General features: G+C 55.5%; 86 protein-coding genes and 1 tRNA gene (1 of these 87 cut by a window edge). 56 read left to right on the top strand and 31 right to left on the bottom strand.

The annotated features are described in order from the left end of the window. Positions 1-738: the 3' portion of a DMT family transporter gene (locus Q0O33_RS01030; protein ID WP_295494851.1), read on the top strand. Its footprint begins 141 nt before the window's first position; 738 of the gene's 879 nt are visible here — the last part of the coding sequence; the start codon falls outside the window, past its left edge; it ends in the stop codon at positions 736-738. A gap of 69 nt (positions 739-807) precedes the next feature. Continuing rightward, the gene (polA, locus tag Q0O33_RS01025) at positions 808-3,624 is read left to right on the top strand and encodes a DNA polymerase I (protein ID WP_295494849.1); all 2,817 of its coding nucleotides are present in this window, start codon (positions 808-810) and stop codon (positions 3,622-3,624) included. 30 nt (positions 3,625-3,654) lie between these two features. Here polA and Q0O33_RS01020 read toward each other — a convergent pair whose 3' ends face one another. Beyond that, positions 3,655-3,909: a DUF2171 domain-containing protein gene (locus Q0O33_RS01020; protein ID WP_295494847.1), complete on the bottom strand. Its 255-nt coding sequence runs from the start codon at positions 3,907-3,909 to the stop codon at positions 3,655-3,657. A gap of 246 nt (positions 3,910-4,155) precedes the next feature. Between Q0O33_RS01020 and Q0O33_RS01015 the strand changes: the two genes are divergently transcribed. Then, the gene (locus Q0O33_RS01015) at positions 4,156-6,429 is read left to right on the top strand and encodes a TonB-dependent receptor (protein ID WP_295494846.1); all 2,274 of its coding nucleotides are present in this window, start codon (positions 4,156-4,158) and stop codon (positions 6,427-6,429) included. A 129-nt stretch (positions 6,430-6,558) separates the two neighbouring features. On the opposite strand, the gene Q0O33_RS01010 is transcribed toward Q0O33_RS01015, so the two are convergent. After that, entirely contained in the window at positions 6,559-7,452 is an 894-nt protein-coding gene (locus Q0O33_RS01010) for a prephenate dehydratase (protein ID WP_295494843.1), read from the bottom strand. 146 nt (positions 7,453-7,598) lie between these two features. On the opposite strand from Q0O33_RS01010, the gene Q0O33_RS01005 reads away from it, so the two are divergent. Beyond that, positions 7,599-8,234 (top strand): cytochrome c family protein, encoded by a 636-nt coding sequence (locus tag Q0O33_RS01005; protein WP_295494841.1) that lies wholly within the window; start codon positions 7,599-7,601, stop codon positions 8,232-8,234. A gap of 10 nt (positions 8,235-8,244) precedes the next feature. On the opposite strand, the gene Q0O33_RS01000 is transcribed toward Q0O33_RS01005, so the two are convergent. Together Q0O33_RS01000 and Q0O33_RS00995 are read right to left on the bottom strand one after the other, a co-directional pair. Next, complete coding sequence (locus tag Q0O33_RS01000) at positions 8,245-9,111, bottom strand: LOG family protein (protein WP_295494838.1); 867 nt, start codon at positions 9,109-9,111, stop codon at positions 8,245-8,247. Positions 9,112-9,150: 39 nt separating this feature from the next. Beyond that, positions 9,151-9,810 carry an extensin family protein gene (locus Q0O33_RS00995; protein WP_295494835.1) on the bottom strand — a complete coding sequence of 220 codons (660 nt, stop codon included), beginning with the start codon at positions 9,808-9,810 and terminating at the stop codon, positions 9,151-9,153. Positions 9,811-9,944: 134 nt separating this feature from the next. Here Q0O33_RS00995 and Q0O33_RS00990 point away from each other — a divergent pair, with 134 nt between their 5' ends. The 6 genes from Q0O33_RS00990 to Q0O33_RS00965 all read left to right on the top strand — a co-directional run bounded on the left by Q0O33_RS00990 (position 9,945) and on the right by Q0O33_RS00965 (position 16,350). Further along, complete coding sequence (locus Q0O33_RS00990) at positions 9,945-10,532, top strand: ferric reductase-like transmembrane domain-containing protein (protein ID WP_295494833.1); 588 nt, start codon at positions 9,945-9,947, stop codon at positions 10,530-10,532. Between the two features lie 2 nt (positions 10,533-10,534). After that, positions 10,535-10,849 (top strand): PepSY domain-containing protein, encoded by a 315-nt coding sequence (locus Q0O33_RS00985; RefSeq protein ID WP_295494831.1) that lies wholly within the window; start codon positions 10,535-10,537, stop codon positions 10,847-10,849. Between the two features lie 103 nt (positions 10,850-10,952). Further along, complete coding sequence (locus Q0O33_RS00980; RefSeq protein ID WP_295494828.1) at positions 10,953-12,077, top strand: phosphoserine transaminase; 1,125 nt, start codon at positions 10,953-10,955, stop codon at positions 12,075-12,077. A gap of 107 nt (positions 12,078-12,184) precedes the next feature. After that, positions 12,185-13,768, top strand: coding sequence for a phosphoglycerate dehydrogenase (gene serA, locus Q0O33_RS00975; RefSeq protein ID WP_295494826.1), 1,584 nt, complete (start codon positions 12,185-12,187; stop codon positions 13,766-13,768). A gap of 41 nt (positions 13,769-13,809) precedes the next feature. Next, complete coding sequence (locus Q0O33_RS00970; RefSeq protein ID WP_295494823.1) at positions 13,810-14,922, top strand: ATP phosphoribosyltransferase regulatory subunit; 1,113 nt, start codon at positions 13,810-13,812, stop codon at positions 14,920-14,922. Between the two features lie 138 nt (positions 14,923-15,060). After that, on the top strand, positions 15,061-16,350 hold the full coding sequence (locus tag Q0O33_RS00965) for an adenylosuccinate synthase (protein WP_295494821.1): 1,290 nt from the start codon (positions 15,061-15,063) through the stop codon (positions 16,348-16,350). Here Q0O33_RS00965 and Q0O33_RS00960 read toward each other — a convergent pair. After that, positions 16,347-17,651, bottom strand: coding sequence for an MFS transporter (locus Q0O33_RS00960; RefSeq protein ID WP_295494819.1), 1,305 nt, complete (start codon positions 17,649-17,651; stop codon positions 16,347-16,349). The genes Q0O33_RS00965 and Q0O33_RS00960 overlap by 4 nt on opposite strands. Before the next feature lie 173 nt (positions 17,652-17,824). Between Q0O33_RS00960 and Q0O33_RS00955 the strand changes: the two genes are divergently transcribed. Continuing rightward, on the top strand, positions 17,825-18,562 hold the full coding sequence (locus tag Q0O33_RS00955) for a class I SAM-dependent methyltransferase (protein WP_295494817.1): 738 nt from the start codon (positions 17,825-17,827) through the stop codon (positions 18,560-18,562). 9 nt (positions 18,563-18,571) lie between these two features. On the opposite strand, the gene Q0O33_RS00950 is transcribed toward Q0O33_RS00955, so the two are convergent. Beyond that, positions 18,572-19,915 (bottom strand): dicarboxylate/amino acid:cation symporter, encoded by a 1,344-nt coding sequence (locus tag Q0O33_RS00950; protein ID WP_295494815.1) that lies wholly within the window; start codon positions 19,913-19,915, stop codon positions 18,572-18,574. Positions 19,916-20,100: 185 nt separating this feature from the next. On the opposite strand from Q0O33_RS00950, the gene Q0O33_RS00945 reads away from it, so the two are divergent. Beyond that, the gene (locus Q0O33_RS00945) at positions 20,101-24,750 is read left to right on the top strand and encodes an NAD-glutamate dehydrogenase domain-containing protein (RefSeq protein ID WP_295494812.1); all 4,650 of its coding nucleotides are present in this window, start codon (positions 20,101-20,103) and stop codon (positions 24,748-24,750) included. 203 nt (positions 24,751-24,953) lie between these two features. Here Q0O33_RS00945 and Q0O33_RS00940 read toward each other — a convergent pair whose 3' ends face one another. Further along, positions 24,954-25,079: a hypothetical protein gene (locus Q0O33_RS00940; protein WP_295494809.1), complete on the bottom strand. Its 126-nt coding sequence runs from the start codon at positions 25,077-25,079 to the stop codon at positions 24,954-24,956. Positions 25,080-25,199: 120 nt separating this feature from the next. Next, positions 25,200-25,793: an HD domain-containing protein gene (locus tag Q0O33_RS00935; RefSeq protein ID WP_295494807.1), complete on the bottom strand. Its 594-nt coding sequence runs from the start codon at positions 25,791-25,793 to the stop codon at positions 25,200-25,202. An 89-nt stretch (positions 25,794-25,882) separates the two neighbouring features. On the opposite strand from Q0O33_RS00935, the gene Q0O33_RS00930 reads away from it, so the two are divergent. Genes Q0O33_RS00930 through yghX form a run of 3 tightly spaced genes read left to right on the top strand, consistent with a single transcriptional unit; the run spans position 25,883 to position 28,732 of the window. Beyond that, entirely contained in the window at positions 25,883-27,019 is a 1,137-nt protein-coding gene (locus Q0O33_RS00930; protein WP_295494804.1) for a histidine kinase, read from the top strand. Then, a complete protein-coding gene (locus tag Q0O33_RS00925) occupies positions 27,016-27,816 on the top strand; it encodes a LytTR family DNA-binding domain-containing protein (protein ID WP_295494802.1) in 801 nt (266 codons plus the stop codon). The genes Q0O33_RS00930 and Q0O33_RS00925 overlap by 4 nt, the downstream gene beginning before the upstream one ends. 10 nt (positions 27,817-27,826) lie before the next feature. Then, entirely contained in the window at positions 27,827-28,732 is a 906-nt protein-coding gene (gene yghX, locus Q0O33_RS00920; RefSeq protein ID WP_295494799.1) for a YghX family hydrolase, read from the top strand. Here yghX and tadA read toward each other — a convergent pair. Then, positions 28,729-29,184 carry a tRNA adenosine(34) deaminase TadA gene (tadA, locus tag Q0O33_RS00915; protein WP_295494796.1) on the bottom strand — a complete coding sequence of 152 codons (456 nt, stop codon included), beginning with the start codon at positions 29,182-29,184 and terminating at the stop codon, positions 28,729-28,731. The genes yghX and tadA overlap by 4 nt on opposite strands. Positions 29,185-29,315: 131 nt before the next feature. Here tadA and rpmB point away from each other — a divergent pair, with 131 nt between their 5' ends. After that, entirely contained in the window at positions 29,316-29,606 is a 291-nt protein-coding gene (rpmB, locus tag Q0O33_RS00910; protein WP_125230549.1) for a 50S ribosomal protein L28, read from the top strand. A gap of 38 nt (positions 29,607-29,644) precedes the next feature. On the opposite strand, the gene Q0O33_RS00905 is transcribed toward rpmB, so the two are convergent. Continuing rightward, positions 29,645-30,661, bottom strand: a complete 1,017-nt coding sequence (locus Q0O33_RS00905; protein ID WP_295494791.1) for an esterase-like activity of phytase family protein — start codon at positions 30,659-30,661, stop codon at positions 29,645-29,647. 229 nt (positions 30,662-30,890) lie between these two features. Between Q0O33_RS00905 and Q0O33_RS00900 the strand changes: the two genes are divergently transcribed. The 3 genes from Q0O33_RS00900 to Q0O33_RS00890 are packed head-to-tail and all read left to right on the top strand — an operon-like array spanning position 30,891 to position 35,421. Continuing rightward, positions 30,891-33,857, top strand: a complete 2,967-nt coding sequence (locus tag Q0O33_RS00900) for an L-glutamate gamma-semialdehyde dehydrogenase (protein ID WP_295494789.1) — start codon at positions 30,891-30,893, stop codon at positions 33,855-33,857. Positions 33,858-33,902: 45 nt separating this feature from the next. Next, complete coding sequence (locus Q0O33_RS00895; RefSeq protein ID WP_295494786.1) at positions 33,903-34,085, top strand: hypothetical protein; 183 nt, start codon at positions 33,903-33,905, stop codon at positions 34,083-34,085. 13 nt (positions 34,086-34,098) lie between these two features. Continuing rightward, a complete protein-coding gene (locus tag Q0O33_RS00890) occupies positions 34,099-35,421 on the top strand; it encodes a sorbosone dehydrogenase family protein (RefSeq protein ID WP_295494783.1) in 1,323 nt (440 codons plus the stop codon). Here the strand turns inward: Q0O33_RS00890 and Q0O33_RS00885 are convergent. Together Q0O33_RS00885 and Q0O33_RS00880 are read right to left on the bottom strand one after the other, a co-directional pair. Then, entirely contained in the window at positions 35,418-36,233 is an 816-nt protein-coding gene (locus Q0O33_RS00885; RefSeq protein ID WP_295494781.1) for a DUF815 domain-containing protein, read from the bottom strand. The genes Q0O33_RS00890 and Q0O33_RS00885 overlap by 4 nt on opposite strands. After that, complete coding sequence (locus Q0O33_RS00880) at positions 36,230-37,966, bottom strand: acyl-CoA dehydrogenase (protein WP_295494777.1); 1,737 nt, start codon at positions 37,964-37,966, stop codon at positions 36,230-36,232. The genes Q0O33_RS00885 and Q0O33_RS00880 overlap by 4 nt, the downstream gene beginning before the upstream one ends. A gap of 51 nt (positions 37,967-38,017) precedes the next feature. On the opposite strand from Q0O33_RS00880, the gene Q0O33_RS00875 reads away from it, so the two are divergent. The 7 genes from Q0O33_RS00875 to Q0O33_RS00845 all read left to right on the top strand — a co-directional run bounded on the left by Q0O33_RS00875 (position 38,018) and on the right by Q0O33_RS00845 (position 45,529). Then, positions 38,018-38,977 carry an L-threonylcarbamoyladenylate synthase gene (locus tag Q0O33_RS00875; RefSeq protein ID WP_295494774.1) on the top strand — a complete coding sequence of 320 codons (960 nt, stop codon included), beginning with the start codon at positions 38,018-38,020 and terminating at the stop codon, positions 38,975-38,977. 161 nt (positions 38,978-39,138) lie between these two features. After that, on the top strand, positions 39,139-40,194 hold the full coding sequence (locus Q0O33_RS00870) for an efflux RND transporter periplasmic adaptor subunit (protein ID WP_295494772.1): 1,056 nt from the start codon (positions 39,139-39,141) through the stop codon (positions 40,192-40,194). 3 nt (positions 40,195-40,197) lie between these two features. Continuing rightward, on the top strand, positions 40,198-43,260 hold the full coding sequence (locus tag Q0O33_RS00865) for an efflux RND transporter permease subunit (RefSeq protein WP_295494769.1): 3,063 nt from the start codon (positions 40,198-40,200) through the stop codon (positions 43,258-43,260). Between the two features lie 9 nt (positions 43,261-43,269). Continuing rightward, entirely contained in the window at positions 43,270-43,803 is a 534-nt protein-coding gene (msrA, locus tag Q0O33_RS00860) for a peptide-methionine (S)-S-oxide reductase MsrA (protein ID WP_295494766.1), read from the top strand. 37 nt (positions 43,804-43,840) lie between these two features. Continuing rightward, entirely contained in the window at positions 43,841-44,710 is an 870-nt protein-coding gene (gene galU, locus Q0O33_RS00855; protein ID WP_295494943.1) for a UTP--glucose-1-phosphate uridylyltransferase GalU, read from the top strand. 128 nt (positions 44,711-44,838) lie between these two features. Then, positions 44,839-45,048 (top strand): hypothetical protein, encoded by a 210-nt coding sequence (locus Q0O33_RS00850; protein ID WP_366048023.1) that lies wholly within the window; start codon positions 44,839-44,841, stop codon positions 45,046-45,048. Positions 45,049-45,232: 184 nt separating this feature from the next. Continuing rightward, positions 45,233-45,529 carry a hypothetical protein gene (locus Q0O33_RS00845; RefSeq protein ID WP_295494763.1) on the top strand — a complete coding sequence of 99 codons (297 nt, stop codon included), beginning with the start codon at positions 45,233-45,235 and terminating at the stop codon, positions 45,527-45,529. A 150-nt stretch (positions 45,530-45,679) separates the two neighbouring features. Here the strand turns inward: Q0O33_RS00845 and rpoC are convergent, their stop codons facing one another. Together rpoC and rpoB are read right to left on the bottom strand one after the other, a co-directional pair. Next, the gene (rpoC, locus tag Q0O33_RS00840; protein WP_295494760.1) at positions 45,680-49,960 is read right to left on the bottom strand and encodes a DNA-directed RNA polymerase subunit beta'; all 4,281 of its coding nucleotides are present in this window, start codon (positions 49,958-49,960) and stop codon (positions 45,680-45,682) included. Positions 49,961-50,041: 81 nt separating this feature from the next. After that, a complete protein-coding gene (gene rpoB, locus Q0O33_RS00835) occupies positions 50,042-54,199 on the bottom strand; it encodes a DNA-directed RNA polymerase subunit beta (RefSeq protein ID WP_295494757.1) in 4,158 nt (1,385 codons plus the stop codon). Positions 54,200-54,603: 404 nt separating this feature from the next. Between rpoB and lepA the strand changes: the two genes are divergently transcribed. Together lepA and Q0O33_RS00825 are read left to right on the top strand one after the other, a co-directional pair. Then, a complete protein-coding gene (gene lepA, locus Q0O33_RS00830; protein ID WP_295494756.1) occupies positions 54,604-56,421 on the top strand; it encodes a translation elongation factor 4 in 1,818 nt (605 codons plus the stop codon). Between the two features lie 94 nt (positions 56,422-56,515). After that, the gene (locus Q0O33_RS00825) at positions 56,516-58,381 is read left to right on the top strand and encodes an ABC-F family ATP-binding cassette domain-containing protein (RefSeq protein WP_295494754.1); all 1,866 of its coding nucleotides are present in this window, start codon (positions 56,516-56,518) and stop codon (positions 58,379-58,381) included. 27 nt (positions 58,382-58,408) lie between these two features. Here Q0O33_RS00825 and Q0O33_RS00820 read toward each other — a convergent pair whose 3' ends face one another. Further along, positions 58,409-59,113, bottom strand: a complete 705-nt coding sequence (locus tag Q0O33_RS00820) for an EAL domain-containing protein (protein ID WP_295494751.1) — start codon at positions 59,111-59,113, stop codon at positions 58,409-58,411. A gap of 43 nt (positions 59,114-59,156) precedes the next feature. Further along, complete coding sequence (locus tag Q0O33_RS00815) at positions 59,157-59,894, bottom strand: response regulator transcription factor (RefSeq protein ID WP_295494748.1); 738 nt, start codon at positions 59,892-59,894, stop codon at positions 59,157-59,159. 272 nt (positions 59,895-60,166) lie between these two features. On the opposite strand from Q0O33_RS00815, the gene Q0O33_RS00810 reads away from it, so the two are divergent. Both Q0O33_RS00810 and Q0O33_RS00805 read left to right on the top strand, forming a co-directional pair. Further along, positions 60,167-60,661: an alpha/beta fold hydrolase gene (locus Q0O33_RS00810; protein ID WP_295494746.1), complete on the top strand. Its 495-nt coding sequence runs from the start codon at positions 60,167-60,169 to the stop codon at positions 60,659-60,661. A 119-nt stretch (positions 60,662-60,780) separates the two neighbouring features. Next, entirely contained in the window at positions 60,781-61,461 is a 681-nt protein-coding gene (locus Q0O33_RS00805; RefSeq protein ID WP_295494744.1) for a 5'-methylthioadenosine/S-adenosylhomocysteine nucleosidase, read from the top strand. Here Q0O33_RS00805 and Q0O33_RS00800 read toward each other — a convergent pair. The 3 genes from Q0O33_RS00800 to Q0O33_RS00790 all read right to left on the bottom strand — a co-directional run bounded on the left by Q0O33_RS00800 (position 61,458) and on the right by Q0O33_RS00790 (position 67,265). Then, positions 61,458-62,666: a DUF445 domain-containing protein gene (locus tag Q0O33_RS00800; protein ID WP_295494939.1), complete on the bottom strand. Its 1,209-nt coding sequence runs from the start codon at positions 62,664-62,666 to the stop codon at positions 61,458-61,460. The two genes, Q0O33_RS00805 and Q0O33_RS00800, sit on opposite strands and share 4 nt — an antisense overlap. 252 nt (positions 62,667-62,918) lie before the next feature. After that, a complete protein-coding gene (locus Q0O33_RS00795) occupies positions 62,919-66,062 on the bottom strand; it encodes an efflux RND transporter permease subunit (RefSeq protein WP_295494741.1) in 3,144 nt (1,047 codons plus the stop codon). A gap of 27 nt (positions 66,063-66,089) precedes the next feature. Continuing rightward, positions 66,090-67,265: an efflux RND transporter periplasmic adaptor subunit gene (locus tag Q0O33_RS00790; protein WP_295494738.1), complete on the bottom strand. Its 1,176-nt coding sequence runs from the start codon at positions 67,263-67,265 to the stop codon at positions 66,090-66,092. A 287-nt stretch (positions 67,266-67,552) separates the two neighbouring features. On the opposite strand from Q0O33_RS00790, the gene mnmA reads away from it, so the two are divergent. Together mnmA and Q0O33_RS00780 are read left to right on the top strand one after the other, a co-directional pair. Continuing rightward, complete coding sequence (gene mnmA, locus Q0O33_RS00785) at positions 67,553-68,677, top strand: tRNA 2-thiouridine(34) synthase MnmA (RefSeq protein ID WP_295494734.1); 1,125 nt, start codon at positions 67,553-67,555, stop codon at positions 68,675-68,677. Between the two features lie 31 nt (positions 68,678-68,708). Beyond that, entirely contained in the window at positions 68,709-69,236 is a 528-nt protein-coding gene (locus Q0O33_RS00780; protein WP_295494731.1) for a hypothetical protein, read from the top strand. A 1-nt stretch (position 69,237) separates the two neighbouring features. On the opposite strand, the gene Q0O33_RS00775 is transcribed toward Q0O33_RS00780, so the two are convergent. Continuing rightward, positions 69,238-69,612, bottom strand: coding sequence for a hypothetical protein (locus tag Q0O33_RS00775; protein ID WP_295494727.1), 375 nt, complete (start codon positions 69,610-69,612; stop codon positions 69,238-69,240). A gap of 31 nt (positions 69,613-69,643) precedes the next feature. Here Q0O33_RS00775 and Q0O33_RS00770 point away from each other — a divergent pair, with 31 nt between their 5' ends. Further along, complete coding sequence (locus Q0O33_RS00770) at positions 69,644-70,783, top strand: serine hydrolase (protein WP_295494725.1); 1,140 nt, start codon at positions 69,644-69,646, stop codon at positions 70,781-70,783. 12 nt (positions 70,784-70,795) lie between these two features. Here the strand turns inward: Q0O33_RS00770 and Q0O33_RS00765 are convergent, their stop codons facing one another. Continuing rightward, positions 70,796-71,086 carry a DUF3297 family protein gene (locus tag Q0O33_RS00765; RefSeq protein WP_125230518.1) on the bottom strand — a complete coding sequence of 97 codons (291 nt, stop codon included), beginning with the start codon at positions 71,084-71,086 and terminating at the stop codon, positions 70,796-70,798. A gap of 64 nt (positions 71,087-71,150) precedes the next feature. Here Q0O33_RS00765 and Q0O33_RS00760 point away from each other — a divergent pair, with 64 nt between their 5' ends. Further along, positions 71,151-72,362 carry an NAD(P)/FAD-dependent oxidoreductase gene (locus Q0O33_RS00760; RefSeq protein WP_295494720.1) on the top strand — a complete coding sequence of 404 codons (1,212 nt, stop codon included), beginning with the start codon at positions 71,151-71,153 and terminating at the stop codon, positions 72,360-72,362. Between the two features lie 59 nt (positions 72,363-72,421). Here the strand turns inward: Q0O33_RS00760 and typA are convergent, their stop codons facing one another. Then, entirely contained in the window at positions 72,422-74,242 is a 1,821-nt protein-coding gene (gene typA / locus Q0O33_RS00755) for a translational GTPase TypA (protein ID WP_295494936.1), read from the bottom strand. A gap of 132 nt (positions 74,243-74,374) precedes the next feature. Between typA and Q0O33_RS00750 the strand changes: the two genes are divergently transcribed. After that, the gene (locus Q0O33_RS00750) at positions 74,375-75,334 is read left to right on the top strand and encodes a bile acid:sodium symporter family protein (RefSeq protein ID WP_295494718.1); all 960 of its coding nucleotides are present in this window, start codon (positions 74,375-74,377) and stop codon (positions 75,332-75,334) included. 31 nt (positions 75,335-75,365) lie between these two features. On the opposite strand, the gene Q0O33_RS00745 is transcribed toward Q0O33_RS00750, so the two are convergent. Together Q0O33_RS00745 and Q0O33_RS00740 are read right to left on the bottom strand one after the other, a co-directional pair. Further along, positions 75,366-77,876: an FtsX-like permease family protein gene (locus Q0O33_RS00745; RefSeq protein WP_295494715.1), complete on the bottom strand. Its 2,511-nt coding sequence runs from the start codon at positions 77,874-77,876 to the stop codon at positions 75,366-75,368. Beyond that, positions 77,873-78,544 carry an ATP-binding cassette domain-containing protein gene (locus tag Q0O33_RS00740; RefSeq protein WP_295494711.1) on the bottom strand — a complete coding sequence of 224 codons (672 nt, stop codon included), beginning with the start codon at positions 78,542-78,544 and terminating at the stop codon, positions 77,873-77,875. Before Q0O33_RS00740 ends, Q0O33_RS00745 begins: the two co-directional genes overlap by 4 nt. 42 nt (positions 78,545-78,586) lie before the next feature. Between Q0O33_RS00740 and Q0O33_RS00735 the strand changes: the two genes are divergently transcribed. From Q0O33_RS00735 to Q0O33_RS00720, 4 genes are all read left to right on the top strand, one after another. Beyond that, on the top strand, positions 78,587-79,291 hold the full coding sequence (locus Q0O33_RS00735; protein ID WP_295494709.1) for an arylesterase: 705 nt from the start codon (positions 78,587-78,589) through the stop codon (positions 79,289-79,291). A gap of 83 nt (positions 79,292-79,374) precedes the next feature. Next, positions 79,375-80,583 carry a toxic anion resistance protein gene (locus Q0O33_RS00730; RefSeq protein ID WP_295494707.1) on the top strand — a complete coding sequence of 403 codons (1,209 nt, stop codon included), beginning with the start codon at positions 79,375-79,377 and terminating at the stop codon, positions 80,581-80,583. Between the two features lie 30 nt (positions 80,584-80,613). Beyond that, positions 80,614-81,330: a hypothetical protein gene (locus tag Q0O33_RS00725; RefSeq protein WP_295494704.1), complete on the top strand. Its 717-nt coding sequence runs from the start codon at positions 80,614-80,616 to the stop codon at positions 81,328-81,330. Between the two features lie 98 nt (positions 81,331-81,428). Beyond that, on the top strand, positions 81,429-82,511 hold the full coding sequence (locus tag Q0O33_RS00720; protein ID WP_366048045.1) for an aldose epimerase family protein: 1,083 nt from the start codon (positions 81,429-81,431) through the stop codon (positions 82,509-82,511). A gap of 5 nt (positions 82,512-82,516) precedes the next feature. Here Q0O33_RS00720 and Q0O33_RS00715 read toward each other — a convergent pair whose 3' ends face one another. Beyond that, the gene (locus Q0O33_RS00715; protein WP_295494701.1) at positions 82,517-83,269 is read right to left on the bottom strand and encodes a ferredoxin--NADP reductase; all 753 of its coding nucleotides are present in this window, start codon (positions 83,267-83,269) and stop codon (positions 82,517-82,519) included. 246 nt (positions 83,270-83,515) lie between these two features. On the opposite strand from Q0O33_RS00715, the gene Q0O33_RS00710 reads away from it, so the two are divergent. Genes Q0O33_RS00710 through Q0O33_RS00700 form a run of 3 tightly spaced genes read left to right on the top strand, consistent with a single transcriptional unit; the run spans position 83,516 to position 86,737 of the window. After that, positions 83,516-84,796, top strand: coding sequence for an efflux RND transporter periplasmic adaptor subunit (locus Q0O33_RS00710; protein ID WP_295494698.1), 1,281 nt, complete (start codon positions 83,516-83,518; stop codon positions 84,794-84,796). Beyond that, positions 84,777-85,490, top strand: a complete 714-nt coding sequence (locus Q0O33_RS00705; RefSeq protein WP_295494695.1) for an ABC transporter ATP-binding protein — start codon at positions 84,777-84,779, stop codon at positions 85,488-85,490. Before Q0O33_RS00710 ends, Q0O33_RS00705 begins: the two co-directional genes overlap by 20 nt. Further along, positions 85,487-86,737 carry an ABC transporter permease gene (locus Q0O33_RS00700; protein ID WP_295494692.1) on the top strand — a complete coding sequence of 417 codons (1,251 nt, stop codon included), beginning with the start codon at positions 85,487-85,489 and terminating at the stop codon, positions 86,735-86,737. The genes Q0O33_RS00705 and Q0O33_RS00700 overlap by 4 nt, the downstream gene beginning before the upstream one ends. Positions 86,738-86,798: 61 nt before the next feature. Here Q0O33_RS00700 and Q0O33_RS00695 read toward each other — a convergent pair. Then, positions 86,799-86,872: transfer RNA gene (locus Q0O33_RS00695), tRNA-Gln, on the bottom strand. Positions 86,873-87,047: 175 nt separating this feature from the next. Here Q0O33_RS00695 and Q0O33_RS00690 point away from each other — a divergent pair. After that, positions 87,048-88,232 (top strand): Ppx/GppA phosphatase family protein, encoded by a 1,185-nt coding sequence (locus Q0O33_RS00690; protein WP_295494689.1) that lies wholly within the window; start codon positions 87,048-87,050, stop codon positions 88,230-88,232. A gap of 3 nt (positions 88,233-88,235) precedes the next feature. Beyond that, positions 88,236-88,922 carry an RlmE family RNA methyltransferase gene (locus Q0O33_RS00685; RefSeq protein ID WP_295494686.1) on the top strand — a complete coding sequence of 229 codons (687 nt, stop codon included), beginning with the start codon at positions 88,236-88,238 and terminating at the stop codon, positions 88,920-88,922. Here Q0O33_RS00685 and Q0O33_RS00680 read toward each other — a convergent pair whose 3' ends face one another. The 3 genes from Q0O33_RS00680 to Q0O33_RS00670 form a co-directional block, all read right to left on the bottom strand. Next, a complete protein-coding gene (locus tag Q0O33_RS00680; protein ID WP_295494683.1) occupies positions 88,923-89,747 on the bottom strand; it encodes a DsbA family protein in 825 nt (274 codons plus the stop codon). It lies immediately after the preceding gene. 40 nt (positions 89,748-89,787) lie between these two features. After that, a complete protein-coding gene (locus tag Q0O33_RS00675) occupies positions 89,788-91,155 on the bottom strand; it encodes a M48 family metalloprotease (protein WP_295494680.1) in 1,368 nt (455 codons plus the stop codon). Between the two features lie 110 nt (positions 91,156-91,265). Continuing rightward, positions 91,266-93,884, bottom strand: a complete 2,619-nt coding sequence (locus Q0O33_RS00670; RefSeq protein ID WP_295494678.1) for a ribonuclease E/G — start codon at positions 93,882-93,884, stop codon at positions 91,266-91,268. Between the two features lie 654 nt (positions 93,885-94,538). Here Q0O33_RS00670 and Q0O33_RS00665 point away from each other — a divergent pair. From Q0O33_RS00665 to Q0O33_RS00645, 5 genes are all read left to right on the top strand, one after another. After that, positions 94,539-97,055 (top strand): transglycosylase domain-containing protein, encoded by a 2,517-nt coding sequence (locus Q0O33_RS00665; RefSeq protein ID WP_295494675.1) that lies wholly within the window; start codon positions 94,539-94,541, stop codon positions 97,053-97,055. Between the two features lie 118 nt (positions 97,056-97,173). Next, on the top strand, positions 97,174-98,301 hold the full coding sequence (gene prfB, locus Q0O33_RS00660) for a peptide chain release factor 2 (protein WP_295494672.1): 1,128 nt from the start codon (positions 97,174-97,176) through the stop codon (positions 98,299-98,301). 214 nt (positions 98,302-98,515) lie between these two features. After that, complete coding sequence (locus Q0O33_RS00655) at positions 98,516-99,667, top strand: CaiB/BaiF CoA-transferase family protein (RefSeq protein ID WP_295494670.1); 1,152 nt, start codon at positions 98,516-98,518, stop codon at positions 99,665-99,667. A 9-nt stretch (positions 99,668-99,676) separates the two neighbouring features. Then, positions 99,677-100,891 (top strand): acetyl-CoA C-acetyltransferase, encoded by a 1,215-nt coding sequence (locus tag Q0O33_RS00650; RefSeq protein WP_295494669.1) that lies wholly within the window; start codon positions 99,677-99,679, stop codon positions 100,889-100,891. Positions 100,892-100,905: 14 nt separating this feature from the next. Then, entirely contained in the window at positions 100,906-103,101 is a 2,196-nt protein-coding gene (locus tag Q0O33_RS00645; RefSeq protein ID WP_295494668.1) for a 3-hydroxyacyl-CoA dehydrogenase NAD-binding domain-containing protein, read from the top strand. Between the two features lie 70 nt (positions 103,102-103,171). Here the strand turns inward: Q0O33_RS00645 and Q0O33_RS00640 are convergent, their stop codons facing one another. Further along, complete coding sequence (locus Q0O33_RS00640; RefSeq protein WP_295494666.1) at positions 103,172-105,781, bottom strand: TonB-dependent receptor; 2,610 nt, start codon at positions 105,779-105,781, stop codon at positions 103,172-103,174. A gap of 218 nt (positions 105,782-105,999) precedes the next feature. On the opposite strand from Q0O33_RS00640, the gene Q0O33_RS00635 reads away from it, so the two are divergent. The 7 genes from Q0O33_RS00635 (at position 106,000) to pgl (ending at position 114,904) form a co-directional block, all read left to right on the top strand. Then, positions 106,000-108,192, top strand: a complete 2,193-nt coding sequence (locus Q0O33_RS00635; protein ID WP_295494664.1) for a thiamine pyrophosphate-dependent enzyme — start codon at positions 106,000-106,002, stop codon at positions 108,190-108,192. Beyond that, positions 108,189-109,223, top strand: coding sequence for an ACP S-malonyltransferase (locus Q0O33_RS00630; RefSeq protein ID WP_295494662.1), 1,035 nt, complete (start codon positions 108,189-108,191; stop codon positions 109,221-109,223). Before Q0O33_RS00635 ends, Q0O33_RS00630 begins: the two co-directional genes overlap by 4 nt. A gap of 100 nt (positions 109,224-109,323) precedes the next feature. Further along, complete coding sequence (zwf, locus tag Q0O33_RS00625; RefSeq protein WP_295494660.1) at positions 109,324-110,769, top strand: glucose-6-phosphate dehydrogenase; 1,446 nt, start codon at positions 109,324-109,326, stop codon at positions 110,767-110,769. Then, positions 110,762-112,585: a phosphogluconate dehydratase gene (gene edd, locus Q0O33_RS00620; protein WP_295494658.1), complete on the top strand. Its 1,824-nt coding sequence runs from the start codon at positions 110,762-110,764 to the stop codon at positions 112,583-112,585. The genes zwf and edd overlap by 8 nt, the downstream gene beginning before the upstream one ends. Further along, positions 112,582-113,553, top strand: a complete 972-nt coding sequence (gene glk, locus Q0O33_RS00615; protein WP_295494656.1) for a glucokinase — start codon at positions 112,582-112,584, stop codon at positions 113,551-113,553. The genes edd and glk overlap by 4 nt, the downstream gene beginning before the upstream one ends. A gap of 12 nt (positions 113,554-113,565) precedes the next feature. Beyond that, a complete protein-coding gene (gene eda, locus Q0O33_RS00610) occupies positions 113,566-114,180 on the top strand; it encodes a bifunctional 4-hydroxy-2-oxoglutarate aldolase/2-dehydro-3-deoxy-phosphogluconate aldolase (protein WP_295494654.1) in 615 nt (204 codons plus the stop codon). A gap of 16 nt (positions 114,181-114,196) precedes the next feature. Then, positions 114,197-114,904: a 6-phosphogluconolactonase gene (pgl, locus tag Q0O33_RS00605; protein WP_295494652.1), complete on the top strand. Its 708-nt coding sequence runs from the start codon at positions 114,197-114,199 to the stop codon at positions 114,902-114,904. A 52-nt stretch (positions 114,905-114,956) separates the two neighbouring features. On the opposite strand, the gene dksA is transcribed toward pgl, so the two are convergent. Then, positions 114,957-115,322 (bottom strand): RNA polymerase-binding protein DksA, encoded by a 366-nt coding sequence (gene dksA / locus Q0O33_RS00600; RefSeq protein WP_295494931.1) that lies wholly within the window; start codon positions 115,320-115,322, stop codon positions 114,957-114,959. Between the last annotated feature and the right edge of the window lie 21 nt (positions 115,323-115,343).

The following is a 115,343-nucleotide window of genomic DNA, read 5'->3' as shown; positions in this document are numbered from 1 at the left end:
GCCATAGGGCTTGGCACTTTGCTGTTCCTGAAGGAAGGGCGACAGGGTTTTGCGTTTCCTATGCCCAAAATGCAGTTGTTGCGCGGATTTTCGGTAGCCATGGCGACGATCTGCTTTTTTTCCTCCATATTTCTGATGCCCTTGGCCGATGCGACAGCCATCGGCTTTACCAGCCCCATGATAACAGCAATTTTCAGCGCATTATTTCTGCATGAGCGAACCAACATGACGAAGTGGTTGGCCATATTGATTGCCTTTGGCGGCGTCCTGCTGATTATGCGGCCCAATGTTGCCGAGCTTGGATGGGTGGCGCTGCTGCCGCTGGCGGCTGCAATCAGCATGGCATTCATGATGATTGGCAACCGCGCCGTGGCCGGGGCAGGGTCGCCACTGCTGATGCAGTTTCTGGTGGCGTCGGTCGCCGTGCCTTTCATCCTCAGCGCGGCCTTTATTGGCCATTTTTCTGGTGTTGAGGCGCTCGTGGTCGGGATGCCGGATTGGACGATCATTGCCCGCTGCACTCTGGTTGCCGTCACCGCAAGCTTTGGGCATTGGTTGATATTCATGGCAACGACGCGCGCGTCTGCCGCAGAAATCGCGCCCATGACTTATATCCAGCTTTTGATGGCTATTGGGTTGGGGATCATGTTATTTGGCGATTGGCCGGACCTCACGTCACTTGCAGGCGCGGGCATCATCATCGCAAGCGGTCTCATTCTGTGGCGCGGGTCCCGCTAAAATTTTGCACAATGCCAAAGCGGTAAATTAGCAAAAGACTTGGCCAAAACGGGCTGCTATCGCAGCGTCATGTCTGACCAAAAGCATCTCTACCTCGTTGACGGCTCCGCCTATATTTTCCGCGCCTATCACCGGCTACCACCGCTGACTAACAAGCATGGGGAGCCTGTTGGCGCGGTCTATGGCTATACGACGATGTTGTGGAAGCTGGCGGATGATTTGAACCAAGCCGATGGGCCAACGCATATGGCGGTGGTGCTGGACAAATCCAGCCAGACATTCCGCAACCGGATTTATGATCAATATAAGGCGCATCGCCCCGACCCGCCCGAAGACCTGAAACCCCAATTTCCTATGATCCGCGACGCAACACGCGCATTCTCGCTGCCATTGATTGAAGAAGAAGATGTCGAAGCCGACGACATGATCGCAAGCTATGCCAAAGCGGCGAGCGCCGCAGGCTGGCATGTCACAATCGTCAGCAGCGATAAGGATCTGATGCAGCTCGTTGAACCGCGCATCGACATGTTCGACACGATGAAAAACGAACGCATCCGTTCTGAAGAAGTGTTCGAGAAATTCGGCGTTGGTCCGGACAGGGTCGGCGATGTGCTCGCGCTCATGGGGGATAGCGTGGACAATGTGCCCGGCGTTCCTGGCGTTGGTCCAAAGACCGCGACCAAGCTGATTCAGGAATTTGGCGACCTTGAAAGCGTCTTGGCCGCAGCGCCCGATATGAAGCCATCCAAGATGCGCGACAATTTAATTGAGCATGCCGCAAAGGCACGATTGTCGAAGATTTTGGTGACATTGAAAGATGATTGCCCTTTGCCCATCGCCATGGAAGACATGGTTCTGGGTGCTATTCCCGAGGAACCTTTGGCCGAATTTCTGCAGCATCACGGGTTTAATTCGCTGTTGAAGCGTATTGGCCATGTCGCGGATATAGCGGCGGCCAATAAGGCGATTGCGGGCAATCCCAAGGCCATGAACGCAGGTGATGGCGCCGAACGCGCGCCGGTAACAGGCGCGTCCGCTGCTCCTGTGCCAATGCCAAAAATTGATATCTCCGCCTATGAATGCGTTACCGACATCGCGCGGCTGGACCATTGGATAACCCGCGCGCGTGAAACCGGCACCTTGGGCTTTGACACCGAAACCGATAGCTTGCAGGCCGCGAGCGCCAACCTTGTGGGGCTAAGCCTTGCGGTCGCGCCGGGTGAGGCATGCTATGTCCCGCTCGCGCATGGTGGCACCGACATGTTCGCCGAACGGCCGACGCAAATTCCGATGGCGGACGCGCTAGAAAAGCTACGCCCGTTGCTCAGCGACCCGGAAGTCCTCAAAATCGGCCAAAATTTGAAATATGACATGTCGGTGCTGGCGCGGCACAATGTCGATATCACGCCTTATGATGATACTATGGTGATGAGCTTTGCGCTCGACGCCGGGCGTCAGGCGCATGGCATGGATGAGCTTTCCAAGACACATTTGGGCCATGAATGCATTTCGTACAAAAGCGTGACCGGCACGGGCAAAAGCCAGATTGGTTTCGCTGCGGTACCATTGTCCGACGCGACCCGTTATGCGGCGGAGGACGCCGATGTGACGTTGCGCTTGTGGCACCATCTCAAATTGCGCCTGAGCCCTGAAAAGGCGACCAGCGTTTATGAGCTTGTAGACCGTCCATTGGTGCCCGTGCTGTCTAAAATGGAATGCCTGGGTATCAAGGTTGACCGCGCTGCGCTAGCGCGGCTGTCGTCCGAATTCGCCGCGCAAATGGAATTGCTCGAAAAGGAAATTCATGGCCTTGCAGGGCAAGCCTTCACCATTGGTAGTCCGCAGCAATTGGGCGAAATCCTGTTTGGCAAAATGGGCTATAAGGGCGGAAAAAAAGGCAAATCTGGACAATATTCTACCGATGTCACTGTGCTGGAGGACCTTGCGGGGCAGGGCATAGAAATCGCGCGCAAAGTGCTCGACTGGCGGCAATTGGCGAAGCTGAAATCGACGTACACAGACAGCCTGCAGCAGCAGATTGACCCCAAAACCGGCCGCGTACACACAAGCTACAGCCTTGTCGGCGCACAGACTGGGCGTTTGTCATCGACCGACCCTAATTTGCAGAATATCCCGATCCGCACTGAGACGGGACGTCAGATCCGGGACGCATTTGTCGCTGAGCCGGGCAATGTCATCTTGTCGGCTGACTATAGCCAAATCGAGCTTCGGCTCGCCGCGCATTTTGCCGATGTCGAACCCTTGCGCGACGCGTTTGAGAAGGGTGAGGATATCCACGCCCGCACCGCGCTTGAGCTGTTTGGCGAAGTCAACCGCGACACAAGAGGGCGCGCCAAAACGATTAACTTCTCCATCCTCTATGGCATCTCGCGCTGGGGCCTTTCAAAGCGTCTGGAATCCTCCCCGGAAGAGGCGCAGGCGCTCATCGACGCCTATTTCAAACGCTTCCCCGGCATTTCCAATTATATTCAGGAGACGATGGCCACCGTCCGCGAATGCGGTCATTCGACCACCCTTTTTGGTCGCAAGACATGGTTCCCGCGCATCACGTCGCCCAATCAAGCCGAACGGCAGGGCAGCGAACGCGCCGCGATCAATGCGCCGATCCAAGGGACAAGTGCCGACATCATCAAACGCGCGATGGTGCGCATGGGGCCCGCGTTGCAGGCCGCCGGACTTGGGCATGTGAAGATGCTGCTTCAGGTGCATGATGAATTGGTGTTCGAATTGCCAGAGGCAGACGTTGCCGCCGCCAGTGACATCATTCGCAACGTCATGGCCAATGCCGCCGAGCCGCTGGTGAAGCTTTCGGTTCCTTTGGGCATTGAAATCGGCACTGGGCCAAGTTGGGGGGCGGCGCACTAAGCCGGAGACTAAAGACGCCGCCCAACGGGTTTAGCTTTTGGCGTCTTCTTCTTGTTCGAAAGTAACGGCAACGTCAGCATTGGCCGATAAACGGACGGTTTTGTCGTCAACCGTGGCGACCAGCCCGCCGTCGATATAATGATGATGCCCTTCATGGCTGCCTTGCCCTGAATCTTTTTTGGTCAGCTTGATGCGGTTGCCCTCGACACCGTCAACGGTACCAACATGCACGCCGTCGGCGCCAATGACGTCTGCATGTTCTTTAATGTTTGATAGGTCAGCCATGTGTAAATCCTTTGTGGAGAGATTTGCTAACGCCTCAAACCGCTTTTGGGTCCGGCCTGAGTAACTCTCTTCGCCCGCGTGGGAGGGGCATTAAGTCGGCTGAAAACTAAACACCCGCACCACCTGCCGCACACCCTGTCGCAATTAATTCTTATTTAGATATTCAAACTGTCGCACGGCGGTCCCCATAATGACGCGACCCTTGCGCATAGGGCCAGTATCCCCGATTTACTGGAGTTTTTTGTTATGCGTCGTCCCCATATTGCTCTTGCACTGTCGATCCTGTCTGCATCCACCGCCATGCCCGTATATGCGCAGACGGCAGAGGCTGACGATCAGGCGTTTGAAGGCGAGATCATCGTCACCGCACAAAAACGTGAAGAACGGCTGGTCGATGTGCCTGTGACGCTCAGCGCGGTTAGCGGTAAGCGCCTTAACGAATTGGGCGTCAGCGACTTGGACGAACTCGCTAATTATATCCCTGGCCTCAACATTCAGGAGCAGAGCGCGAACAACCCCGGCGTTGTTATTCGCGGCATTACGTCCGATTCGGGCTCTGCGCAGCAGGCAGCGCGCGTCACATTATATTATAATGGCGTCGATATCTCGCGGTCACGCGGTTCCTATCAAGACATTTACGACATTGAACGGATTGAGGTCATCAAGGGACCACAAGCCACTTTGTTCGGCACAGCGTCGGCTGTAGGTGCGATCAGCATCATTTCGGCGCGGCCAGAGGCTGGCTTTTCGGGCGCGCTGACCGGTGGCATTGGTAATTTTAATCAGCGCCAGCTCGGTGGCTTTATGAATGTCGGATCTGACACACTGGCCGGTCGCGTCGCCTTCGCATTCAAAAAACGAGATGGCTATGTCAACAATCTCGCACCAAATCAGGACGATTTGAACGGCCAGGATCAGTTTGGTGTGCGGGGCTCGTTGCGCTTTACGCCCAATGATGCGCTGACCGCTGACCTTATCCTAACCTATGACCGCCAACGTAACCCCGGAACGGCGTTTGTTTCCAAAGCATTGCCGACGGCTTCGGGTGCAGGTGATCCGTTTGGTGACGCATATCTTGGTGGATCGCCACGTTCATTGCAGGATTTATATCAGGAGAAGCTTGGCCTGACGCGCGATGTCTATGACGCAAACTTCACAGTGAAGTATGACCTTGCCGATAATTGGGCACTGACGATGGTCAATGGTTATCGCAAATTTGACTCGCTTGAGGTGTTTGACGCCGATGGTTCAGCCGCCCCTTATCTGGAATTTACAGAATTGGCCAAGGGCGACCAGTTCAATCATGAAACCCGCTTTGCTTACACCGAAGATAACTTTCGCGGTTCATTCGGGTTTAATTTCTTCCATGAAGACAGCATCCAGAATGTCCCTTTTTCCGGCAATGAGCGTGTATTCCTGGCCTGCTTGACCAGCACAGCGACAACCCGTGCCAATTGCGTTGCGCCCAACGGCACAGTCCCGGCGCTCGCGTTGACGCCAGTTCCATATAGCTCGGTGTTTGAAAATCAGGGCCGCAATGACAGCTATTCGATGTTTGCCGATGGCACCTGGATCCCGACGCCCAGCCTCGAACTCACAGCTGGCGCGCGTGTCCTGATTGAAAAACGTCGGTCTGGCTTTTTCGCTCGCGTGCCGCGCTCGGCTCTGACGGGCGGCGCTTCGTTGGTTCCGGGTCAAGTTGACACCGCAGGTCAGACGTTCCGCACGGAGGACAGCTTCCAAGCCGTCCTGCCACGCTTCAACCTATTGTATCGTTTCTCGGATAAATTTAACGGCTATGCCACTGTGTCCAAGGGCCGTCGTTCCGCGACTGTGCAATTGGGCGCCCGTGCGACCGCTACCGGCCCTGTTGGAAACTTCACACCCGTATTGGCCGAAAACATCTGGAATTATGAAGTCGGCTTGAAAGGTGCGTTGGGCATTTTCTCCGGTTCAATCGGCGCATATTATCTGACCTACGACAATTTCCAAGTCAGCATTGTATTGCCCAATGGCACCACGCAGACGCAAAGCGCTGGTTCAGCGACCAACAAGGGCGTTGAGGCCGAATTGACCATGAAGCCGACAAGCTGGCTCAGCGTGTTTGGCAATGTGGGCTATATTGATGGCGGCATTGACGACAAACCAACCATTGCGGCCAATTTCCGGGGTGCCAAATTCCGTTTGCAACCCGAAGTGCAGGCATCTGGCGGCTTTACCATCGATGCCGATTTGGGTGGTGTGACCTTCTTTGCCACGCCGTCGGTTACCTATCGCAGCAAGATGTTCTTTGAAGTCCCCAACAACCCACTCATCGCCCAAGCGGGCGTGACGCTGGTCAATGTGAACGCAGGGTTCCGTTTTGGTGAGGACCGTTTCGAAATCTCCGCTTTTGCACGCAATTTGTTGGACGAAGATTATTTGCTCGATGCTGGCAATACGGGCGGTGCCTTTGGCATCCCAAGCTACATTCCCGCCGAACCACGTTTATATGGCGTCAAGGTTGGCATGAAGTTCTGATCGGGGACGGTTAAGTCTCGCTGCTTCGTTATCCCAGCCTTTGCTGGGATAACGGGAGTGGGATTGGACGATGGGGTGTAGTTATGGGTTTGTGGCAAACCCAGCCGGCGCGTTCCCGTTGATACCGCCTCAACCCCGTTCGCGGGTTTGCATATAGGTTCCAAGCAGGCGGACCGAGTTGCAGTGGAAGCGTAGCTCTTCCAATGCGCGGTCGACGGCTGGGTCGCCCGGTGCGCCTTCGATATCGGTGAAGAATTCGGTTGCGGCAAAGCTGGCGCCGTTTTGATAGCTTTCCAGTTTGGTCATATTGACGCCGTTGGTCGCAAAGCCGCCCATCGCCTTGTACAAAGCGGCGGGGATGTTCTTCACCTCAAAAATCAGCGTGGTCATTAATGTGCCCGTCAGGGTGCTGCGGTTCGCAGGTTGGCGTGAGAGGACGACGAAGCGGGTGGTATTGCTGTCATCGTCTTGCACGGCGTCGTTAATAGCGACGAGACCATAAAGGTCCGCAGCAATCGGGGGCGCAATCGCGGCCGCCGACGCATCGTCATTGGCGGCGACAAATGCCGCCGCCGCCGCGGTATCCGCGTAAGCGACGGGAATAATGCCATTTGCGCGCAAGAAATGCCGGCATTGGCCCAGCGCTTGCGGATGGCTCATGGCCGTTTTGAGCACAGCACCTGCCGTTTTGGCCATGAGGCAATGGCGGATCGACATAAAATGCTCGGCAATAATGCTAAGGCCCGATTCCGGCAGCAAAAAGTGGATGTCGGCCACGCGGCCATGCAGCGAATTTTCAATGGGTATAATCGCGGACGCAGCCGTTCCATCCTTGACTGCATCAATGGCGTCTTCGAACGAAAAACAGGGCAGGGGTAAACAGTCTGCGTCATATTCCAACGCCGCCAAATGCGAGTTCGCCCCAGGCGCGCCTTGAAAGGCAATCGCTTTTGCAGGATGTTCATGGGCAGCAAACGTCATGTCTTTGACGATTGCCAGTGCGGGTGCGGGATAACTGTTCATGCTGCAAAGGCGTTAGGATAGGCAGACTTATCGGGCAAGTGTGGATTTGGACACTTGCACGGCGTAGCACTCGCTATTAGAGGGGCCAGTGAAACCGGCCGTCATTCTGCGCCGGTGTTTTAACGCACTTTCAAGGCTGATAAACAATGGATGATCGTAGTAACACAATTGCTGGCTGGGTTTTAGCAGGCGGCATCGTCGCGCTTGGACTAAGCATCGTCACAGGCATGTATTTCCATCCAGAGGCGCCTGAGAAAGAGGGTTTTGCTGTTGTGGCTGAGGCATCTGGCGAAGCGGGCGGCGCTGCGGCTGTACCTATCGCGACATTGCTTGCCACCGCAGACATCGCCAAGGGCGAAGCGGTGTTCAAGAAGTGCGCGGCTTGCCATACCATTGCCCAAGGCGGCGCAAATGGCATTGGGCCGAATCTCTGGGCAGCAATGGGTAAGCCGCATGGCCATGTTCCTGGCTTCGCTTATTCCGATGCCTTGAAGAGCGTTCCAGGTAACTGGGATTGGGAAGGCATGGACAAATGGTTGGCCAACCCTAAAAAATATGCACCGGGTACGAAGATGACTTTTGCTGGTCTGGGTAATCCCGAAGAACGCGCGAACTTGATCCTGTACATGAACGCACAAGGTTCAAACTTGCCATTGCCAACGCCGCCTGCCGCGGAAGCACCTGCCGCTGATGCAGCGGCGGATGCCGCAACGGGTGAAGCTGCCGCAGCGCCCGCAGCCGATGCTGCCGCACCAGCCGCTGCCGCAGCGCCGGCGAAGTAATCCGGTTAGTTCAATGTGACACTTCGTAGAAATCGCAGATGGCATCCCATGCCTCTTCTGCGGTCTCTACGAACTGGAATAAATCCAGATCAGGGGGGCTGATAACGCCCTCGAGCATAAGCTCCTCAAAATTCACGACGCGGTTCCAAAATTCACGCCCAAACAACAGGATCGGCATCTTCTTGATTTTGCCGGTTTGAACCAGCGTCAGCAGCTCAAAAAATTCATCAAATGTGCCAAAGCCGCCGGGGAAAACCGCGACTGCGCGCGCGCGCAGCAGGAAGTGCATTTTGCGCAAAGCGAAATAATGGAATTGGAAGCTTAAGCGCGGCGTCACGAACAGGTTTGGGGCTTGTTCATGCGGTAACACGATATTCAGGCCTACCGATTCTGCGCCGACATCATGCGCGCCGCGATTGGCAGCTTCCATGATCGAAGGGCCACCGCCCGAGCAAACGACAAAGTGGCGACGGCCTTCTTCATCGGTGACATTGGCTTTTCCGGCCAATTGCGCCAAATGGCGCGCTTCTTCGTAGAAACGTGACTTTTCTTTCATCCGCTCCGCGATGATTTTGGCGCGCTCCCCGTCGGCAGCGGCGACCATCGCGTCCACAGCCTCAGGCTCGGGAATACGCGCGGAACCGTAGATGACCAACATGGAACCGATGTTCGCTTCATCGAGCAACATTTCGGTTTTGAGCAGTTCAAGTTGAAAACGAACAGGGCGCAGGTCTTCGCGCAGCAGGAAGTCCGTATCCTGAAAGGCCAGCCTGTACGACTTGCTTTGCGTTTGCGGGGTGGAAAGTTGCTGTTCGGCAAAATCCGCTTCTTGTTGTGCTTTATAAAAGCGGCGATCGTTAATTTTTGTGTCTGTCATTACCCTGCATGTAGGGTGCATACATCGAATTTGCCACCTTTATCGGCAATAAGCGGTGCCGTTGCTCATCGATTTGGCCATATCAAAATGGAAATGATTTGCATGCGCGGCGTTATAATCAGGGCCAAGAACGGTGCCAAAGCGTTTGCAGGCAGATTGATGTAAGCGGCGCAGGAATGCCCGTTCTTCGGATGATCCGCGCCAACCGTTCAGCACCGAGACACGCCGTCCATCGCGTAAGACAAAGGCGGATACATCAACGGCATTCGCAAATGCATGTTCGGATAATCTGCCCGACCGACTGCCGGCGATAGCGCGGCAATTGAATGTGCCCATAGTCTCAATCTTCACGACCTCGCTGCCCAGATATTTCTTTGCCGCAGGCACCACGGCAAAACGCGCCCAATCGGTAAAGCTTGACGCAAGCGGACAGGTCATTGCCCCTAAATTTGTTGTCTGCGTACCAAAGTCCATTAGCTTTATCGTGTCGATCATGCGGCATCCACCGTCGAAGCTTTTGCTAGGCAGTCCTGCAAAGCGCACCGATTTGGATTTGAGGCCAGCCAGGCATTGGCGGGCGTTTTGTGACGTCATATTGTCGCTCGATCGCGGCGACTGCGGTTTTTCCCGTCCACCGCAGGACGCCAGCGCAAAGACGCCAGCGATCAGCAGAAATCTTTGAAAATAGCCCAACGACATAAATGCGTCTTAACGCAAAATATAGGCAGCGCAGCCAAAAAATGACGTAACACCCCTTAACTGCATGCAAATATGCGGGGCGCTGTTGCAATTTGCGCGTTGCATAGCGCACGACAGGCGATTATCGCGGATGCATGTTGCGAATCATTCTTAATAAGAAGCCGACATTCTGGGCATTATTATGTTTGCCTGCTGTGTTGATGATGCGCCCTTATCTTTTCGGCGATGTGATCGCGATGGATATGCTGCACCCAACGGGCGAATGGTCGGCGCGCTTCATGATCGCCGCGATGGTGCTTAGCCCCTTATCATCGTTGATTGGACCGCGGCCTTGGTTAAGCTGGCTTATTCAGCGCCGCCGGGCTTTGGGTGTGGCGGCCTTTGGCTATGCGACATTGCATCTCATTTTCTATGTCATCGATATGGGAAATCTTGACGATATGCTTGCCGAATTTTGGGCGCTGGGCATCTGGACCGGTTGGGCCGCGATGCTGTTGTTTGTGCCCTTGGCGATGACCAGCAACGATGCGTCTATGCGCGCGCTCAAGGCGGGCTGGAAACGTCTTCAGCGCTTGGTCTATCCCGCTGCCGTGCTCGTTCTTGTCCATTGGATATTCATCCACAATAATTTAGGACCAGCACTCGTACACTTCGTTCCACTCGTGCTTCTCGTTGCGGCACGATATTTCCTCCCAAACAGACCCAATTTTAAAGGAGCATGAATATGCGTTTATGGACACCTCTTTCACTTGCCGCTGTGGCTGCTATCGCCTTTGCGTCCGTCCCTGCATCGGCAACTGGCGCAATCACCTGTAAATCAGGGCCCGAATCCGGATGGAAAAGCCAAAAGGCGTTGACCGACAAATTGACCAAAGATGGCTGGACAGTCCGCAAGTCAAAAGTCGATGGCGGCTGCTATGAAGTTTATGGCACCACGCCCGAAGGCGACCGTGTGGAAGCCTATTTCCACCCAGTAACCTTAGAAAAATTATATGTGAGCCGTCGTGGCGAAATATTGTTTCGCAAGGCGGGTTACTGATAGCTTTTTACAATAGTCATTGACAAAGCCGGGGCTGCGCCTAAACGCGGCTTCGGGCCACGCGGCCCCAACGCCGCGCTGCTCTCTGCAAGGAGACGCTTATATGACTATAGTAAAACCCGCCGTTAAACCGGCGCGTCCGTTCTTTTCCTCCGGTCCCTGTGCGAAACCGCCAGGCTGGAGCCCAGAAAAACTTCAAACCGAATCGCTTGGCCGCTCGCACCGCGCGAAAATCGGCAAGTCACGCCTGCAATTGGCCATCGACTTGATGCGCGAAGTGCTTCAGGTGCCCGATACCCATCGCATTGGCATTGTCCCGGGTTCCGACACAGGCGCGATTGAAATGGCAATGTGGACCATGCTGGGCGCGCGCCCCGTCACGATGATGGCGTGGGAAAGCTTTGGCGAAGGCTGGGTCACGGATGTGAACAAGCAGTTGAAGCTGAACGCCCATGTCATGAACGCGCCTTATGGCGAAATTCCGGATTTGAGCGCAGTCGATTTCACCCATGATGTGGTCTTCACATGGAATGGCACAACGTCTGGCGCGCGCGTTCCCAATGGCGACTGGATCGCCGATGACCGTGAAGGCCTGACCTTCAATGACGCTACCTCGGCCGTATTTGCTTATGATATGCCTTGGGACAAGCTCGATGTGACAACTTTTAGCTGGCAGAAGGTGCTGGGCGGCGAAGGCGCGCATGGCGTGCTCATTCTCGGGCCCCGTGCCGTAAAGCGGTTGGAAAGCTACACCCCATCATGGCCGCTGCCAAAAGTGTTCCGCTTGATGTCGAAAGGCGCGCTCGCCGAAGGTATCTTCAAGGGCGAGACGATTAACACGCCGTCGATGCTGGCTGTTGAAGATGTTATCTTCGCGCTGGAATGGGCAAAGACAGTTGGTGGATTGCAAGGCCTGATGGCGCGCAGCAACGCCAATGCCGCTGCGCTGGACGATATTGTTGTGGCAAGCGACTATCTTGGGTTTCTTGCCGCTGACCCTGCCATCCGGTCGAAAACCTCGGTGTGTTTGACCGTAAAGGGCGCGGATGAAGCGATGATCAAAAAAATCGCGTCTTTGCTTGAGGCAGAGCATGCGGCCTATGACATTGCCGGATATCGTGACGCCCCGCCGGGCTTGCGCATTTGGTGCGGTGCAACCGTTGATGCCGCCGATATCCAAGCGCTCGGGCCATGGCTCGATTGGGCTTACCACACCGCAAAAGCATAACCCCGTCGCGCCAGCGAAGGCTGGTGCCCATTACGCCTCTCGTTTGTAACCAATAGGCGAGATAGGCCCCAGCCTTCGCTGGGGCGACGACCCAAAAGGACAAAGCAATGACCAAACCACGCGTACTCATCTCCGACAAAATGGACCCCAACGCCGCCAAGATTTTCGCTGAACGCGGCTGTGACGTTGATGTCATTACCGATAAAACGCCCGATGAACTTGCCGCGATGATTGGCGATTATGATGGCCTGGCCATTCGTTCGTCGACGAAGGTCACAAAACAAATATTGGACGCTGCCACCAACTTAAAGGTGATTGGCCGCGCCGGCATCGGTGTCGACAATGTCGATATCCCTTATGCGTCGGCCAAGGGTGTTGTTGTCATGAACACGCCTTTTGGTAACTCGATTACGACCGCTGAACATGCCATCGCCTTGATGTTCGCCCTTGCGCGGCAATTGCCAGAGGCGAATGCGCAAACGCAAGCGGGCAAATGGCCGAAAAATGATTTCATGGGCGTTGAAGTTACCGGCAAGACGCTGGGCTTGATCGGTGCGGGCAATATCGGATCGATTGTCGCGAGCCGCGCACTGGGCCTACGGATGAAAGTTGCAGCTTTTGACCCGTTCCTTACCGCCGATCGCGCGATTGAAATGGGCGTAGAAAAGGCTGACCTTGATACTTTGCTTGCTAAGGCCGATTTCATCACCTTGCACACCCCGCTGACCGACCAGACGCGCAACGTCCTATCGAGAGAAAACCTTGCGAAGACCAAAAAGGGTGTCCGCATCATCAACTGTGCACGTGGCGGGTTGATCGACGAAGAGGCGCTGAAAGAGGCATTGGACAGCGGCCAAGTCGCCGGGGCAGCTTTGGATGTTTTTGCGACTGAACCCGCGAAGGAATCGCCCTTGTTCGGCACGCCGAACTTCATCTGCACCCCGCATTTGGGCGCGTCGACCAATGAGGCGCAGGTCAATGTGGCGTTGCAGGTCGCTGAACAAATGGCGGATTATCTGGTCAATGGCGGCGTGACCAATGCGCTCAACATGCCAAGCCTGTCCGCCGAAGAGGCGCCGAAGTTGAAACCATATACGACCCTTGCACTAAAATTGGGTTCGCTTGTTGGCCAATTGGCGCATGACAATCTCGACAATATTGCGATTGAGGTTGAGGGCGCTGCGGCGGAACTGAATATTAAACCAATTACGGCTGCTGTCCTTGCCGGTTTCATGCGGCGTTTTTCCGACGCAGTGAACATGGTCAACGCGCCGTTTTTGGCGAAGGAGCGTGGCTTTGACATACGCGAAGTCCGCCATGACAAGGCTGGCGCCTATCACACATTGGTGCGCGTTACCGTGAACACAGCGCAAGGCCCGCGTTCGGTTGCAGGCACGTTGTTCGCCAATAGCGAAGCGCGGCTTGTCGAGATTTTCGGCATCAGCCTTGAGGCGGAACTGGAAGGTAACATGCTCTATATCGTCAACGAAGATGCGCCCGGTTTCATCGGCCGTGTCGGCACGACCTTGGGTGAGGCTGGATTGAACATCGGCACCTTCCATCTGGGCCGTCGCAGTGCGGGTGGCGAAGCGGTCTTGTTGCTTTCGATGGACGCGGCGATCCCAGAAGCTGTCCTGAAGCAGCTTGGCACGTTGCCCGGTGTAAAAACAGTGAAGGCGCTGAAGTTTTAAGCGGGGCTTCCCCGCTTGGACTTTTGCGGTAAAGAGTGCGCATGAATAATCCACCTAATTTGCTGCCCGAAGGGTATCGCGACCGCCTTCCGCCCCAAGCGGAGGTTGCGGCGCGGGTATCGCGGGCGATGATCGACGTGCTGGCAAGCTATGGCTATGCGCGTGTGGCACCGGCCATGGCGGAATTTGAATCGGTGCTCGCCAAGCATAGTGGCGATGCCAACCGTAATCAGCATTTGCGTTTCACCGACCCTGTGTCGGGCCACACGCTGGCGCTGCGCGGTGACATCACGGTGCAGGTCGGACGGATTGCGACGACGCGCATGAAGGACACGCCACGACCGTTGCGTTTGGCTTATCATGGGCAAGTATTACGCCTGCGCGCCAAACAATTGCGTCCCGAACGGGAATTGACCCAATTGGGCGCGGAATTGGTTGGCAATGACAGCGTTGCGGCTGCTTGCGAAATTGTGGGCGTTGCCATTGATGCGCTTGAGGCGGCGGGCGTCAAAGACATCACCATTGACTTCACCTTGCCCGATCTTGTGGAACGGCTGGCGGAAAAAGCTCTGCCTTTGGCGGCGGACAAGATTGATGCCGTTCGGTCCGAGCTGGATATGAAGGATGCAGGCGGGCTGAGTGCGCTTGGGGCGGATGCCTATTTACCACTGCTGGCGGCAACTGGTCCATTTGCAGAAGCGGTAGAGAAATTGCGGGCAATTGATGCTGGCGGGGCGTTAGCATCACGAATCCACGCCTTGGAAGCGATTGCAGGAACCATTGCGGGCCGCGCCAATGTGACGCTGGATCCAACCGAGCGGCATGGCTTTGAATATCAAAGCTGGTTCGGCTTTACGATCTTCGCCAAAGGATACAGCGCGGCGCTGGGACGCGGCGGGACCTATTTTATTGATCGCGCCGATGGACCACCGGAACCGGCAACGGGCTTCTCGCTCTATCCCGATCCTTTGGTTGATTTGGCCGAAGAAGGCGTTGTCCGGCGGCTTTTCCTGCCACTGGGTACAGACGCCGCAACGGGTGCAAAATTGCGCCATGACGGCTGGGTGACGGTCGCGGCATTGGATGCGGATGACAGCGCGGCTGAGTTGGGCTGCACCCATATTTGGATGAATGGTCAAGCCATTCCCGCCTGAAATCGTCGCACACGCAGCTTTAGGGTGGACGCCAGCGCTGCATAATCATAACGGAGTGCACGGCGAATCCCTTCGCAGGAAAAACCTCCTGCGCAGAAAAAGGCCCCAGAGCTATCTGGCTTTGACAGGGAATATCTGATGGCGAATGTAACCGTAATTGGCGCACAATGGGGCGACGAGGGTAAAGGCAAGATTGTCGACTGGCTGGCGGAACGCGCCGATGCCGTTGTCCGCTTTCAAGGCGGGCATAATGCCGGCCACACTTTGGTGGTGGGCGACAATGTTTATAAATTATCGTTGCTGCCTTCAGGCATAGTCACCGGCACTTTGTCGATTATCGGCAATGGCGTGGTTTTGGACCCTTGGGCACTGCGCGATGAAATGGCAAAACTGCGCGGGCAAGGCGTTTCCATCACGACCGAGAATTTCGCGCTGGCGGACAATTGCGCGTTGATCCTGCCGATTCACCGCGACTTGGATGGTTTGCGCGAAACTGCGGCGGGTTCGGGCAAGATTGGGACCACGGGTCGCGGCATTGGCCCGGCTTATGAAGACAAGGTTGGCCGCCGCGCGATCCGTGTGTGTGATCTCGCGCATCTCGATGCCTTGGATGCGCAGCTTGACCGTTTATGCGCGCATCATGATGCCTTGCGCGCTGGCTTTGGCGAGCCGCCGGTGGATCGTGCGCGCTTGATCGCTGATCTGAAAGAAATAGCCCCCTTTGTTCTCGAATATGCACAGCCCGTGTGGAAGCGCCTGAACAAGGTCCGCAAGGCAGGCGCGCGGATATTGTTTGAAGGCGCGCAGGGCGTATTGCTCGACGTCGACCATGGCACATATCCCTTCGTAACCTCGTCCAACACGGTTTCGGGAACGGCTGCCGCCGGTTCCGGCCTTGGGCCAAGTGCCGCGGGCTTTGTGCTCGGTATCGTTAAAGCTTACACCACGCGGGTTGGGTCTGGGCCGTTTCCGACCGAGTTGGAGGATGAAATCGGCCAAAGGCTGGGTGAACGCGGCCATGAATTTGGCACCGTCACGGGCCGCAAGCGCCGCTGTGGTTGGTTTGACGCCGTGATCGTGCGTCAAAGCTGCGCCGTATCCGGCGTGACTGGTATTGCGCTGACCAAGCTCGATGTGCTTGACGGATTTGACACGATCAAGATCTGCACAGGCTATCGCCTGAACGGCAAAGTCTATGACTATCTGCCCGCACATGCCGCAGATCAAGCCGCGGTTGAGCCTATTTACGAAGAAATGCCCGGCTGGCAGGAAACGACCGCCGGCGCGCGCAGTTGGGCCGACCTTCCGGCACAAGCGATTAAATATATCTCGCGGGTGCAGGAATTGATCGAAACGCCCGTTGCATTGGTATCCACGTCGCCGCAGCGCGAAGATACCATTTTAGTGCGCGATCCCTTCGCCGATTAACCCGTTTTGAGTTCGGCTTTCAGCCGCAAGCTCGCGCGCCAGAAGAAAAAGGCGGGGATGAGGCCAAGCCATGCTGCGCCATAGAGCACCCAACGGACGCTTTCATCGCCGGCAATAGGTTGAAGCTGGTCGGACAATATGCCGAAAAGTAGTGGCCCCATGCCTAGGCCAATGAGGTTTTGGCCGAACACTACAAGCGATGCCGCAATGGCCCGCGCTTCAGGGCGGACAAGGCCCTGGACGCAGCCATATGCTGGCCCATAATATGCCGCATTCAAAAGTGTTGGCACGATCAGCAACGCAACCGCGACGCGCCAGTCCTCGGCCCAATAGCCTACAAATAATATCGGCGCGGCAATGGCCATGCCGATGGCCGGGAGGGTCAGAATGTGGCGCTTGTCGCGCTTGCCGAAGACATCGGCCATTTTTCCGCCAAGCCATGTCCCGGCGATGCCCGAAATGCCCAATGCGACTGCCATGGCAAGCCCGGCCTCAGTCGTCGAAAGCCCGTGCGAGCGGATGAAAAAGCTTATGGTCCATAACCCTTTGCCGTAGCTGAGAAACGCAGTGAACGATGCGGCGATGAAGACATAGAGATAGGCTTTGGACGCAAATACCTCACGCACGGCTTCTTTGATCGACAGTGCAGTCTTCGCAGATGATGCAGTTGTATCAAACTGTGCGCTATCCGCACAGCGACGCGGGTCGCGGATGAGCAACGGCAGAACAAGCGCAAGCAATATTCCAGGTGCCCCGACCAGCATCAGCGCCGCGCGCCAGCCATATTGGTCATTCACCACACCGCCTATGATTAACCCCAGCAGTCCACCGATCGGGATACCCAGCCCAAAGAACGCGATGGCCGACGAGCGCTTCTCGGGAGGCACGCTGTCGGCAATGAGCGAATGTGCTGCAGGCGTACATCCAGCTTCGCCGACGCCAACCCCAATACGGGCGAGGGCTAGCTGAAGAAAATTCTGCGCAACGCCGCATATCGCCGTCATTGCAGACCAGATCGCGAGACACACCGAAATAAGCCATACGCGGTTGGCTCGCGCCTTGTCTGCATACCGTGCGATTGGTATGCCCAGCACTGCGTAAAATACCGCAAATGCCGGACCCGCCAGCAGCCCCAATTGTGTATCGCTTAAGCCGAGATCACGTTTAATCGGCTCTGCAAGAATGTTCACAATTTGGCGGTCTAGAAAGTTAAGGATGTATACGAGTAGCAGTATGAACAACAGCAATTTTGGATTTGTAATCGTCGGCTTTGCAGCCGTTGCCTTCTGGCTATTGTCCATGAATGTCTCCTCTTCCTGCTATACGTTATGGAATGTTTTTTGGTATTGTCAAAGCCTTGAAACGTGTGTGGCGCGCGCCGTGTGAACGACGCGCCGTCCCATGAGTGCGTAAAATCAGACAGCCTGCAAACTCTTTGATTGACTGTTGTCCGCTTCACGGCTCTTGGGTCGAAATGACTACACGCGAAACGACGGCGTTAATGCCTCTCAATGATCTGGATCTTAGCTTGTCGTTGGGCGACCGCTTCATGGTCATCGCCTATGGCGCTGTTCAATGGCCATGGTTGCTGCGTAGCCTTGATGGCGGGCGCAAGAAAGATAAGGCTGATTTGCTTGCCTATCTCGAGTTACCGCTGGATGCGCTGCCTAATCTGGGCAGTTGGAAAGCCGACACAAATTTTTTGTGGCATATCGTTTCTGCAATCGAAGAAATGCAACCGGCGCAAGTCGTCGAACTGGGTTGCGGGGCCTCCACCTTTGTCGCTGCGCGTGCCTTGCAGCTTTTTGGCGGCGGAAAAATTGTCAGCTTTGACCAACATGCAGAATTTGCCGCGACTACGCAAAGCTGGATTTTAGATAATAAGATGGATGCAGAAATCCGGCACGCGCCGTTAGGCGCACCGCCAACTGGCTGGCCGGGGCACTGGTATCAACTTTCCGATGTTCCCAACGAAATCGACTTACTCATCGTTGATGGCCCGCCTTGGGCCATCCATCCGCATGTGCGCGGGGCCGCCGCAAGCCTGTTCCCGCGCATCCGTCCGGGCGGCAGGGTGTTGCTGGATGACGCGGCACGACCCGGCGAGCGTGTGGTGGCGCGGCGCTGGCGCAAAGAACATCGCAACATGGACTTCACGCTCGACAGCAAGGGTGCCAAAGGCACCTTGCTGGGATATAAACACCCCGCTTAGGGTCAGCCCCTAAAGCTTGGTTTTCCGCTTATCGGTCACCATGTCCGTAGCAAGATCAAGCCCGGCCTTTCCGTCCGCTGCGGTATGCGCAGGGGCATGGGGCGTTTCGCTATAATCCGGCTGCTCTACCTCAAGCATCCCCTCCCATTTGGTGATGACGGACGTGGCAACAGCGTTACCGACGACATTGGTCGCGGTGCGGCCCATATCGAGGAACTGATCAATCGCAAGGATGAGGGCGACGCCTTCCACCGGAAGGTCGAACATCGCCAACGTACCGGTGATGACCACCAATGAAGCGCGCGGCACGGCGGCGACGCCCTTGGACGAAATCATGAGCGTGAGTAGGATAAGGATCTGCGTGCCGATGGATAGGTCAATGCCATACGCTTGCGCGATGAAGATTGTCGCGAAGCTCATATACATCATCGAACCATCAAGGTTGAAGCTGTATCCCAAGGGCAGCATGAAACCCGAAATCCGGCGCGGGACACCAAAACGGTCGAGCTGTTCAAACAGCTTCGGCAGGGCCGCTTCGCTCGATGCGGTCGAAAATGCGATCAACATAGGTTCGCGGATGTAGCGGATGAGCGTCCATATGCGCCGGCCCAAGAAAATTGCGCCCAGCGACAGAAGGATGGCCCACAACAACGCGAGGGACATATAGAATTCGGTGACCAATTCCAAATAGGTTGCAAGGATTGCAAGGCCGCTTTTTGAGACCACAGCTGCCAATGCGCCGAACACCGCGACAGGGGCATAGCGCATAACATAATGCGTGATCTGAAGCATCATTTCCGCGAGTGACTCGGCACCGCGCACCAAGGGCGCACCCTTTTCACCTAAGGCGGAAAGCGCAATGCCAGCGAACAAGGCGAACACCAAAATCTGCAAGATGTTGTTGGTGGCCATCGCCTCGAAAGCGTTTTTGGGGAAAATTGAAAGAATGAATTCCCAAAAGTCTAGTTTCTTAACTTCACCCACCGTCGCTGCTGCATTTGCGATCGTATCAACAGGTGCGCCAATACCCGGCTGAAACAGATTCACCATCAACAAACCAAGACCAATCGAGATGAAGCTGGCGATAATAAACCATGTGATGGCGCGAAAACCGATGCGGCCAAGCGCAGAGCTGTCGCCCATATGCGCAATACCAACGACGATGGTTGATAGAATGAGGGGCGCAACCAACAATTTGATTAAGTTCAGAAATATATCAGAGAGAAGTTTAAATGTCTTGGTGAGATATTCAAACTGTGTGCTGTCTTGCGCGAAACTGACATGGACCGCGTAGCCGACGGCCACACCCAGGATCATTCCTGCCAGTATCCACAATGTAAGCCGTTTATCCACGCAACCCTCCGAACATTCGTTGTTTCGCGCGACGCTACACAGGAGCAATGCAGGTCGCAACAAGTTACAGTCGTGACTTGTTTAAGCTTGAGAAGGGCGTCATAAGTCTTGTAATAAAATTACAACGCATTTTGTCGTTGAAGATGGCACATAACCAGAGGCTTGCGGGCTCAGGAGATCATTTCATGGCGGCCGCCAAAATTGCTAAAAATAGCGGAAAAATCGACAAGACCCTTTTGAAGGATATGGTCTCCGCCTTTGCCGAGACCGCTTTGCCGGGCGAAAACGAGGGGTTTGACGCGAAAGCGGCGGAGGATGCCGCGCGTTTCACTATCGAGACCGGCCTGCATCGCAAGGCGGGCAGTGCGGCCATTGCACTGGATAGCTTTACCGATGCGCAGGGCCGCTTGATGATGCGGATATCGCTGAATAATGACGATATGCCCTTTTTGGTGGATTCGGTATCGTCTGCCGTTGCTGCTTATGGGATCGCGGTGAAGCGTATCATCCACCCCGTGTTGAGTGTTGTCCGTGATGACGCCAATATGCTCTCATCCATCAGCCGGAAACGGATGGACGGGCAGGCGCGTGAATCCTTCATTTACCTCGAAACAGCGCGTGTCGACGCCAAGGAGCGCCGCAAGGTTGAGGCGCATTTGGCGGATGTTCTCGCCGACGTTCGCGGCGCGGTGACCGATTGGCGCGACATGCTTGCTGCCTTGTCCGCCGACGCCGACAGCCTGCCGGATAGCGAAGGCACGGCGTTCATCCGTTGGTTCCATGATGATAATATGACGATTTTGGCGCATGAGCGGATCAGCAGCGATGGCACGCGTTCCAACCGCCTTGGCTTGTCGCGTGTCAGCGATGCACCTGTGCTTTCGGAAGATAGCGTCAGCCTTGCTATCAACTGGTTTGAAGCCGGGGGTGTTGCGCCCTTGGTGCTGAAATCCAACCGTGTTTCTAATGTCCACCGCAATGTGCAATTGGATCTGATCGTTATTCCGATGCGAACGGGCGATCGGGTAACGGGCTTGGCCGTCACAGCCGGGCTTTGGACCAGTGCGGCTCTGGCAACGGCGCCGGAAGCCATTCCCGTGCTCAGAACGCATCTGGCGTCGCTGATGGCGCGTTATGGCTTTGACCCTTCGGGCCATGCGGGCAAGGCGATGGCCCATGCGCTCACGGCGCTACCGCACGACCTTTTGGTTGCGCTCAAGCTGGATGATTTGGAACGCGTCACTTTGACCGCCATGTCGCTGACGGACCGACCACGCCCCAAGCTGATTGCGCTGCGGTCGCCGCTGGGACGTCATCTCTATATCTTTGTGTGGTTGCCACGTGATGATGTGTCGACGGGCATCCGTAAGCAGATTCAGACGATGCTGATGGATGCCACTGGCGGATCTTTATTAGGCTGGACCATCGGTTTGGAAGACGGCGGCGTCGCTTTGCTGCGCTATACGCTCGATTTGCCGGACCGTGGACAGACGGTGGACGAAGCCAGTCTGGATGCCAAGCTGGAGTTGATGGTCCGCGGGTGGGAGCCAGCGGTTGAGGCTGCCTTGGCCAATCTGACCGATGAAAAGCGCGCAGCGGCTATGCTTGTGCGTTATGGTGCGGGCTTTCCGGCCAATTACCGCAGCAGCTATTCGACCGACGAAGCGGCGCGGGACATGATGTGTTTGCTTGCGATGGAACGCGACCATAGCAAGATTACCCGGCTGTTCGTGGAAGAGGATAAGCTTCGGCTGAAAATTTACAGCTATGGTGGCACTTTGCCGTTGAGCGATGTCGTGCCCGCGCTGGAGAACTTCGGTTTCGATGTTCTGGAGGAATCGCCGACCGCATTGGCGAATGGTAATTATATCCATGACTTTCATTTGGCGCTGCGTGGCGGCAATATTTCAAATTTATTGGAAAAACCGCAGGTCCTGGAAACTGCGCTGAGCCAAGTATTGGATGGCAGTTTTGAAAATGACGTGTTCAACCAGCTGGTCACGATTGGTGGACTTGCGCCGCAATCGGTCATCTGGCTGCGCGCATGGTACCGCTATTTGCGCCAAACGGGCGTGACCTATGGCATGCCAACGGTGGTGTCGGCTTTGGCTAAAAATGCAAATGTCACGCGGTCGATCATATCGCTGTTCGATGCCTTGCATAATCCTGCAACCAACGGCAGCCGCGACAAGGAAGCGGCGAAATATCAAAAGGCGATACATGCTGATTTGGCCGCCGTGTCGGCGATTGACGAAGATCGCATCCTGCGCCGGTTTCTGGCTGTCGTCCTTGCCACATTGCGTACAAACGCGTTTGCCGCAGCGGCGGCTGAGGCATTGGCGTTCAAACTGGATTGCGCGAAAGTTCCCGGTCTGCCGGCGCCGCTGCCTTGGCGGGAGGTTTTGGTGTATTCGCCCCGCGTGGAGGGCATTCACTTACGCGCCGGACCCGTCGCGCGCGGCGGCTTGCGCTGGTCCGACCGGCGGGATGACTTCCGTACCGAGGTTTTGGGCCTGATGAAGGCGCAACGCGTTAAGAATGCGGTGATTGTGCCAACCGGTGCCAAAGGCGGTTTTTATCCCAAAAGACTACCCGACATGCGGGTGGACCGTGATGCGTGGTTTGCCGAAGGCACAGAGGCCTATAAAATATTCATCCGGACGTTGCTGTCGATTACCGACAATATTGTGAACGACCGGATCGTGCATCCCGATAATGTAGTCATCCATGACGGGGATGATCCCTATTTTGTTGTAGCTGCAGACAAAGGCACAGCGACATTCTCCGACACTGCGAACGCCATCGCGCTGGAACGCAATTTCTGGCTTGGTGATGCCTTTGCGAGCGGTGGCTCGGTTGGTTATGACCATAAAGCGATGGGCATCACCGCAAAGGGCGGCTGGCTATCGGTGCAGCGCCATTTTGCCGAAATGGGCATTGATGTCCAAAAAGAAACGGTCACGGTTGCGGGTGTTGGCGATATGTCTGGCGACGTGTTCGGCAATGGCATGTTGCTTTCAAAGTCGCTGAAAATTGTCGCGGCGTTTGACCATCGCCATATATTTCTCGACCCCAATCCCGACCCGGCGAGCAGTTGGAAAGAACGCCAGCGCTTGTTCAACCTGCCGCGTTCAAGCTGGCTCGATTATGATGCCAAGCTGATTTCCAAGGGCGGCGGCGTGTTCGCGCGTACGGATAAAGTCATCAAAACAACATCGGAAATCAGAAGTCTGCTCGGTATTGATGCGACAGAAATTGAACCATCTGCATTGATGACCGCTATACTAAAAGCGCCTGTGCAATTGATGTGGTTCGGCGGTATCGGAACCTATATTAAGGACCGGAGCGAAAGCCATTTGGACGTTGGCGACCCCGGCAATGACTTTATTCGTGTGAACGGCGCAGACGTGCAGGCGCAAGTCATTGGCGAAGGCGCGAACTTGGGCGTGACGCAGGCGGGACGTATTGGCTTTGCCTTGCGCGGTGGCCGCATCAACACCGACTTTATCGACAATAGCGCCGGCGTTGATTGCTCCGACAATGAAGTGAACATCAAAATCGCCCTGAATGCGCAGATGCGTGCCGGCAAGTTGAAGGAACCTGCCCGCAACATCTTGCTGGCGGAGATGACCGACGCGGTGGCGCATTTGGTGTTGGAGGATAACCGCCTTCAAACGCTAGCCTTGTCCATCGCGGAAACTGGCGGCGCGGGTGATTTACCTGCTTATGTAAGGCTTATCGAAATTTTTGAAGGCGCGGGCAGACTGGACCGTGTGGTTGAAGGACTTGCGCCCAATGAGGAACTGTTCCGGCGCGCCAGCGAAGGGCGCGGGCTCACGCGGCCGGAGCTGGCTGTGTTGCTCTCGACGGCGAAACTTGCCGCGCAGGATGAGGTTGAAGTAGCACCTTTGGCGCAGGACAAGTCAATGGACGGCGAACTTTTGGCAGCCTTTCCGGATGAGATGGTCAAATCGCATAAGGCGGCGATTTTGGGACATCGGCTTCGCAAGGAAATCATCGCCACAAAATTGGCCAACCGCATGATCAACCGGCTTGGTATGCTGCACCCATTTGAATTGGCGGAAGAGGAAGGCTGTAGCCTTGGCGATGTCGCGGCGGCCTTTGCCATTGCCGAGTCCATTTACGATCTACCTGCCTTGTGGAATATTATGGATACGACCGCGATGCCGGAATCCACGCGGCTGATGCTCTTCAACCAAGCGGCCTTAGAAGTGCGCGCGCAAATGGCGGATATCATTCGCAATGCCCATGAAGGTCGTGATGTCGCGGCGGCGACGGCGGTATATGCGCCTGTGGTGCAGAAGCTAACGGCTGTGTTGGACGGGCTATTACCACAAGATGTCCGGTTGCAGACCGAACGTTTTGGTGCGCGGTTGATCGAGAATGGCGCGCCACGCAAAATTGCGGACCGTCTGGTGCAACTGGCGCAATTGGATGGCGCCATTGGTCTGGCGGCGCTTTCATCCACGCAAAAGGGTGATGTCACCGCACTCACACGCGCCTTTACCGCCCTTGGTGAAGCGCTGGGTCTAAGCTGGGCACAGGGCACTGCCATGCAGGTGGACCCGCAAGATCCTTGGGAGCGGCTGTTGGTTGCTGGCCTTGCGCGGGATTTCCAAACCATGCGCCTGGATTTTCTGCGGCGCCGCGCCGCCAAGAAACCGCTTGAGGATGCGCAAGACTGGCTGATGGCCAATGCGGTGCGTGTGCGGGCGTTCAAGGCGATGGTAGACCGTGCCCGCATGGCGGGTGCACCAACCCCCGCCATGTTGGCACAAGTGGCAGGGCAAGCACGGGTATTGCTGGGGCGTTAACGCGCCGGGGCGACGGGGAAAAGACGACGCCCCCCCCCCACAACGTCATGCTGAACTCGTTTCAGCATCCATCGTGCCACATAGACCTAAGGGTAGAGATGAGAAATGGACCCTGAAACAAGTTCAGGGTGACGGTCGGGGGAGCATTTTTGGGTGCCACTCCGCTTAACGCATATAGCGGTCAGCATCTAAGCGTTAAAGCCTCAGCTTTTCTGGCCTAAGCCCGCTGGATTGCCCTTTGTCGATGGGTTTGATGCGTTTTGCTTTTTGGGCTTTTCTGCTTTTGGCTTGCGGACTTCGCGGCTCGACTTCTTTTGGCTCTTCGCCATGATATTTTCCTTTGAGGCAGTCGTGCGCAATTTAGGCTTGGGTCAGAATGCACTGACCCATATCACAAGAAGATAAGCATGAACGCCCCTCATTAAAAGGGCGCGCGCAAAATGACCGATCTAAGCGACCGCCTCTACCGCCCTTTTGTAGATGCTATTGAGCGGGCTACGGAAAAGCTTCATCACCATCGGTTCGAAAAATGAAAGCGGCAGCGTGTCATAATCCGGATCAAAGGATGGGCAGTCATATTTGTCGATAAATTCTTCGGTATCGGCAAACCACTCATGCCCGCGAAACTGCTCACGCATGTCGCGGTCAAGGCCGAGATGGTGGAAGAAATTACGCCCCTGAAAAATGCCGTGATTCTGCACAATCCAAAGAATTTTTTCTGACACAAACGGTTTCAATATCGCCGCTGCAATGTCGGGATGGTTGGCTGCGCCCAGCGTATCGCCAATGTCGTGCAGCAAGGCCATCACCACATATTCTTCATCCCGGCCATCGCGATGGGCGCGTGTCGCGGTTTGCAAGGAATGTGTCAGCCGGTCGACTGCAAAGCCGCCAAAATCACCGTCGAGCAATTTCAGATGGTCCAAAATCCGGCGTCCGCCATCTTGCGAAAAGGGGATATTGTGCCGCATGATGATCTGCCAATCCTCTTGCGTGCTCTGCGCCATATCATGAAAAGTTGCGCGGTCTTCTTGGCTGTCCATTTTACTATCCTCTCGCCTGCAATGTGTAACAGCCTTGGCCGACGAAACAAGGGCTTCATGCGCGCGCAAAAAGCGGCTAGACCGAAAATATGGCGGTATTAGAGCTTACAGATAAACCCTTCTTCTCGGACAAGAATCGCGCTTTTTGGAACTTGCACTCGGCTGGTTGGGCGGGCGCGGTCATATTGCGCGCAGCTTCCGGTATTGCGCAGGGGCAGCCCGTCAGCTTCTTGGTGCCCATCCTGATTTCTGCGGTGACGGGCTATTCGATCACGCTGCTTCTTTCGGTGATATACCGGTTCTTGATTGATCAGCGGCCGTTTATCACATGGAGCCTGACCTTCGTGTCTGTCTCGCTCGCGACTTTGGGTTATGCCTATGTGGACGTGTGGGTGCTGCAAACCATTCGTGACGGGGTCGATGAAACGCCTTTTGCCCAATTATGGCTGGCGGCGATTTATATCAACTCAGTGCTGCTCGCGGCATGGTCCGCCTTATATTACGCCATCAATTATTTTGTGCGCGCAGAAGAGCAAGCCGACCAGATGATGCGGCTAGAGGCGCAGGCGACCAGCGCGCAACTTACGATGTTACGCTATCAGCTGAACCCTCATTTCCTTTTCAACACATTGAATAGCATTTCGACCTTAGTGCTGTTGAAACAGACAGACCAAGCCAATGCTATGCTGTCGCGCCTGTCCTCATTTTTGCGGTTTACGCTGATCAATGAAGCGGCTGCGAAAGTGCCGCTAACTCAGGAAATTGAGACGTTAAAACTATATCTCGATATTGAAAAAATGCGGTTTGAAGAACGGTTGCGGACATATTTCATCATCGAACCATCGGTGGAAAACGCATTGGTGCCTTCGTTGTTGCTGCAGCCACTTGTGGAAAATGCTATCAAATATGCGGTCACGCCCAAGGAAGAGGGCGCGGATATTTCGGTGACCGCTCAACTCGTCGGTCAAAGGGTGCGGATTACCGTTTCGGACACTGGCCCGGGCTTGCAGCCGGGACAACAAGACCACAGCCTATCCACAGGTGTCGGCATGGCGAACACGCGCGAGCGACTGTCGCAAGCTTATGGCGAGGACCAACGCTTTGAACATTATGTAAAGGCCGGGGGAGGATTTGAGGTGTTATTAGAACTCCCCTATCAAAACCGGATGATCGCAGGGGAAGACAATCAAGCGGGGGCGCAACAGCAAGGAATGAAATCCGCATGAGCATTCGTACAATATTGGTCGACGATGAAAAGCTGGCCATTCAAGGTCTCGAACTACGGCTTCAACCCTTTGATGATATCGAAATTGTGGCCACTTGCCACAATGGTCGCGAGGCCATTCGCAAGATCAAGACACTAAAACCTGACTTGGTCTTCTTAGATATTCAAATGCCGGGATTTGACGGCTTTTCGGTTGTGCAAGGCGTGATGGACATCGACCCACCCTTGTTTGTGTTTGTGACCGCATATTCCGAACATGCCATTAAGGCGTTTGAGGCGCAGGCCATCGATTATCTGATGAAGCCTGTGGAACCCGAACGGCTGGCTGACACCATGGACCGCGTGCGCAGCCGGCTGTCCGAAAAGCGGACATCAGAAGAACTCGACCGCCTGCGCACGGTTATCAACGAAGTTGCGCCAAATGCGGCGGACAATTTGGGATCATTGGATGACGATTTGGCATCCACCCGCTTTGAAAAGCTGATCAACGTCAAGGATCGCGGTCAGATTTTCCGCGTTGATGTCGCGAGTATTGAACGCATTGATGCGGCGGGCGATTATATGTGCATTTATACCGCCGAAACCTCGCTAATCCTGCGTGAAACGATGAAGGATTTGGAAAAACGGCTCGACCCGCGCACCTTCCAACGGGTGCACCGTTCCACGATCGTCAATTTGGATCAGGTCCGCCAAGTGAAGCCCCATACCAATGGCGAGTGCTTTTTGGTGCTGGAATCAGGCGCGCAGGTGAAGGTTAGCCGGTCGTACCGCGACGTCGTTGCCCGTTTCGTCCATTAAGGAGTTAGGCATGCAGCCAGCCAATACGCCAACCCGCATGAAGGCCAGCGATTTTCATCCCTATATCCTCGAAATCTTTGATGGCTATGTCCATGGCAAGATGACCAAGCGGGAATTCATGCGTGAGGCGGGCAAATTTGCCGCAGCGGGCGTGACAGGATTGATGATCCTTAATCAGCTGCAGCCCGACTACGCGCTGGCGCAGCAGGTAAAGGCGGATGACCCCGCCATCGTCACCTCACGCGTAATCGTGCCAAGTCCCGATGGTCATGGAAGCATCAATGGCTTGTTAGCTAAACCCGCCAAGGCAAAGGGCAAGCTACCGACGGTGCTGGTCATCCACGAAAATCGCGGGCTTAACCCTTATATTGAGGATGTTGTCCGGCGTTTGGCCAAGGCGGGTTATATGGCGCTGGGTCCAGATGGTCTGTCCTCCGTCGGCGGCTATCCCGGCAATGACGAGACGGGTCGCGCTTTGCAGGCGAAGTTGAACCCAGCCAAGTTGTTGGAGGATTTCTTTGCCGGCTTTGAATATCTGCGGGATCATTCCGAAAGCACAGGCAAGGTCGGCGCGGTTGGTTTTTGCTATGGCGGCGGGGTGTGCAATGCGCTGGCGGTGGCCTATCCCGAAATGGCGGCATCGGTGCCTTATTATGGGCGCCAGCCAAGGGTGGCAGAAGTGTCTGCGATTAAGGCGCCGTTGTTGATCCATTATGCCGAGGTGGATGAGAGGATTAACGCAGGCTGGTTACCCTATCAGGCCGCGCTTATTGCGAACCAGAAGCGTTTCAACGTGCATTTCTACCCGGGAACACAGCATGGTTTCCACAATGACAGCACGCCGCGTTTCGACACAGCAGCGGCGGAATTGTCTTGGGACCGCACGCTGGCATTTTTTGACGAAAATCTGCGTTAACGCCGTTCCGCAAAGAATTTTTTGAGCAAGGCAGCAGATTCGTCTGCGGCGATGCCGGCATATATCTCCGGCTTATGGTGCAGGGTCGATTGTTCAAACAAACGGGGGCCATGGGTGACAGCGCCGCCCTTGGCATCGTCCGCGCCATAATAGAGCCGAGCGATGCGGGCATGGGCAATCGCACCCGCACACATCGCACAGGGCTCCAGCGTTACCCATAGGTCACATCCGGTCAGGCGGTCATTGCCAAGATAGGCTGCAGCCTCCCGAATGGCGATGATTTCGGCGTGCGCGGTGGGGTCATGGCTTTCCATCGGGCGGTTGGCACCGCGTCCAATAATGATCCCATCCTTGACGACGATTGCGCCAACGGGCACTTCACCTTGTACAGCGGCATATTGCGCGAGATTGAGCGCTTCGTTCATCATTTCGCGGGCTTTGGTTAGGGACATGACATTTTGCTAGCGCAGATTCCCGCTTTTGGCCACACATCGGCTTGACCTTTTCGGCGTGGAGGGTTAGGGGCAGCGACTTTCGCGGGTCAGTGATTCCGCATACACTTATTTTATACAGGACATATATCATGGCGCGCATCTGCGAACTCACCGGTAAAGGCCGTCTGGTCGGCAACAATGTGAGCCACGCCAACAACAAGACGAAGCGCACATTCCTGCCAAATCTGCAGAATGTTACGTTGTTGTCGGACGCGCTTGAGCAAGGCTACAAGTTCCGCGTGTCGACCCACGGTCTGCGTTCGGTTGAGCATGTTGGCGGTCTCGACAATTGGTTGTTGAAGACTTCGGATGAGAAGCTTTCGACCAATGCGCGCAAAGTGAAAAAAGAAATCGCCAAGAAGCAAAAAGCTGCGGCGTAAGGCCAAGGGCTGCTGACGCGGCCTTTTGCGAAAGCGAATCACAAGCCGGGGGCAGTATCTGCTTCCGGCTTTTTGCTGTCCGCTTGTCGGTTCAAACGGAATTTCATCAATATCGTTCTTTGGAGCAAGGTGAAGTTATTGTCCGAGATCAGCCAAAGGAACAATTTGTTCCCTGCGCCCGTGACGGCAATCCCCTCCATATTGTCGACGAGCAATGGCGCGGCAAGCGATGCGATGACGTCCGCCGAAAGCACGCTGCCGCGACTGATGCTCTCGGGGTTCAGCAACGATAGCTTCGCGGTGAATCCCGATAGAAACCCGACGGCGCGATTGAGAATGACAATTCGCCCATCGGGCAGTTGCACCGCATCGGTCACGCGGTAGCCCTTTGGCGGACGGAATTTGAAGGGCGTGGCGGTGGTGGCGCTTTCAACCGGGTCGCCAGAAAATATCCATGCGCTGTGCATGTCGTCGTCAAGGCTCTCGGCGATGATGATAAACCGACCATCCTGCAGGCGAACTATGCTCTCCGCACCTTTGTTGCGCGGCAATTTTTGCAAAGCTGCGGGCCGTATCATGCCCGTTTGTTGGACGAAGGATTTTGAATACCGCCGGATCGCGTGATTGCCTTCAAAACTCACCCAATATTGGCCGCTATCGGGGTCATAAGCCAGTCCCTCACTATCGCGGTCTTTGTAAGACACATTCGGACCTTGCAAATTTGGCAGCGGGGTGATGGTGGCGCGGTCGATCCGCCCATCCTTGGTCCATCCAAAACGGATGAGTGTTCCGGCGTCGCCAATCCCGACAAAACGGCTATGTCCCACAGAAACCAGTGCCGAAATACCGCCGAAATTTTCGTTGCTGCTGCGTAATTCCCATGCCTCGACAAATTCCAGAGCGCCCACCTGCCGCTGGGCGGGGTTGTCGGGATTGAGCATCAGCGGTCGCAAGCTGATGACTTGGCTGTCGCTCGGATAAATCGTGCGCACGCCGCCGACGGCGAGCACGGCCAAGGCGATGATGAGCGCAAGACGTTTCAACTTTGCTGACATGTCACTCCTCCGCGTTCACCGTCGGGTCAATGATCGATGTTCATAAGTCAATTCTGGCTAAAGCAAATCGCCTATTTGTCCGGCACTGCCCTTGAACCTTATTTGGCACCAAGCAGAACAGGGATTCAGCTTTAGACATGAATCGAAAAGGCCAGTCTTCGCTCGAAGGCTGGCTTTTTCGTTACAAGTGAAACTTGTCTGTTTTGGCATTATCCTGCAAAGCGCAGCTATGAACGCATCACTCGATTCCACGCGCCTGTCTCTCCGCTCTTATCATCGCAAGCCCGAGACGGAAGTGCTGGCACCATTGGTCGTGGCTGCCACGGTCGATGGGGAAATGCGGGGCGATATCGTGCGCAGTGCGCGCAGCCTGCTGGATGATTTGCGGGAGGCGCAGGCCGATGGCTGGGTAAACTCCTTTTTGCAGCAATATCGCTTAGGCACCGAAGAGGGCACGGCGTTGCTGTCGTTGGCCGAAGCGTTCCTGCGCGTGCCAGATCCGCAGACGGCGGACCTTCTGATTGCCGACAAGCTCACAGATGCCGATTGGAGCGATCATAAGGGGCAATCGTCCAGCATGCTGGTCAACAGTGCCACTTGGGGCTTGGTGCTGGGTAAGGCCGTCCTGGGCGACAGCACAAGCACATTGAAACGCCTGATTGCAAAGGCTGGCGAACCCTTTGTGCGGCAGGCTGTCGGTGCGGCGATGCGCCTGATGGGCCAAGTGTTCGTTATGGGCCGTGACATTGACGAAGCGATGAAGCGCATGGAGTCGAAGGACAATCGCGGCTTTACTGCGAGCTTTGACATGCTTGGCGAAGCGGCGCGGACCAAATCGGATGCCGAACGTTATTTCCAATCCTATGCCGCCGCCGTTGCCGCCGTTGGCCGTAACCCCGCACGTGGCCATAGTGTTTCGGTTAAATTATCCGCGCTCCACCCGCGCTATGAAACTGCGCAAAGCGCAAAATGCGTGCCGGAACTTGCCGAGATGGTGCGCGAATTGGCGCGTTCTGCGTCTGCGCTGGGGGTCCAATTGACGGTTGATGCCGAAGAGGCGGCACGGCTGGAGATGAGCCTCGATATCATCGAGCAGGTCGCGCGCGATCCAGCCTTATTCGGCTGGGATGGGCTCGGCATGGCGGTGCAGGCATATTCCAAGCGCGCCCGTCCTGTGCTCGCTTGGGCCGACGCCTTGGGCCGCGATACGTCGCGCATCTTGCAAGTACGCTTGGTGAAGGGCGCATATTGGGACAGCGAAATCAAACATGCGCAGGAACGTGGCCTGAGCGACTTTCCGTTGTTCACGCGCAAGGCCGCGACCGATGTGTCCTATCTTGCGTGCGCCAAGGATATGCTTGCCGCGCGCAACATCCGCCCGGCCTTTGCGACGCACAATGCCTTGACGGTTGCGACTATCCTGCAATGGACGGGCAAACAGCGCGATTTTGAATTCCAGCGGCTTCACGGCATGGGGGAGGGTTTGTTTGACCGCCTCGTGCGAGCGGAAGGCTATAATTGCCGCACCTATGCGCCGGTCGGCGGGCATCGCGACTTGCTGGCCTATCTTGTCCGCCGCTTGTTAGAGAATGGCGCGAACAGCAGTTTCGTCCATCAATTGGCGGATCAATCGATCAGCGAAGACGAATTATTGGCGGACCCGGTGGAAAAAATCATGGTTGTTGGCGGCATGCCCCATCCTGCGATTGCCGCGCCTGCAGACCTGTATCAGCCAGAGCGCGTGAACAGTGGCGGCCTAGATCTAGATGATGCAATTATATTGCAGGAAACCGTTGCCGCCGTCACCATGCCCGTGAATGTGAATGGTGACGCAAGTGTAAGTCCGGCAGAGGCTGTGACCGCTGCGCTGGCGGCCTATCCTGAATGGTCAAGCACGCCTGTCGAAGCGCGCGCCGATTGCCTTGATCGTCTGGCCGATTTGTTAGAGGAAAATCGCAGCCAGTTGATGGCCATTGCGGTGCAAGAGGCGCGCAAAACAATTCCCGATGCGCTTTCCGAAGTGCGCGAGGCGGTTGATTTTTGTCGCTTTTATGCCGCGCGCGCCCGCATCGACTTGGTCCCTGTTGAATTGCCCGGGCCGACGGGCGAACGCAATGTCCTGCGCCATGAAGGCCGCGGCGTGTGGATCGCCGTTGCCCCATGGAATTTCCCGCTGGCTATTTTCATTGGCCAGCTTGTCGCCGCCTTAGTCGCAGGCAATACGGTGGTTGCCAAACCAGCGCCGCAGACGCCTGCAATCGGCAGGTTCGCTGTGGCATTGGCGCATAAGGCTGGCGTGCCCAATGGCGCGCTGCAGATTGTGACGGGCGCAGGCGATGTTGGTGCGGCGCTTACGGCCGATACCCGCATCGCGGGTGTCGTTTTCACAGGCTCCGTTCCGACAGCAAAGGCGATTGCCCGTAATCTGCTGGCCGATGATGATCGGCCCTTAGTGCCTTTGATCGCCGAAACAGGCGGCTTGAACGCGATGATTGTCGATTCCACCGCTTTGTCCGAACAAGTTGTGCGCGATGTCATCGTGTCGGGGTTCCAATCCGCTGGCCAACGCTGTTCGGCGCTGCGGCTGTTGCTGTTGCAGGAAGATATTGCGGAACATACGCTGGAAATGCTGCGCGGCGCGATGGATACGCTGAATATGGGCGATCCGGCTGACCCAGCCACGGATATTGGGCCAGTTATTGATCAGGCGGCCTATGATTCACTCATGGCATATCGTGCCAGCGTGAAAGACCGTATCATGCACGAAATACCTGTTCCAGCCGATGGCCTGTTCGTGCCGCCGACGGTTATCCAGCTGGACGATATAAACGATCTAAACCGCGAATATTTTGGTCCATTGGTGCATTTGGCAACGTGGAAGGCGGGCACGTTGGAAGCGACGGTGGCCAAGATAAATGTCAAGGGCTTTGGTCTAACGATGGGGCTGCACAGCCGTATTGCTGGCAGCAGTGCTGTGGTCGAACAACTGGCGCGCGTCGGTAACTTGTATATCAATCGATCCATGATTGGCGCGGTGGTTGGCAGCCAACCCTTTGGGGGCGAGGGCCTATCCGGCACCGGCCCCAAGGCAGGCGGGCCGCATTATCTGTATCGCTTTTGCGCAGAACGCACGACAAGCACGGACACGACAAGCGCGGGCGGCAATGCGTCGTTGCTGTCATTGGATGATGGTTAAACATCACGCTTGCTTGCGCATCGCAGTTGGTGGCAAAGGGTCAATATGTCCGAAACAGAAAATAATCAGCCCCGCCTTGCCGGCGGCATCTTCATTGCCTTTGGGCTATTAATTGGGGCCATTGTCGGCGTTGCGGTAGACCAGCCGTCTGCCGGAACCGTTATCGGCATGGCCATTGGCACCGTCATTGCGGTGGTCATCTGGATCATGGATCGCAAGCGTCGTTAAGGGATCAGATAAAATGTGGAAGCATGTGCGCAATATCATTTTGATCGTCATTGTTCTGGCACTTGCCGGCATTTGGTACATCACCCGTCCGGATGTTGCGAAGCTTCCGCTGGATGCGGTTACCGGTGCGTCGCCCGAAATAACCGCGCCGCGCCCGCAGATTTTCCCGACTATCGCTGTTGCAGAGGTGGACCGCTGGCAAGTTGGCGAAGCCCCGATTGCTGCGCCGGGCCTCATCGTTGAACGCTTTGCCGAAGGCCTTGACCATCCGCGTAATTTATACACTTTGCCCAATGGCGACATTTTGGTTGCTGAGACAAACTCACCACCACGTGACGTGGGCGGCGTTGAGGGTTTCGTGATGAAATGGCTGATGGGTAAGGCGGGTGCCGGTGTCCCTTCGGCCAACCGCATCACCTTGCTGCGCGACGCCGATGGTGATGGCAAGGCCGAATTGAAAACGCCATTCCTCACCGGGCTGAATTCGCCATTTGGCATGGTCCTGATTGGCGAAAAGTTATACGTCGCCAACACCGATGGCTTGGTCGTTTTTCCTTATAAATTGGGCGACACCAAAATTACCACCAAGGGCAAAGAGCTGACAAAGTTCAACGCAATGGCCCCCAACAATCATTGGACGCGCAACCTTGCAGCGTCCCCCGATGGCAAGAAAATTTACATTGCGGTGGGATCGAACAGCAATATTGGCGAACATGGCATGGAAACCGAAAATGGCCGTGCCATGGTGTTGGAATATGACATCGCGAAGGACAAGAAAATTCCTTACGCGATTGGCATGCGTAACCCCGTTGGTCTGGATTGGGATAATAAGGGCCGTTTGTGGAGCGTTGTAAATGAACGCGACATGTTGGGCTCCGATATGGTGCCTGACTATTTGGCGCTTGTCGAATTTGGTGCGGATTATGGTTGGCCGCAACATTATTGGGGCGGTTTTACCGATGCCCGCGTGTCGCCGCCAAAGCCCGAGAAGCGCGAATATGAACGCCGCCCCGATTACGCCCTTGGAAGCCATACAGCGCCGCTTGGCTTGGCTTTTGGCTATAATGGCAAGTTGGGTGCTAGCCTGACTCAAGGGGCATTTGTTGCGCGCCATGGGTCATGGAACCGCAAACCTGTATCGGGTTATAATGTGATCTTCGTGCCGTTTCCGAAGGGTGAACCAGCGGGCAAGCCGGTCAATGTCCTAACAGGCTTCTTGGACAAGGATGGCAATGCGCAAGGTCGCCCGACGATGCTGGTGATGGCAAAGGATGGTTCCTTGTTGGTCAGCGACGATGTCGGCAACATCATCTGGCGGGTACGCGCAAAGAATTAAATCTTCCGCCCTGCGCGGCCTGCGAGTTCCACGGCATAATGCCACGCAATCCGGCCTGAACGCCCGCCGCGTCCTTGGGCAAAACCCAGCGCGTCGGCTTCGTCCCAGTCGAGGTCAAAATGGCTGGCATAGCTGCTGACCATGTGCAGATACGCGTCCTGATCCGGATATTGAAAGCCCAGTTTCAGGCCAAATCGGTCAGCCAAGGCCAGACTATCGTCGATGGCATCGCGGGCATTCATCGCGTCTGCCTGTTCCTTGGCGTCGCGCTCAACGATGTTTCGGCGGTTGGACGTAACGCATAGCCGGACATTGTTCTGACGCGCCTCCACGCCGCCCTCCAGCAATGAACGTAGTAGCCGTGCATTTTGGTCGTGCGGTTCAAACGAGATATCGTCCACGAACAACAGATAGCGCCGACCCGACGCGCCCAATTCTTCAAACAAGGCGGGTAGGCTAGTCAAATGACTGGAGGCGGCTTCGACCAATGCGATGAAGAAGCCATCTTCTTGCAGTGCAGCCACCACAGATTTGACCAAGGCAGATTTGCCCATGCCGCGCGCGCCCCACAATAAGACATCATGCGCCGCAGCGCCCGAGGCGTGTCGCCGGCAATTTTCGTACAAATCGGACTTTTGCCGATCGACTCCGACGATAAGGTTAATGGGCAGTGGCTTAAAACCTTGCACCGCTGCCAAATTCGATCCGTTCCAATGATATGCAGGCGATGATGATAGATCGATCGGCGGCGCGGGCGGCGGTGACAGACGCTCAAGCGCTTCGGCTATCCGTTTGAGCGTGTGCTCGTTCAAGCAGCCAGTTCCTCTGCATCCAGCGCGTAAAGCAATGCCGCCCCTGCCATCGCAGTGCCTTTGAACGCGAAAGCCTCTGGCACCATGATATCCAGATAATAACGGCATGCCGCGACCTTGCTGCGCAAAAAGGCGCTGCTGTCGCCATTGGCGATGTCGGCTTGCGCGGCGCGCAGTTGCTTCAACATCAACCAACCGGACGTCACGACCGCCATCATATTGGTATACGCATAGCTGCCCGCCAAACGATCATCGACATCCGCGCCCAGCATATATTCGGTTACTTCGGCCGTGGCCGCGCAAAGGGCGGACAGGCCGGAATGCTCGGCCGCATCCGCCGAAATCGCGGCAAGGTGATTGCGGATAACATCACCGCCCTGCATCGCGAGCTTGCGGCCAACCAAGTCTGCCGCCTGAATACCATTGGTGCCTTCGTAAATCGCCGCGATGCGAATATCGCGATAATATTGGGCTGCGCCCGTTTCTTCGACAAAGCCCATGCCGCCATGCACTTGAATGCCAAGCGAGGCGATTTCGCTGCCCATGTCTGTGCCATAAGTTTTGGCCAGCGGCGTGAGGAGATCAACCATCTCCTGCGCGCCAGCCTCGCCCAGCGTGGCGTGATCCACATAACTCGAGGCGAGATATAATAAGGCACGGATTGCCTGAGTCCCTGCCTTCATCCGCATCAACATGCGGCGTACATCGGGATGCTCGACAATCGCCACCGATTCACGCGATGGGCCGCTGGCCTTCGCCGATTGCACCCGCTCACGCGCGAACCAGATGGCCTTTTGCGTTGCGGCTTCGGCAATTTGCACCCCTTGCAAGCCGACATTCAGGCGGGCGTTGTTCATCATCGTGAACATGGCGCGCATTCCGCCAAATTCGGGACCAATGAGTTCGCCGACGCAATCACCTTCTTCGCCAAAAGCCAGAACGCAAGTCGGCGAGGCGTTGATACCCATCTTATGCTCAATTGATACGACCTTGATATCATTGGCTTTGCCAATGCTACCGTCGGCATCGACTTGATATTTGGGCACCAGAAACAAGGAAATGCCCTTTGTTCCGGCGGGTCCATCGGGCGTGCGGGCAAGGACCAGATGGACGATATTTTCCGCCATGTCATGATCACCAAAGCTGATGTAAATTTTCGTGCCCTTGATTTGATAGGTACCATCGCCGCGCGGGGTCGCGGTCGACTTCAGCGCGCCCACGTCGGACCCTGCTTGTGGTTCGGTCAGGTTCATTGTGCCCGAATAAGCGCCCGTTGACAGCTTGGGCAGAAACAATTGTTTCTGCCGGTCGGTGCCATGATGATTGATCGCTTCAATCGCACCCACGGAAAGGATCGGGCACAAGGCAAAGGCCATATTCGCGCCGCCAAGCGAATCGAGCGCAACGGTCGCCATCGAAAAAGGCAGACCCTGGCCGCCAAATTCCGCAGGCGCGTTAATCGATCCCCAACCATTGGCGACATAAGATTTATAGGCCGCGACAAAACCATCCGGCATCACAACTTTGCCATCGATCAACCGTGCGCCAACAGTGTCGCCAATGCGGTTCAGCGGGGCAAATTCACCTTCGGCAAAGGCGCCAATGCCTTCGACGATGGCCTGCACCATATCGGGCGTCGCATCGGCAAAACGCGCATGCTGCGCCAATGCATCGATGCCGACGATATGCTTGAGGACAAAATTTTGTTCTGCAACGGGTGCTGAAAACGCCATGGTTGATAAAATTTCCTGTTAAATCGGATATGCATCCGCCTATAGCCGCTAATGATGTTTGGCTCAAATACCTTGGGGAATGGCTGGGTTGTGCCCGCTGACGACGCTGCAATTACCGCTGCGGCGCAGCTTCTTCACGCCGGACAGATTGTAGCGATTCCCACCGAGACGGTTTACGGCCTTGCGGCGGACGCGCAAAATGCAGAAGCCGTCGCGCATATTTATGCCGCAAAAGGCCGGCCGGATTTTAATCCGCTTATTGTGCATGTGCGTGACCGGAAAGCCGCAGAAAAGCTTGGTGTGTTTAACGCTACTGCACAGGCATTGGCGGAGGCTTTCTGGCCAGGCCCATTGACGCTGGTTTTGCCTTTGCAACCCAATGCTCCCGTCGCCCGCGCGGTCACCGCAGGGCTACCGACAATTGCCATTCGGTGCCCCGCCCACCCGGTGATGCAGGCATTGCTCCTAAAAAGCGATTTAAGCCTCGCTGCGCCCTCTGCAAACCGGAGCGGGGCAATCAGCCCAACGCGGGCGGATCATGTCTTAAAAGGGCTAGGAGGGGCTGTGCCGATGATATTAGACGGGGGTTCATGTTCGAAGGGGCTGGAGTCGACGATCGTTGCTGTGCGCGATGATGGTTGGCAGGTGCTGAGACCGGGCCCCGTCAGTTCCATGGACATTGAACAGAAGCTCGGATACCCGCCTTTATCTGTGCCCATGAGCGGGATTGAGGCGCCGGGCCAAATGGCCAGTCATTATGCGCCGTCCAAGCCCGTCCGCCTGAACATTACCGCGCCAGAACAGGACGCGTATCTGATCGGATTTGGTGCAATAGCTGGTGACGAAAACCTTTCGGCGACTGGTGACTTGGCGCAGGCCGCAGCAAATTTATTTGAAGCACTACACAATGCCGATGCGAGTTTGGCCAATGTTATCGCGGTCGCGCCAATTCCGCATGAGGGCATTGGCATCGCCATAAACGACAGGCTCGCAAGAGCAGCCGCCAGGTGACGAAATTGCTTCTCTTCTGCAGGCAGTTGCCACAATTTTTCGCTTGCAGACCCCTTGCTAGAGCGGAACAAATCATAAAATAAGTTGCATATTAAAACGCTATTTCATCCTAAAGATTATTCCACTATCATCGGCGCTCAAGCCGTGCACGGGAGGGCCTTTTGCCAGTATCTTCAAAATTTTTGACGGGCCTATTGGTGCTAATTTCGCTTGCTGGCTGCAGCGATAGCGCGAGCGAAACCAAAGTCGCGCCCAAGGCCGCTTTGCCCGTCGAGATATTCATTGTAGGAAATCAAAACGCAGAGCGCGAGATCAACGCCGTCGGTACGGTACGCTATCGCCGCGAAACGCCTTTAGGTTTTACAACCGCTGGTAAGGTCGCAATCGTGCGGTTTGAGGAAGGCGACGTTGTTAAGCGCGGCGCGTTACTGGCGGCGCTCGATACGACAAATGTTGGCGCCGACATGAGTGTTGCGACGGCAGAGCGAGATCGCGTCCGGGCAGAGTTTGACCGTGTCCGCGTGCTCTATGCCGATGGTTGGATAACCAAAGCGCGCTTTGAGGCGGCTGAGGCAATGTTAAAGAGCGCAGAGGCGCGTGTGCGGCAAGCAGATTTCGCGAGCAGCACTGCCCAGCTTTACGCCCCATCCGGCGGCGTTGTGTTGATGCGCAATGTACAGGCTGGGCAAGTCATCGCTGCTGGAACGCCAGCGCTGATGTTGGGTGAGGCTGACGAAGGCTTTGTCTTCCGCGTCCCCATCGTCGACCGTGACGCGTCGAAACTGCGCGTTGGCATGGCCGCAGATATATCAATTGAATCCGCAGGTGAAACACCGCTGACGGCCACGATATCGGAAATAGACGGTCGCGCAAACGCAGGCACTGGTGCGTTTTCCGTGCAGTTCCGGCTTCCCAATCTGCCCACATTGCGGTCAGGACAAATAGGCACAGCAACGCTAAAGCTGCCAGCGTCGGACAGCGGTGCGATATTACAAATTCCGGCAAGTGCGTTGTTTGGCGTCCGCACCGGCGAAGGCTTGGTGTATGTGGTCGATGCCAAGAACCGCGTTGAAACGCGTAATGTCCTCATTCAACGGGTCATGGATGATTTTGTTAATGTGTCGGGAGGTATAAGCCCCGGGGACAAAATTGTGACCTCCGGTTTGGAAAAACTGCGCACCGGGTCTGCCGTGCGTATCGTCAAGGGACTGCGCTAGTCCATGCATATCGCGGAGTTCGCAATTCGTCGATGGCAGCTGACCCTTGTGCTGTTCTCGTTGCTCTGCGCGTTAGGTTTTTCCGCGTTTCAGCAGGTTCCCCGTGCGGTTGACCCGCATTTTTCAATGCCTGTCGTGTCCATTGTGGCATTGCAGCCTGGGGCCGATGCGGCAGAGATTGAACAAACCATTACCAAGCCGATTGAGGAACTGGTTCAGGGGCTTGAGGACGTCCAAAGTGTCGTATCTTCAAGCAGCGACGGCAATGCGGTCATTCGGGCCGAGTTCGATTGGTCAGGTGATCCTGACCAATATTTCAACGACACCGTGCGTGAAGTTACCGCCATCCGTAATCAGCTTCCGTCAGATCTTCAGGCGCTGCAATTCGAGAAAATCCGCACGACGAATGCGTCAATTCTGCAAATCGCGCTGCTGAGCGATAGTGCCAGCTGGTACCGGATGGAGAAATATGCCCGCGATGTCAGCGAGGCTTTGGGGCGATATAAAGAGGTCCGGCAAGCTGAAATTTACGGCCTGCCGCAAACGGAAATTAGCGTGGCAATCAATTCGGGCAGACTTGCCGAGTTGCGTTTGCCCGCCAGCGTCGTGGTCGATGCGATTCGCTTTGGCGGTGCGGATGTGCCCGCCGGCGCCGTCATTAGCGGTGCACGCAGATTCAATGTTGAAACCGGCGGCGCGTTTCGTGATATCGAAAAAATTCACAACCTTCCGATCCGGACCAACGACGGGTCGATAATCCGTGTCGGAGATGTAGCCGACGTACAAATCAGTGCTGCCGAACAGCGCACAAAAGTAAGCCACAACGGCAAGCGCGCCGTCTTCATTACTGCCAATCAGAAACAGGGCACCGATGCGACCAAATTACGGAACCTGTTGGTCGAGGAGCTTGCAAGACAACAGGAGTTGTTGCCGCCGGACATAGAGGCCGTTATCCAGTTTGATCAAAGCAAGGATATTCGGAAGCGCTTGAACGAGCTTGCGCGCGACTTTGCCATTGCACTGTTTCTTGTCCTGATGACTTTGCTGCCCTTGGGCTGGCGGGCGTCGATGATCGTGATGATATCGATTCCGCTCTCGATTGCATCGGGGTTACTGGCGATATCGGCTTATGGCTTTAACCTCAGCCAGTTGGTGGTTGCAGGCTTCATTTTGACATTGGGACTGTTGGTCGATGACTCGATTGTCGTGGTCGAAAATATCGCTCGGCATTTACGCATGGGGAAGAGCCGGAGCGTAGCTGCGGTTGACGGCACAAAAGAGATTACCATGGCGGTATTGGGGTCGACAGGGGTGTTGGTCTTCGCCTTTCTGCCTTTATTCTTTTTGCCCGAAGGCGCGGGCAAATTTACACAAAGCTTTTTCGGCACCATTGTCGCAACGATAACGGCGTCGATGATTGTATCGCTCACGATCGTCCCGTTTCTGGCGAGCCGCATCTTGAAAGGTGATGAGTCCGAGGAAGGCAGCCCGTTATTGCAATGGCTGATGCGCAAGATTGACCGTTTTTACCACCCGATGCTCCATTGGGCGCTGGACCGGCCTCGCCGCTCGGTGTGGGGGGCATTGGCCGGCACATGCGCGGCATTTCTTCTTGTGCCATTGCTTGGCTTCAGCCTGTTTCCAAATGCCGACACATCTTATTTTCGCGTCACAATAGAGGCGGAACAGGGCGCAAGCATCACCGAAACTGGTCGCATTGTCGCCCAAGTGTCTTCGATATTGAAAACCGAGCCTGCGATCAAAGTGCGTGCAGAAAATGTCGGGTCTTACAATCCGCCCGTTTTCTACAATGTTTTTCAGCGCGGAGAAAACCCGACCCATGGCGAAGTTCTCGCCATCATGGACAATTGGCAAGGGGCAAAATCGCGGGCGATGGTGGAAAGGTTGCGCGCAAAGTTAGACCAGATATCCGGTGCGCGGATTAAGCTGGTGTTGTTTCAAAATGGCGCGCCCATCAACGCCCCTGTTGAATTCCGCGTTTATGGTCCTGATCAGGATGAACTCAAGCGTCTCGCGGGACAAATGGAGCAAGTCCTGCGCGAAACCCCCGGTACCAGGGACATCAACAACCCCGTTGCGTTTGATAAGGTTGATTTGGACATTCGCGTTGATGATGCCAAAGCGGCATTGCTGGATGTGCCCGCTGGCGCGGCGCGGCGTGCGATACGGCTTGCGCTCAGCGGTGAGCGGGCGGGAACCTATCGCGACGCTGAAGGGGACAGCTACCCGGTGGTAGTTCGCTTACCACTAGCAGGCACGCAACCGGTTTCGGCGCTGGAATCGATTTATGTTTCTAACCGAAGCGGGCAGGCCGTTCAATTGGCTGAGATTTCAGAGCCGACCCTGGAATCCACACCTGCGGCCATTTATCGCTATAATCTACAGCGCTATGTTGGCGTCACGGCCCAGATCATCAATGGCGCTGTCGTGTCCAAAGTGAATATGGATGCGAAAAAGCGGATGGACCAGATTCCGCTCAAGCCTGGCTATTCCATAGCGGTCGGCGGTGAGGTGGAGAAAATAAACGACACCTTCGTGGGCTTCGGTCCAGTCGTAATGGTGGCCTTGTTCAGTATATTCGCCATATTGGTTGCTGAATTTGGTCGGTTTAAAGAGGCATTGGTGGTGGCAGGCGTTATCCCTTTGGGCACATTTGGCGGCCTTATCGCCTTATTGCTAACAGGCAATAACCTGTCCTTCCTTGCGATCATTGGATTTATTGCTTTGGTCGGGATCGAGATTAAGAATTCCATATTGTTGGTCGACTTCACCACGCAGTTGCGACAGCGCGGACTTGGCTTGCGCGAAGCGATTGAGAAAGCGGGCGAGGTGCGCTTTCTACCCGTTTTGCTGACGTCGGTAACTGCCATTGGCGGCCTGATGCCGCTCGCCTTATTTGGCGGTAGCCTCTATGGTCCGTTGGCAATCGTGTTAATCGGGGGGTTGATTTCTTCGACTTTGCTATCACGTATCGTGACGCCAGCGATGTACCTTCTGGTGGTGCGCGGGGATGCGGCTAAGGCTGCAAACTCTGCTCAAGCTTAAGGATAGACTATGCCGCACGAAGAAGCCATTTTTGCCGGAGGTTGTTTCTGGTGCACCGAAGCCGTCTTTGGCCAATTGAACGGCGTGAGCGGCGTCGTTAGCGGCTATATTGGTGGCCACACAATCGATCCGACTTATAAGGACGTGTGCGGTGGAAATACCGGCCATGCCGAGGCAATTCGGATTGCTTTTGATGCTGAAGTTATCAGCTACGCTGATTTGCTCGAAATATTCTTTGCGACGCACGACCCGACGCAGTTGAACCGTCAGGGAAATGACATTGGTACCCAATATCGTTCGGCCATTTTCCCATTGTCCGACAAACAGCGCGCCGAAGCAGAAGCGGGGATACAAAAGGCCGCAGCTGATTGGCCTGCGCCTATTGTGACAACGATCGAGGGGCCCGCGACTTGGTATCCTGCGGAAGATTATCACCAAGAATATTGGGACGGCGAAGGACAACGTAACCCATATTGCCTCGCGGTTATTCCGCCAAAATTGGCAAAGTTAAAAAAAGGATTTGCCGCACGGATTGCCAACTGAGCCTAGACTTTGTTGTTTCGTACGTTAAGCAGATATGATGCCTCATAAGCCTGTCCGAAAAGCTGTTTTTCCTGTTGCTGGTTTGGGAACGCGTTTCCTGCCCGCGACCAAAGCCATTCCCAAAGAAATGCTGCCGGTTGTCGACAGCCCGCTCATCCAATATGCGGTGGATGAAGCCCGCGAGGCGGGTATTGAGCAGATGATTTTTGTCACTGGTCGTGGCAAAAGTGTCATTGAGGATCATTTCGACATCGCGTTTGAGCTTGAGCATACCATGACCTCACGCGGTAAAGACGTCTCGGTTTTGGCAAACACGCGGCTTAGTCCCGGCAATTGCGTATATGTTCGGCAGCAAGAGCCCTTGGGTCTTGGCCATGCTATCTGGTGCGCGCGTGATATTATCGGCGATGAGCCCTTTGCCATCTTCCTACCCGACGAGTTTATGCACGGATCGCCGGGATGTATGAAGCAGATGGTCGATGCGTATCATCAGATTGGCGGAAACGTCATCAGCGTGCTTGAAGTGCCGCGCAATGCTGTTTCCAGCTATGGTGTGATTGCCCCGGGCGCGGCGAATGGCGCGGTGACCGAAGTATTGGGCTTAGTTGAAAAACCAAAGGTTGAGGATGCGCCTTCGAACTTGATCGTATCTGGGCGCTATATCCTTCAGCCGGAGGTTATGCGCATACTAGAAGGTCAGGAAAAAGGCGCTGGCGGTGAAATACAGCTTACTGATGCCATGGCACAGATGATCGGCCAGCAACCTTTTCATGCCGTGACATTTAACGGCAACCGCTATGACTGCGGATCTAAAGTGGGATATATCGAGGCAAATTTAGCACTAGCGCTACAGCGACCAGATATGGCAGAGCGGATTCGAGCGATTGCATTGAATTTGCTTAAATAACTTGTCACGCCGGAGGATGTGCTTTGGGACGAAATATACGTTTGATGTTGGTGATAGCGCCGATCATATTGTTGCAGGGGTGCGTTGCGTCCGTGGTCTCAAACGTTGTCACAGCACCTGTGAAGATTATGTCCAAAACCGCCGATGTCCTCACTACCAGCCAGTCTGAGTCGGATGAAAAACGTGGACGTGACATGCGTAAGCGCGAAGAAAACATCGGAAAACTCTCCCGGCAGCTGAAAAAAACCCAAGAACGCTGCGCCGATGGCGACAGAGATGCCTGCGAGAAAGCGAAAGACATTCGTGATCAGATCGAGGACGAGCGGGGCGGCGGGTAACAACGCCACCTTACCGTTTACGTGTGAGAAACATCGACAAACGGCTGAAGCGTTATCCCTCTTGCGGCTTGTCGACCCAATGGCCCGTTGGTCGAAGGCAGCTGGAGCACCATAATGACACTCTGCTAGCCCGTGTTAACGCCGCAATGAACAGGAATATTGTGGACTAAATGGTAGGTTTTCCATGTTTGGTTTAAAAATTCGGCGAGCGTTGCTGGCCACAGCAGCGTCTATCCTGTCTTTGCTCGGCGTTGCGCATGCGAATGTCGATAAAGCCAACGCCGATATGTCCTTGGTATCAAAGGGTAGCCGGAAATTCGACCCTGAATTTTTTGCTTCTTACGCACCCGTGACAGCGCTCGATATGGTGAGGCGCATTCCCGGGTTTTCAATTGATCAGGGAGAAGGTCGCCGGGGTTTCGACGTGACCGCTTCATTTATGCAGGAACCCGGGCATCGGATACTCTTGCGCAAATTGTGAACCGTCAGCGTATTTTGGATCCGTTGTTGCAACTGTCGTTATCGGTTAAATTCTAGGCCTTTACCCCAACATTGTTGGGAGCAAAGCGGGGCAACAAAAAACCCGCCGGGATTGCGCCCGGCGGGTTTTTGTTTGCCTTCAAGGTAAAGTTTATTCTTCTTCGCTCGTGTCAACGACATCGTCGATAGCGGCGTCGGTGGTGGTCAGGTCATCGGAAATGACCTTTGCCAACACATCATCGCCAATCGCCGCTTCAGAACCTTGTGCCAATTCGGCAGCATGCTCTTCAGCCGCTGTCTCAGGCGCAATCAGGCTTTCCTGAAGCTTTTTATAGCTTGCACGAAGTGCAACGTCGCGGCTTGTCGCGGCAATCCGCATACGGTTCATGGCAGAGCCTGTACCCGCAGGGATGAGGCGACCAACGATGACGTTTTCCTTCAGACCGGTCAGAATGTCCTTCTTACCTTCCACCGCGGCCTGCGTCAGAACGCGTGTGGTTTCTTGGAAGGACGCCGCCGAGATGAACGAACGTGTCTGCAACGAAGCCTTGGTGATGCCGAGCAATACGGGGTTCCCCGTTGCTGGTGCTTGGCCCTTGGTCAGCTTTGCGTTGATCGCGTCCATTTCTTCGCGGTCGACCTGTTCACCTGGAAGCAGGGTTGTGTCGCCACCGAAGGTGATCTCAACCTTTTGCAGCATCTGGCGAACGATCGTTTCGATGTGCTTATCGTTGATCTTCACGCCCTGTAGACGATATACTTCCTGAATTTCGGCAACCAGATATTCCGCCAGCGCCTCAATGCCCATGACTTCAAGAATGTCATGCGGGTTCGGCGAACCAGCAATCAGGTTATCGCCCTTACGAACGAAATCACCTTCCTGAACGTCGAGCACCTTGGACTTCTGGATCAAATACTCAATCCGATCGCCTTCTTCCGGCACAATCGCAATCTTGCGCTTCGCCTTGTAATCACGGACGAACTCTACGCGGCCCGAAATTTTGGCGATGATCGCATTGTCCTTTGGAATACGCGCTTCGAACAATTCGGCAACGCGAGGCAGACCACCAGTGATGTCGCGGGTCTTGGCGGACTCGCGGGTCACACGGGCGATAACATCACCAGCCTGCACATCGGAACCATCTTCCACTGAAAGCATCGTACCAACGCCAAGCAGATAACGCGCAGCTTCGCCGCTATCGCCATCCAGTAGGGTAATCCGTGGACGCAGGTCTTCCTTCTTGGTGCGGCTGCCGGCACGATCTTCGATAACGACGCGTTGGGCAATACCCGTTGCTTCGTCGGTCTGTTCGGTCAGCGTTTTGCCGTCAATCAGGTCCTGATATTTCACGACACCCGATTTTTCAGTGATGATCGGCATGGTGAATGGATCCCATTCCGCCAGACGGTCACCCACATTCACATCCGCACCATCAGCGAACATCAACGTCGCACCATAAGGCAGACGGTGAATTTCCATTTCACGGCCGTCCTTGTCGACGATGATCAGTTCGCCGTTACGTGCCATCGCCAAACGCTTCTTCCGCTTGTCAACGATGCTTGGCAAGTCACGGTACATGACCTTACCCGATGCCGTGGCATCAAGGTTGGACTGCTCGTTCAACTGCGCCGCACCACCAATGTGGAAGGTACGCATGGTCAACTGTGTTCCCGGTTCACCGATGGACTGGGCGGCGATAACGCCGACAGCTTCACCGATGTTGACGGGCGTACCGCGTGCAAGGTCACGGCCATAGCATGTACCGCAAACGCCGATCTTGGATTCACACACCAGTGGCGAGCGGATCTTCAACGCTTGAATGCCGGTTTCTTCCATCGCGATAACCATGGGCTCGTCGAGCAAGGTTCCCGATGGGATCAGCACCTTGCCATCAAGGCCGATAATGTCTTCCGCTGTGGTGCGGCCAAGGACACGCTCACCGAGCGAGGCGATTGTCGAACCACCCTGAACGATGGAACGCATTTCCAAGGCACGCTCTGTACCGCAATCGACTTCAACGATGGTGCAATCCTGCGATACGTCCACCAGACGGCGCGTCAGATAACCTGAGTTTGCAGTCTTCAATGCTGTATCGGCCAGACCCTTACGGGCACCGTGGGTCGAGTTGAAATACTCGAGAACGGTCAGACCTTCCTTAAAGTTCGAGATGATCGGCGTTTCAATGATCTCGCCCGACGGCTTGGCCATCAATCCACGCATACCGGCAAGCTGCTTCATCTGCGCTGGCGAACCACGCGCACCGGAGTGGCTCATCATGTACACCGAGTTCACTGGCAATTCGCGGCCATGTTCGTCGGTTGGTGAAGCCTTCAGCTTGTCCATCATGGCGTTGGCGACCTTGTCACCGCATGTGGACCAGGCGTCGATGACCTTGTTGTACTTTTCCTGCTGCGTGATCAGGCCGTCCTGATACTGCTGCTCGAAATCGGCCACAATTGCTTTGGTTTCGGCAACCATTTCGGTCTTTTCTTCCGGAATGATCATATCGTCCTTGCCGAACGAAATACCCGCCTTGAACGCATATTTGAAGCCAAGCGACATGATAGCGTCGGCGAACAATACCGTGTCTTTCTGACCGGTGTGGCGATAGACTTGGTCGATAACGTCGCCGATTTCCTTCTTGGTGAGAAGGCGGTTGACGGTTTCGAAGGGCACGCGGTGGCTCTTTGGCAGGGTTTCTGCGAGCAACATACGGCCAGGCGTAGTGTCAAAGCGGACCATGCGCTCTACGCCGTCTTCGCCAGTCTGTGGCACGCGGGCGATGATCTTGGAATGCAGAGTGACCGCACCCACTTCAAGCGCCTGATGCACTTCGGCCATGTCGGATAGCATCATGCCTTCGCCTGGCTCGCCGCGACGATCCATTGAAAGATAATACAGACCCAAGACCATATCCTGCGAAGGCACGATAATTGGCTTACCATTGGCTGGCGACAGGATGTTGTTGGTGGACATCATCAAGACGCGTGCTTCCAATTGCGCCTCAAGGCTCAATGGAACGTGGACGGCCATCTGGTCACCGTCAAAGTCGGCGTTGAATGCCGAACAGACGAGCGGGTGAAGCTGGATAGCCTTGCCTTCGATCAGGACTGGTTCGAACGCCTGAATGCCCAAACGGTGCAGCGTTGGCGCACGGTTCAGTAATACGGGATGCTCGCGGATAACCTCATCGAGGATGTCCCAAACTTCCTTCCGCTCCTTTTCGACCCACTTTTTGGCTTGCTTGAGGGTCATTGAAAGACCCTTTGCATCCAGACGCGAGTAAATGAACGGCTTGAACAGCTCGAGCGCCATCTTCTTTGGCAGACCGCATTGATGCAATTTCAATTCTGGACCGGTCACAATAACCGAACGGCCCGAATAATCTACGCGCTTACCCAAAAGGTTCTGGCGGAAGCGGCCCTGCTTGCCCTTGAGCATGTCGGAGAGCGATTTCAACGGACGCTTGTTGGCACCGGTGATGGTGCGACCGCGACGGCCATTGTCGAACAACGCGTCAACGGCTTCCTGCAACATGCGCTTTTCATTGCGGACGATGATGTCTGGTGCGCGAAGCTCAATCAGGCGCTTCAAACGGTTGTTACGGTTGATGACGCGGCGATAGAGATCGTTCAGATCGGAGGTCGCAAAACGGCCACCATCCAGCGGCACCAATGGACGCAATTCTGGTGGAATGACTGGAATGACGTCCAAAATCATCCACTCTGGCTTGTTACCGGAATCGATGAAGCTCTCGACAACCTTCAAACGCTTGATAATCTTCTTTGGCTTGAGCTCGGACTTTGTGACCGCCAACTCGTCGAGTAGATCGGTGCGCTCTTGTTCAAGGTCGAGGTCCATCAACATGGTCTTGACAGCTTCGGCACCAATGCTGGCGGTGAAGGCGTCTTCGCCATATTCGTCCTGTGCGTCGAGCAATTCGTCTTCGCTCAGAAGCTGGAACTTCTCCAGCGCAGTCAGGCCAGGCTCAGTCACGATGTAGTTTTCGAAATACAACACGCGCTCAAGCTGCTTCAACTGCATGTCGAGCAACAAGCCAATGCGCGATGGTAGCGACTTCAGGAACCAGATATGCGCAACAGGTGCAGCCAATTCGATGTGGCCCATACGCTCACGGCGTACCTTGGTAACCGTAACTTCAACGCCGCACTTTTCACAGACGACGCCCTTATATTTCATGCGCTTATACTTGCCGCACAAGCACTCATAATCCTTTACCGGACCAAAGATGCGCGCGCAGAACAGGCCGTCACGCTCTGGCTTGAACGTGCGATAATTGATGGTTTCCGGCTTTTTAATTTCGCCAAAAGACCAGCTGCGGATTTTTTCCGGCGACGCGATCCCGATTTGGATCTGGTCAAAGGTTTCGACCTTGGCGACGGGATTGTTGAATTTGCTCAGTTCGTTCATATTCTTTTCCTCATTGGGCACGTGCCCATGAAAACCTAAAGGCGGGGGCAGGGGGCGGACCGAGATCCGCCCATCGCTGCTTTATTCCGCTGCCTCGGCAAAGCCCTCGTCACCTTCGATCAAGTCATGCGCTTTCAAGTCTACGTTGAGACCCAATGAACGCATTTCCTTAACCAGAACGTTGAAGCTTTCTGGGATACCCGCTTCAAAGCTATCGTCACCCTTGACGATGGCTTCGTAAACCTTGGTACGGCCGATCACGTCATCTGATTTGACAGTGAGCATTTCCTGCAAGGTGTATGCGGCGCCATAGGCTTGAAGTGCCCAGCATTCCATTTCCCCGAAACGCTGACCACCGAATTGCGCCTTACCACCCAGTGGTTGCTGTGTGACAAGGCTGTACGGTCCGATCGAACGGGCGTGGATCTTGTCATCAACAAGGTGATGCAGTTTCAACATATAAATGATGCCGACAGTAACCTTGCGGTCGAACTTGTCGCCGGTGCGTCCGTCGAACAGATCCGACTGACCTGAACCATCAAGTCCAGCAAGCTGAAGCATGTTGGTAACGTCCGCTTCACGTGCACCGTCGAACACAGGGGTTCCCATAGGCACGCCGGTTATCACATTACCGGCAAGCTCAATGATATCAGCATCGCTGCGGTTCTTGATCTCGTCGGCATATTCTTCGCCATAGGCTTTTGCCAAACGCTCACGTACCACGGCAGGCGGTGCCGCTGCTTCGGGGTTCGGGTTTGCATGGCGCCACTCTTCGAGAGCTTCACCAATTTGCATCCCCAGACCACGTGCGGCCCAGCCCAAATGGGTTTCGAAAATCTGACCCACGTTCATACGTGACGGCACACCCAATGGGTTGAGCACGATGTCAACTGGCGTACCATCGGCAAGGAACGGCATGTCTTCTTGCGGAAGAATCCGCGAGATAACACCCTTGTTTCCGTGACGTCCGGCCATCTTGTCGCCTGGCTGCAGCTTACGCTTCACGGCAACGAAGACCTTAACCATCTTGAGCACGCCCGGCGCCAGCTCATCGCCACGCTCCAGCTTCTCACGACGATCTTCGAACTTCTCGACGATCAACTTGACGGCGTCGTCATACTGCACCTTGACCGCTGCAAGGTCGCCTTGGACCTTGTCGTCGGCAACGGCGATTTTCCACCATTCGTAACGCTCAACTTCGCTGAGATTTTCTTCAGTGATCTTGTCGCCCTTCTTGATGCCCTTCGGTGCTGCGGCTGCAGTCTGACCAATGAGCATGTCTTTGAGGCGGTTGTAGGTTGCACGGTTCAAAATCGAACGTTCGTCCTCACGGTCTTTCGCAAGACGTTCGATTTCTTCACGTTCAATCGCCATGGCGCGTTCGTCTTTGTCGATACCGTGACGGTTAAAGACGCGCACTTCAACAACCGTACCAGCAACACCCGGCGACAGACGCAGCGAGGTGTCGCGCACGTCGCTTGCCTTTTCACCGAAGATGGCGCGCAAGAGCTTCTCTTCTGGCGTCATCGGGCTTTCACCCTTTGGCGTGATCTTACCGACAAGGATGTCACCGGGGTGCACCTCTGCGCCGATATAGACAATGCCAGCTTCATCCAGGCTGCGAAGCGCTTCTTCACCTACGTTTGGAATATCGCGGGTGATATCTTCTGGTCCAAGCTTGGTATCGCGGGCCATGACTTCGAATTCTTCGATATGGACCGATGTAAAAACATCGTCCTTCACGATACGTTCGGAGATCAAGATCGAGTCTTCGTAGTTATACCCGTTCCAAGGCATAAACGCGACGAGGCTGTTTTTGCCCAATGCCAGTTCGCCCAGCTCAGTCGAAGGACCGTCGGCAATAATGTCGCCGGCCTCAATCACGTCACCAACCTTCACCAATGGCTTTTGGTTGATGCAGGTGTTCTGGTTCGAACGCTGGAACTTTTGCAATGTGTAGATGTCGACGCCCGATTTGCCGGGTTCCACATCACCGGTAACACGCACAACGATACGCTTTGCATCGACTTGATCGACGATACCCGTGCGGCGGGCCGCGATAGCCGCGCCAGAGTCACGTGCGACGGTTTCTTCCATGCCCGTGCCGACAAACGGTGCTTCTGCACGCAGCAGAGGCACAGCCTGACGTTGCATGTTCGATCCCATCAAGGCGCGGTTTGCGTCATCGTTTTCCAGGAACGGAATGAGCGACGCGGCAACTGAAACCAACTGCTTTGGCGACACGTCCATCAACGTGATCTGATCACGCGGTGCCATCAGGAATTCACCTGCTTCACGTGACGAAATCAGGTCTTCGGCAAAGCTACCATCGGCGTTCAATTCGGCGTTCGCCTGCGCGATGGTGTTCTTTTGCTCTTCCATGGCGGAGAGATACACCACGTCGTCGGTGACCTTATTGTCCACAACCTTGCGATAGGGCGTTTCGATAAAGCCATATTTGTTCACGCGGCTAAAGCTGGCGAGCGAGTTGATCAGACCAATGTTCGGGCCTTCCGGCGTTTCAATCGGGCAGATACGACCATAATGCGTCGGGTGAACGTCGCGGACTTCAAAGCCTGCACGCTCGCGCGTCAAACCACCTGGTCCAAGTGCCGAAACGCGGCGCTTGTGGGTGACTTCCGAAAGCGGGTTGGTCTGGTCCATAAACTGCGACAATTGCGACGAACCAAAGAATTCACGCACCGCAGCAACCGCAGGCTTTGCGTTGATCAGGTCGTTTGGCATTACGGTCGATACATCAACCGAGCTCATCCGCTCCTTCACGGCGCGCTCCATACGAAGCAAACCAACGCGATACTGGTTTTCCAGCAATTCGCCGACCGAACGGACACGACGGTTGCCAAGGTTATCGATATCGTCGATTTCGCCCTTGCCGTCCTTCAGGTTTACCAATTCCTTGACCACCGCAAGAATATCTTCAGTGCGCAAGGTTGTCAGCGTGTCTTCCGCGTCTAAGTTCAAGCGCATGTTCAGCTTTACGCGGCCAACGGCGCTGAGGTCATAGCGGTCCGCATCGAAGAACAGGCCAGCGAACAAGGCTTCCGCGGTTTCGCGCGTTGGCGGCTCACCAGGGCGCATCACGCGGTAAATGGCGTCGAGCGCCATATCGCGGTTTTCGGCCTTGTCGGCCTTCAACGTGTTGCGCATCCACGCGCCGGTGATGACATGATCAATGTCGAGCAGCTCAATGCTGTCGATTCCGGCCTTGTCCAGCGCATCGAGGTTTTCGGCGGTGATTTCATCGCCTGCTTCCACATAAATGCGGCCGGTCTTCTCGTCGATCAAATCATACGCCGAATAACGGCCAAAGATTTCTTCGGTTGGGATCAACAGGCTGGTCAGGCCATCCTTCACGGCTTTGTTGGCGGCGCGTGGGGTAACCTTGGTGCCTGCAGGGAACACAACTTCGCCTGTCTTCGCATCGACAATGTCGAACATCGGCTTCGATGCGCGCCATTGCTCGGCATTGAACGGGATCTTCCATCCACCCTTGCCACGCTCAAACGTCACGCGGTCGTAGAAATGGCCCAAAATTTCTTCGTCATTCAGACCCAGTGCGTAAAGCAAGGTCGTAACCGGCAACTTACGCTTACGGTCGATACGGACGTTGACGATGTCTTTCGCATCAAATTCAAAGTCGAGCCACGAACCACGGTAAGGGATAACGCGCGCTGCAAACAGATATTTGCCGCTGCTGTGCGTTTTACCGCGGTCATGGTCGAACAAGACGCCCGGCGAACGGTGCATCTGCGATACGATAACGCGCTCTGTACCGTTGATGAAGAAGGTGCCGTTATGCGTCATGAGCGGCATGTCGCCCATATACACGTCCTGCTCCTTAATATCGAGGACCGAACGCGCTTCGGTGTCGGGGTCAACCTCAAACACGATCAGGCGCAACGTCACCTTCATTTGCGCTGCATAGGTAATTCCGCGCTGACGGCATTCTTCTACGTCAAATTTCGGATCTTCGAGTTCGTAATGGACGAAGTCGAGTTCCGAAGTGCCGGCAAAATCCTTAACTGGAAAGACGCTGCGCAGCGTCTTTTCAAGGCCGGATACATAGCCAATCGACGGGTCAGAACGCAGGAACTGTTCATAGCTCTCGCGCTGAACCTCAATGAGGTTGGGCATGTCGATAACTTCGTGGATGTTACCGAAGATTTTGCGAATACGCTTTTGACGCGACAGGGTCGCAGGAGCGGGACGGGATGCCATAAGGTGCTTTGCCTCAGTTAGAAATGTCAGTCGCGGCGTGCCATTCCACAGACAAGAAAAGGCCGCATAGCAATGGCCCGAAGAATCGGGTCCTGCCGTGCAGCCGTTTCGCGTATGTGAAAACCCATATCCATCAATGCGTTAGCCAAGTTGCGCGACGACAAGGCCATTCCCGATGGGCTGGATGTTGAGAGCGATATAGGCGGCGCGGGGGCGGGGGTCAAGCGCGACCTGCGCTGGCCATCGGGCAAAAACGCAACTGAAGGCCGCCGTTGTGAACGGCGTCGTTCAGGAAGAATGGTCCGTTTCCGAAACATGCTGCCAAAGTGCACTTCATCCCCCCAACCCCCTACCGCCTTTCCGCCATGCTTGAAGGGGCGGGGCGGCCCTGCTAGGGGCGCTTTATGACTGAACTCTCCCTCATCCGTAATTTTTCCATTATCGCCCACATAGACCATGGAAAGTCTACCTTGGCCGACCGGTTGATCCAACAAACCGGCGGGCTTACGGCGCGTGAAATGACGAGCCAAGTCCTTGATAATATGGATATTGAGAAAGAGCGCGGCATCACCATCAAGGCGCAAACTGTGCGCCTGGATTATACCGCGAAGGACGGCATCACCTATCAGCTTAACCTGATGGACACCCCCGGCCATGTCGACTTCGCGTATGAAGTCAGCCGCAGCCTTGCCGCATGTGAAGGCGCGTTGCTGGTCGTCGACGCCGCGCAAGGCGTTGAGGCGCAAACGCTCGCCAACGTCTATCAATCGATTGAGCATGACCATGAAATCGTCCCCGTCATCAACAAAATCGATCTGCCCGCGGCAGAGGTGGACAAGGTTAAGGCCGAGATTGAGGACATAATCGGCTTACCCGCCGACGACGCCGTCCTGACCAGCGCCAAATCGGGCATTGGCATCGACGAAGTGCTGGAGGCCGTCGTCACCCGCATTCCCCCGCCAAAGGGCGACCGCAACGCGCCGCTCAAAGCCATGCTCGTCGATTCATGGTACGACCCCTATTTGGGCGTTGTCATCCTGATCCGCGTCATTGATGGCGTCATCAAAAAAGGCCAGGAAATTCAGTTCATGGCCGCGGGCACAAAGCATTTGGTCGACCGCGTCGGATGCATGCGGCCAAAGCTGGAGATATTGCCCGAAATCGCCGCGGGTGAAGTCGGCATTATCACCGCGCAGATTAAAGAAGTCGCCCAAACCCGCGTCGGCGATACGATTACCGATGCCAAGCGCCCCGCCGCAGAAGCACTCCCCGGCTTCAAAGAAGTGCAGCCCGTCGTGTTCTGCGGCCTGTTCCCGACCGACGCCGCCGACTTTGAAAAGCTCCGCGAAAGCATCAGCAAGCTGCGCCTCAACGACGCATCGTTCAGCTTCGAAACCGAAAGCAGCGCCGCCTTGGGCTTTGGCTTTCGCTGTGGCTTCCTTGGGTTGCTCCACTTGGAAATCATTCAGGAGCGCCTGACCCGCGAATTTGACCTCGACCTTATCACCACCGCGCCGTCGGTGGTGTATAAATTGGAGCTGAGCCGTAGCAAAACCGAAGATGCGCGCAGCATGGAGCTGCATAACCCCGCCGACATGCCCGACGTCAACCGCATCGACGAAATTCAGGAGCCATGGATACAGGCGACGATTTACTGCCCCGATGAATATCTCGGCTCCATATTGAAACTGTGCCAAGACCGCCGCGGCATTCAAAAGCAGCTGACCTATGTCGGTGGCCGCGCGCAGATCGTCTACGAATTGCCATTGAACGAAGTGGTGTTCGACTTTTACGACCGGCTCAAGAGCATCAGCCGTGGCTATGCCTCATTCGATTATCACCAGATCGGCCACCGCGAAGGCGACCTTGTGAAGATGAGCATCATGGTCAATGGCGACCCGGTCGACGCGTTGAGCATGATTGTCCACCGCGGCACAGCGGAATCGCGCGGCCGCGGCATGTGCGAACGCCTAAAAGACCTGATCCCGCGCCATTTGTTCAAAATCCCCGTGCAAGCGGCCATCGGCGGCAAAGTCATCGCCCGCGAAACCATCGCCGCCATGCGCAAGGACGTGACCGCGAAATGCTATGGCGGCGACATCAGCCGTAAGAAAAAGCTGCTGGAAAAGCAGAAAAAGGGCAAGGCGCGGATGCGGGAGTATGGGAATGTATCGATCCCTCAAGAAGCGTTTATTGCGGCGTTGCGGATGGGGGAGGAGTAAGCTTTCCCGCCTCCATCACCACAATGCGGTTTGCGACGCATAAACCCCAATTCTCTGACTGACAGCGCGCGTTTGGTCTGCTACGCGGCCCTCCATGCTTAATCTGAACGGTATCACCGTGCGCCTTGGCGGACGCACTATCCTTGACCGCGCCACCGCGGCCTTGCCCCCTTACAGCCGTATCGGCCTGATCGGGCGCAATGGTGCGGGTAAGTCGACATTGATGAAGGTGATGATTGGTTCGCTGGAGGCCGATGACGGCAGCCTCGATATGCCCAAGGGCACGCGCATCGGCTATATCGCGCAAGAGGCGCCTGCGGGCGATTCCACGCCGTTTGACACGGTGCTGGCGGCAGATACAGAACGCGCGGCGTTGATGGCCGAAAGCGAGCAAGAGGGGCTTGACCCCGACCGCATGGCCGAAGTGCATGAACGCTTGATCGCGATTGATGCCTATACGGCGCCCGCGCGGGCTTCGCGGATTTTGGTCGGCCTTGGCTTTGACGAAGATATGCAGGGGCGGCCGCTCGATAGCTTTTCTGGTGGTTGGAAAATGCGCGTGGCGCTGGCGTCGTTATTGTTTTCGCAGCCGGACCTGCTGTTGCTCGATGAACCGTCAAACCACTTGGACTTGGAAGCGACCTTGTGGCTGGAAAATTTCCTCAAGGGTTACCCTGCGATGATGGTGGTGATCAGCCATGAACGCGATTTGCTGAACAATGTCGTCGACCATATCCTGCATCTCGATAATGGTCAGGTGACGCTCTATTCCGGTGGTTATGACTCGTTTGAGCGGCAACGTGCCGAACGCGCCGCGCAATTGGCGGCGGCCAAGGCGAGCCAAGACGCGCAACGTGCCAAGCTGCAGGATTATGTCGCGCGCAACTCGGCGCGTGCGTCGACCGCAAAGCAGGCGCAGTCCAGAGCCAAGGCGCTGGCACGGATGCAGCCGATTGCCGCCATGGCCGAAGACCCGACGTTAAGCTTTGACTTTCCAAGCCCCGATGAACTGAAACCGCCCTTGGTGACGCTGGATCTGGCGAGTGTGGGCTATACCGAGGGTAATCCTATATTGCAGCGGTTGAACCTGCGGATTGACCCCGATGACCGGATCGCTTTGCTGGGGCGCAACGGCAATGGTAAGACGACGCTCGCGCGCTTGCTCGCGGCGCAACTGACGCCGATGGAAGGGCAGATGAGTTCCTCGGGCAAGATGCGCGTAGGCTATTTCACGCAATATCAGGTGGAGGAGCTGGACGGCGACGATACCCCGCTGGAGCATATGACCCAGCAGATGAAGGGCGCGAGCCCCGGCGCGGTGCGCGCGCAATTGGGGCGGTTCGGCTTTTCCGGGCAAAAGGCGACGACCAAGGTCGGCAAGCTGTCGGGCGGTGAACGCGCGCGGCTGGCGCTGGCGCTGATCACGCGCGATGCGCCGCATATGCTGATCCTAGATGAGCCAACGAACCATTTGGACGTCGATGCGCGTGAGGCATTAGTGCAGGCGCTGAATGAATATGACGGCACGGTCGTGCTGGTCAGCCATGACCGCCATATGCTGGAGCTAACGGCGGACCGTCTGGTGCTGGTTGACGGCGGGACGGCGACCGAATTTTCCGGCACGATTGAGGATTATACCGACTTTATCTTGGGCAAGGGCCCCGCGAAGGAGAAAGTGTCGAAGGCCGACCGCAAGGAAGACAAAAAGGCCGCCGCGGCATCGCGTGAGGCGCACGCGAAGCTCAAGCGTGATGTCAGCGATGCCGAAGCGGATCTTGCAAAGTTGGAGGTCGTGTTGAGCGCGATTGACCGCGCGATGTTCGACCCCGCGTCGGCGGCGAATGAATATAAGAACCTGACGATGGGCGAGCTGTCACAACGCCGCGGCAAAATTGTCGCGGCGCAAGAGGCGGCGGAAGCCCGCTGGATTGCCGCGAGCGAGGCGTTGGAGCGGGGCTGAGGCGGGGCCTTCCGTCACCCCTGCGGCTTAATGCGGTTGGGTGAGGCTGAATTCGCCAAAGGCCGGGCCTTGGCCATAAGTGGCGCCCGCCTCCTGAAACATCAGGGCATCATTGATGGAAAGGCAACCATCTAATATGATGCGCGATATGTCCATCGCCGCCACGAACTGGACAAGCTTTTGCGCTGCCAAAGCCGGAATGACATTGGCGCGGACCATGCCGATTAAGCGCGGGTCAAAGCGCACGACATCGACATTGTGGACCAACGGCCACAGGGCCGGAACGGCTGCATATCCAAAACCATCAATGCCAACGCTGCAGCCGATCCGCCGCCAATTCTGCATGGCGCTGCCGATGGCATGACCCGCGGCGATGTCATCTGTTGCCGATAATAATATGCTGACATGCGTGCCTTGCGACAGCAATGATCGCAACGTCCACGCAATCTTATGCGACAGGTCTATTTCGACAAAGACATCGCCCGGAACCGATAACAAAATTTCCGGCAAGGACAGCAATTTGCCCGTTTCCAAGATATGTTGCAGATCAACTGCCGACAAAAAATTCTGGCTGGGTAAAAAGCTATAATGGTCGCAGGCCATATATTCATAAGCCGTAATTTGGCTGTTGCGCAGGTCGACGACTGGCCGCGATGCTATGATCGACAGGGCCGATGATGCAACATCATCCGTCGTGTCGAGCAAAGATAATTGCTCTGGTACATTCGGCATAAGGGCCTGTTTTCATAAACCTATTCCATTAGCATAGTCGGAGTTATGCCGACATAGCAAGCGGCTCTTTTGCAGAGTTCATGGCGTGCGCATCGGCCTGCAAAGTATAGCCAAAGCCATAGAGGGCATTCAAGCTAATGCCTGACGCTGGGTCAAGCTTCAGGTTTTTGCGTAGCCGTGCGACATGCGTATCAATGGTCCGTGATTGATAATCGACGATTTTGCCCCATAATGTTGCCGCAAGATATTGCCGCGACAATAATCGGTTTGGGTTGGTGAAAAATAGCATCGCCATATCGAATTCCCGCTTCGGCAAGATGATAGCCTCGTCGTTGAAATACACAGTCGATGTCGATGGGCGCAGAAGATATGGACCAAGTACAACCGATTCCGGCCGTGTTCGCACATCGCCATGATAGCGGCGCAAAACAGCCTTAATCCGCAGAGACAATATTTCCCGGTCAACCGGCTTTGACACGAAATCGTCAGCACCCGCCTCAAGCCCGCGGATGACGTCACGACGATCGTTGCGCGCGGTGAGCATGATTGATGGCATATCAGGATGGAATTTCCGGATATATTCTAACACTTCAATACCGGTCAGGTCAGGAATCGACCAATCGACAATCACGAGATCGCATTCTTTTTGGCGTACCGCTGTCAGGAATTTCTGCGCCGAGATGTAATTCGTTACGGTGTAACCCAAGCCGCTCAAAAACTCTGCGAGTTCGGCTGCAAATATGGTGTCGTCCTCGACGATGGCAATATTATAATTACGCACAATTTGATCCCTGCTGAAACATACACATATCAACGCTTTGTTGCGTCATTTTACATTTGTAACAATCATTATGTCAACTAATGTAAAATTATATTAGTAGTTGCAACATTCGGGACAATTTTGGCGTTACCATCGGGGATGGAAGTACGCCAAGGATGACGGAGGGCAGCCTTCAACCTCTGTCATTTTCATTTTTTCGCAGGCTTGGCGACCGGTTTTGACTTAGGCAGTGCCTCAGATGCCTTCTTCTCCGCCTTCGGGTGAACGCGCTCATGGTGGCGCGTGACGGCACGCGCACAAACAAGCTTATCTTGGTTGCGACCAGCGCTGGCATGTTAATGGTCCCGGGTAATCCGGCGGCGCTCGTCAAAATGGCGGATCCGCGCCGCTATATTGACCCTGATTTCATGGCGAAGCATTTCAAGACGCTTTACGGCGGTATGGTGGGCAACAAGTCGGAGCATATTGACCGGTTGAAGCCGCCGTCAAAAACCGGATATTTCTATCAATTGATGGCGATGATGGGATGGACCAGCGCGCCGTTCCTGCCGTTTATGAAGACCGAAACGCTCATCATGATGGGCGACGATGACCAAATTGTTCCGCTCGCCAATGGCAAGTTTTTGAATTTCCTGATCCCAAATAGCGAATTGTTCGTGGTTGAAAATGGCGGGCATTTGTTCCTGTTAAGCCATGTCGAACAAAGCATCGCGGCAATCCGCGCGTTTCTGGATCGTAATGCGAATGCGGCACGTAAAGCGGCCTAAACGGCTAGTTGTCGGAAATTATTTGTTCTTTTTTTGCGAACCGTCAACAAATGTCATCATTTTTACGCCATTCACACGTTAGACGGCCGTTCCTGTTCGCATTAAGAGGCTGCTCGCGCATGTTCAAAACTGTTGGGATCATCACTGGCGTCGACGCTGAGGCAGCGGCATTGTTTCCCGGCCAGAGCGCCAATAGCGAGGCGCTGCATGGCTTCATGGTCCGGCAGGTGCCTTTTGCAGGCCGAAACATCGTCATCACCTGCAGCGGCATTGGCAAAGTGAACGCCGCAATGGCGGCAATGATGTTGGTCGAACATTATCATGCCGACTTGCTGCTAGTTGTGGGGACCGCTGGAAAGCTGAACGGGCGGGATGGGAGTTGCTTCCAGATCGTCGAAGCTGTGCAAGGCGACTATGGTGCCTCCCGCGCCGACGGCTTTGTGCATTACAGGGCAGGGGCGTGGCCCATAGGGAAGGCGCATACCGAGCCTTTCCACGCCGCCATTATGCCCGACACTGGGCTGCCCAAGGTGCGTATCATTACCAGCGACTGCTTCGTCGAAAGCGCCGATCACGGCCAAAGGCTGCATAAGGCGCTCAGCGGCGATATCGTTGACATGGAAACCGCCGCTGTCGCGCAGGCGGCGTCGCGGATGGATGTCGAATGGGCCGCGATTAAGGCCACGAGCGATGATGCCAATGCCTACAGCGCTGGCGATTTTCAGGCCAATCTGAAACGCGCCGCCCGCTTGGCGGCAGAGGCCGCCGAGCGGATGATTTCGGACTTACCGCGCGGTTAAATCAACAGGCCGATGGCGTGGATGATGATGCCTGCCAGTCCGCCGACCAAAGTGCCGTTGATGCGGATGAATTGCAAGTCGCTGCCAACTGCGTTTTCGACGCGGTCGGTGATGGTCGATGCGTCCCAACGCGCCACGGTGTCGGACACCAAACGGACGATGTTGTCGCCGTAATTTTCCGTCGTGCCGACAATCGCGCGGCGGGCGAAGCGGTTAATTTGGTGTTTTAGGCCTATGTCCGCCTGCAAATTGCCGCCCAGCTTGATGAGCGCGTCACCAAAGCTACCCGCCAAGGCGGCATCTGGGTTACGCGCCGCTTTTAACAGGCCATCGCGGCCTTGGTCCCACAGGCTGTTAATCCATTTGCCCATCGCCGGGTTTTCAAACAACTGCCCCTTCCAATGCGCGACCTTGGCTTGCAGCTCCTTGTCATGGCGCAGGTCGTGCGCGAGCTTGGCGAGCCCCTCTTCGCCCTTTTCACGTAAAGGATGGTCGGGGTCTTCAGCCATGTCGTGGAGCAATTTGTTGAGGCCGTTGACGATGGCATTGGCCAATTTGTCATCAAGGCCCGTCCAGCGCATGAGGGTGTTGGCGCGTTCTTCCACCATTTCGCGGATGAGGTGTTCATTGGCCTCCAATGTTGCAGAGGCCCATTTGATTATGCTGTCGAGCACTGGGATATGCCGCCGTTCGCGGATCATCGCGGTCAGCAACTGGCCAAGCAAAGGCGCGATGTCGAGCTTGTCGAGTTGCTTGCGGATGGCGCCCTTGGCAACGCCGCCCAATCGTTCATCGTCGAGCGCGGCGATGATATCCCCCATCAGCCGCGACGCCCCCATCCGCATCCGGCCTTCGCCGCCCGATGGTGCGCTTAAGAATTTACCCATAGCACCTGCCACGTCCATGCGCTGCACGCGGCGAGCCACGACCTTGGTGGTGAGGAAATTTGTCCGCAGGAAGCTCGCTAAAGTGCGGCCAAGGCGTTCCTTGTTATTTGGAATGATCGCGGTGTGCGGAATGGGTATGCCCAAAGGGTGCCTGAAGAGCGCTGTGACGGCAAACCAGTCGGCGAGGCCACCAACCATCCCCGCTTCGGCAAAGGCCCTCAAAAAGCCCCAATAGCCCTCATAGCGCGTTTCCATATACTTGCCGAAAACGAACAACGCGGCCATGCACAACAACAATCCTGTTGCGATGATCCGCATTTGCCGCAGTTCGGCATCCCGCTCCGCATAGCGCGCTTTTTCCGACAGACCGAGTTGGTTGATAGCTTTCACGTGGCTGACCTTAACGGCGTGTGTAAAAAACGCCAACCATCGTTGTCCGGAACTTGTTTCACAAAAATCTGTCCGACAATATCGTCATCCTGAACTTGTTTCAGGATAACGCTCAACCGCGGCCTGTTATCCTGAAACAAGTTCAGGATGACGAATGCTTGCGGCCGCGCTGCCACCAACTCACTCGGCAGGTTGTAACCCGCCCAAGTCGCCTTTGCCCGGGCTGTTGTCCTTCAGCTTCGCGGGTTCGGCAATGATTTCGCCATGCTTTTTGGGATCATAGGTCAGCAATCGCGTGCGCAGCCAAGGTCCAACGCGCTTTTCAAAACCGTCCGCTAGGCTGAAACCTGCAGGGACGATGAGCAAAGTCAGTAAGGTCGACACGATGAGGCCACCGATCACGACTGTGCCCATGGGCGAGCGCCATTGGCCGTCACCGCCCAATGACAAAGCGGTGGGGACCATCCCCGCGGTCATGGCAACGGTAGTCATGACAATCGGTTGTGCGCGTTTATGCCCCGCCTCCATAATCGCTTGGAATTTGGGAACACCGCGCGCCATCTCCTCAATCGCAAAGTCGATCAACAGTATGGAGTTTTTCGCGACGATGCCAAAGAGCATCAATATGCCGATGAGGACCGGCATGGATATGGGTTGGCCAACCAAGGCAAGCGCCATCAAACCGCCCAAGGGCGCGAGCAACAAGGACCCCATATTGACCAAAGGCGACATGAAGCGATGGTACAAAAGCACCAAAACGGCAAACACCAGCAAGGTTCCGGAAATCAAGGCGACCCTAAAGTCTTTTTGCATTTCCGCTTCCCATTCTTGGGACCCGAAAGGCGCGCGGGACACGCCGGTGGGCAGATTTTCCATGATGGGCAGCTTGTTGATTTTCTTATCCGCCTCGGACGAAACAATGCCGGGCGCAAAATCCGCGCCGATGAAAATCCGGAAATTCTGGTTCCGACGCTGAATTGAGGTTGGACCAGCGCCGAAGCTGATGTCCGCCACGCGGGACAGCGGCACAGATCCGCCGCTCGCCAATGGAACGGGCAGGTTGCGGATAACATCCAAGTCCTGACGCGATTCCTTGGCGAGCATCACGCGGATTGGGATCTGCCGGTCGGAGAGCGAGAATTTTGCGCTATTCTGGTCAATGTCGCCAAGCGTGGCGACGCGGATTGTCTGACTGAGCGCCACGGTCGATACGCCAAGTTGTGACGCAAGGTCATTACGCGGCTTGATAATCAATTCGGGACGCTGCAAATCTGCGGAGATACGCGGCGCGCGCAATTCGGGCAGCGTCTTCATCTGCTCGACCAAAGTTGCTGCTGTCCGGTCAAGCATTTCGGGGTCTGATCCTGACAACATGACCGAGACGTCACGGCCAGAACCACCACCGTCGCCGCCTGGGCCGTTAACCTGAAACGTCACGCGGGCGTCGGCGATTTTGGTGAGCAAAGGTGTCAGGTCTTCTTCGAATTTCTGACTGGTCCGGGCCCGGTCCTCATGCAAGGTGATGAAAATATTGGCGCCGCCTTCGCGCACGCTTTGCAATGCCGTTTTTACTTCAGGCTGCTGCTCGACGATTGCCGCGGCTTCGCTGGTGATTTCACGCGTGCGCTCCAGCGTCGTTCCGGGAACCATTTCGATGCGAATACGGCTGAAATCGGTATTACCATCGGGGAAGAACTGCTTTGGCAAAACGACAAGCAATGCAACCGTAGCCGCCAGAGCCAGCGCACCAATGCCCATCATCCAACGGCGGTGGCCAAGCGACCAGCGCAGGATTTTCATATATCGTTTGATCCAGCTGGCCTCGCCATGTTCGGCCATACCGTCGGCTTTCAGGAAATAGGCCGCGATCATTGGCGTGATCATTCGCGCCACGGCAAGGCTCATAAGAACCGAAGCGACCACCGTTAGGCCGAAATTCTGGAAATATTGCCCTGCAACGCCTGGCATCAGACCAACGGGCAAGAAAACCGCGACAATCGAAAATGTTGTCGCCACAACAGCAAGGCCGATTTCGTCGGCAGCATCAATCGATGCCTGATAGGCCGATTTGCCCATCCGCATGTGCCGGACGATATTTTCAATTTCCACGATGGCGTCATCGACCAGCACCCCGGCCACAAGGCCAAGCGCCAACAGCGACATGGTGTTCAGCGTGAAACCCATTAGGTCCAAAAACCAGAAAGTTGGAATGGCCGACAAGGGAATGGCAATCGCCGAAATAATCGTTGCCCGCCAATCGCGCAGGAACAGGAACACGACGACGATGGCAAGCAACGCGCCCTCGATCATCGCGGCCATGGAGCTTTTATACTGGGCCTTGGTGTAATCCACACTGTTGAACAATGTGGTGAACTTTACGCCGGGATTTTCTTTTTCAATTTCCCCGATTTTGACCATTGCATCGTCAAACACGGTGACGTCGGACGCACCCTTGGCGCGCGACATGCCGAAGGTGACGACTTGTTTGCCGCCAGCAAAGGCCATGGCTTTTTGCTCGCTGAAGCCGTCCGTAACTTCGGCAACATCGGCCAGTTTGATAGAGCGACCGCCGCCAAGGCTGATCTGCGTCTGGCTAAGCGCGAAAGCGTCGGTGGCGTTGCCAAGCACGCGAACCGACTGCCGCGATCCGGCAATTTGCGACTGGCCGCCCGAAGCGTTGACATTTTGTTGGCGCAGCACAGAGTTAATCTGACTGGCGCTTACGCCCAGCGACTGCATTTTTGCAGGGTCAAGGACGACGCGGATTTCTCGGTTTACCCCGCCATTGCGGCTGACCGAGGCCATGCCTTCAACAGCGAGCAAACGGCGCGCAACACTATCGTCAACAAACCAACTGAGTTGCTCAAGCGTCATGTCGCTGGCTTCAACCGCGAAATAGGCGATTGGGTCGCTGGATGTAGCGACTTTGAAAATCTGCGGTTCCAATATGCCATCGGGTAGGTCGCTGCGGATTTGGTCGACGGCGTTTTTCACTTCGCTGACGGCGGCGTTAATATCATCGCCAATTTCAAATTCGGCGCTGACCGTCGTGTTGCCTTCGCTTGAGGTGGCATTAATGTTGCGGACGCCCTGCACACTGCGGATCGCAGATTCGACCTTTTGCGTTATCTGGGTGGTGATTTCGGTTGGCGCAGCGCCGGGTTGCGAAATCGAAACCACAACAACCGGGAATTCGATATCGGGGTCATTCTGCACGTCCATGTTCATGAACGACACGATTCCAGCAATAGTGAGTGCGACAAACAAGACGATCGGCACCACCGGATTGCGAATGGACCATGCAGAAATGTTATTAAAATTCATGATGTATATCCCGAATGGCCCAACGACTTACTGCTTCTTCAACAGTTTGGGATTGATCGTTTCCTCCGGGTTGAGGAAACCGCCCGCATATAGAACGACGCGTTCGCTGCCGTCCAAGCCTTGTTCAATGACCAAGCCGTTGGCGGTCACTGGGCCAAGCTTAACCAAGCGCTGCTGCACCTTGTTATTCTTGCCGACAATATACACAAAGCTGCCTTGGCTGCCCGTTTGAACGGCAGCTTCGGGCAATACAGGTGCCGTCATCGCGCCGGATTTGATTTCAACAGAAGCAAATCCACCGGGGCGCAATGCCTTGTCAAATGGCAAGGCAATGCGGGCCATGCCCTGACGGCTTTGCGCGTCAATCATCGGCGAAATCTGCCAGATATTGCCTTCAAACACCCTATCAACACCAACAGGGGTGACAGACGCAGGAATGCCGACCGCGATCTGCGCCAGATCATCTTCGCTGAGCTTTGCTTGCAGTTCCAACTGTCCGTCCTTGGCGATGCGGAATAAAATACCGCTGCCTGCGGACACCGTCTGTCCGGTCTCCACATTGCGTTCCAGCACATAGCCTGACACAGGCGCACGGACGTCCAACCGCGCATTGCGGGCGCGGGTTTCGGCAAGTTGTGCGTTGGCGACATTCACCCGCGCGCGGGCGGCGTCACGCGTCGCGGTCTTGCGATCCATGTCTGCCTTGGAAATAAAGCCCCGATCAACCAACTGCATCGCGCGGTCGAGTTCGTTTTGGGCAAGCTGCAGGTCAGCGCGGGCGACACCGGTCTGAGCCTCAAGCGCGGCGGCCTGCTGTGTTTGTACCGAACGGTCAACGCTTACCAAGACCTGGCCTTGGGTCACCCAATCGCCAGCGTCGACATAGACCATAAGCACGCGCCCGCCTTCGCCGACAATGCCAACGGGAATTTCGCGGCGAGCGGCCAATGTGCCGGTCGCATTGATGGTGCGCGCCACGCTATCGCGGCCCGGCGCTACAACGGTAACCGTCTGTGCTTGACCAGCCTTATCTGCATCGGTGGGTGCAGTATTGCCGCTACCGAAGAAATAATAAGCGGCGCCCGCTATAGTCAAAATCGCCACGATGATGCCTGCAATACGCATCCGACGCTGGTTCCGATCACGGTCGTCCTGCAATATCTCGTCATCTAGCGTTGCGCTCATCGTCGTCTCGTAATTCATCCTGGAACTCCAAATAATAGCTTCAGGGAGCGCGTACGCCCCCAATTTGTTCATAATGTGGCTGTATTACCCTAATAAGTCACTTCCCGCAAGCCGGACAGCGTCAAAGGGATAGTCGCTTTATGGTTATGTAGAATATCGCATCTGCCGGTGCGCAACAATACAGACTGATACCTTATAAGTTTCGACGAACAACGCATAAGCGCATCGGCAACTGTTATTCCCGTGAACTGGAGCTATCCAGAAAACTGGCATTTCATGCGTGAAGCTTATAGGGAGGCAATCGCATGACCGACGATATTTATCATTCTGATTTCCAACTTGGCCCTGATCTGAAGGGTAAGCGGATTGTCGTGGCGATGTCGGGCGGCGTTGATTCCTCAGTTGTCGCGGCGCTCGCGGCGCGCACGGGCGCGGAAACCATTGGCGTCACATTGCAACTTTATGATCATGGAAGCGCCGTAAAGCGGGCAGGGGCGTGTTGCGCGGGGCAGGACATTCGTGATGCCCGCGCCGTCGCTGATAAGCTTGGCATCGCGCATTATGTTTTTGACCATGAAAGCCGCTTTCGCGAATCCGTAATCGACCATTTCGCCGATGAATATATGGCGGGCCGGACGCCAATCCCATGCGTGCGCTGCAATATGGGTGTAAAATTCACCGATCTGTTCCGCCTCGCGCGCGAGCTGGGTGCGGATTGCCTGGCAACCGGCCATTATGTCCGCCGTGTTGAAGGTCCCGCAGGTGCCGAACTGCACCGCGCTGCTGACCCCGCACGCGATCAAAGCTATTTTCTGTTTGCAACGACGCAAGACCAATTGGATTATCTCCGCTTTCCCTTGGGCGGCATGCAGAAACCGCATGTTCGGGCGATTGCGCAGGAAATGGGGTTAATCGTAGCGATGAAGCCCGATAGTCAGGACATCTGCTTTGTACCCGATGGTGATTATGCCAGCGTTGTTCGCAAAATTCGGCCTGATGCCGAAGTCGGCGGCGATATTGTCCATCTCGATGGCCGCATCCTTGGCCAGCATAAGGGCCTTATCCATTACACCGTTGGCCAGCGCAAAGGACTTGAGGTTGGCGGGCAGCCTGTGCCTTTATTTGTCATCCGTCTGGATGCCGCGGCACAGCGTGTGATTGTCGGGCCGCGTGCGGCGCTTGCCGTCCCCGCCGCGCGGATCATTGATGCCAATTGGCTCGCCGATATCGGCGATCGGTCGGTAATGGCAAAGGTGCGGTCGATGTCTCGCCCCGTGCCTGCACGTCTGGATGGCGAATGGCTTCGTTTTGATACGCCCGAATATGGGGTCGCGCCGGGGCAGGCGGCCGTATTATATGACGGGGACCGCGTGCTTGGCGGCGCCTGGATCGAAGAAACACTTGCGGTGGAGATGGCCTCAGCCGCCTAAAATCATGCGCTTACTGAAGGGGGAGTTCAGGATGCATTTGGGGGAATCACAACGCGACATGCGCCGGGCTTATGTCAACGGCGGGGTCGGTATTTTCGTATCCGGACTATTGTGGGTGATTGCAGGGGCGGTCACACACTATGGCGACCTGTTTTCCGGCATGGCCGCGTTGTTTTTCGGCGGCATGCTCATCCATCCTTTGTCGCTGTTGCTGGCGCGGCGAGTATTTTATCGCGGCAGGGCGCGCGCGGCGAACCCTATGGAGATGCTCGCGCTCCAATCTACCGCGTTCCTCATCATTGGCCTTGCCATCGCCTATCTGGTCAGCGGGACGTATGGCGATTGGTTCTTTGCCATTGCCCTCTTGGCCGTGGGCGCACGCTATCTGGTGTTTCAGACCGTATATGGCATGCGTATGTTTGTGGTGCTCGGCCTCGTTTTGATCATCATCGCTGCCGCCGCTTTATGGTCCGGCATGGCTCCGGGATATGTGGCCTTCGCAGGCGGCGCGACCGAGTTATTATGTTCGGCGCTCATTCTGGTGCCAGCAAAACGTTAGCTCAAAGTGCATCAATTTCCGCTACGTTCAATTGGATACAGCCAAAGGCACCGCGCCGCTCCGCCACGGCTTCGGCGAGAAACGGCACAGATGCGTAGACGCGTTTGTTTTCGGGGTCGTCGCTCAAGCGCACCATCTCCATGCCTTTTTCCTTGTCGGTTTCGCACGACGCCATATCGCGACCTTCCATATAGCGGCACGAGCAGGTGACATGCGCTCCATAGGCCGCGGCAACCCGCGCTTGTCCCTTGATGCTGTTCCAGTTCCATAACAGCCACAGGGCCGCAATTAGGACGATGACCGCAACGACAATCTTCAACCTCTTGAACCGAGGTTCCGGTGCTTTTGGTCTTTGGGTCGAAGTTGCGGTTGCCATAAGCCCTCCTTTTGGTGCATCGAAGCATCTTATGCCTAGAAACAAAATTCACCTCGCCGCAACCGCTTTTTGTGCAATCGCTGCACTTAGCCTATCTGGATGCGCCGCTGAACCACCTGCAAAGCCTGCTGGCCCTGGCTTTAGCATGACTGTCGATGACGCGGTAATCAGCAAAAAAAAGCTTGCCGCTGCCATAGCTCCTTTTTTTGAAGACCCCGCCGTCGGTGAAACCCGCGCCTTGGTCGTCATGCAGGGTGGGCGCGTTGTCGCCGAACGCTACGCGCCGGGATACGGACCGGACAGTAAGCTTATCAGCTGGTCGATGGCCAAAAGCGTGACTGGCGTTCTGGTGGGTATGATGGTGGCGGACGGTCGGCTGGCTTTGGATGAACCCGCAATCGTACCCGAATGGCAAGCGCCCCGCGATGGTCGTGCGGCGATAACTTTGCGCCATTTGCTGCATATGTCATCAGGGTTGGACCATACCGAAATGGCCGAAGGCAGTGTCGAGATTTTTGATGCAGATACGCCGCGCATGCTGTTTCTCGATGGCCGCGAAAATGTTGCGCGCTATGCCGAAACGCGTCCCTTGGAGGCCATTCCGGGCGAGAAGCACGAATATAGCACAGCCACCAGCCACATATTGGTGGACATCATGACGCGGTCGTTGACGGATAGCAAAGATCCCGTTGTGCGTCGGGATGCGATGTTGGAATATGCGCGGGGTCGTTTGTTTGAGCCGCTCGGTATGACAAGCGCCGTGCCCGAATTTGACCGCAACGGCACCATGCTCGGCGGAAGCTTCATCCATGCCACCGCGCGTGATTGGGCAAAATTTGGCGAATTTTTGCGGAACAATGGGTCGGTGCGCTCTGCGCAGATAATGCCTACAAGCTGGATGCGTTTTATGAAAACGTCCAGCCAAGACGATGCAAGCTATGGCGCGCATATATGGTTGAACCGCACACGCAAGGACGGCCGGGATCAAGTCCTGTTTCCCGGCAAGGCGCCATCGGACGTATTCGCGGCGCTTGGGCATTTGGGGCAGTTTGTGGTGGTATCACCGCAGCATCGTTTAACGATTGTGCGGCTTGGCAATACGCCGGATGATCAGCTTGACCCCGTCAACGACCAACTGGCCAAGCTGATTTCGGCTTTTCCGAAGCGGTAAAGCGATGTTCGGTTAAAGCTTCGCCACGGGCGCGTCGTCGCCAAGGTCTTCAAACCAGGCTTCAACCGGACCGCTGAGCTTGATGAGTAATGGATTGCCTTTGCGATCCCGCGCCTTGCCAGCCTGAACCTTGATCCAGCCCTCAGAAATGCAATATTCCTCAACGGTGGTGCGGACTTCGCCTTTGAAGCGGATGCCAATGCCACGCGACAGCAGGTCGCTGTCGAAATGCGGGCTCATAGGGTTAATCGACAAGTGATCGGGCGGGGTGTTGGGGCCCGCGGATTTCGTTTCTTCAGTCATGCTGCGCGCTTTGCCGCAAAGCATAGCGCTTGGCAATATGGCGCAGGCAGTGCAGGGGAACGAAATGGCTAGTTCAAACAATTATGACGCGATTATCCTGGGCGCTGGCGGCGCAGGCCTGATGTGCGCTTTGACCGCCGGACAACGCGGCAAGCGCGTTCTGGTGATTGATCACGCCACCGGGCCTGGTAAGAAAATTCTGATATCTGGTGGCGGTCGGTGTAATTTTACCAATGTGAATGCGACCACCACGCACGCGCAAGAACGTTATTTGTCGGCCAACCCGCATTTCGCAAAATCAGCGCTTGGCCGCTACACGCCGCAGGATTTTATCGATCTGGTGAATGCGCATAATATCGCGTTCCACGAAAAAACGCTGGGGCAATTATTCTGCGACGGTTCCGCGCGGCAGATTGTAGCCATGCTGATGGCCGAATGTGACAAATCAGTGGCCTTTGGCGGCCGGGTCGATTTTGTGTTCGATGCCCCTGTGGGGGAAGTAACACATGACGGCAGCGACTATCATGTCACCTACAACGGCGTGCGCGCGCAAGGTGCGGCATTTGTGATTGCGACCGGCGGCCCGAGCATTCCGAAAATGGGAGCTACTGCCTTTGCCTATGACCTCGCGCGACAGTTTGGATTGAAGATTGTGGAACCACGACCGGCCTTGGTGCCGCTGACGCTGGGCGGAGATGATGTCTTGTTCCGTGAATTATCGGGTGTGTCATCTGATGTCGTTGCAAAGCATGGAAAGGCTGCGTTCCGCGAGGCGGCATTGTTTACCCATAAGGGGCTCAGTGGCCCCGCAGTGCTACAAATTAGCAGCTATTGGCGCCCCGGCGACCAAGTGGAAATTGACTTCTTGCCATCCTTGGATGCCACCGAATTATTGCTTTCGGAAAAGCGGGCACGGCCACGCGCCACTTTGCGGTCAACATTGGACCGCGTCTTGCCTGCGCGCTTGGCCGAAGCGCTTGCTGCGAAAATTGGGCTACTCGGCAACCTCGCCGACCAAAACGACCGGAAATTGGTGGGTGCGGGTGCGCTACTTGGCAGCTGGCCATTCGTGCCCAATGGCAGTGAGGGCTATGCCAAGGCAGAGGTAACATTGGGCGGGATCAGCACCGATGGACTTTCGCAAAAGACGATGGAAGCAAAGAAAATACAGGGGTTATACTGCGTAGGCGAGGCGGTAGACGTCACGGGTTGGCTCGGCGGCTATAATTTCCAATGGGCGTGGGCCAGCGGCGTCGCAGCAGGCGAAGCCATTTAGCGTCTGACCTTAGGGCTGTTGCCCAAAGAAAAAGGGCGCCGAAATCGACGCCCTTTTCATTATGCCGCCTGTTTGGCGCGCGATGCTTTTTTCCGCTCATTCGGGTCAAGCAGGCGCTTGCGTAAGCGGATATTCTTTGGCGTTACCTCAACCATTTCATCATCATCGATATAGGCAATGGCTTGCTCAAGCGTCAGGCGCTTAGGCGGGGTGAGGCGGATGGCGTCGTCCTTGCCTGTCGAACGGAAGTTCGTCAGCTGCTTTGACTTCATCGGGTTGACTTCAAGGTCATCTGGCTTAGCATTTTCGCCAATGATCATGCCTTCATACAAGGCTTCACCTGGCGAGACCATGAGGATGCCCCGCTCTTCCAATGGGCCAAGGGCATAAGCAACGGCTTCGCCCGCGCCGTTGGAAATCAGCACGCCATTCTTGCGGCCTTCGATATGACCACGATGTGGGCCATATTTTTCAAACAGACGGTTCATGATGCCTGTTCCGCGTGTGTCGGACAGGAATTCGCCATGATAGCCAATCAACCCGCGTGATGGCGCGCTAAAGGTAATGCGTGTCTTACCGCCACCCGATGGACGCATATCGGTAAGGTCGCCCTTACGCACCGCCATTTTCTCAACGACTGTACCCGAATATTCGTCATCCACATCGATGACTACGGTTTCATAAGGCTCTGTTTTTTGGCCCTTTTCGTCTTCGCGGAACAGCACGCGTGGGCGGCTGATGCCAAGCTCAAAGCCCTCGCGGCGCATGGTTTCGATAAGTACGCCCAATTGAAGTTCGCCACGACCAGCGACTTCAAAGCTGTCCTTGTCTTCCGCCTCAGTGATACGGACGGCAACGTTGCTTTCGGCTTCGCGCATCAAGCGGTCACGGATCATGCGGCTGGTAACCTTGGTGCCTTCACGGCCAGCCATGGGGCTGTCGTTCACCGAAAAGCGCATTGACAAGGTGGGCGGATCGATAGGCTGCGCCTGAAGTGGTTCAGTGACCGATGGCTCGGCAATGGTATCGGCAACGGTAGCTGTGGTCATACCAGCGATGGAGATAATATCGCCAGCCTTGGCTTCGTCCACAGGAACGCGCTCCAGCCCGCGGAACGACATGATTTTCGACGCACGGCCGGTTTCGACAATCTTGCCGTCCGGGTTCAGCGCATGGATCTGCTGGTTCACCTTCACGGTGCCTGACAGCACAAGGCCGGTCAAAATACGACCCAGGAAATTGTCGCGGTCAAGCAAGGTGACAAGCATTTTGAATTCGCCGTCAACATCTGCCTTAGGCTCTGGAACATGGCTGACGATGGTTTCAAACATCGGCGTGAGCGTGCCTTCACGCGCGCTTGGGTCAATCGAGGCATAGCCATTACGACCCGAGGCATAGAGCACGGGGAAATCAAGTTGCTCGTCCGTTGCATCAAGCGACACGAACAGGTCGAACACTTCGTCCAACACTTCCTGAATACGTTCGTCAGGACGGTCGATTTTGTTGACGACAACGATAGGACGAAGGCCCAAAGCTAGGGCCTTGCCGGTCACAAACTTCGTTTGTGGCATGGCGCCTTCGGAGGAATCGACGAGCAAGATAACGCCGTCGACCATCGACAAAATACGCTCAACTTCGCCACCAAAGTCGGCGTGGCCCGGTGTGTCGACGATGTTGATGCGGATATCGTTCCATTCGACCGAGGTGCATTTGGCGAGAATAGTGATGCCGCGTTCTTTTTCGAGATCGTTCGAATCCATCGCGCGCTCTTCGATGCGCTGATTGTCGCGGAAGGTGCCCGACTGCCGAAACAGTTGGTCAACAAGAGTGGTTTTGCCGTGATCGACGTGCGCGATGATGGCGATGTTACGCAATGACATTTGGAAATGGGCCTTTTGGAAGGTCTTCATAGCGGCCACATGCCGCCAGATTCTTGCGCGCCATTAACCCAATATGCGCTGCAGCGCAACATCGCTGGTGTTGCAATACGCGATTGCAACGGTCAAAGGCCAATGATGTTCGCTCGTATCTTCGCTGATCGCTTTGTCATGCTGTTGCTCGCCACCATATTGTTGGCGAGCGTCTTGCCCGTTCGGGGTGCGGCGGCGGAGGTCGCGTTATTGATTTCATTGGCGGCGATATTCCTGCTGTTTTTCCTCAACGGTGTGCGCTTGCCGAGACATGAAGTGGTCAATGGCGTGCGCAATTGGCGTTTGCAGGGGGCGATTTTCTTTTTCGTATTTGGCGTGATGTCGGCCACCGGATTGGCTCTGTCGCATTTTTTCGATAATATCCTGCCACCGACACTTGCTTTGGGGTTGCTGTTTACAGGTATCCTGCCGTCCACCGTGCAGTCGGCTTCGGCTTATTGCGCCTTGGCCAAAGGCAATGTGGCGGCATCGGTTGTTGCGGCGGCTTTGGTAAATCTGACCGGCGTACTTTTGTCGCCCCTGCTTTTGGCGGTGTTGGCGCATGTGGGGGAAGCGAATATTTCAGGTGCAGCCGTTGGCCGCATTGCGCTCATCTTGCTTTTGCCGTTCACACTTGGCCAAATTGCGCAGCGTTGGTGTAAGCCATGGGTAGACCGGAACAAGGAGTTGGCGACGTGGATGGATCGCATCTCGATCGCGATTGCGGTGTATGTGGCGTTTTCCGGTGCGGTTGTGGCTGGAATATGGAGCATCGTACGCGGTGACGAGCTTGCCTGGCTTGCGCTGGCGTTATCGGTCATGCTGCTTGTCGGCTTTGGTGGGGCGTGGGCCTTAAGTGGGGCGATGAAGCTGCCGCGCGGCGACCGGATTACAATGCTGTTTTCGGGTGGGCAGAAAAGCATGGCCATTGGCGCGCCGCTCGCTGCAACGATATTCCCACCCGCGATCGCGGGCATGGTTCTGCTGCCAACGCTTATCTACCATATGGCGCAGTTGATATTGTCCGCGCCATTGGCCACGCATTTTGCGAAGGGTAAGTGAGATAGCTCTAAATCGGCTTGCGATAGGGCGGTTATAAGCTTCTAAGCGCTTCCGAAGGCCGCGCCGCCAAGATTGGGAGCGAACCGACAATACCCAACACAAAGGTCACACCAGCGCCACCGAAGAGCGTCAATGCTAGCACCGCATAATCCGGCCCAAAGCTGAAGTCGAATATCTCGACCACCACATAATAAGCGGCCAACATGCCGAGCAACAGCGACACTAAACCAAGCACCACCGCTAAGATGCCATATTCCAACGCCTGCGCGCCCAAGATTTGCCGCCTTGTGCTGCCTAGCATTTTCATGATGACGCTGTCGTAGATGCGCGACTGGCGCGCCGCAGCGATAGCGCCGACAAGCACGGCGATTCCGGCCAATATGGCGATCGATGCCGCAGCGGCGATGGCTTGCGCCATTTGCGTCAACAAAACGGTGATCTGCGAGGTGACTTCGCCGACCTCAATCAGCGACGCGGACGGGAACGTTGGCGGGATCGATTTTGCCAATATGCGCTCGGCTGGCTTGGACACCGTCAATGTTGCTACCAAGTTATGCGGCGCGGCGTCTAGACTTCCCGGCGAAAACACCATCACATAATTCAGGCCAAAATTATCCCATTTGACGGTGCGTAAGGACGCGATTTTGGCGGGAACTTCCACGCCAAGCAGGCTGATGGTTAAGCTATCGCCGACACCCACGCCTAAGCTTTCCGCGGCGTCTACCTCAAGGCTGACCAAGGCAGGGCCCTTATAGTCCTGCGGCCACCAACTGCCCGCTACAATCTCGCTGCCATTGGGCAGGGCACTGCTATAGGTCAGTCCCCGATCGCCGTTGAGGATCCACGCGCCTTCGGGCAGTTCTTCCAACTGGTCCACGCGCTGACCGCCAAATTCAACAATAGTGCCGCGTAAGGCGGGGATCATGTTGATGGTAGCTTTAGGATCGGTGTCCTTCACCATTTGCGTGAATTTTGCCGCGCCATCGCGTGGGATATCCAATGCAAAGAAGCTTGGCGCACGATCGGGGACGCTGTTTTTGATTTCATTGTTGATGCTGGTTTGAATAGCCGCGAGGGTGACAAATAAGGTCAGGCCAAGGCCAAGCGCCACGACCAATGCCTGCGTCTGCGCCCCGGGGCGATGCAGGTTGGCGAGTGCGAGCCGCGGGAGCGGTGCCTTTGGCCGTGGCAGGCGTAACGCGATAAAGCGCAGCAACCAAGCGATGCCAGTCAGCAACAACAGCAGGCCAAAAGCCGCGCCGATAAAGGCGAGCGAGAATAAAGGTTCTCGCGCCGACAGCACTGCGAGCGCAATGATTGCGAGTATAGCCGAGATTACCCAAATCGCGCTGCGTCGGTCGATGCGGGCGTTGCCCTCCACAATGGCGCGGAACAGGCCAGCGGCCGGCACCGTGCGTGCACGGGCCAAAGGCGGCAGGGCAAAGGCAATGGCGATCAACAGGCCGTAAATGGCGCTGACAAGCAATGGCAAGGGGTGCAAGTTGAAGCCCGGGGCAACGGGCAAGATATCGCCAGCCACCCAGCCAATGACCATCGGCATGACACTTCCCACCGAGAGGCCAGCGATAATCGCGCCTGCGGCCACGGTCAGGATTTGCAGCATATAGATGCGGAATATTGTTCCGCTGTCCGCGCCTGTAACCTTTAACGTCGCAATGCTGGCGCGCTTGCTGGCGAGGTAACTGCTCACGCCATTGCCGACGCCAATGCCCGCGATGACCAAGGCAGCAAGGCCGACAAGTGTCAGGAATTGGCCCATACGCTCAATGAAGCGCCTTGTGCCGGGTGCGCCGTTGGAGCGATCCGTAATGTCCCAACCTGCCGACGGGAACTGCGCCTCAAGCAACTTTGCGACCGCGGCGGCGTCTTCGTTCGGAGCCAGCTTGATGCGGTATTTTGCCTCATACATGCTGCCCGGCTGGATAAGAGCGGTATCCGGCAAAGAGGTCATGTTGATGATAGCCACCGGACCAAGTGTGAAGCCTTCGCCCAAGCGGTCAGGCTCTTCGCCGATAATGCCCGCGACCTTGAACGTCGCGTCACCAAAGCGGATCGTTCCGCCGGTTTCGATATAAAGCCGTTCGGACAAGGTCGGCCCGATGTAAATTTGTTGTTTGGCTGGTGCTTTGACCGAGCTACCATCACGCAGGGTTAATGCGCCATAATGCGGGTAAACACGGTCTACGGCCTTTAATTCGGCAAGCACGCTGTCGCTGCCCGTTTGCGTGCCTATAGCCATTGCCCGGAATCGGATGGTTTCGGAGACTGCGCCTGCCTTGCGCATGGCGGCCATTTCGGCCTGCGTTGCTTCGCGTTGGGCGATCCCGATTTCGACATCTCCGCCAAGGATTGTCTGGCCACGCTTTGACAGTTCATCGGCTATGCCAGCGGTCAGACTGCCAATCGCCGCAAGCGTCGCAACACCGAGGAACAGGCAAATCGCCAGCAAGCGAAGCCCACGGATGCGCGCTGACAAATCACGGCGCGATATGCGCCAAATGGCAGCGAGCGGAAGGTTCAACCTGCGTTCTCCACCACATGGCCATCCTGCATCACAATCACGCGGTCACATTTGCGCGCAAGTTCCGGGTCGTGGGTTATGATTAACAAAGTAGCGCCCAATGCGGCGCGGCGGGCGAATAAGAGATCGACAATAGCCGCGCCGGTAGACCCATCCAAATTACCCGTTGGTTCGTCGGCAAAGATGATTTTTGGTCCTGCGGCCATGGCGCGGGCAATGGCGACACGTTGTTGTTCGCCGCCTGACAATTGCGATGGATAATGCGTCAGCCGGTGGCCAAGGCCAACAGCTTCAAGCTCGCTTTGCGCGCGGCCAAAGGGATCTTCCAGACCCGCTAGTTCCAAAGGGATCGCGACATTTTCCAGTGCGGTCATGGTGGGCAACAAATGAAACGCCTGCAACACAATGCCAATGCGCCCACGCCGGGCCCGCGCGAGCGCGTCTTCATCCAGCTTTGTGAAGTCCAGACCATCGACGAGGACAGTGCCGCCACTGGCTTGTTCCAAACCAGCTAGCACGGCCATCAAAGAAGATTTGCCTGACCCTGACGGCCCAAGCAACGCCACGCTGCTGTCAGAGGGTACATCAAGGTCTACGCCGCGTAAAATCGACACGGATGCGTCATTGCTACCAAGGCTAAGGGTGACATTTGCCGCGCGGATTGCCATATCCGCTTTGTGAGTGACCGGAGCGTGCAAGGAAAAATCCTTATGAGAAGTTTTTGGGTATATGGGGCGTTATGTGTCGCAATCCAAGGGTTGTCGGGATGCGGGTCTAATCCTGTAGCCGAAAATAAGACCGAAACGCAGCAAATGGCAAAGGTCACGCAATATGACCAATTAGTCGTTGCGTTTGGCGACAGCCTTTATGCTGGGTATCGCCTTGCACCACAAGAAGGGCTGGCGCCGGTATTGCAGGCGGCATTGCAGGCAGAGGGCATAAATGCCCGGGTGCACAATGCCGGCGTGTCGGGGGATACCACAGCGGCGGGAAAAGCTCGGCTGGCCTTCGTGCTGGATAGTCTGGACCGAAAACCTGATCTGGTTGTGCTTGGCCTTGGCGGCAATGACATGTTGCGCGGGATCAAGCCTACGGAAACCAAGGCCAATTTGACCGCGATGATGGACGAATTGAAACGCCGTGACATTCCGGTGGTGCTGACGGGCATGTTGGCCGCGCCAAATTTAGGTGCCGATTATGTCAAATCTTTCAACGGGATTTTTCCCGATCTGGCGGATGCATATGGTGCGTCATTATATCCCTTTTTCCTCGACGGCGTGGTGACGGATCCGGCCTTAATGCTGCCGGACAATATCCATCCAAATGCCAAGGGCGTGTCGCGGGTTGTCGAAGGATTATCGCCGCTGGTCGAAGCTGCTTTGAAGCAGCAAGATGACGCTGTATTAGAAAAATAATACAGTTGGGGACGGAAGTGCTTGAAATGGTCGGGCACGCGTTCCATCTAAATTCGTAATCAATGACAGAGGGATTTTTGGCCATGTCGAGTGAAACCGCAACCACGACCGTTCAAGAGTTGAAGCTTACACCGCCGGATCCTGTACCAACAGTCACACCGCAACAGGCAATGGGGTTGGTCCCCGTGACCGATGAACAGCAAACGAAGCTGGTGCAGCGGGTGGATGCTTATGTCACTGACCTGATTGCGCAGGACGTCAACAGCCCTGAATTCGGCAAGCGGGTTGACCAGCTGACCAACATGGGGCGCAAAGAAATTATGGAGGCATCGGCGCAGTCGAACCGTTTCTTGGACAAGCCCATCCGCCGTATGGACGCAGAGTCCGGCGTTGGGGCGGATTTAGCCGAATTGCGCCGCGTTGTCGAAGATTTGGATCCTTCCAAAAAAGGCAATCTGATGACCAAGCAGAAACTGTTTGGCATCATCCCCTTTGGCAATAAATTACGCAATTATTTCGACAGCTATCAAAGTTCGCAAACGCATATCAGTTCGATCCTCGGGCGGCTTGGCAACGGCAAAGACGAACTGTTGATGGACAATGCTGCCATTGATGTGGAACGTCAAAATCTCTGGGTTGCCATGGGCAAGCTGGAACAAATGATCGTCATGTCCAAACAATTGGATACAAAGCTAGAGGAAAAGGCGGCTGAATTGGAGCTATCCGACCCTGCTAAGTCGCGGGCGATAAAGGAAAGCGCATTATTCTATGTGCGCCAACGGACTCAGGATTTGCTGACCCAAATGGCTGTGACGGTTCAGGGTTATCTCGCGCTTGATCTTGTGAAGAAGAATAATGTCGAGTTGGTAAAGGGCGTTGACCGCGCATCGACCACGACGGTCGGGGCATTGCGGACGGCCGTCACGGTGGCACAGGCCATGACCAACCAAAAACTGGTATTGGACCAAATCACGTCGTTGAACACCACAACGGCGAATATCATTGACAGCACTGGCAAATTGCTACGCGACAATACGGGGCGTATCCATGAACAGGCCGCGGCATCGACCATCCCACTGGAAACATTAAGCCGCGCGTTCCAAAATATCTATGACACCATGGATGCTATCGATACGTTCAAGCTGAAGGCGCTGGACAGCATGAAGCAGACATCGGACGCGCTTGAGAAAGAAGTCGAAAAGTCCAAGGGCTATATCGCCCGCGCCGAAGGTCAGGCGCAGGCGATGAAGGAAACCCAGGACAGCGGTCTGCTCGCGGCTTTGGAGGGGTGATGCTTGGTTTGACAAAGTTTAGGGAAGCCAGTGAATAATCCAGCATCCAACTCAAACGAGACCCTGAATGCGGCTGCGCGGTCGTTGCGTAATGTGCGGATGAAACCCATTGGTTCCAAATCGCAGGCGCTGCGCCGTGCGCATTTTTGGGGCAAGCTGAGTAAGGCTGTGGTCGCGATAGGGCTGGTGTTGATCGGCGCGGGCATTGTTGGCGCGGTTATAGACGGCATCGGTTTTTGGGGCGTGATGATTACCGGCATTGTTGGCGCGGCGGCGGCGTATGTGTTGATGCGCTATCCCGAAATGCCCATGCCTACGACCGAAAGCCTGCGTGTCACGGATCTCGCGACTTTGGCGGGCAAGACCGAAATCTGGTTGGAGGCGCAGCGTCCGGCGCTGCCAGCGCCAGCGGTAACGTTGATGCAGGATATCGGCTTGCGATTGGATCAGCTTGCGCCGCAATTGCAGACATTGGATGAAAACGATCCGGCAGCGCGCGAAGTGCGTAAGCTGGTGGGCGAACATCTGCCCGAACTTATTAACGGTTATAAGAAAATTCCGGATAGCCTGAAACACAAAGAACATGCGGGGAAAACACCCGCGCAGCAGCTTGTGGACGGGTTGAAAACCATAGATCGCGAAATTGAAACCATGACCGGACAGATTTCGCGTGGAGAGCTGGATAAGCTGGCGGTGCGTGGCCGTTACCTTGAAATGCGCTACGATAACAGCGAAGTGCAGGGGTAGAACGTCTAACGGGTTTCACATAACTAAAGACGCGGTGCGCGGCGCAAAATCAGGGGCTTTCGTGACGCGTAAAAACGCCTCGATGAAAGGAATCTCTTCTGACGCGGTCAAAACTGAGTAGAGAATATTTTGGGACGCTCCCCAACGGAGATAGCGTTGAAGCGATTACACTCATCAACGCAAACGGCATGCGAGTGCGCATCATCAGCTATGGCGCGGTCCTACAATCGGTCTATGTGCCCGATGCACAAGGCCGGTTTGCGGATGTAACAACGGGCTTTGATACGCTGGACGCCTATCTGGCGCATCTGCATTATTTCGGTTCTACCGTAGGGCGCATCGCCAACCGCATATCGGGTGGGCGCTTTACGTTGGAGGACAAAGAATATCAGGTTCCTGCCAATGATGCCGGCAACTCCTTGCATGGTGGCGACGTGGGATTTGACAAGGTCAACTGGACCGTCATAGCCTGCGATGAGGTGGCACTGTCGGTCACGCTTTCGCATATTAGCCCCGATGGAGACCAAGGCTATCCCGGAAACCTATCCGTAACGGCGACCTACCAATTGCACGCGGACAACGCTCTATCAGTGCGATACCAAGCGACCAAAGATGCGCCAACTGTCGTTAATCTGTCCAACCATGCGTATTGGAATTTGGGCGGGGAGGGCGGCGCCCACGACGCAATGGACCATCTGTTGACGATCCATGCCGCCCATTATTTGCCCGTAGATGCCACACTTATCCCGACCGGCGAGCGTCGCCCTGTGGCGGACACCGCGTTTGATTTTCGCATAGCGAAGCCAATCGCTAAGCATATCGGGGATGTTGCTGATGCCCAATTGCGGCATGGGAATGGATACGACCATAATTGGGTCATTGATGAGGTCGTTACGCAACAACCACGGCCGCTGGCGGTGTTGGAAGACCCCATTTCTGGACGGACCATGACATTGCTGTCCAAACAACCCGGCCTGCAATTCTACTCCGGCAATTTTTTTGACGGTTCCATCGCGGGCAAGTCTGGCAAACGCTATCAGATGGGCGATGCCATTGCTTTGGAACCGCAGATGTTTCCGGATGCCCCCAATCAACACGACTTTCCCTCAGTCGGGCTTAACCCTGGGGAGCGTTATGAAAATAGTATCATTTGGCAGTTCGGGACCACTACTGGTGACTAAAGTTGTCAGCCGACAAAGGCGCGTTCCAGCACATAAGTGCCGGGTTGCGATTGTGCGCCTTCGGTGAAGCCAAGGCTTTCCAACAGTGCCCCAGTTTCCTTAATCATCGCCATGCTGCCGCAGAGCATGACGCGGTCAAATTCGGGGTCGAGCGGATAATCGCCGCTTTCAATTCTCTGCGTGATGCGTCGATTTTCCCCGGTCCAAGTCGGACATTTGGTGACGGATGCGTCATAGAATAGCTTCTGCTTGGCTTCGTCTGCAACCAGGGGGTCATCCGTCAGTTGCGAATCCAATGCATCGCGAAACGCCAAATCCTCCACCTGCCGGACTGTGTGCTGCACGGTTATCTTTTCATAACGCTCATAGGCTTCAGGATCGCGAATGATCGACATCCACGGGGCCAATCCCGTTCCCGTTCCAATCAAATGCAGCCGCTTGCCGGGCAGCAACGCGTCAAGCGTGAGCGTACCGGTTGGTTTGGCGCCTAAAAGAATTTCGTCGCCGGGCTGGATTTTGCACAACTGGCTGGTGAGCGGACCATCTGGAACGATGATGCTTAAAAATTCAAGCGATTCATCCCAAAATGGCGAAGCCATGGAGTAAGCGCGCATCAATGGCTTATCATTGACCATGAGACCAATCATAACGAATTGACCGCTCACAAAGCGAAATGAGGCCGGCCGTGACACGGAAAAGGAAAATAGTCCCTCGTTCCAATGATGCGTGGTCAAAACCTTAACAGTCGAAAATGCCATTATTCACTCCATGTTTCAGGGGCTCTTTGACGGCAATCGAGCAATTTACAATAGGGACATTTCTTTTATCGTCAAAAGCCAGCCTTGTTTTTGCGGCATGGCGGGTAAAAGGTCGCAGAAAGGCCTCTCTGACAGATATTCCAAAGATAACGCAACTGTCATCGGAATTGCCCCCACATAAGCGCTAGCCAGTTTCCATAACGCAAGATACAAAGCAGGCGAACCAAAGGCACCGGACGGGCTAATATGCTAACTACCTTCATTTTATGGACAAAACGCCATCCGAGATGGTCGGTGTTGATTGCGCTGGTGCTGCTTTTTATTGTGTATCGGATCGTTCGTCCAACGCCGCCTGATTATGAATATGTCAGCGAGGCTGTCACGCGCGGCGACGTTATACGTAAGGTTTCGGCCAGCGGAAAAGTGCGCGCCCTGAACACCATCAAGGTGGGCGCGGAAGTTTCGGGACAAATCACCAAGGTCTATGTCGATTTCAATTCGCGCGTAGAGGCGGGGCAAGTGTTGGCCGAGATTGACCCGACGCGGGTGCGTGCGCGGGTCGAACAGTCTGAGGCGCAAGTTGCCGTGGCGCAGGCCAATCTGCAACAGACCGCCGCCAATGTGGCGCGTGCGCGGGCTGAGTTGGAAATTCAAGAGCGTGATTTTGATAGGCAAAAGGCACTGGCGGAACGCGGATTTGTGTCAAAGGCCGGTCTTGATATTGCGCAAAGCAAGCTGAACAGCGCGCGCAACGCCGTGCAGGTTGCTTTGGCGCAAACGCAAAGCGGCGGCGCACAGATCCGGCAGGGCAATGCCGAGCTGTCGTCGGCGACACTAGACCTTAAGAGGACCGTGATTGTCGCGCCAGCGAGCGGGGTCATCATCAACAAATTGGTTGAGCCCGGCACAACGGTTGCTGCAAGTTTTCAAACGCCGAACCTTTTCGAAATTGCCGCAGATACAACGAAGATGCAGGTCGAGGCATCGGTCGATGAAGCGGATATTGGGCAAATTCGCGAAGGTCAGCTGGTCAGCTTCACCGTCGATAGCTATCCCGATGATGTCTTCAAAGCCAAGGTCCGGCAAGTGCGACAAGCGCCAGTCGAGGCGCAGAATGTCGTCAGCTATCTTGTGATTATCGATGTCGACAATGTGAACGGAAAGCTGTTGCCGGGCATGACGGCTAATGTCGAAATCATTACGGATGTCCGGACCAATGTTACGCGGGTTCCAACCAACGCGATGCGGTTTCGTCCGCGCTTGGCTGATCGACCACAGCCCGCGGCAGAAAAGCCAGCGTCGGACACCACAAAAAAGGGCAAGACCCTGCCCAAAGTATATGTGGTCGGGTCTGATCCCTATCGACCCGAACGGCGCGTTATCCGGACGGGCTTGCAGGGCGAGGATTATACCGAGGTCGTTTCTGGCCTGAAAAAGGGTGATAAGGTGCTGGTGCGCACAAAGTCGCTGAAGCCAAAGAAAGAGACGGACGAAAGCGCGGATGAAGATGACAACGCCGCTTCTTGAAACGCATAATCTGGTCAAGGATTATGCGATTGGCGGCGAAATTGTCCACGCGGTTAATAATGTGTCGCTGTCTATTTCGCGCGGTGAATTTGTCGCGATTATGGGGGCAAGTGGATCTGGCAAATCGACGTTTATGAATATGATTGGTTGCCTTGATATTCCCACATCAGGCACGTTGTTGTTGGACGGGATTGATACCAAATCTCTGGATAGCGATGCGCTGGCCGAAATACGCAACCGCAAGATCGGTTTCGTATTTCAGCAGTTTAATCTGCTCGCGCGGACCAGCGCGCTCGATAATGTCGCAGTGCCGTTGATCTATGCGGGGGTTGGCTATACCGAGCGGCGCGCGCGCGCGCAGGACAGGCTGGAGGCCATGGGCCTTGCCAATCGTCTACAGAACACGCCCGCGAAGCTTTCGGGCGGCCAGCAACAGCGTGTGGCCATTGCGCGGGCATTGGTGACGGACCCGCTTATGCTGCTGGCCGACGAACCAACGGGCGCGCTGGACACCCAAACATCCTTGGACATTATGGGTATTTTCCAGAAGTTGAATGACGACGGCATTACGGTTGTGCTTGTCACCCACGAACCCGATATCGCCGAATATGCCGCGCGGCGGATTGTCTTTCGCGACGGGCAGGTGATTGAGGACGCGGGGGTTAAGTCTCGCCGCAGGGCCAGTGCGGAATGAAAGACTTGCTTGCGTCGCTTGCTGGGTGGGGCGTGAATGTAGCGATTGCGCTGACGGCGCTGCGTACCAATTTGATGCGCTCAATCCTGACCACTTTAGGCGTCATGATTGGTGTCTTTTCCGTTATACTTGCTGTGGCCGTTGGTAATGGCGCGCAGGTTTCGGTGTCGCAGCAAATTGCGACTTTGGGGTCGAACATGGCCATCGTGGTGCCGCAACCCGACAGCGGCAGCGGTCCCCCACGATCTACCGATCGCGGCAGATTGACCGAGCGCGACGGTGACGCAATCCTGCGAGAGGTTTCCGGTGTGAGCGCGGTGGCGCCGCAAATCCGAAGCAGCGTACAGATTGTGACGCCAGGACGAAGTGCAACGACGCAGGCGACTGGTGCGACCCCTGCATATGGCGCAGTTTCTAACATCACGGCATCCGAGGGCCGATTTCTGACACAGAGCGATGTTGGTTCGGCGGCGCGGGTCGCCGTAATCGGCGAAACCGTGGCCAGCAAATTGTTCCCGGAAACAAGTCCGGTTGGTGAAACTATTCGCATTAACCGGGTTCCGTTCACCGTCATCGGTCTTCTGGAAAGCAAGGGCAGCAATTTGGGCAACGATAATGACGACCAAATCGTCGTTCCGATAACGACGTTGCGCCAACGTTTGTTGACCACAGCTACGCAAGGGCCCGACGATGTAACGTTGATCTTAGTCGGGTTTGAAGATGAAGATTCGCTGCTTACGGGGCAAAAGGAAATAGAGCGTTTGTTGCGCGATCGGTACCGCGTAGCAAAAGGCAAAATTAACCCGTTCACCGTACGCACGACGACAGAAATTGCTGAAACCACCGGCGAAGTAACGCAAATTTTTCAGGCGGTGCTTGTCGCCATTGCATCGATTTCGCTGCTGGTCGGGGGGATCGGCATCATGAACATCATGCTGGTCAGTGTGACAGAGCGCACCCGTGAAATTGGGCTTCGCATGGCATTGGGCGCAAAGCGGAGCGACATTCGCAACCAATTTCTGGTGGAGGCGGCTGTTTTGTGCGTAATCGGCGGTGCCATTGGACTGTCGCTGGCCATATTGGCCGCCTCTATTTTTGAGCGCATCGCCGAATTCCCTGCGCCAATTGGCTTTGATACGGCGATCATGGCGGTCGCTTTTTCCGCTATTATCGGCCTAGTATTCGGGGGCTATCCCGCTATCCGCGCATCGCGGCTCTCCCCTATTGAAGCGTTGAGAAGCGAATAGCGGGCGGCGAGACCCTGATCGGGTACGTTCTAAGGAAGAGTTGCGGCCACGCGCTGAAGCTTGGTTCCCCGGTAAGGATTCGAACCTCAATAGACGGAGTCAGAGTCCGTAGTCTTACCGTTAGACGACCGGGGAGCAGGGTGTGTCCGAGCGTATATGCCTGAGGCCATGGCCGGTCAACCCGCTGAATCATGGCGCTACCGAGGGGGCGTTCAAAAATCTTGAAACTTTGTCGCTCTGCGCGTAGCGTCCTCTTCAGGCACCGGCGGCACATTCGACCGGATAGATAATAAGAAGTGAGTTATCGGCCATGGGCGAAAATGTCGCACCATCGCCGCAAAAAGGACGTGGACGAAAACGTAGAAATTCGTCCCGTCGCAAGAATGCGGCACCCAAGGCTGCAATGTTGCAGCAGGCTTCGGTCGAGGGCGCAGTGCGTCCTGACACTCCGAAGAATTCAACGTCGGCTAGCAACAGCGGGCCACAGGGCGACAAGGCTGCGTTGCGCCGAAATTGGTTTGAACGAACCGCCTATGCGGCGCTTGACCTTGGCACCAACAATTGCCGGTTGCTGATCGCGCGGGCTGGCGGCGACGATTTTACGGTCGTGGACGCGTTTTCGCGTGTTGTCCGTCTGGGTGAAGGGATGACTGCCACGGGCCGCATGAGCGATGAGGCCATGGACCGTGCGGTTGAAGCACTGGCCGTTTGTGCGGAAAAGCTCAGAAAACGCAACGTGGTGCTGGCCCGATCTGTTGCCACTGAGGCCTGCCGTCAGGCCGTGAACGGGGTGCAGTTTATCGAACGGGTTAAACGTGAGACGGGCATCCACCTCGACATAATCAGCCCAAAGGAAGAGGCGCGGCTGGCAGTAATGGGCTGCTTCGCACTGTTGGAAGAGGGCGTAGGACCCGCGCTGATTTTTGATATCGGTGGTGGCTCAACCGAACTGGTTCTTGTGTCTACCAGCAATGCCATTCCTGAAATTCTTGATTGGGTGAGCGTGCCTTGGGGCGTCGTCTCGCTTACGGAAAGCGAACGTACGGAGGGCGACGGTCCGGAACAGTTAAGAGCAATCTACCAATCCATGCGCGACAAAGTCATGGCTAGTTTTGCCGACTTTGCAGCCCGCTTACCCGAAGACGTTGGCGATCGACGTCTGTTGGGGACGTCGGGAACCGTCACAACGCTCGCCAGCGTCTATTTGAAGCTTAACAGCTATGACCGGCGTGCGGTGGATGGTTTACATCTGCCAACCTCTGCTATGCGCGATATCAGCCGTGAACTGGCGCATCGCAACATTGCCGGACGCGCGGAATTTCCGACGATTGGCCAAGAGCGAGCCGATTTGGTAGTGGCCGGTTGTGCGATATTGGAATCCATTTTTGACATATGGCCCGGGGAACGGCTGGGCGTGGCAGATCGCGGCATTCGCGAAGGTATATTGCGTGCGCTGATGGCCAGCGATGCCAAGCGCCGCAATCGGCGGGATTGAGACATGGCAGATAATCTTTTTGGTGGTAAAAATTCCGGTCGGACACTGGCTGGTAAACAAAAGGTCAAAACAGCCAAGCGGCGGACGGCGGGGTCGACGCGTTGGCTGGAACGGCAACTGAATGACCCATATGTGAAGCGCGCGCATGGCGAAGGCTACCGTAGCCGTGCAGCGTATAAGCTGGTCGAGCTGGACGAAAAATTCAATATTTTGCGTGGCAAAAAGGCGGTCGTGGATTTGGGCGTTGCACCCGGCGGATGGGCGCAGGTGGTGCGCCGGCAGCAACCAAAGGCAGCCATTGTCGGTATTGATCTATTGCCCGTAGATCCGCTTGAGGGGGTTGTCCTGCTCGAAATGGACTTCATGCATGACAGCGCGCCCGACCGGTTGATCGCCGAACTGGGCAGCGCACCGGACCTGATCTTGTCAGATATGGCGGCCAATACCGTCGGCCATAAGCAGACCGACCATTTGCGCACGATGGGCCTAGTGGAAGCCGCTGTGGATTTTGCGATCAAGGTCCTTGTGCCAGGCGGTGATTTTGTCGCGAAGGTGTTTGCAGGCGGTACGGATCCAGCAATGCTGAGCATCCTGAAGACGAACTTCACGACGGTCAAACACGCAAAGCCGCCGGCAAGCCGCAAGGGTTCGGTTGAATGGTATGTGATTGCACAAGGTAAAAAGGGCTAATCAGCCCTTTTGGCGTGCCTTTTCGACGGCGCGCTTCAGCGCCTCGTAGCCCAAGGCGCCTTCCAATATCTGATCACCGATAATGAATGTCGGCGTGCCGTTGAAGCCGATTTGCTGCATAAAGGCCAAGTTACGCTCAATCTCCTGGTTTGCTTGCGGTGAGGCCGCGAAGGTCCGCGCGGCGGCTAAATCCAGCCCTGCGGTGCGCGCTGCGGCAACGATATTTGCTTCATCAGCGCGGCCACCGGCGAACAATGCATCATGAAATGCCTTGTGCTTGCCTTGGCGCGCAGCCGCAAGCGCCCATAAGGCTGCGTCGCGGCTAGATTGGCTGAGTATCGGCAATTCGCGATAGACCAACCTGATGTTGCCATCGCTTCTCAACAAGCGCTGGACATCGGGCACGCTTGCCCGACAAAATCCGCAATTATAGTCGGTGAATTCGACGATCGTCACGTCGCCCTGAGGGTTGCCCGCTTCGGCTCCGGGGAAGGGCTTGGTGATGTCATCTCCTGCTGCAGATAGGCGTTGTGCGACTTCGCGTTGCTGCAAAATGGCGACGGCGTCGGTAATGATTTCTGGATTTTCCAGGATATAGGCTTTCACCAATGCCTCCGTCGCCTTGCGGTCAGCAGGCGACATGCCGGCAGCAGCAACAGCCTCGTCGGCCGATTTTGCAGCGTCTTCAGCGACAGGTGCAGCATCAGAAGGGTGAACCGTGGCGACACTTGGCCAAAAGATATAGGCCGCCAAGGCAATTAAGATCGCTAATCCTGTAATGATGGCTGCGATGATAATCCGGCGAGTTGGCGCTTGTTCATTCATGGATGCTGATTAGCTGCGCCATACATATTCTGCCAGCTTTTTAGCGGCGGCGCTTCTTCAACTGTGCAAGCTGTGCCTCGGCTACCATATTGATATCCTGCGCGCGGATCCAATCCGGTGAAAATTCGGGCAGCCCAGCCATTGCGGTTTGCGCATTGGGCAACGCGAATTGTGGTGCGCCTTCCATCATATAACGTTCCGCGCTGGCGAGTGCGGCGCGCGCCGTGTCGCCTTTTTGTGCATAGACGACGCCAAGCTGATACCAAGCAAACGGGTTTTGGTTATCTTTGGTAACGGCAGCTTTTAACACCTGCGCCGCTTCATCAAGTTGCGTTTTGTCTTCTGTAGCGATCAATGCATGTCCGAAGATTGCCGCGATTAATGGTTGGTTACCAGTCAGGTTTACGGCTTTACGCAATGGTGCAACCGCATCGGTAGGGCGCCCCGATTCCAACAAAATCTGCCCATGCAGTTCGAGGAAATAGGGATCTTCGGGTGCTGAGGCGACAAGGGCGGATGATTCATCCAGCGCTTTTTGCGGATAAGCCGACTTGTGCCACGCATAAGCGCGCGCATAGCGGCCAGACACCGATGTGTCGGTCTCAGGATAATCCCGCATCGTCGCCGTTGGGTCAGCGAGATAGCCAGTTAACTTTGCTTTGACGCGCTTGAAATCACTTTCCCATTTGGGGTTGAGCGGCGCGTTCCACGAAGGGTCTGCTGAATATGTGTCCTCCAGAATCGCAATACGCTCACCGGATAATGGGTGTGTGCGGCCGTAGCTATCCTCTTGCGGGATGCCGAGGCGGAATTCAAAATTCTGCAGCTTTTTGAAGAAGCTTATTGAACCGCGGCCTGATATCCCTGCCTTTGACAAATATTTCGCACCTGACGCATCGGCTGTCCCTTCTTGCCCGCGGCTGTAGGCCAAAAACTTGCCCATCGCGGCCTGCTGACCAGCGGACAATATGCCCATGCCGGCCTCGCCAGCGCCTGCCGCAATGGCTGCTGCTGCGAGAATGAGGCTTGCGATGCTAATACCGCTGGCGGCTGAAACGCCCTCGTCGAAACGCACGACATGGCCTCCGACAACATGACCTAGCTCGTGCGCAATCACGCCTTGGACTTCATTTGCGGTTGTGGCGGCGTCGATTAAGCCACTGTGGATGTAAACTGCTTGCCCTCCGGCGACAAAGGCGTTGATCGATTTGTCGTTGATAAGGATTATCTCAACATTTTTGGGATCAAGTCCAGCCGCCTCAATCAAAGGCGCGGAAATCTCTTCGAAAAAGGCTTCGGTCTCCGCATCGCGTAAAATCGACTGCGCCATGACGGGGCGCACGGACACCAGAACGGCAAGAAACAGGACAAATATTGTCCGTACGTCGCGAAGCGTGAAAATACCCATTTCTGTTGAATGGCCCGAACTGCATGAACGCGCAATGAAGAAATGAGACAAAAAGAAGCCCCACCAGTCAGGGACGGGCGGGGCTATATTAACGTAATTCAAATCGCTACTTAACCAAAGGTGCGTTGCCACCAACCTGTGCGGGGCGTGCCGTCTTCAGGGGCACTGTCCACTTGCGTGGATGCTACATCTTTCGCAGTATCTTTTGCAGCTGCTTTTTTGCGTGGGGCTTTGGTCTTTGGTGCTTCGACTGCTTCTTTGGCCGGGACTTCAGCAACCGCCGGTGTTGCCTTTGTCTTGGCGCGTGGCTTGGCTGGGGCCTTTACCTTTGCAGCGGGCTCCGCCGCAGCCTCTGCAGGCGCGTCTGTAGCTGTATCAGCAACCGCGTCGGCCTTTGGCTTGGCGCGGCTACGGCGCTTTGGCTTGGCATCGGCTTCTTGCGCAGCTTCTGGGTCTGCAGACGTTTCGGCTTCGACAGGTGTTGACGTATCAACAATGGCGTCAACACCAGTCTCCTGACGGTCGCGACCTCGGCCACCGCGACGTCCACGGCGTGCCTTTGGCTTAGTGTCCGAATCAGCTTCAGGGGCTTGAGCTATGTCATTATCTTCCGAGCGCTCTGCCGAACTCTCATTTCCGCCTGCAACAGCATCTTCGCCTTCAAGACGGCCATCACGGTCGCGGCCCTTGCCACCACGGCGGCCGCGCCGACGCTTGCGTTTACGGCCTTCTCCGCCTTCACCCTCTTCGCGTGGACGCTCTTCGCGGGCGCGACGTGGTTCACGAGCGGTTTCCTCGAGTGCCTCAGCCTCGTCGTCGAAATCTTCGATGTCGTCTTCAATGTCGTCATCGTCGAGGTCGATAATCGGCGGTAGTTCCGCAGGACGCTCTGGACGCGGGCCGGAACTGGAAACAGCAAGCTTTGCACCCTCGGTCTCGCCATTCGGCACTATCAGGACGCGGACATGATAGCGTTCTTCGATCGCTGCCAATTCGGCACGCTTGTTGTTGAGGCAATAAATAGTTGCCTCTTGGCTTGCTTGCAAAACGATCTGGTTGCCTTGACCCTTTGCAGCCTCGTCCTCGATGAGGCGCAGTGCGGACAATGCCGCCGACGATGCGGTGCGGACGAGGCCAGTGCCTTCACAATGCGGACATTCGCGGGTCGATGCCTCCAGTACGCCGGTGCGCAGACGCTGACGGCTCATTTCCATCAGGCCAAAGCTGGAAATACGACCGACCTGAATGCGGGCGCGATCATGCTTCAATGCTTCTTTCATCGCGCGCTCGACTTTGCGGGCGTTCGAATGATGCTCCATATCGATGAAGTCGATGACCACAAGGCCAGCCATATCGCGCAGGCGCAACTGACGAGCAATCTCGCGCGCAGCTTCCAAATTGGTGGAAAGCGCGGTTTGTTCAATACCATGTTCCTTGGTCGAACGGCCTGAGTTGATGTCGATCGAAACCAAGGCCTCAGTCGGGTTGATGACGATGTAGCCTCCGGATTTCAATTGAACGATCGGCTGATACATCGCGTTCAACTGATCTTCGACATGATAGCGTTGGAACAATGGCACTGGATCGGCATAATGCTGCACACGCTTGGCATGGCTTGGCATAAGCAACTTCATGAAGTCCTTGGCGGCCTTGTACCCGTCGGGTCCCTCAACGAACACCTCGTCAATATCTTTATTGTAGATATCGCGGATAGCACGTTTGATAAGGTCGCTGTCAGTGTGGATCAGCATGGGTGCAGCACCGCGTAGTGTGCGCTCACGGATTTCGTCCCACAGGCGCGCCAGATAATCAAAATCGCGCTTGATTTCAGGCTTCGTCCGGGCAAGCCCGGCGGTACGGATGATGCAACCCATGGTTGATGGCAAAGTGAGATCAGAAATGATCGTCTTCAAACGCTTACGGTCGGCTGCGCTGTGGATTTTACGGCTGATACCGCCGCCATGCGACGTGTTTGGCATCAAGACGCAATAACGACCCGCCAGGCTCAAATATGTGGTGAGCGCAGCACCCTTGTTGCCGCGTTCTTCCTTAACAACTTGAACGAGCAAAACTTGACGACGATGAATGACGTCCTGAATCTTATAACGGCGGCGCAAGTTCATACGCTTAGCGCGCACTTCATCGCTTGCCTTAGGTGCGCGACCTTCGCCATTTCGACCACCGCGACCACGACGGCGACGGTTGTTGCGGCCATTTTCGCCCTGCTGGTCGCCACGTTCGTTCTCGTCGAGATCGTCCCCGTTACCACCAAGGTCGGGTTCCTCACCCTCCGTTATGTCGATGGTATCGATGCTGTCGTCGCTATCGACCTCAATAAGATCCGTTATGTCGTCGTCACGTTCCGAAAAACCTTGCATGATATCAGAAGGCTCGTCGCTCTCTTCTTCTTCCTGCTCACGCAGTGCGGCTTCTTCAGCAGCAGCTTCGGCTTCTTCGGCCAACAACCGGTCGCGATCTTCCCGAGGGATTTGGTAATAATCCGGATGAATTTCGGCAAACGCCAAAAATCCGTGACGGTTGCCACCATAGTCGACGAAAGCCGCCTGTAACGATGGTTCGACCCTGGTTACTTTTGCGAGGTAGATGTTGCCTTTGAGCTGCTTATGCTCGGCTGATTCAAAATCAAATTCCTCAATCTGGTTTCCTGTTACGACTGCGACCCGGGTTTCTTCCCGGTGACGCGCGTCGATAAGCATACGCGTTGTCATGTAATTTACTCCAGCGAGCACGGCAGCCGATTGTTAGCCGAAGGCCGCTCGCTTCATTGTTGATACGTTGCCGGATCGGACGCACAGCGTTCTTGTCGGCAAAGCGATATGGTGGAAATGTTAAAAATGCGTCTGCTGCTTGTGCATGGCGGGCGTGTATCGCGCGCGCTTGATTTCCAAACCATGCGCCATGCCCAGAGCGGGCGGCGTTGGTGGAAATATCATGCCTCATGTAGCGTCAACCTGTTAAAATGCCGAGCGTAAACACCGAACGGCGGACTTTCGGGGCATTCGTCAGAATTCCCTGTACTTAATAGGTAGCACTCCCACATGTTATCGGCAAGAGCATCCCGCGATTTAGCCTGTTATTACGACCCGTGGATTGTCATTTTTACAATTTTGGTTGGCTGGGACAGGTTCTTGTAAACAATGATTTGCTGCAAGATGCGGCTTATCTCAGCCAATGCAGCGGGTCTGCGCGTGCTGTCGTTAGCCAAAGGACAGTGCAAGATCGCACGGACGTTGTTCCATGCCATTCAAGTCCATTTCGCATAGCGGATTGCGTCACGTTAAACCGGCGTGTGGCCAAATTAGAGACCATTTGCTGATTTACATTCTGGACCTGTCCGGCAAATCGGCTAGATAGGGCCCGCAATGGATATCCAGCCCCCACCTGCCGAAGTGCCGACAACGATCAGTTACCGGCTGAAACGCGACGCCGAAAATTTTGTGACCCGCTGGCAGGGATGGTGGCAAAACAAGCGCATTCGTTTGGCCACTTACGCCGCGGGTGTGCTGTTCGTTCTGTTCCTTCTATTCTGGGCGTTGTTCGCCCGTAATCTCCCCGATGCAGAGGCGCTGATCGAATATGAATCACCGCTGCCAACCGTGGTGCGCGATATCAATGGAGAGCCTTTTCACAGTTACGCCCGGGAACGTCGCGTCCAATTGGAATATGCCGATTTTCCGAAAACCTTGGTGCATGCCTATCTCGCGGCCGAAGACAAAACGTTTTTCAGCCATGGTGGGATTGATTATCCCGGTATCGTGTCAGCCATTTTTGATAATATTTTCAGCGACAAGCGGTCGCGTGGTGCCTCGACCATCACGCAACAGGTCGCGAAAAACCTCCTATTGACCAACGAATATAGTTACACCCGCAAGGTTAAAGAAGCGATCTTGGCCAAGCGCATCGAAAGCGCGCTTACCAAACCTCAGATTTTGTCGCTCTACCTCAATGAAATTGCGCTTGGGCGCCAGTCGTTCGGGGTTGAGGCCGCGGCGCAGGCCTATTTTGGAAAAAGTATCGATAAGCTTTTGCTCCACGAAATGGCCTTTCTGGCCATCTTGCCAAAGGCGCCGGAGCGTTATGGGCGCGCCAAAAATGCTAATCTCGCCATGTCCCGTCGTAATTGGGTGCTTGGCGAAATGCGCGCTAACGGATGGATCACTGATGCGCAGCTTGCGACCGCGCGTGCCCAACCGCTTGGCTTGGTGAAGCAACGCGGCACCGGTTATAAGAATGTTGGCGGTTATTTTGCAGAAGAAGTGCGTCGACAGCTTATAGAAAAATTTGGCGAAACGGACGAAGCGGGTCCATACAGCGTGTATTCGGGCGGTCTGTGGGTTCGGTCATCCATGCATCCCGAACATCAACTTGCGGCGACCAAGGCGTTGCGTGACGGCTTGCTGCGCTACAATGCGGGTAAGGCTTGGAAAGCCAATTTGGGTACAATTGACGTCACCGATGACAAATGGCCATCCCGCTTTGCGTCGACCAATATTGGTATCGATTATGCCAATTGGCGTGCTGGCGTTGCGCTGGGCAAGGGACGCGTTGGATTTGCCGATGGTTCGACCGCGCGTCTTGATGGTGCCCCAACTGCGTTGAAGGCAGGCGACGTGATCGCGGTTGCGCCTAATGGTATGAACAGCTTTGTTGTCCGCAGCGTGCCAGAGGTTGGCGGTGGCATGGTTGTCCAAAATCCTTTCAACGGTCGTGTGCTCGCGGTGCAAGGTGGTTTCGACAATCGTATATCCAGCTTCAACCGCGCGACACAGGCACAGCGGCAGCCCGGTTCAACAATTAAACCTTTTGTCTACGCAACTGCTCTCGACAATGGAATGACGCCCACGTCGATTATCGTCGATGGTCCATATTGCGTCTGGCAAGGTGCGAACTTAGGCCAAAAATGCTTTCGCAATTTCACAGGTGGCGGGGCGGGGCCGCAAACCATGCGTTGGGGCCTTGAACAATCACGCAACCTGATGACGGTGCGGGCGGCGGCTGAATCGGGCATGGACAATGTGACGGACACTTTGCGTGACATGTCGATTGGCGATTACCCTGAATATCTTTCCTACGCGCTGGGTGCAGGCGATACGACAGTGTTGAAGATGGTCAACGCTTACTCGATGCTGGTCAATCACGGACGTGAATTGAAACCGACATTCATTGATTTTGCGCAAAATCGCAAAGGCAAGGTCATTTGGCCAGCCAAGTGGAAACCCTGCACTGGTTGCCGCGCGTCCGATTGGAATGGCAGGCCAATGCCGCGCTTCACACCCACGGGCAAGCAAGTCATGGACCCCATCACGGCGTATCAAGTCGTGCATATGTTGGAAGGTGTGATTCAACGCGGCACCGCCGTCACCTTGCGCGAACTTGACCGGCCGTTGTTTGGCAAAACCGGAACAACCACCGGCCCAACAAATGTATGGTTCATTGGTGGATCGCCACATTTGGTTGCTGGCCTCTATCTGGGCTTTGACCAACCACGTAATATGGGTGGCTATGCACAGGGAAGCTCACTTGCCGCGCCTATTTTCAAACAGTTCGCACGCACAGCAATGGCCGATATGCCTAAGACACCATTCATTGCACCTGCCGGAACACGGCTTGTCCGTGTGGATCGCAGGAGTGGCAAGCGCGTCTATGGTGCTTGGCCGAGTGATGACCCGCTAAGCGCCGTGATCTGGGAGGCGTTCAAGGCGGAGACGGAGCCAAAGCGATCTATCCGTCAGGAAGAACTGGCCACGCGGGACGACAAGCCTAAGAAAGCGGCCGAAACACAGTCTGAAGGCGCTGCCGGTGCAGCCAATGCCCCAAGCGCAAGCATTGGTACAAAGCGCGACCAGGAGTTTATCCAGCAAGAAGGCGGAATTTATTAGGTTTACTGCCAGGTAGATATTGTGATGCGGCGGATAACTCTGGTCATCGCTGCCTTTGACTTGAGCGTCCAATCCGCTAAAGGCCGCGGCTGACCTTTTCATTCCCTTGGAGTTTCTTATGCGCGCCGACGCAGAAGGCTATGTTGCCCGCATTGATGCCGCCCTCAACCTCGTCAAGATGTCGCTTGACTGGGATCGCGCTTTGCGTCGCTTGGATGAACTGAACGCCAAGGTTGAGGATCCGACCTTGTGGGATAATCCGAAAGCCGCCGAAGAAGTCATGCGCGAACGCCGCCGCTTGGATGCGGCTATTGCTACCGTGCGCGAAATTGATGCCGATAAGACGGGCACGGTTGAGTTAATCGAGCTTGCCGAGATGGAAGGCGATTCCGAGTTGGGCGACGAAGGCGCTGCTGCATTGAAAACATTGGCTGATAAAGCTGATCGCGACAAGGTTTCTGCCTTACTGTCCGGCGAGGCAGACGGCAACGATACCTTCATTGAAATTCACGCGGGCGCTGGCGGCACCGAAAGCCAGGATTGGGCTGAAATGCTGCAACGCATGTATTATCGCTGGGCCGAGCAGCGTGGATATAAGGTTGAGATGGTTGATTATCAGGCAGGTGATCAAGCAGGCATAAAATCCGCGACATTGCTGGTGAAGGGCGAGAATGCTTATGGCTATGCCAAGACCGAGAGCGGCGTCCACCGTCTGGTCCGCATTTCGCCTTATGACAGCGCGGCAAAGCGGCATACCAGCTTTTCAAGCGTCTGGGTGTATCCGGTCATCGACGACAATATCGACATTGAAATCAACGAAGGCGATTTGAAGATCGACACCTACCGCGCGTCTGGCGCTGGCGGGCAGCACGTTAACACCACGGACTCGGCCGTCCGCATCACGCACAAGCCGTCAGGCATTGTCGTTGCTAGCCAGAATGACCGCAGTCAGCATAAAAACCGCGCCACCGCTATGGGTATGCTCAAGGCGCGACTATACGAAGCCGAACTGCGCAAACGCGAAGAGGTCGCAAGCGGCGAATATGCGGCCAAGACCGAAATCGGTTGGGGCCACCAGATCCGCTCTTATGTGCTGCAGCCTTACCAAATGGTTAAAGACCTGCGCACCGGCGTCACGTCCCCAACACCCAGCGACGTGCTCGATGGCGACCTCGACAATTTCATCGCCGCAGCCCTCGCACAGCGGGTAACAGGTGAGGCGGTTGCGGTTGAGGACGTGGATTAGTTTTCGGTCTGGCCGTCAAACCGGTCCTTAATCCCTTGGCGAAGCTGCGCTGCCTGCCAAGCAGTAGGGCGATGATACCCCGAAGCCTGTGTGCACCACCCGACAGTCACTTCAAGCCAAAAAACCTAGTTGACGCTTGCGTCAAGTGCGTGGGCACCTTAAAAGGTTGGGCTTAATCAGGCGATTAAGCGCCTATAGTAACGGAAACCAATTCATGACCGATTCTCCCCCCAAATCCGGTCCGCTAAGCGGCATAAAGATTGTCGAACTTGCTGGTATTGGGCCTGGACCTTATGCTGGCCAGTTGCTGGCGGACATGGGTGCGGATGTTATTGTTATCGACAGGCCCGGCGGTTCGATCGTTCCCAAGGGGATTGATGCACGTGGTAAAAAATCAATAATCCTTGATTTGAAGAAACCTGAAGCGGTTACCGCATTGTTGAAGTTGGTTGCATCGGCTGATGTCTTGATTGAGGGACTGCGGCCGGGTGTGACGGAACGGATGGGGGTTGGTCCCGATGTTTGTCAGGCGGTTAATCCAGGTCTTATCTATGGCCGGATGACTGGCTGGGGCCAAACGGGTCCGTGGAACCAAATGGCCGGGCATGACATTAATTATATTGGTATGACTGGTGTTTTGAACGCGATCGGCAAGGAAGGGCAGCCGCCCGTCCCGTCGCTCAACATGATTGGCGATTTTGGCGGCGGGTCGATGTTTCTAGTCAATGGTATTCTTGCGGCTTTGGTTGAACGTGCAAGGACCGGTAAAGGCAATATAGTGGATGCGGCGATTGTCGATGGCACCAACAGCCTGATGAGTTTTGTCCATGGCATGGCCGGGCTTGGCCAATGGCGCACGCAGCGTGAGGCAAATTTGCTCGACGGGGCGATGCCATTCTACCGTTGTTATTTGACGTCTGACGGTAAGTTTATGGCCGTTGGCTGCATTGAACCGCAGTTTTTCGCGGCGATGATGGAGCGTTTGCCCGTAGACGAGGATTTATATGGCGGTCAGCATGACCGCACGGCTTGGGCGATGCAGCACGAATTACTAGAAGATGTGTTCGCGACCAAAACGCGCGACGAATGGGAAGCGATTTTTGCCGGAACCGACGCATGTGTTACGCCCGTGCTGGATTATGTCGAAGCCCCATCCCATCCCGCAAACGCCGCGCGGCAGGCCTTTGTGCAGGATGGCCGTTGGGTGCATCCGCAAGTTGCGCCAAGACTTGCAACGCAGCCATTGGCTACCCATTTCGATGTTGCAACAAAAGGCGGCGATTATGCCGATATATTGACCGAGGCTGGCCTCGGTGAACATGAAATCTCCCAACTGATCGCGGCGGGCGCCGTGGTCACAAATTAGGAAAAGACGATGACTGAAGCTTACATATATGATGCGGTGCGTAGCCCCCGCGGCAAGGGGCGCCCTGATGGTGCACTGCATGAAATTACGCCGATCGATCTGGCAGCGCAGGTCTTGGCCGCGATCCGCGACCGCAATGGCCTGTCGGGGGAAGAAATTGAGGATGTGGCCTTTGGTTGCGTTTCGCCCGTTGGGGAACAAGGCGCCGTCATTACACGCACTGCAGTTCTCGCTGCGGGCTATCCGCACACAACTTCGGGGATTCAGGTAAACCGTTTCTGCGGTTCTGGCCTTGAAGCGTCGAACATCGCTGCGGCTAAGGTGAAATCCGGCGAGTGCGATCTTGCGGTTGGCGGCGGTATTGAATCGATGAGCCGCGTGCCCATGGGTTCAGACGGCGGCGCATGGCCAATCGACCCGCGTTCAGCGATTGCCAATTACTTCATTCCGCAAGGCATTTCTGCCGATCTTATTGCCACCAGATATGGTTACAGCCGCGACGATGTCGACGCATATGCCGTTGAAAGCCAGAAGCGCGCTGGCCGTGCATGGGCTGAGAAGCGCTTTGCGCGCTCCATCCTGCCCATCAAAGACGTTATCGGTGAGGTTGTGCTTGACCATGACGAGTTGATGCGTCCGCAAACCGATATGCAGTCCTTGGGTGCGTTGGCCCCTGCATTCCAAATGATGGGCACGATGATGCCTGGCTTTGATGACATTGCTATCATGCGTTATCCCGACGTCGAAAAGATCAATCATGTCCATCATGCTGGCAATAGCTCTGGTATTGTCGATGGTTCTGCTGCCGTGCTGATTGGGACGAAGGAAGCAGGCGAAAAATATGGCCTAAAGGCGCGGGCGCGGATCGTTTCGATGGCGTCCATAGGTTCTGAGCCTGCAATCATGCTGACAGGCCCCGAATTTGCTGCGCAGAAGGCGCTGGCGCGTGCAGGCATGGACAAAGGCGACATTGACGTGTGGGAATTGAACGAAGCCTTCGCTTCGGTTGTCCTGCGTTTCATGGAAGCGATGAAGATCGACCATTCAGATATCAATGTAAACGGTGGCGCAATCGCCATGGGCCATCCTTTAGGTGCAACGGGTGCGATGATCCTTGGGACGGTATTGGATGAGCTGGAGCGGTCCGGCAAGTCGACTGCGCTTACCACCCTGTGCATCGGCGCGGGCATGGGCACCGCAACCATCATTGAACGCGTGAATTGATCGGGACAGAAAACATGACATATAAAACTTTCTCCGTCGATATCGACGCCGATGGCATTGCACTTTTGACCATCGATCTACCCGAAGCCTCTATGAATGTATGGAATGGCGCATTGATTGAAGAATTTGCCAAATGGGTTGAAGATTTCACGACCAATGACGCCGTTAAAGGCGCGGTCATTACCTCGGGCAAAAAATCCGGTTTCTTGGCCGGTGCTGACCTTACGATGCTAGGCGGCGCGAAGGCTAACAGCACAAAAGAAGCTTTTGACCAAGCATTTGCGTTGAACGCATTGTTACGCAAAATGGAAACGGGCGGTCAGTCGGCCAAGGACCTGAGTTCCGGCAAAGCGTCGGCTAAGCCAGTGGCTTGCGCGCTGAATGGACTTGCCTTGGGCGGCGGACTTGAGCTGGCTTTGGCGTGCCATTACCGCATCGTTGTCGACCATCCGAAAATTCAGCTTGGCATGCCCGAAGTCATGGTGGGCTTGCTGCCCGGCGGCGGCGGCACACAGCGGACGCCGCGCCTTATCGGTCTGCAAAACGCAGCGATGATGATCATTCAAGGCAAGTCGCTCGATCCGGCGACGGCAAAGGCACAAGGCCTAGTCCACGAAGTCGTGCCAGCGGCCGACCTGATTGCCAATGCAAAGGCATGGGTGAAAGCCAATCCGAAGGTCACAGCACCTTGGGATAAGAAGGATTTCAAATTCCCGGGTGGGGCAGGGGCAATGGACCCGCGCGCCGTGCAGTTATTTGTTGGCCTTAACGCCATGGCGCACAAGGAAAGCAAAGGCAATTTCGATGCCATAAAGGCGATTTTGTCCTGCTTGTATGAAGGCTCGATCCTGCCATTCGACACCGCGCTGCGTGTGGAATCGAAATATTTCACCAAACTGCTTTCGGGTAGCCAAGCCAAAAACATGATCCGCACCTTGTTCATCAACAAGCAGGCCGCCGAGAAGGGCGCGGGACGTCCCGCAGGAGTGCCTCCAGTGGAGATAAAGAAGGTTGGCGTTTTAGGTGGTGGACTGATGGGTTCGGGCATCACACATGTCACCGTCAAGGGCGGCATGGATGTGGTTGTCCTCGATCGTAGCTTGGAAGACGCCAACAAGGCCGTCGATTACAGCCGTAAGATCATCGACAAGGCCGTTAGCCGTGGCAAGATGACCAAAGAAGCAGGTGACGCCTTCATGGCGCGTATTACGCCGACCGATAATTATGACGATTTGAAAGACGTTGACCTCATCATCGAAGCCGTTTTTGAACGCCCCGATGTGAAGGCGGATGTTATCAAGAAAGCCGAAGCCGTCATCGGTCCTGATGTCGTATTCGCGTCCAACACGTCGACATTGCCGATCACTGGCCTCGCCAAAAATTCGTCGCGGCCGGAATTGTTCGTTGGACTGCATTTCTTTTCACCGGTTGAAAAGATGCCGTTGCTTGAGATTATCCCCGGCGCATTGACGGGTGATCGTGCCTTGGCGGCGGCGTTTGATTACAACGCCAAAATCAAGAAAACGCCGATTGTCGTTAAGGATGTGCGAGGATTTTTCACCAACCGCGTGTTCCCGCCTTATATGGGTGAGGCGATGAAGCTGGTTACGGAGGGCGTGAAGCCCGCTTTGATCGAAAATGCGGCCAAGGCGCTTGGTATGCCGATCGGCCCGCTAGCTTTGCTGGACGAAACCACGTTGCAACTGGGCTATGATGTCATGCAGTCGACCAAGAAGGAATTGGGTGACGCGTATCAGCCAAGCGGCACCGAAGATTTTATGGAGTTGATGGTGGTCAAACTTGGCCGCAAGGGCCGCCGTTTTGGTTCGGGTTTCTACGATTATGATGCCAAGGGCGAGCGCCTGAGCCTGTGGCAGGGCATGGCCGAGCATTATCCGCTCGCCGAGGAACAGCCGTCGGTCGAAGAGGTGAAGCAGCGTTTGTTGTATATCCAACTGATTGCAACGGCGCAGTGCTTTGAAGAAGATGTTGTTAAGGATCCGCAAAGCGCCGATTTGGGCGCGATCTTTGGTTGGGGCTTTGCCCCTTATACCGGCGGTCCAATGAGCTATATCGACACAGTAGGACTGGAAAACTTCGTCCGCACTGCGGATAATTTGGCGCAACGTTTTGGCCACCGTTTCGCACCGCCCAAAAGTTTCCGCGAAATGGCGGAGAAGGGGGAGACTTTGTATAAAGCCGCCGCATAAAGCCGGAACGACAGATACAAAAAGGGCGACCTCCACGCGGAGGCCGCCCTTTTTGTTTGCAATCTTGGTTTTAGAACTTGGCGCGGACGGTCAGGCCGTACATGCGAGGCTCTTCTACGAAACCAATTAACGACCGCGTACCAGCACCGCCACGCAGTGGCGTGTTGGCGGTGATACCGCGCGTGATTTCGTTGTTCAAGTTCGTACCCCAAAGCTCAAAGGTATAACGATCGTCTGGCGTGGTCAGGCCGATGCGTGCGTTGATCTTGTAGTAGTTTTCCTGCCGAGCCAATGGCACGGGTAGACCGTTCGTATCGGTGTCGATTGTCCGGGTCGTGCGGCTATCGGAATAATTCACATTTCCGTTGACCAGCAAACTCCAACCCGAGTCATTCAACGGACCATCGTACGTCATACCGATTACGCCCGCAAATCTAGGCGCGTTCGTCAGATCTTGACCGCAAAGTCGCAATGTGGATGCGAGGGCTGCGGCTGCTACGCCATCCGCGCAGTTTCCCGGATAGCGGGCATTGGCATATGTTCCCGATGCACTTGCCGAAATATGGTCGCTCAGCTTACCAAACAACTCCAGTTCAGCACCTGTTGACCGCGCCGAATTGACGTTGAAGGTCAGGAACTGAACGCCAGTGAATTCAAGCACCTGGAAGTCGCTCATTTTCATATCGAACAAAGCCAGATTGGCTTTGATGCCGCCAAATAATGTTGCCTTAACGCCAACTTCTATTTGGTTGACCTTCTCCGATTTGAAGCTTGGATCAGCATAAACCGGCGCAACAATCACCGGACCGCCCGGTGTTGCCAAACCGGCAAGAATGGCTGCCGAGTTCTGCAATGTTGCGGACTGTGGATCGAGGTTGAAGCCACCCGATTTGAATCCATGGCTGTAACCAGCGTAGAACAACAAATCTTCGTTCGCCTTGTAACCAAGTTGAGCCGTATAGGTGATCTCATCGTCCTTGAACTCTTGCGACCACACGCGCGGCAAGGGTAGCTTGGCGCTCGCAAGGCCACCGCCGACTGCTGCCGGGGCAGTAAGGGCAACCGACGTTGCAAACGGGAAGCAGTTGATACCAATCATACCCGCACGAAGTGCGGCAGGTACGGCGCCGGTTAAAACACCATTCACGCTGGCTTGGCACGCACTGGCGCCTGCACCAGTCGTTCCAGCAAGCTGGTTGAACGATGCGTCCTTGGTTTCATTTACGTAACGGGCACCTACCGTCAAACTCAGTTTGTCGGTGAAATTAAGAACATTATGCGTGAATACCGACCAACTGCTTGCATCTTGGTTAAACCGGTTTTCGGCGTAGTTACCATTGGCATTGACTGGAACGCCGGCATTGCCGAGCGCGGTCAGTGCGAACAACGGGTTGACCCCTGCCGCATTGCCAAAGTTGAAAGCACTACCTGTCCGCTGGAAATCGGCATTTAAGGTCATCGTCTGGTCAGCGCGGATTTTCTCGCTCGAGTAGAAACCACCAATCAGCCAGTCGAGACCATCATTGAGAGCGGTGCCTTGCAGGCGCAACTCTTGTGTAAAGGTCTTGATATGGTCACCCGATGGCAAAATGCCAGTGCGTGATGTCGGTGCGCCATTGCCCACTGTGTAGGTGTCGTTGGCGGTGAAACCACCGACCGTCGTCGAGCTCGAATCGAACTTACGATATGCGGTTACCGAGGTCAGCTTTGCAGCACCCAAGTCCCATTTCAGTTCGGCCGAAGTACCCCATTGCTTGGAGCCGTTCAGATAGGGTCCACCGTTGATCGATAGATTGTTCAGCGCGCTCATTCCGGACTGGTCTACGCCATCGCTGGCCAAACCATGGAAAGCGGAGAAAGGCGCAAGTTCGGTTTCGCGAACAATGACGGCTTCGCAGCATTGTTCATCAGTCTTGGCGTAATCCGCAAGCAAACGGATGCTGACATCAGCATTGGGTTCGATGTAAAGTTGTCCGCGCAGCATATAGCGGTCACGATCATTGCTTTCGACGCCAGCGGGGGTTTTTAGATAGCCATCACGCTTGCGCCATGTGCCGGACAAACGAACGCCTGCGACATCTTGTGCTACCGGAAGGCTGACACCTGCTTGCACATTCATGAAATTGTAATTGCCATAGCTTGCATTCGCAAAGCCCTCGGTCGTCGAAAGGCTAGGGCGCTTTGTCGTAACATTTAACGCACCTGCTGACGTGTTGCGACCGAACAGCGTGCCTTGAGGGCCACGCAAGATTTCAAGGCGCTCAAGATCAACGAGGTCGCCGAGTGCAACGCCGGGGCGCGACTGATAGACGCCGTCAATGAATACGCCAACCGAGCTTTCAAGGCCGGTATTGTTGCCCGTCGTGCCGACGCCACGAATTTTGATCGAGGTACCTTGCGTTTCAGTCTGCGACGACTGAATGTTGAAGCTGGGCGAAATAGATGCCAAGTTTTTAATGTCGTTGATGCCCTGACGCTCCAACGCCTCTGGCGCGACGGCGGTCACAGCCAGCGGAATGTCTTGCACATCCATCGCGCGCAACGTCGCGGTTACGATGATGGGTTCATCACCACTATCGTCTTCGGCTTGGGCTGTTTGGGCAAAAGCTGCAGGAATCAACATAACACTACAGACGGTGCTGCACAAAGCAGCGGTAATAACACGATTAAATCGACGCATTTCTCTCTCCTCCATTTTACCGTCAACCCATTGGCATTTGCTGCTCATATATGGTTGGCGGCACTCTAAACGCTTCCCGGTTGGGAAAATCCGGGAAGAAACTCCATGAACGATCCATCCTATCGCCGAAATTTGACAAATCCAGCAATTTAATCGCACGATTGAAAATATGATTTTACTGTGGCTTTTGTGCCTTTTGGCATTAATCATCGCATATTATGTTTGACCGCCCCACGATCTTGGACGAGGCATTTTCCCGCCGCGTCGCTGCGCATGACTTTCCAAATCCGCGTTCCAGCAACGTTGCCGAAACGGTTCCGACGCACATGCTTATTGATCTGTTCGATAGTCAGATTATGAGCCGCCATCTCGACTTTTGGGCGCGGCGTTCCAAGGGCAAGACTTTTTATTCCATTGGCAGTTCGGGACATGAGGGCACAGCAGCCATGGCCGCCGCAACACGCTCGACCGATATGGCATTCCTGCATTACCGTGATGCTGCGTTCCTGATCCAACGTAAGAAACAAGCGGGTGGCCTCACGCCTTTGTATGACATGGCCTTGTCCTTCGCTGCATCCGCGGATGACCCGATTTCGGGCGGGCGGCACAAGGTATTGGGCTGCGCTCACACCTTTGTTCCGCCGCAAACCAGTACGATTGCCTCACATCTACCAAAGGCCGTTGGCGCGGCGCATTCAATTGGCATGGCACAACGGTTGCAACTGGCCGATGCGGTGTTGCCGCATGACTCCGTAATTATATGTTCATTTGGTGATGCGTCCGCGAACCATTCAACGTCGCAAGGTGCGTTCAACGCCGCGTGTTGGGCCGCGTATCAGCATTTGCCTATGCCTATTGTCTTTTTGTGTGAGGATAATGGCATCGGTATTTCCGTGCGCACGCCAGGCGGCTGGATTGCGGCCAATTTCGCGCATAGGCCCGCGTTGCATTATATAAGCTGTGATGGTGCGGACATGAATGATGCGCTGCGCGGATGCGCAGAAGCGGTGACCTATGCTCGTATGCGGCGTAAGCCAGTGTTTCTGCACATGCAGACAGTCCGGTTGATGGGGCATGCTGGTGCAGATGTTGAGCTAAGCTACGCTTCTATTGCACAGATTGAAGCTGCAGAAGCGGAAGATCCGTTGTTACACAGCGCGCGTATTTTGCATGAACAAGCGGGCATGTCAGGCGCAGAGATCCTTGCACGCTATGAAGATATGCGTGTCCGGGTCGACCGCGTGGCACAGGATGCCTTAGCTAAGCCGCGATTGGTATCGGCGGCGCAAGTCATGGCCTCAATCGAACCGCAGAAATCAGCACAACCGCAGCAGCCCTTGCCCGATGCGGCGAAGCGTGATGCGCTGATTACCAAAGATGCGCGAAACCTTGCCAAGCCAGCGACCTTGGCCAAGAGCATTAACTTCGCGTTGGCAGACATCATGCTGCAATATCCTCACGTCGCAGTGTTTGGCGAAGATGTTGCACGCAAGGGCGGTGTCTATGGCGTGACACAGGGTTTGCAGGAGAAATTCGGCGCCGCGCGTGTGTTTGACACATTGCTGGACGAACAAACGATTTTGGGCCTTGCCATTGGAATGGCACATAACGGCTTTGTGCCAATTCCCGAAATCCAGTTTTTGGCTTATCTGCACAATGCTGAGGATCAGATCCGCGGAGAGGCTGCGACCTTGTCGTTCTTTTCGAACCAGCAATATCGCAACCCAATGGTGATCCGCATTGCTGGCCTGCCATATCAAAAGGGGTTTGGCGGGCATTTCCATAATGACAATAGCTTGGCTGTCCTGACCGATATTCCCGGTATCATCGTTGCTTGCCCCTCCAGCGCCGCAGATGCGCCAGCAATGTTGCGGGAATGCGTCCGGCTGGCGCATGAGGACGGACGAGTTGTGGTCTTTATTGAGCCTATCGCGCTCTATCATACGACTGACCTGCAACAACCGAATGACGGTGGTTGGACCGCGCCTTATGTTGCGCCGGATCAGGACAAAATGATCGCACTTGGCGCGCTTGGTCAATTTGGTAAGGGTACTGAACTTGCCATTATAACATACGGAAATGGTTATTTTCTATCACGACAGGCGGCGGATGAATTAAAGGCGGGGGGGATTGACCTGCGGATCATTGATCTACGCTGGCTGCACCCGTTAAATGCTGACGCGATTGTAGCGGTTGTGGCCGATTGCAGAAAGATTTTGATTGTCGATGAATGCCGCAAGTCGGGCAGCCTCAGCGAAAAGTTGATGACCATTTTGACCGAATCTGGACGCGGCGATGCTGTCAGCCGGATTACAGCGGAGGATTGCTTCATTCCGTTGGGACCAGCAGCGGAATTGGTGTTGCCCAGCAAAGCATCTATCATCGAAGCGGCGCGGGCGGCGGTGGCATGAAAAAACCGGCTTTAGTTATTTGCCCTGGGCGCGGGACCTATAATGCTACAGAACTTGGCTATCTGAAGGCGCATCATGCGGCGCGCCAAGACGTTATTGCGACAGTGGACGCCGCTCGGACCGCGATGGGGCAGGTAACTGTCTCGCAGCTTGATGCCGCAGACAAATACGCGCCGTCAGTCCATATGACGGGCGATAATGCCTCGGCGTTAATCTATGCCTGTGCAATGGCGGACTTTGCTGCGATTGACCGCGAACAATATGATATTGTGGCTGTAACCGGCAATTCTATGGGTTGGTATCTGGCCTTGGCTTGTGCGGGTATAGTCGATCTTGCCGGCGGGGCACGGCTCGTCAACAATATGGGCAGCATCATGCACCAGCATGGAGCCGGTGGGCAAATTGTCTGGTCAGTCGCGGATGATGACTGGAATATGCAGCAGGATAAATTATTATTTGTTAATAATTTAATGGATGAATCATATACAATTTCTGAAATAAACGTGCATATTTCCATCCGGCTTGGCGGAATGATAGTCTTTGCTGCGGACGAGGCTGGGCTCAAATGGTTAATGGAACGGTTGCCTAAAGATGACCGTTTCCCGTTAAAGCTTATGCACCATGCCGCATTCCATAGCCCTTTGCTAAACCATGTTGTTCCGATGGCGCGGACAGCCAATCCGCTAGGCGATTTCGGGTCTGGCGAAATTCCCGCGATTGATGGGCAGGGCCGAATTTGGTCCCCGCGCGCATTCAGCCGTGACGCTATTTATGATTACACGCTCGGTGCACAACTGACCGATAGCTATGATTTTACCCGTGCGGTCCAAGTCGCGGCTGCAGAGTTTGCACCCGATACGATCATTGTGCTTGGTCCCGGCACATCCTTGGGCGCGCCAACCATTCAGTCGCTGATAGCTTCGGGCTGGCGCGGCCTTTCTGGCAAGGCAGACTTCCAAGCACGGCAGCAGGATGAACCCGTTTTGATATCAATGGGCATGGCCGAACAGCGCGCGTGGTCGTTAAGCTAATCATTGCATACGAATAAGCCCTAGACGCCTTCTCACTTCGGGATAAAGGGAGTGGCGAATTGTGAGGCCATTATTGCCGCCTTGCTAGGAGATCAAAGGAATGCCGGACCATAGTTCAACCTTGCTGCTGTTCGGGGCGACGGGTGACCTTTCCCGCCGGATGCTGCTGCCGTCCTTATATGCATTGCACACCGATGGCTTAATTGATCCCAATTTACGCATTTTCGGCACTGCACGCAGCGCGCTGAGCGACGACGCCTTTCGGGATATGGCGCGCTCCGCTTTGTGTGAATTTCTGCCTGACGACCGTAAGGCTGAGGGGTTGATCGACGCCTTCTTGCAACGCTTACATTATGTCACGTTAGACGCCTCTAACCCTGATGGCTTTGGAGAACTCGCCACTACCATCGGAGATATATCGGGTGGCTTGTCGATTTTCCTATCCACAGCCCCCTCTTTGTTCGAAGCGACGATCAAAGGACTGCACAATGCAGGGCTTTCGGGCGAGAATGTAAGGATCGGCCTCGAAAAACCTTTAGGCCACGATCTCGCATCCTCGCGCCATATCAATGATGCGGTAAACGCCGTATTTCCGGAAAAACGTGCCTTTCGCATAGATCATTATCTGGGCAAGGAAACCGTGCAGAACCTGATGGCGCTGCGCTTTGCCAATATGTTGTTTGAACCATTATGGAATGCCAATGCTATCGAGCATGTGCAGATCACGGTTAGCGAAACTGTCGGGCTTGAGGGACGCGCAGGCTTTTACGATGATACGGGCGCGCTGCGCGACATGGTACAGAACCATATGCTGCAATTGCTCGCCCTGACCGCGATGGAGCCGCCCGCTAGCCTTGATGCCACCGCTATCCGCGACGAAAAGGTCAAGGTTTTGCGCGCGCTTCGCCCTGTGGCGGAGGGCGATGTTGTGACCGGTAAATATACCGATGGCGCTGTCCAAGGCGATGCGGTCAAAAGCTACGAAAGCGATCTAGGCAAAGCGTCCGACACCGAAACATTTGTTGCGATAAAGGCTTATGTCGACAATTGGCGCTGGCAAGGCGTTCCGTTTTTCCTGCGCACGGGCAAACGCCTACCCGAAAGGCGCAGCGAGATTGTTATCCAATTCAAACCGGTCCCACATAACGTGTTTCGCGATCGGGGCGGAAAACTCGAAGCCAACACGCTTATCATCCGTTTGCAACCGGAGGAATATGTGCGCTTGTTGGTGATGGCAAAGGAACCCGGATTGGAACGGGGCGGGGCTACTTTGCGCGAAGTGCCATTGGATTTGTCGCTGACGGCAGCGTTCGCTGGATCACGCCGCCGGATTGCCTATGAAAGACTGCTCCTCGACCTCATAGAAGGCGACCAGACGCTATTTGTCCGTCGGGATGAAGTAGAGGCACAATGGACATGGATTGATGCCATCCGGCGCTTATGGAGCGCCACGGCCCTAAAACCAAAAACCTACGGTGCGGGAAGCTGGGGACCCAATGCGGCCATTGCGCTGACTGAACGCGATGGTGTGAGTTGGCATGAGTAAATTGCACGTCACAGTCAAAGCCGTCACCGCGCGGATAATTGAGCGCTCTAAGCCGGGGCGTCAGGCCTATCTCGACCTGATCGCCACGCAACGCGACGCTGGTGTTAACCGTCCGATTTTAAGCTGCGGTAACCTTGCGCATGGCTTTGCCGCTAGTGGCGAGGACAAGGCCGCCATTCGCGATGGCAAGGCGATGAATATCGGCATTATCAGCGCGTATAACGACATGCTGTCCGCGCATCAGCCTTATGGCCGCTATCCCGAGCAGATGAAGATTTTCGCCCGTGAGGTTGGTGCCACCGCGCAAGTGGCAGGTTCGACCCCTGCCATGTGCGATGGTGTCACACAGGGGCAGGATTCGATGGAACTGTCCTTGTTCAGCCGCGATGTGATCGCGATGGCAACTGCGGTAGGTTTAAGCCATGGTATGTTCGAAAGCGTTGCGATGCTTGGCATTTGCGACAAGATTGTACCCGGCCTGTTAATGGGAGCCTTGCGCTTTGGCCATTTACCAACCATCCTTGTGCCCGCTGGGCCAATGCCATCGGGGCTTGCCAATAAAGAAAAGCAACGCGTGCGGCAGCTTTATGCAGAAGGTAAAGTCGGGCGCGCCCAATTGTTAGAGGCGGAAGCCGCGTCATATCATAGCGCGGGCACCTGCACCTTTTACGGCACAGCCAATTCCAACCAGATGATGATGGAGGTCATGGGGCTGCACATTCCGGGTTCGGCCTTTATCAACCCCGGCACGAAGTTGCGGACCGAATTGACCCGGGCTGCCGTCCACCGCCTCAGCGAGATTGGGTGGGATGGGGATGATTATCGGCCCTTGGGGCTTTGCGTCGATGAAAAGGCCATTGTGAACGCCTGTGTTGGCTTGCTTGCGACGGGCGGTTCAACCAATCATGCACTGCATATTCCGGCAATTGCGCGGGCAGCGGGGATCATTATCGATTGGGAAGATTTTGACCAACTGTCCTCTGCTGTGCCCCTCATTGCCAGAGTCTATCCAAATGGCTCGGGCGATGTGAATCATTTCCATGCCGCAGGCGGGATGGGCTATGTTATTCGCGAACTGATCGATGCCGGCTTGTTACACCGCGACATCATGACGGTCGCAGGCAAGGACTTGGCCGATTACGGGCGTGAGCCCATGCTGGAGAATGACCAGCTTGTTTGGCGCGATTCCCCTGCAGTGACCGCCGACGACACCTTGTTGCGGCCGCCATCTGCACCGTTTAGCCCCGATGGCGGCATGCGTCTGGTAACGGGCAATTTGGGCCGTGCAACATTCAAGACCAGCGCAGTCGATCCTGCCCGCTGGACGATAGAAGCGCCCGTCCGCGTGTTTCATGACCAGAATGACGCATTGGCCGCATTCAAGGCAGGCGAATTGGATCGCGACGTTATCGTCGTTATCCGTTTCCAAGGACCAGTCGCCAACGGCATGCCTGAATTGCACAAGCTGACCCCATCCCTGGGTGTGTTGCAGGATAAGGGCTTTAATGTGGCGCTCGTCACGGATGGCCGCATGTCCGGCGCGTCGGGCAAAGTGCCCGCTGCTATCCATTTAAGTCCAGAAGGCGCGCGCGGCGGGTCTATTGCAAAGTTACAGGATGGCGACATCGTCCGGCTCTGCGCGAACACCGGAGCATTGTCGGTGTTGGTCGATGCTGATATCTGGGCATCTCGCGCGCCAGCACCGACGCCCGCACGGCATATCGGTACGGGGCGCGAGCTGTTTGCATTGATGCAGGCTGGCGCTGATGAGGCGGAGAAAGGTGGGTCGGCCATGTTGGCGGTTGCTGGACTATGACGGCGATCGTCGCTGTCGATATCGGCGGAACCCACGCCCGGTTCGCCCTGGCCGAGGTTCAGGACGGCCGCGTGCTTGTGCTTGGCGAGGTCATGACGCTGAAAACCTCTGAGCATGCCAGTTTTCAGACAGCATGGCAGGAATTTGAACGGATCAATGGCAAGGTACTTCCCCGCGCCGCGGCAATTGCAATTGCCGGGCCAGTGGACGCCGATGTTATCAAGCTGACCAACAATCCTTGGATTATCCGTCGGTCTATGGTGTGCGAGAAATTGCAGGTAGATAGTTTTGTCATCGTTAATGACTTTGGCGCCGTTGGGCATGCCGTAGCGCAAGCCGGAACAGGGCATTTCCAGCATCTGACAGGGCCGGAGCAGGACTTTGCTGCGGACGGAACGTTGAGCATTATAGGGCCAGGCACGGGACTCGGCGTGGCGCATGTGTGGCGCAAGGGCGCTGCCTATCATGTGCAAGCGACCGAAGGCGGGCATATTGATTTTGCGCCGCTCGACGCAATTGAGGACGCCGTTTTGGCGCGGCTGCGTAAACGCTACCGCCGGGTGTCTGTGGAACGCGTCGTATCTGGACCAGGCCTTATCGACCTCTACGAAACGCTTGCGGCTATTGAGGGGCGTGCGGTCCAGCAATATGACGACAAGACTTTATGGCAAATGGGCATGTCAGGTGAAGACAGCCTTGCCGCCGCCGCGGTGGACCGCTTTTGTCTGTCGCTGGGCAGTGTCGCGGGTGACATCACTCTCGCACAGGGCGGTTTCGCGGGCGTCGTGATTGCGGGCGGGTTAGGCCTGCGCATAAAGGACAGCCTTATTCGTTCCGGTTTTGCCGAACGCTTCAGGGCTAAGGGGCGCTTTGAGGGCCTAATGGCTGCGATTCCGGTCAAACTTATCACACATCCGCAGCCGGGCCTTTTTGGTGCAGCGGCAGCTTATGCCCAGCAACATATTTAAGGATATCGTCATATGACACCCATCGAAAAAATCATGCGCACTGCGCCCGTCATTCCGGTGCTGGTTATCGAAGATGTCGCACACGCGCGTGGTATAGCGGAGGCGCTCGTTGCGGGAGGGCTTCCCGTGCTTGAGGTAACCTTACGCACCGCTGCGGCGTTGGATGCGATTGCCGAGATGAAGAAAGTTCCCGGTGCGATTGTTGGCGCTGGTACTGTCGTCGACCTGCCGGGTCTGGACAGCGCGATCGCTGCTGGCGCTGATTTCATTGTCTCACCGGGCCTGACCGACAATTTGGGTAAAGCAGCCGTCGCCAAAGGCATACCATTCTTGCCCGGTATCGCGAGCGCTGGTGACATCATGCGCGGGCTTGATCTCGGCCTTACGCATTTCAAATTCTTTCCAGCCGAGGCCAATGGCGGCCTTCCGGCACTCAAGTCGCTTATTGGACCATTCGCTCAGTGCAAATTTTGCCCTACGGGTGGCATAAAACAGGACACAGCGGCAGATTGGTTGGCTGTTCCGGAAATTTTATGTGTTGGCGGTAGCTGGCTTGTTGGTAAAGGCGTTCCCGATGTTGCCGCGATTGAATCGGCAGCGCGTGCCGCATCGGCATTACGGAACTAACGGAGACGCAAGGTATATGGCCGAAGAAATCGAATGGTGGGATTTTGACGCTGCGGAAGATTTGATCGATGCAGTGGTCGGCGACGTCAGCTTCATCATCGAAAGCGCGTTGGACGCTCGTGGTCAGGCGCTGGTAGCATTCCCCGGCGGCTCAACGCCTAAACCGATTTTGGAAAAGCTTGCTCAAGCCAATATTCGTTGGAAAAATGTTACGATTATCCCAACCGATGACCGATTGGTACCTGTGGACAATCCCTTGTCCAATGTGGCGATGATTGCCAAAATCTTCATTCCAAAGGGTGCGCGGGTGTTGCCAATCGCAAGTGATGCCGCCGACCATAAACTGGCGGGCAGCGCGGCGAATGCACGGTTGGCTGATTTGCATTGGCCGCCAGATCTGGTTTGGCTCGGCATGGGAGCAGATGGCCATACGGCATCGATCTTCCCCGGCCCTGATCTTGATTCGGCAATGGACAGCGGCAAAGATGTGCGGGCCGTGGGCGTTGCGCCCGATCCTTTACCACCCGAAGCGCCCGTCAATAGGGTGACATTAACGGGTGCCGCCATCGGTGCTGCGCGGACTGCGATTTTGGTAATTAGCGGCGCAAAGAAACGTGAAGTGCTGGAAACAGCTATCGAGCAGGGCGGAAAATCAGCCTATCCTGTTGGCCGCGTGCTCGACAAAATTGTTGTGCCTGTCGACATTTACTGCCTCGACGACTGATTACGCTCGGCGCGTTCTGCGGGGATTGCCCGCATGTTTGTTAGCCTAAGGGTCAGTCGTCGCGTGAGACGCGTTCCTGACGTTCATGGCGTTCTTGTGCCTCCAACGTCATGGTCGCGATGGGCCGTGCGAGCAGGCGCGCGAGCGAGATAGGTTCCCCGGTCACTTGGCAGTAACCATATTCACCCTCCGTGATGCGGCGCAAAGCAGACTCAATCTTGGTGATAAGTTTACGTTGGCGGTCGCGGGTACGAAGTTCTATGCCCCAATCGGTTTCGCTCGAAGCGCGGTCGTTAAGATCAGGCTCACGCATGGGACCATCTTGAAGCTGGTTCAACGTCCCTTGTGCCTCCGCCAGGATGCTATTCTTCCAGTCAACAAGTTGCTTTTCAAAGAATCTCAGTTGCCGCTCATTCATGAACGGCTCGTCGTCGCTAGG

Origin of the sequence: Sphingorhabdus sp. EL138 (genome assembly GCF_945862485.1) — a bacterium.
Taxonomy (GTDB): Bacteria; Pseudomonadota; Alphaproteobacteria; order Sphingomonadales; family Sphingomonadaceae; genus Sphingorhabdus_B.
The sequence above is the reverse complement of the archived record's forward strand: the minus strand, read 5'-3'. Positions and strand labels throughout refer to the sequence as shown.

What these genes read in the sequence shown, in the direction of transcription:
- Q0O33_RS00960 (WP_295494819.1), bottom strand. Translation starts at nt 17,651, where the DNA reads ATGGACAATAGCCAGAAGGCAACGGCTGCAAAGCCGACGATTACAAAT.
- Q0O33_RS00945 (WP_295494812.1), top strand. Translation starts at nt 20,101, where the DNA reads ATGGCGGCCGCCAAAATTGCTAAAAATAGCGGAAAAATCGACAAGACC.
- Q0O33_RS00685 (WP_295494686.1), top strand. Translation starts at nt 88,236, where the DNA reads ATGGCAGATAATCTTTTTGGTGGTAAAAATTCCGGTCGGACACTGGCT.
- rpmB (WP_125230549.1), top strand. Translation starts at nt 29,316, where the DNA reads ATGGCGCGCATCTGCGAACTCACCGGTAAAGGCCGTCTGGTCGGCAAC.
- Q0O33_RS00665 (WP_295494675.1), top strand. Translation starts at nt 94,539, where the DNA reads ATGGATATCCAGCCCCCACCTGCCGAAGTGCCGACAACGATCAGTTAC.
- Q0O33_RS00875 (WP_295494774.1), top strand. Translation starts at nt 38,018, where the DNA reads ATGATGTTTGGCTCAAATACCTTGGGGAATGGCTGGGTTGTGCCCGCT.
- serA (WP_295494826.1), top strand. Translation starts at nt 12,185, where the DNA reads ATGACCAAACCACGCGTACTCATCTCCGACAAAATGGACCCCAACGCC.
- Q0O33_RS01020 (WP_295494847.1), bottom strand. Translation starts at nt 3,909, where the DNA reads ATGGCTGACCTATCAAACATTAAAGAACATGCAGACGTCATTGGCGCC.
- Q0O33_RS00930 (WP_295494804.1), top strand. Translation starts at nt 25,883, where the DNA reads ATGGCGGTATTAGAGCTTACAGATAAACCCTTCTTCTCGGACAAGAAT.
- Q0O33_RS00650 (WP_295494669.1), top strand. Translation starts at nt 99,677, where the DNA reads ATGACTGAAGCTTACATATATGATGCGGTGCGTAGCCCCCGCGGCAAG.
- prfB (WP_295494672.1), top strand. Translation starts at nt 97,174, where the DNA reads ATGCGCGCCGACGCAGAAGGCTATGTTGCCCGCATTGATGCCGCCCTC.
- Q0O33_RS00635 (WP_295494664.1), top strand. Translation starts at nt 106,000, where the DNA reads ATGTTTGACCGCCCCACGATCTTGGACGAGGCATTTTCCCGCCGCGTC.
- Q0O33_RS00670 (WP_295494678.1), bottom strand. Translation starts at nt 93,884, where the DNA reads ATGACAACGCGTATGCTTATCGACGCGCGTCACCGGGAAGAAACCCGG.
- Q0O33_RS00700 (WP_295494692.1), top strand. Translation starts at nt 85,487, where the DNA reads ATGAAAGACTTGCTTGCGTCGCTTGCTGGGTGGGGCGTGAATGTAGCG.
- yghX (WP_295494799.1), top strand. Translation starts at nt 27,827, where the DNA reads ATGCAGCCAGCCAATACGCCAACCCGCATGAAGGCCAGCGATTTTCAT.
- Q0O33_RS00850 (WP_366048023.1), top strand. Translation starts at nt 44,839, where the DNA reads ATGTCCAAAACCGCCGATGTCCTCACTACCAGCCAGTCTGAGTCGGAT.
- Q0O33_RS00880 (WP_295494777.1), bottom strand. Translation starts at nt 37,966, where the DNA reads ATGGCGTTTTCAGCACCCGTTGCAGAACAAAATTTTGTCCTCAAGCAT.
- Q0O33_RS00690 (WP_295494689.1), top strand. Translation starts at nt 87,048, where the DNA reads ATGGGCGAAAATGTCGCACCATCGCCGCAAAAAGGACGTGGACGAAAA.
- Q0O33_RS00765 (WP_125230518.1), bottom strand. Translation starts at nt 71,086, where the DNA reads ATGACTGAAGAAACGAAATCCGCGGGCCCCAACACCCCGCCCGATCAC.
- Q0O33_RS00980 (WP_295494828.1), top strand. Translation starts at nt 10,953, where the DNA reads ATGACTATAGTAAAACCCGCCGTTAAACCGGCGCGTCCGTTCTTTTCC.
- Q0O33_RS00680 (WP_295494683.1), bottom strand. Translation starts at nt 89,747, where the DNA reads ATGAATGAACAAGCGCCAACTCGCCGGATTATCATCGCAGCCATCATT.
- Q0O33_RS00905 (WP_295494791.1), bottom strand. Translation starts at nt 30,661, where the DNA reads ATGTCAGCAAAGTTGAAACGTCTTGCGCTCATCATCGCCTTGGCCGTG.
- Q0O33_RS00715 (WP_295494701.1), bottom strand. Translation starts at nt 83,269, where the DNA reads ATGGCATTTTCGACTGTTAAGGTTTTGACCACGCATCATTGGAACGAG.
- Q0O33_RS00970 (WP_295494823.1), top strand. Translation starts at nt 13,810, where the DNA reads ATGAATAATCCACCTAATTTGCTGCCCGAAGGGTATCGCGACCGCCTT.
- Q0O33_RS00780 (WP_295494731.1), top strand. Translation starts at nt 68,709, where the DNA reads ATGCATTTGGGGGAATCACAACGCGACATGCGCCGGGCTTATGTCAAC.
- Q0O33_RS00795 (WP_295494741.1), bottom strand. Translation starts at nt 66,062, where the DNA reads ATGAATTTTAATAACATTTCTGCATGGTCCATTCGCAATCCGGTGGTG.
- rpoB (WP_295494757.1), bottom strand. Translation starts at nt 54,199, where the DNA reads ATGGCATCCCGTCCCGCTCCTGCGACCCTGTCGCGTCAAAAGCGTATT.
- Q0O33_RS01010 (WP_295494843.1), bottom strand. Translation starts at nt 7,452, where the DNA reads ATGAACAGTTATCCCGCACCCGCACTGGCAATCGTCAAAGACATGACG.
- Q0O33_RS01015 (WP_295494846.1), top strand. Translation starts at nt 4,156, where the DNA reads ATGCGTCGTCCCCATATTGCTCTTGCACTGTCGATCCTGTCTGCATCC.
- Q0O33_RS00995 (WP_295494835.1), bottom strand. Translation starts at nt 9,810, where the DNA reads ATGTCGTTGGGCTATTTTCAAAGATTTCTGCTGATCGCTGGCGTCTTT.
- Q0O33_RS00655 (WP_295494670.1), top strand. Translation starts at nt 98,516, where the DNA reads ATGACCGATTCTCCCCCCAAATCCGGTCCGCTAAGCGGCATAAAGATT.
- Q0O33_RS00775 (WP_295494727.1), bottom strand. Translation starts at nt 69,612, where the DNA reads ATGGCAACCGCAACTTCGACCCAAAGACCAAAAGCACCGGAACCTCGG.
- zwf (WP_295494660.1), top strand. Translation starts at nt 109,324, where the DNA reads ATGCCGGACCATAGTTCAACCTTGCTGCTGTTCGGGGCGACGGGTGAC.
- rpoC (WP_295494760.1), bottom strand. Translation starts at nt 49,960, where the DNA reads ATGAACGAACTGAGCAAATTCAACAATCCCGTCGCCAAGGTCGAAACC.
- glk (WP_295494656.1), top strand. Translation starts at nt 112,582, where the DNA reads ATGACGGCGATCGTCGCTGTCGATATCGGCGGAACCCACGCCCGGTTC.
- Q0O33_RS00710 (WP_295494698.1), top strand. Translation starts at nt 83,516, where the DNA reads ATGCTAACTACCTTCATTTTATGGACAAAACGCCATCCGAGATGGTCG.
- Q0O33_RS00800 (WP_295494939.1), bottom strand. Translation starts at nt 62,666, where the DNA reads ATGCGGATCATCGCAACAGGATTGTTGTTGTGCATGGCCGCGTTGTTC.
- Q0O33_RS00825 (WP_295494754.1), top strand. Translation starts at nt 56,516, where the DNA reads ATGCTTAATCTGAACGGTATCACCGTGCGCCTTGGCGGACGCACTATC.
- pgl (WP_295494652.1), top strand. Translation starts at nt 114,197, where the DNA reads ATGGCCGAAGAAATCGAATGGTGGGATTTTGACGCTGCGGAAGATTTG.
- Q0O33_RS01000 (WP_295494838.1), bottom strand. Translation starts at nt 9,111, where the DNA reads ATGACAGACACAAAAATTAACGATCGCCGCTTTTATAAAGCACAACAA.
- Q0O33_RS00900 (WP_295494789.1), top strand. Translation starts at nt 30,891, where the DNA reads ATGAACGCATCACTCGATTCCACGCGCCTGTCTCTCCGCTCTTATCAT.
- Q0O33_RS00705 (WP_295494695.1), top strand. Translation starts at nt 84,777, where the DNA reads ATGACAACGCCGCTTCTTGAAACGCATAATCTGGTCAAGGATTATGCG.
- Q0O33_RS00935 (WP_295494807.1), bottom strand. Translation starts at nt 25,793, where the DNA reads ATGGACAGCCAAGAAGACCGCGCAACTTTTCATGATATGGCGCAGAGC.
- Q0O33_RS00925 (WP_295494802.1), top strand. Translation starts at nt 27,016, where the DNA reads ATGAGCATTCGTACAATATTGGTCGACGATGAAAAGCTGGCCATTCAA.
- Q0O33_RS00985 (WP_295494831.1), top strand. Translation starts at nt 10,535, where the DNA reads ATGCGTTTATGGACACCTCTTTCACTTGCCGCTGTGGCTGCTATCGCC.
- Q0O33_RS00865 (WP_295494769.1), top strand. Translation starts at nt 40,198, where the DNA reads ATGCATATCGCGGAGTTCGCAATTCGTCGATGGCAGCTGACCCTTGTG.
- Q0O33_RS00630 (WP_295494662.1), top strand. Translation starts at nt 108,189, where the DNA reads ATGAAAAAACCGGCTTTAGTTATTTGCCCTGGGCGCGGGACCTATAAT.
- eda (WP_295494654.1), top strand. Translation starts at nt 113,566, where the DNA reads ATGACACCCATCGAAAAAATCATGCGCACTGCGCCCGTCATTCCGGTG.
- Q0O33_RS00770 (WP_295494725.1), top strand. Translation starts at nt 69,644, where the DNA reads ATGCCTAGAAACAAAATTCACCTCGCCGCAACCGCTTTTTGTGCAATC.
- msrA (WP_295494766.1), top strand. Translation starts at nt 43,270, where the DNA reads ATGCCGCACGAAGAAGCCATTTTTGCCGGAGGTTGTTTCTGGTGCACC.
- Q0O33_RS00790 (WP_295494738.1), bottom strand. Translation starts at nt 67,265, where the DNA reads ATGAATTACGAGACGACGATGAGCGCAACGCTAGATGACGAGATATTG.
- Q0O33_RS00805 (WP_295494744.1), top strand. Translation starts at nt 60,781, where the DNA reads ATGTTCAAAACTGTTGGGATCATCACTGGCGTCGACGCTGAGGCAGCG.
- Q0O33_RS00845 (WP_295494763.1), top strand. Translation starts at nt 45,233, where the DNA reads ATGTTTGGTTTAAAAATTCGGCGAGCGTTGCTGGCCACAGCAGCGTCT.
- Q0O33_RS00955 (WP_295494817.1), top strand. Translation starts at nt 17,825, where the DNA reads ATGACTACACGCGAAACGACGGCGTTAATGCCTCTCAATGATCTGGAT.
- Q0O33_RS00740 (WP_295494711.1), bottom strand. Translation starts at nt 78,544, where the DNA reads ATGGCAATCCGCGCGGCAAATGTCACCCTTAGCCTTGGTAGCAATGAC.
- Q0O33_RS00640 (WP_295494666.1), bottom strand. Translation starts at nt 105,781, where the DNA reads ATGCGTCGATTTAATCGTGTTATTACCGCTGCTTTGTGCAGCACCGTC.
- Q0O33_RS00675 (WP_295494680.1), bottom strand. Translation starts at nt 91,155, where the DNA reads ATGGGTATTTTCACGCTTCGCGACGTACGGACAATATTTGTCCTGTTT.
- Q0O33_RS00890 (WP_295494783.1), top strand. Translation starts at nt 34,099, where the DNA reads ATGTGGAAGCATGTGCGCAATATCATTTTGATCGTCATTGTTCTGGCA.
- Q0O33_RS01005 (WP_295494841.1), top strand. Translation starts at nt 7,599, where the DNA reads ATGGATGATCGTAGTAACACAATTGCTGGCTGGGTTTTAGCAGGCGGC.
- Q0O33_RS00750 (WP_295494718.1), top strand. Translation starts at nt 74,375, where the DNA reads ATGATGTTCGCTCGTATCTTCGCTGATCGCTTTGTCATGCTGTTGCTC.
- tadA (WP_295494796.1), bottom strand. Translation starts at nt 29,184, where the DNA reads ATGTCCCTAACCAAAGCCCGCGAAATGATGAACGAAGCGCTCAATCTC.
- Q0O33_RS00645 (WP_295494668.1), top strand. Translation starts at nt 100,906, where the DNA reads ATGACATATAAAACTTTCTCCGTCGATATCGACGCCGATGGCATTGCA.
- Q0O33_RS00965 (WP_295494821.1), top strand. Translation starts at nt 15,061, where the DNA reads ATGGCGAATGTAACCGTAATTGGCGCACAATGGGGCGACGAGGGTAAA.
- Q0O33_RS00990 (WP_295494833.1), top strand. Translation starts at nt 9,945, where the DNA reads ATGTTGCGAATCATTCTTAATAAGAAGCCGACATTCTGGGCATTATTA.
- typA (WP_295494936.1), bottom strand. Translation starts at nt 74,242, where the DNA reads ATGTCATTGCGTAACATCGCCATCATCGCGCACGTCGATCACGGCAAA.
- Q0O33_RS00730 (WP_295494707.1), top strand. Translation starts at nt 79,375, where the DNA reads ATGTCGAGTGAAACCGCAACCACGACCGTTCAAGAGTTGAAGCTTACA.
- lepA (WP_295494756.1), top strand. Translation starts at nt 54,604, where the DNA reads ATGACTGAACTCTCCCTCATCCGTAATTTTTCCATTATCGCCCACATA.
- dksA (WP_295494931.1), bottom strand. Translation starts at nt 115,322, where the DNA reads ATGAATGAGCGGCAACTGAGATTCTTTGAAAAGCAACTTGTTGACTGG.
- Q0O33_RS00895 (WP_295494786.1), top strand. Translation starts at nt 33,903, where the DNA reads ATGTCCGAAACAGAAAATAATCAGCCCCGCCTTGCCGGCGGCATCTTC.
- Q0O33_RS00820 (WP_295494751.1), bottom strand. Translation starts at nt 59,113, where the DNA reads ATGCCGAATGTACCAGAGCAATTATCTTTGCTCGACACGACGGATGAT.
- galU (WP_295494943.1), top strand. Translation starts at nt 43,841, where the DNA reads ATGCCTCATAAGCCTGTCCGAAAAGCTGTTTTTCCTGTTGCTGGTTTG.
- Q0O33_RS00810 (WP_295494746.1), top strand. Translation starts at nt 60,167, where the DNA reads ATGGTGGCGCGTGACGGCACGCGCACAAACAAGCTTATCTTGGTTGCG.
- mnmA (WP_295494734.1), top strand. Translation starts at nt 67,553, where the DNA reads ATGACCGACGATATTTATCATTCTGATTTCCAACTTGGCCCTGATCTG.
- Q0O33_RS00735 (WP_295494709.1), top strand. Translation starts at nt 78,587, where the DNA reads ATGAGAAGTTTTTGGGTATATGGGGCGTTATGTGTCGCAATCCAAGGG.
- polA (WP_295494849.1), top strand. Translation starts at nt 808, where the DNA reads ATGTCTGACCAAAAGCATCTCTACCTCGTTGACGGCTCCGCCTATATT.
- Q0O33_RS00760 (WP_295494720.1), top strand. Translation starts at nt 71,151, where the DNA reads ATGGCTAGTTCAAACAATTATGACGCGATTATCCTGGGCGCTGGCGGC.
- Q0O33_RS00940 (WP_295494809.1), bottom strand. Translation starts at nt 25,079, where the DNA reads ATGGCGAAGAGCCAAAAGAAGTCGAGCCGCGAAGTCCGCAAGCCAAAA.
- edd (WP_295494658.1), top strand. Translation starts at nt 110,762, where the DNA reads ATGAGTAAATTGCACGTCACAGTCAAAGCCGTCACCGCGCGGATAATT.